The following is a 115,343-nucleotide window of genomic DNA, read 5'->3' as shown; positions in this document are numbered from 1 at the left end:
CCAGACCATGATCCGCCGATCCCGCCCGACGCTCGCGAAGCGGCGCCCGTCGGGCGCGAAGGCGACTCCGGTGACGAGGTCGTCGTGGTCCGTAAGCTCGTAAGAGGATTGCCGAAGCAGGTCCCACACCATGATCGAATGATCGAACCCCCCGGTCACCAGTACGTCCCCGTCGGGCGAGAAAGCGCAGGCCGAGACGGTTCCCCGATGCCCGGACAACATCATGTGCGACTGTCCGCTCGGCACCTTCCACAGCCGGACCACGTGATCGTTGCCCCCGGTGGCCAACAGGGTGCCGCGTGCGTCGAACGCGCAGGTACGCACCGCGTCGGTGTGGCCGCGCAACCGCTGCGGCCCGTCGTCGCGGCCCGCGCCGATCGCCCACAGCCGGACGTCGACGTCGTTGCCCACCGCCGCGACGTGACGCCCGTCGGGCGAGATCGCGCAGCCGGTCAGATCGCTGATCCCGGACGCCTCGAGCCGGTGCACGGGCTGGGGACCCGCCGCGGCGTCCCACACCCGCACCACGTGCCCCATGCCCGCCGTGGCGAACAGGCTCCCCGGTCCCGTCGCGCACGCCCTCACCGCGGCGGGCCCACCGGCGGCCAGCTCCGCCGGGAACTCCCGCCGGGCGTCGCCACCCCAGCCCGCGCCGCCTCCCCTGCCGGCGGGGGCGGAACGGACGAAGGTCGTGCCGTTCTCGGCGCCGACCACCAGCGCACGACCGTCGGCGGCGTAGGCGCAGCAGTTCACCCAGCCGATGTGGGCCGACCGCGTCGAAGCACGCGCCATCACGTCGCGCGGAACCGCCCAGACCCGCACGTCGCCGTCGCTGCCACCGGTCAGCAACTCACCGGTGGGCGCGAACGCGCACGCGGCGACCGGCTCGCGGTGCCCGTGCAGGACGACCGGCCGGCCCGGTACGGCGTGGGGGTTCCACAGCCGGACCAGCGTGTCCTGACCCGCGGTCACGAACATCGCACCTTCCGGGGAGAACGCGCAGGCATACACCGGCCCGGTCCCGCTCGCGATCGTCCTGGTGTGCCGAGCCGGGTCCACCGGGCCGGCCGCGAGATCCCACCGGCGGACCGACCCGTCCGCGCCGACCAACATCAGGTGGCGGCCGTCGGGCGAGAACGCGCAGTGGTGCACCCGCTTCGCCGCCAGTTGGGTGAGCCGACTCCCGTCGTCCACCCGCCACACGACCGTCTCGGCCGGCCCGACCGCGGCCAGTCGACTGCCGTCGGCCGACACCGCGCAGGCCACGACGCCCTGCGGCCACGCCTCGAACTCGGACACCGGCTGGTCGCTGTCGGTGTCCGGGTCCCAGACCCGGACTATGCCGTCGCGGGCGGCCGTGATGAGCCGGCCGCTGTCGGGCATCACCTTCGGGACAGGAACCACGAGCCGCACCTGCGCGGATCCGTCAGGACGTGGCGGGGCCGTCGTCGGGGGCGTCGTCGGGAGTGAGGGAGGGCTCGTCGGGGGCGGAGAGGCTGAGCACGGCGTCGACGACGGCGGGCGAGGCGGACAGCTTGGCCTCCACCCCGCGCAGGCGCATCGCGACGTTGGGCTCGATGTCGTCGCCGATCAGGTCCACGTCGCCGACCACGGTGATCATCCTCGGGCCGACGACCTCCAGGCGCAGCCGGGTGACCCGGTCGACCTCGGGCAGCGCCAGCAGGGCCCGCAGCGTCGCCTCCCGCACCTGCGGGTCGGCCTCCTGCCCGATGAGGAACCGGCGGTTGCGGCTGATGAGCACGATGGCGACCACACCGAGCAGCACCCCGACCAGGATCGAGCCGAGCGCGTCGAAAGCCGCCACGCCGGTGATCTGGTGCAGCGCCAGGCCGAGCGCCGCGATCACCACCCCGACGAGCGCCGCCGAGTCCTCGGCGAAGACCGCGCGCAGCGTCGGGTCGGACGTCTCCACCACATGCTCGATGACGTCCCGGTTCATCGACTCGGCCTCGAGCCTGGCCTGGCGCACCGACTGCAGGAACGAGGTCCCCTCCAGCAGGAACGACACCGCCAGCACGATGTAGCCGATCAGGTAGTCGCCGCCGGAGTCGCCCGCGAACAGTTCCTGCACCCCGTGGGTGATGGAGACCGCGCCCCCGGCGACGAACAGCCCCATGGCCGCGAACAGCGCCCAGACGTAGGCCTCGCGGCCGAACCCGAGCGGATGGCCCGGCTCCGGCGGGCGGCGCGAGCGGCGGTTCGCCAGCACCAGGAAGACCTCGTTGCCGGTGTCAGCCCAGGAGTGGGCGGCCTCGGCGACCATCGAGGCGGAGCCGGTGAGCAGGGCCGCCCCCGTCTTCGCGATCGCGATGACCAGGTTCGCCACGAAGGCGATGGCGACGGTGAGGCCGCTTTCGCTCTTGTCGGCACCGCCGTCCTGCTGCAGCGGGATCGCGTCCTGCGCCTCCGGCGGCAGCTCCGTCGGGGCGGGCGGCGTCGACAGGCTCTCGGCCGCCGGTTCACACTCCTCGGCTGCCGCCGGCACCGATGTCGACGCCGGCGCTTTCGACGCCGGCGCTTTTGGAGCCGGCGCTTTCGGGGCCGGCGCTTTCGGGGCTGGGACAGGCGAGGCGGCGGCGGGCGCGTCATCCGTGTCAGCAGGCATGCCTTCGTCCTTAGCCCGCGATGACCATGTTCTAACCCGACAAGACCGGATGTGTCCGACGGATCGCCGCGGGCCGGCAGGGTGCCGCTCACCTGACCAGCCGGACCCGTCCGCCCGACGCGGGATCGGTTCGCGCGCTGTTAGCGTGCCCAGGTGGCAGCAACGGGCGGACGGGGCCTGCGGGTCGACGCGGCGCGCAACTACGAGCGGATCATCGCCGCGGCCGATCAGGCGTTCGAGGACGTCGGGCGGGCCGTGACCCTGGAGGAGGTGGCCCGGCGCGCCGGCGTGGGGGTCGCGACGGTCTACCGCCGGTTCCGCAACCGCGACCAGCTCCTGCGCGCAGTGTTCGACCACCTCGTCAGCACCGAGATCGTGCCACGGGTGACGCGGGAGACCGACGACCCGTGGCGCGACCTCGTCGGCGCGCTGGAGGCCACCGTGGAGGCGCTGGCCGGCCGGCAGGTGATCCTCGCCCTCGCCCGCGAGACCGACGCCTTCCACGTCGAGGGGGTGCACCGCTACCTGGAGTCGATGGAACGTCTGCTCGGCCGCGCCCGCGGCGCCGGCGCGGTGCGCCCCGAGCTCGAACGCCGCGACCTGTCCGCGGTCATCGTGATGGCCCTGGCCACGGTGCGCCCCGACGACCCGGCGGGCCTCGACCGCCGGCGCTACCTCGCGCTGCTCGTCGACGGGCTGCGCCCCGCCCCCGGCGTGCTGCCGCCCCTGAGCACGGTCGGCGAGCAGGCTTCCACGGCAAGCCCGCAGTAGCTGTTCCGGCTGACCTGCCAGCCCGCCGCCGTGCGCACCACGGTGACGCCGGCGTCGTAGGACCGGGTGCCGGCCGGGTCGCCGCGGTCCGGTGCCGGCCCGATCAGGGTCGGGTCGTCGAACGTCAGGGTGATCGTGGCCACGGCATGGGTGGCATCGCGCGCGGCGACGGCGTGCACATCCACCCGCAGTGTCCGGGCGAGACCGGGATGGCTGGCCAGGTACCGGGCCCGGGTGGCGGCCAGGGATCGGCCGTCCTCGATCGCGGCGAGCGCCGTGTCCGGGTCCACCCCGGCCGCGAAGGCCCGGGTGAGCGCCTGGCGGATCGCCTGCTCGACGGCGGGACGGGTGGCCGGCCGGGGCCCGGCCGGGACGAGCCCCACGGCGACGCGGCGCACGTCGTCCGTGGTCACCGGCGCGCCCCCTGCGACCTCCAGCAGCAGCCCGTCCCGCTCGATCCAGATCAGACTGAACTCGTCCTTGGCCGCCATCCGGGTGAACAGCGCCGGCTGTCCGCGGACCGTCGTCGGGGTGAAGGTCCGTTGCGGTTGTGCCGCCCGCCTGGTCGCCTCGACCGCCGCCAGCGTCGGCGTCGTCCCCCACTGCGCCTCGACGGAGATGAACGAGCGCCTCCCCCCGGACATCCCGACGTAGTCGGCGCGGTAACGGAGGGCACCACGGGTGTTCTGGCTCGCCCCGACCTCCGCGGAGTCGAAGGTCACCCCGGCGGGCAGCCAGGTGACACCGACGCCGCCCGCGTCGGCGCGCCCCGACCCGGCGTTCGGAGTGGCGGGTGGCATCGGCCCGATCGTCGGACCCGCCGACGACACCGGTCCGACGGCGGGACCGCTGCCCGGCCCGGCGGACGGCGCCGGACGGGCGGGGCGGACCTCCACCGGGTCACCGTCCGGACGCGCCAGCACCAGGCCGGACGGGACGGCCACCACGATGACCGCCGCGACCGCCGCCGCGACGGCCCGCCGGGCCCGCCGGCGCCGACGGAACCGGGCGCGGACCGCGGCCGCCGTGTCCGGCCCCGCCACGACCTGCGCCGTCGCCGCCAGCATGGCGTCGCGCAGCTCCCGTTCGTCCCACAGCTCCCGTTCGACGTCGCTGCTGCTCACGAGCTCCTCCTCACGACCGGCAGGGCGCCATCCCCCTGCGGGGCACTGTCGAGATGCGCGCTGGCCCGCAGCCGGGCCAGCCCGCGCGAGGCCTGGCTCTTGACCGACCCGACGCTGCAGCCCAGCGCGGCGGCGACCTCGGCCTCCGGCAGGTCGTCGAGGTAACGCAGCACGAGCACGGCCCGCTGCCGCACGGGCAGTGTCAGCAGCGCCCGGATCAGCCCGTCACGCTGCACCAGTCGGTCAGCGGGGTCGGGCTGCCCGACCGCCGTGTCCGCCTCCCACGGCACCTCCCGGATCCGCCGCCGCCAGCGGCTGGCCGCCGCGTTGACCAGGGCGCGGCGCACGTATGCCTCCGGCTGCCCGGCGGACACCCGCGGCCAGTGCCGGTAGGTGCGTTCCAGCGCCCCCTGCAGCAGATCCTCGGCGGCCGCCCGATCGCCGACCAGCAGCACCGCGCTGCGCAACAGCCGGTCGCCGCTGTGGGCGACGAACTCCTCGAACGCCCGCTCGTCGCGTTCCCGCACCCGACACGTCCCTTCCTCTCCCGCGCTTGCCCGTACTCCCGGACGCCCTCCCTAACGCCACCCGGCGGCGGCAGGTTGACACCGTCCGCGAATTCGCCGAACCGCCCGGCGAGAATGGACGTGATGACCCAGGCCGGCCGCGGGGGCCTCCGCAGTGATCAGGGAGGGGGCGTCCCGTGACCACCGCTGCGGGGGGGTTCACCTCCGAGGTCGAGGCCGCGCTGGACGCCGCCGCCGCGCTGCTCGCGGGCGCGGGGGCGCTGCTGGTCTGCGCCGGCGCCGGCATGGGCGTGGACTCCGGGCTGCCGGACTTCCGGGGCGACGCCGGCTTCTGGCGGGCCTACCCGCCGTACGAACGCCTCGGCCTGTCGTTCGTGGAGCTGGCCGACCCGGTCCACTTCCGCGACGATCCGGCGCTGGCCTGGGGCTTCTACGGCCACCGCCTCGGGCTGTACCGGTCGACCGTGCCGCACGAGGGTTTCGCCGTGCTACGCCGGTGGGGCGCGCGGCTGCCCGGCGGGATGTACGTGTTCACGTCCAACGTCGACGGCCAGTTCCAGCGGGCCGGTATCGACGCGGTGGCGGAGGTCCACGGCTCCATCCACCACCTGCAGTGCGTCGGCCCGTGCAGTGGGGAGATCTGGCCGGCCGACGGCGTCGAGGTGGACGTCGATCCGGAGACGATGCGCGCGGGCGAGCCACTGCCCCGCTGCCCGTCGTGCGGCGACCTGGCCCGGCCGAACATCCTGATGTTCGGCGATGGATCCTGGGTGAGCGAGCGGACCGACGCCGCGCTGCGCTCCTGCTCATCCTGGCTGGACGAGGTGACCGCTCCGGGCAGCGACGGCCCGCTGGTGGTCGTCGAGATCGGCGCGGGCACCGCCGTGGCGACCGTGCGCCGCACCGCCGAGTCCCTCGCCGGCCACCTGATCCGCCTCAATCCCACCGAGCCCGAGATCCGCTCCGGCACCGGCGTCTCCGTCCCGCTTGGCGCCCTGGCCGCCCTGACCGATCTCGACACTCGGTTGTCCTGAGCCGGGTTGCGGAGGTAGCCGCACGGTCCGCCCGCTGCTCCGCCCGGTGGCACGGGTGTCCGGCTGCCGTTCGGCCCAGCCCGGCCCGGCGAGCCCGGCAGCGACCCCGAGGTGACCGACACCGTCTTCGAGGCGACGATGGGGATGGCGGCCGACAAGGTGGACAACCGCCTCCGCGGCGGGTGCCGGGCAGCTATCGGAGAGCCAACAGTTGAGGTCAGGTAATGTCAGCCACCCCGAAGATCGGCGTGATTGGCGGCGGTCCGTCCGCGGTCTGCCTTCTCGACGCGCTGGCGCACCAGCAGGACCTGCCCGCCGGAAACCTGACGATCTTCGACGGCGGGCGACGTCTGTGGCGTGGTCGCCCCTATCAGCCCGACCTGGGCACGATGCGGGTCAACGCGATACCGCAGGACATGTCGGTACGGGCGGGCGACGACGGCCATCTCGCCGAATGGCTCGCCGCCCGTAGGCTCTTCGTCGACACCGAGACGTCCTTCCTCGATCCCATCTCCGGCGCGCCGTTCATCCCGCGGGCGATGTTCGGGGAGTACCTGGAGCAGTCCGCCAGCGCGGCGCTGGTGACGTTGGCCGAGCGAGGCTGGCGCGTCGAGCTGAACCGGCGGATGGTTCACCGCGCCACATCCACCCGCCATGGTCTGGCCCTGCGCACGGCGGACGGCGAGGATCACGAGGTCGACTATGCGGTCCTCGCCACCGGCGCGGGACGACCCGCCGACCTGTATGGGCTGGCCGGTTCCGCCGGGTTCGTGCGAGATCCCTACCCGGCCGCCGAGACGCTCGCCACGATCCGCCGGGACGACGACCTGGCCGTGGTCGGCAGCGGCCTGACCGGGGTCGACGTGGCCCTCGCCCTGGCCGCCCGCGGACACACCGGCAGGATCCGGATGCATTCCCGGCAGGCGGTCCTGCCCGCCGTGCGACAGCGGCCCGCCGGGTTCACCCCGCGCCATGTCACCGCGGCGCGGTTCCGGGCGATGGCCGCCTCGGGCGGATCACTGCCCCTGGCCGACCTGATCGCCATGATCGGCGACGAGCTCGCGGCGGCGGGCGAGGACATCGACGCCGTGCGGACGGAGATCGACGCCGCGCGCCGGGAGGAACCCACGCACCGGCTGCGCCGGCAGCTCGGCGAGGTCAACGCAGCGAGCGGCACGCTGCGCCTACTGCAGCAGATCATGCCCGACGTCGGACCGGATGTCTGGCCGCTGCTGTCCGAACACGACAAGGACCGCCTGCTGGCCGACCACAACCGCGCGTTCATGAGCCTGTGCTGTCCGATGCCGCCCGCCAGCGCCGCCGCGCTGCTGCGACTGCTGGAATCCGGGCAGCTCGAGCTGATCGGAGGACTCGAGCGGATCGAGCCGGGCGACGGCGGCTTCGTGGCGAGCACCGCTCGCGGCGAACATCGGGCGGCCGTCGTCGTCAACGCCGTCAACGGCCGCCTGGGCGGCGTCACCGACCTCGCCGCGCCGATGCTGGCATCGCTGGTGGACGCCGGCCTCGCCGAGCCACATCCGCGCGGTGGATTTCACCTCGAGCGCGCCACCAGCCGCCTGACGGTGGACGCACGCCCGGACCGGCGGCTGTACGCGCTCGGGGATCTCGCGATGGGCAGCCTCTTCTTCACCTTCGGCATCCAGTCCCTGGTGGACCGGGCGGTCGACATCGTCACCTCGATCCAGGGGGACATCGCGCACCGGGCCCGCCGCATCTTACGCGCCGAGCCACCATATGTTCCGCGATCAGTACGAGAACACCTCAGTAGTCGCCCGAGTAGTACAAGACGTCACGGTAGTCCGCTCTAGCGACGTTGAGATAGCGCCTGATGTGGTCCACCCTGCCCTGGCCGAGCTTCACAATCGCCCGGTGCACACGGTCGGGTTCATAATGGAATTCTTCGGTGCCATATTCCCGTAGTATGGCCAGGACTACCGGGACTTGTTCCTCCGCAAAGGTGTCGCGCACAACCGCGACCGTACTGTCCGCAATCTCCATGGTTCAATGATGAGGGAACCGTGGAGTCCAGTCCCGACAATCAGCGGCTTCCCGAGGGCAGATTCCCAGCACGGAGACGGCGGGAGGCACCGACGAGGCACGGAGCTGCCCGCCCGTGTCACGGCAAGCTTCCCTGATCCGCTCGTGGATCGGGTGAACGACAGGCCCCGGGCGAACCAGTGGTCCGCCCGGGGGTTCCCGGATGACAGTCGCCTGACGCCCCGGCCTCTCGCGAGCCAATGCGGAACGCACCGCAACTGCGGGCGGCCGGTATCAGGCCGCGACCACGGTCCGGCGGGGCCAGGTGTCGGGTGTCAGGCGCGGGGTGTCAGGCGCCGGGCACGGGGCGCAGGACGTTGCGGTCGGTGTGGGCGACCGGGCTGCCGGGCACCCGCACGTGACTAATCGTTGTGGTCTCGTCGTAGGCGAAGCTGCCGTCGGGGTTGACGGTGATGGCCACCTCGTAGGAGGTGGTGTTCGCCGCGCGGGCCAGGTACGGGTTGGACAGGATGCCGTACGTGGTGGAGCCGAGCTCCGCGCGCAGGGTGAAGCTGGTCGCGTCCGGCGCGACGACGCCGCCGGCGATCAGGGTCTGGCCGCGGGGCACCAGGAAGCTGCGCATGACGTGGCCGAGCTCGGCGTCCCACAGCCAGTAGCCGAGCTCGGTGTGGAAGGGGTTCTCCTCCCCGAACCGCCACGCGGCCATCTTGTAGTCGAGGCCGTAGAGGTGCTGCGAGCCGTTGTCCACCGGACCGAACGGCTTCAGGGTGACCCGCTCACGGTACGGGGTGGTGATCATCGAACCCTCGACGTTGCCGAAGGCGACGTCGACACCCTGGTCGCCCTCCCACTCGCCGGCCAGGGCCGCCAGCGGCCCCCACTCCGGACCAACCTTCTCCGTCAACGCCGAACCCTCCTAGACTGAAAATGCTCAGAAACCGGCGCAAATCCACCGGAACATCCAGACACTACGTGGCGAGCCTCCGTAGCTCGCCGGTCCTGACCCACCCGGGCCCCCACCGCCGTCCGGCTGGGCAGCGGTCGGCGGCGGGGGCCGGACGGTCAGGTCTGCGAGCCGTCGGGGGTGCGGGGGGCCGCGGCGGCCTCGTGCTCGTAGGTCTGCCAGCGGGCGCGGATGTCGTCCTGGGCGAGGTCCGCCAGCTCGGCGACCACGTCGGGGGCGACCGCCCCGAGCCGGGTGAACCGGGACTCGGTGGCGGCGAACTCGGCGTAGGTCATCGACGGCTTGCGCGAGTCCAGGCTGAACGCCTGCTCGGCGCGCGGGTCGACCCGGTACAGCGGCCAGTAGCCCGACTTCACCGCCGCCTTCTGGTGCGACAGGCCCTCGGTCATGTCGATGCCGTGGGCGATGCAGTGGCTGTAGGCGACGATGAGCGACGGGCCGGGCCAGCTCGCCGCCTCGTTGAACGCCCGCACCGTGTGCTGGTCGTTGGCGCCGAGGGCGACCTGCGCGACGTAGACGTCGCCGTAGGCGGCGGCGATGAGCCCGAGGTCCTTCTTGCGGGTCCGCTTGCCGCCGCCGGCGAACTTCGCGACCGCGCCGCGCGGGGTCGACTTCGACGCCTGCCCGCCGGTGTTGGAGTACACCTCGGTGTCCAGGACGAGCACGTTGACGTTGCGACCGGAGGCGAGCACGTGGTCGAGGCCGCCGAAGCCGATGTCGTAGGCCCAGCCGTCGCCGCCGACGATCCACACGCTCTTGTCGACGAGGTTGTCGACGAGCGGGTCGAGCCGGGCGTCGTGCTCGGCGCCGGCCAACCGCCGGCGCAGCTCGGCGACCCGGGCACGCTGGGCGAGGATGCCGGCCTCGGTGCTCTGGTCGGCGCCCAGCAGCTCGTCGACGAGCGTGTCGCCGACGACCCCCGCGGCGGCCATCAGCAGCCGGCGGGCCTCCCGCGCCCGGCTGTCGAGCGCCAGGCGCATGCCGAGGCCGAACTCGGCGTTGTCCTCGAACAGGGAGTTCGACCACGCCGGGCCGCGGCCGTCGGCGCCGGTCGTCCACGGCGTCGTCGGCAGGTTGCCACCGAAGATCGACGAGCAGCCGGTGGCGTTCGCGACGAGGATGCGGTCGCCGAACAGCTGGGTGAGCAGCTTCAGGTACGGCGACTCGCCGCAGCCGGAGCAGGCGCCGGAGAACTCGAACAGCGGCTGGCGCAGCTGCGAGCCGCGGACGTTCTCCGCCGGCACGCGCGTCGGGTCGATCGCCGGCAGCGTCTCGTGGAACGCCCAGCCGGCGCGCTCCTCGGCCAGCCGCGGCGCGGCGTCGACCATCTCGAGGGCCTTGTGCTCCCGGTTGTCCTTGCTGGTCGCCGGGCAGACCTTGACGCACAGGCTGCAGCCGGTGCAGTCGTCCGGCGCCACCTGGATGGTCACCCGCAGCCCGGCCAGGTCCTTGTCCTTGGGCTGGCGCGACTTGAACGTCGCGGGCGCGTCGGCGAGCAGCGCCGGGTCGAAGGCGGTCATCCGGATCGCGGCGTGCGGGCAGACGATCGTGCACTTGCCGCAGTTGATGCAGAGGTCGGCGTCCCAGACGGGCAGCTCGTGGGCGATGGCGCGCTTCTCGTAGCGGGCCGTGCCGACCGGGAAGGTGCCGTCGACCGGCAGCGCGCTGACGGGCAGCAGGTTCCCCTCCCCCGCCATGATCCGGGCGGTGACCTCCTTGACGAACACCGGCGCGTCACCGGACAGGCGCCGGGTCGTGCGCTCCCCCACCGTCCGGCCGGTCAGGTCCACCTGGGCCAGCGCGCCGAGGGAGGCGTCGACGGCGGCGAAGTTGCGCTGCAGCACCGCCTCGCCGCGCTTGCCCTGGGCGATGCGGATGGCGTTCTTGACCGCCGCGACCGCCGTGTCGGCCGCCAGCAGCCCGGACAGGGTCAGAAAGCAGGTCTGCAGCACGGGGCTGACGATCCCGGGCAGGCCGGCGTCGCGGGCCACCCGGTCGGCGTCGACGACGAACAGGCGCGCGTCACGGTCGAGCAGGTGGCGCTGCGCATTGGCCGGCAGATGCTCCCACACCGTCTCCGCCGGGTACGGGCTGTTGATCAGCACGGTGGCGCCGGTGGCGGCGACGGCGAGGACGTCGACCCGTTCGAGCAGCGAGAACTGGTGACAGCCGACGTACTGGGCGTCGTCGATGAGCCAGGGGGCGTCGACCGGGCGCGGCGACAGGCGCAGGTGCGACACCGTCATCGAGCCCGACTTCTTGGAGTCGAACACGAAGTACGCCTGCGCGTGCAGCGGGGTGTGGTCGGCGGCGATGCCGGCGGTGGCACGGGTGGCGCCGACGGTGCCGTCGCTGCCGAGCCCGTAGAACACCGCGCGCCGCACGTCGTCGGGCTCCGGGTGGCCGTGGTCGTCGACGGCGAGGGAGAGGTTCGTGACGTCGTCGTGGATGCCGACGGTGACCTCGCGGCGCGGCTGGGAGCGGGCCAGCTCGTCGAACACGGCCGCCGCCATCGCCGGGGTGAACTCCTTCGACGCCAGCCCGTAGCGGGCGCCGATGACCCGCGGCATGCTCTCCGGCCGCTCGGCGAGCGCGGCGAGCACGTCCAGGCGCAGCGGCTCACCGAGCGCACCCGGCTCCTTCGTCCGGTCGAGGACCGCGATGGAGCGGACCGTCGCCGGCAGGCTGGCGAGGAACGCCGCGCCGTCGAAGGGCCGGTACAGCCGGACCTGGACGTAGCCGACCCTCTCGCCGCGCGCGACCAGCCGGGCGACGGCGTCACGCACCGCCGAGCGGCCCGAGCCCATGACGACGACGACCCGCTCGGCCTCGGGATGACCTTCATACTCGAAGATCCGGTACGCCCGCCCGGTGGCGGCGGACACCCGGTCCATCGCCCGCTGCACGATCCCGGGAACGGCGGCGTAGTAGCTGTTGGCCGCCTCCCGGGCCTGGAAGAACGTGTCGGGGTCCTGGGTGGTGCCGCGGATCACCGGGCTGTCCGGGGACAGCGCGCGCAGCCGGTGCGCCTCGACTCGCTCGGCGGACAGCAGCCCGGCGAGCGTGGCGTCGTCGATCTCGGCGACCTCGTTGAGCTCGTGCGAGGTGCGGAAGCCGTCGAAGAAGTGCAGGAAGGGGATTCGGGATTCCAACGTGGCCGCGTGCGCGACCGCGGCCAGGTCATGGGCCTCCTGGGGGGATGCGGAGGCGAGCATGGCGAAGCCGGTCGAGCGCGCGGCCATCACGTCGCTGTGATCACCGAAGATGGACAGCGCGTGGGTGGCGATGGTGCGGGCGGCGACGTGGAGGACCATCGGCGTGAGCTCGCCGGCGATCTTGAACATGTTGGGCAGCATCAGCAGCAGGCCCTGCGAGGCCGTGAACGTGGTCGACAGGGCGCCGGCCTGCAACGCCCCGTGCACGGCGCCGGCGGCGCCGCCCTCGCTCTGCAACTGGACCACCTCGGGGACCGCACCCCAGATGTTCGCCCGGCCCTTCGTCGCCCAGGCGTCGGCGAGCTCTCCCATCGCCGACGCCGGGGTGATCGGGTAGATGGCGATCACCTCACTTGCCCGGTAGGCCACCGAGGTGGCGGCCTCGTTACCATCGATCGTCTTCTGACCCATACACCCAGAGTCGACTGGGGATGACGGAGCGGCGAGGGACTTCCTTCCCTTCCCCGAAGACGGAAGTTACCGTTACGACTCCCTGTTGAGGGTCCTGCGCCTGCCCTGTCGTCCGGTAGACGGCGGCATCGGTCCTGCACACGGCGCGGCGCCGCCAGGTGGAAGCCGGCTGCCCGGCGGCGGGAGCCGGGGCGCGGGCGGGCGGCCGGACTCGCCCCGCGGCCGTGAGCCGCCCCGAACCGGGCCGCCGATGGCACCACCGGCGGTGCGGACGGATCGGAGGTGCTCACCCGTTGGCGGGAGGGCGACAATGCGGGCGGGGTGCCCCGACAATGCAGGCGGGGTGCCCCGGCAATGCGGGCGGGCCCCCGCAACACACCCGGCCGACGCCAACCCGGGCCGGCTGCGGCGCCGATGGCGCGGGATCGACAGGATGCGAGGCGATGTGACCCAGCCAGAGTTCGGCCAGCCGCGGCGGGAGTTCACCGCGATCCACAGCCACGGTCTGGCGCGGGTCGCGGCGGCCACCCCGCTGGTGGTGACCGCGGACCCGGCGCGCAACGCCGAGGCGACGGTCGCGCTCGCGCGCCAGGCGGACGCGGACGGCGTGGACGTCGTCGTCTACCCGGAGCTCGGGCTGTCGTCGTACGCGCTCGACGACCTGCACCTGCAGGACGCGCTGCTGGACGCGGTCGAGCAGGCGGTGGACACGGTGTGCCGGGCCAGTCGCGAGCTCGCACCGATGCTGCTGGTCGGGGCGCCGCTGCGCCGGCGCGGGCGGCTGTACAACACGGCACTGGTGATCTCGGGCGGGCGGATCCTCGGCGTGGTGCCCAAGACGTTCCTGCCGAACTACCGCGAGTACTACGAGAAGCGCTACTTCGCCTCGGGCGCCGGCGTCACCGGCCTGGAGATCACCGTCGCGGGTCGGACGGCGCCGTTCGGCACGGATCTGATCTTCGAGGCGGCGGATCTGCCCGACCTCGTGGTCGGCGTCGAGATCTGCGAGGACTACTGGGCGCCGATCCCGCCGTCGTCGCAGGCGGCGATGGCCGGCGCGACGCTGCTGGCGAACCTGTCGGCGTCGAACATCGTCGTCGGGAAGGCGGCCGATCGCGCGCACCTGTCCGCCGCCCAGTCGGCGCGCGCGATGGCCGCCTACGTCTACTCGGCGGCGGGGACCGGCGAGAGCACCACCGATCTGGCCTGGGACGGGCAGGGCACGATCCACGAGCTCGGGGATCTGCTCGCCGAGTCCGAGCGTTTCGCCGACACCCCGCAGCTGCTCGTCGCCGACGTCGACCTCGCCCGGGTGCGCCAGGAGCGGATGCGCACGGGGACGTTCAACGACAGCGCCGCGCTGGCCGGCCAGCCCGAGCAGCGTTTCCGCACGGTCCGCTTCGCCCACCGCCCGCACCGCCGCGACGTCGGGCTGCGCCGCCACCAGCGCCGTTTCCCGTTCGTCCCCGACACCCGCGAGCGGCTCGATCTCGACTGCTACGAGGCGTTCAACATCCAGGTGCACGGGCTGGCCCGGCGGTTCCGGGCGACCGGCGGGGGTCGGATGGTGATCGGCGTCTCCGGCGGCCTCGACTCGACGCACGCGCTGATCGTCGCGGCGAAGGCGTGCGACCGGCTAGGGGTGCCCCGCACGACGATCCTCGGCTACACCCTGCCGGGGTTCGCGACCTCGGAGGAGACCAAGGCGAACGCGTGGGCGCTGATGCGCGCGCTGGGCGTCGAGGCGGCGGAGATCGACATCCGCCCCGCCGCCCGTCAGCTGCTCGCCGACCTGGGGCATCCCGCCGCCGAGGGCGCCGCCGCCTACGACGTCACGTTCGAGAACGTGCAGGCCGGGCTGCGCACCGACTACCTGTTCCGGCTGGCCAACCACCACGGCGGGTTCGTCGTCGGCACCGGGGACCTCAGCGAGCTGGCGCTCGGCTGGTGCACCTACGGCGTCGGCGACCAGATGAGCCACTACGCCGTCAACGCCGGCGTGCCCAAGACGCTGATCCAGTACCTCATCCGGTGGGCCGTGAGCCACGACCAGTTCAACGAGGAGACGAGCAAGCTGCTGACCGCCGTCCTCGACACGGAGATCTCCCCCGAGCTGGTCCCCGCCGACGCGACCGGGGCGATGCAGAGCACGCAGGACCGCATCGGGCCCTACGAGCTGCACGACTTCTTCCTGTATCACCTCCTGCGCCACGGGCTGGCGCCGTCGAAGATCGCCTTCCTCGCCTGGCACGCCTGGCGCGACGCGGCGGCGGACGGCTGGCCGGCCGGCTTCCCCGACGACGAGCGGCACGCCTACGACGTGGCGACGATCGTGCGCTGGCTGCGGGAGTTCCTGCACCGCTTCATGGCGTCGCAGTTCAAGCGCTCGGCGCTGCCCAACGGGCCGAAGGTGTCCTTCGGTGGCACGCTGTCGCCGCGGGGGGACTGGCGGGCGCCGTCGGATGCGAGCGCTGCGGCATGGCTCGCGGAACTCGACCGCAACGGCCCGCCCCGCTGACCCCGCGCCGCCCTTGCTGGTCCCGCGCCGCCCTTGCTGGTCCCGCGCCGCCCTCGCGGGTCCCCTGACGGACGGCCCCGCCGGTCCTGCCGCACGCCGCCCTGCTTATCCGGAGGGTTCCGCGTCCGCTTCATTCCTCTGGACAGGCAGGGTGGGCGGGCGGCGGGCGAACAGGATGGCGAGGCCGGCGGCCGCGGAGAGGCCGGCGGCGGCCAGGTAGGCGACGGTGAAGGGGGCGGCGTGCAGCGCGTCGCCGACGATCGCCGACAGCAGGCTCATCCCGATCACCGCGCCGATCTGGTTGGCGGTCTGCTGCAGCGAGGTGGCCAGCCCGAAGTTGTCCGTGGAGGCGGCGTTGCCGGTGATCACGAGCAGCGGCGGCTGGGCGTGCCCGAACGCCAGGCCGCTGACGATCAGGCCGGCGATGACCACGGGGAGCTGGTCGTACTGCGTGCCGAGGGCGAGCACGGCCAGGGCGACGGTGTAGACCCCGCCGGACACGCCCGCGAGCACCCGCGGCGGGATCCAGGCCCCCAGCCGGCTCGCCGACGGCGCGGCCAGCGCGATCGACAGGGTGCGGGTCATCGTCACCAGGGAGGTGGCCGCGACCGACAGCCCGAACACACCCTCCAGCAGCAGCGGCGTGACCAGGAAGTTGCCCATGTGGGCGGCGCCGAGCAGGAACGAGCTCGCCCCCGCGGCCCGGATGTCGCGCTCGACGAGCAGCACGGTCGGGATGACCGGCATGGCGGTGCGCCGCTCGACCACGACCAGCAGCCACAGCAGCAGCGGGACGGCCACGAGCAGGCCGACCACGATCGGCCGCAGCCCCCAGCCGGCGGCCCGGTTGACCCCGAAGGTCAGCGCGAACGTCGCCGCGCCGAGCACCAGCGCGCCGGCCTTGTCCAGCGTCAGGCTGCGGTCGCCGGCGTCGACCGGCAGCACCTTCACCGCCGCGACCAGCGGGATCAGGGCGATCCCGGCCTGCATGAGGAACAGCGGCCGCCACCCGATCGAGTCGATGACCAGACCCCCGATCGCGAGCCCGCTCACCGACGCCCCGGACAGCACCCCCGACGCCCAGGCCGACGGCCGCACCCGCTCGTGCGGCGGGAAGGCGTGGAACAGCATCGCGAACGACGCGGGGATCGTCGCGGCGCCGGCCACCTGCGCCGCGGCGCGAAACGCGATGAGCGACACCGGGTCCCAGGCCACCGCGGTCGCCACGGAGAACACCACGGCGAGCACGGAGCCGACGAGGAAGGTGCGCCGGTGCCCGCGGATGTCGCCGACCCGGCCGAGGATGGGCATCGCGACCGCCTGCGCGAGCAGCGAGCCGGTCACCGCCCAGGAGATGACGTCGACGCTGCTGTGCAGGTCGCCGGCCACCGTCCGGATCGACACCGACAGCACGGTCGCCGTGAACGTCGTCGCGAACATCCCGGCCAGGCAGGTCAGCAGGATCAGCTGCCGGTCCCGGCGCCCGGCGGGGCCGGCTAAGGGCTCGTCCTCGGCGAGGTCCGCGGCCGGTTGGGCCGGCACGAACGACGGGGGCGACGGTGAGGCCCGCCCCGGGCCCTGGTCCTGCGCAACCACGCTGCTCCCCTCCAGGCCCGTGGGCCAAACCCTCCGATCGTCAACCGCGGTTGCGCCCGGACGCAACCAGTTGCCCCGCGGCCCCACCGGGGCGATCGCCCAGGCGACGGCGCCGGGGTCGGCTCAGAGGGTGGTGCAGTCGGCCGTCGCGGCGGTGGGGCGGCGCAGGCTTTCCGCGGTCGTGCCGGGCGCGACGGTCGTCACCGTGGCGTCCGTCGGGTCGAACCGGCGGATGAGCACCGGTGCGGTGGTCGAGTCACCGTACCGGTTGAAGCTGACGTAGCCGTTCGCGCCGGCGAGGGCGAGGTTGCCGCACGTGCCGTCCAGGCTCGCCTTGACGTTCGCGCGGAGCTGGCCGGGCGGCGGGGTGTTGAGCTCGGCGGCGCTGATGGCCCGGGCCAGGACCGACATCGCGTCGAAGGCGACGATCGTGTGGCCGGAGATGAGCCGCTGCGGGGTGCCGCGCACCTGCGCCGCCCACTGCGCGGGCACCGCGCCGCCCGTGCCGGTCTGCTCCAGGTAGGACGGCGGGATGTCGCCGGGCTGGGCGAGGCCGAAGTCGGCGAAGTAGAAGCTGTGGCCGCCCATGGCGCCCGCCGCGATCTCCCCCGGGTCGGTCTCCAGCTCCATCGCGTCGTCCCCGGAGATGATCGGCAGAGGGGGGTCCGCCCGCCCGCAGGCGGAGCCGGTCAGCGCCTGCAGCAGGGTGTTCACGCTCGTGGTCCGGCCGGTGTAGACGATCAGGTTCGGCGGCTGCGGGGCGGTGCAGCGCGCGCTGAGGGCGTGGCCGAGCACGCCCAGCACGGTGGGGCCGCCGTCCTCGGCGCTGGCCGCCGCCGCCTGCTCGGCGTCGGGGAACGGCACGTGGACGGCCGGGGCGGCGCGGGGCAGCCGGCGCAGCTCGGCGCTGACGTCCTGGGCCAGGTTGTCGCTGTAATGGTCGGCGTTGGCGGCCTTCGCGTCGTTGACCACGCCGGCGGAGACGATCAACGGTCGGATCGGCTCGTCGCCGCGCCCTTCCCGCTTCATGATCTCCGGGATCGCCCGGACGATGACGCCCGCCTCCCGGCGGTTGGTCGGCCCGACCCGGAAGTACCAGTCGAACGCGCGGCGCGTGTGCCCGGGCGGCCCGACGGGCCGGGTGAAGCCGTCGTCGGAGGCGGTGGACGACACGATGGGGATGTGGGTGGTGCCGCTGAGCAGCGCCACCGCCCGCCGGGCGGCCGCGGTGCTCTGGAACAGGCCCAGGACCCCGGCGAGGCCCGGATCGGCGCGGGCCACCGCGTCGATGCGTTCGGCGACGGTGAGCGCGCCGCCCGAGTGCCAGCCGACGTTGGCGACCAGCAGCCGGATCCGGGACCGGGAGCGGGCGCCCGGGGCGTCCGCGGCGGCGTTGATCGCCGCCTGCGCGAGCCGCGCCCCGAGCAGTTCGTTGAGGCCCCCCTGCCCGACGGTCGTCGGCGAGTCGGCCTGCCCGCCGCCCGGCCGGGAGTGCAGCCCGGTCAGCGGGGCCGCGACCACCACCGTGTACACCCCGCCCTTGCCGGCGAGCGCGGCGTTCTGCCGGCCGATCGTGGTCAGCAGCGCGACGAGGTCGGGAGAGGTGGAGTCGAAGGTGTACGCGCCGTCACTGAACCCGATGCACTGCCCGTCGTGGGAGCCCACCCAGGTCGCCGCGGCCGGCAGCGCCGTCACCGGGTCGGGTGACTGGCAGGCGCCCGACGATCCCGGCCACCCCACCCCGGCGCCGAGGACCACCCCGGCGGCGACGGCGCAGGCGAGGACCGCCGCACCGATCACGTAACGCAGCCGGCGCCGGCGTCGGGCGCCGGCTGCCATCGGGACGGCGCCCGACACCGCGGCGGCGGCCTCGGGCTTGCGGCCGGTCGCACCGGAGCCCGCGTCGCCGGGCTGTGCCACCGGCTGTGCCACCAGGTCGTCCGGTCCGGACGCGGAGCCGGCCGGGTCGGTGGCGGCTTCGGTGGTCGGGCCGGTCGGGTGGGTCGGATCGGGGGGCCGCAAGGGCTGCCCACCGTTGCCGGAGGCGACGGCCGGCTTCGGCCCGCCCGGCTCGGCGACCAGCGCGGCATCGACCTCACCGCTGTGACGCAGCTGGGTCAGCGCGAGCGTGACCTGCGCTTCCAGGCTGTCGGCGGTGCGGAAGGTACCGACGGTCACGCCGGCGGAACGCAGCCGTTCCCGGAATGCCTCGACCAGCTCGAGATTGCGGTCGGTGAGACTGCGCGGAATCGGGGTGTCCTCGTGCAGCAGGAACACCAGCCGAGGAATCCCGCTCTCGACCGCCGTGAGGAACTCCAGCTCCGTGTAGGAGACCGCCGTCCGACTCGGCGGGCCGGCCGGCGAGCCGGTCCACCCGGACGGATCTCCCGCAGGCAGGGCGGTTCCGGACTTGCGGGCCACCGCGGTGCCGTCGCCGTGCAGGCCGCCGGTCACCAGCGAGCCGTACCGGAAGCCGATGACCCCGATGTACACGTCGCACCTGCGGACCTGCTCCTGGCAATAGGACGCCGGCAGCCTGCTGACCGCGGTGAAGTCCTCCATGGAAATGGCGATGTGCCCACTGCGGCGCACGGCGTCCGCCGCCGCCCGCACGAAGGCCCGGTCAGCCGGGTACCTGTTCATGTCCGACGTGTGACTGACAAAGACCCGCAGCCCGGCGCGCACCCCATTCCCCCGTACGTCGTGGCAAGTACCTGACCGGACAGTACCGAATTCCGTCCGCTACCCGGCGGTCCTGACGGAGCCCTGACCGACCAGGGGAGGCGGCGGCGGTGCGCCCGGGATTCGCAAGGCCGCCGATCAGGGCTGGGGACGGCCCGGGGGTTCGTCGCGTAGAACCGCCAGTCGGCGGTCCAGCAGGTACTGCGGGTAGGTGAGAAGCAGCCAGAGGCTGAACCCCGGCGGGTAGATGCCGCCGAGGCGGTGGCGTCGTTCCAGGGCGTCGGCCAGGGCCCGAGCACCGACCACGGCCGCCGCGTGGCGATCGGCCTGCCGTTCACCGACGATCTGGCACCAGGTCTGAGCGAAGAATCCGCCCAGGAACGACACCAGGGTGATCAGGGCGGCCGCCATCCAGTTCTCGGCGAGCCGCCCGAAGCCGAGGGCCAGGCCGGACCAGGCCATGAGACCGACCGGGATCCTGACCTGACAGACGCGCGACCTGGCGCGCCCGAGTTGATGGGCGACGACCGCGTCGAGCTCCGCCGGACTGAGTACCGTCACGCCCTCGGCGAGGACCAGGTGCACCCGGTTCGGCACGAGGCTGTAGGCACCGACGCCGAGGAATTCGCCACGCCGCGCAGGCCACAGCCGGACGTCACGGACGGGCGCCCCCATCGCGGCGCCCAGGGCGACGAGCCGGCCGCGGCGCAGCTCGGGGCAGGGCACCGTGGACACCCGGACCAGTAGGGGCACGAGGAGCAGGCCCACGACGAGCTGATGCACGGCGTATCCGAGCACAGCGCCGAGCTGCGGGGGGACCTCGTGGGCGTCGGCGAGCAGCCATCCGGCGACTGCGGCCGGGAGGGCGAGGTAGGTCAGCGCCGCGGATGCATAGCGGGCCGAGTCCGGCATGTCGAATTTCGGCCGAGCCTGGTCGGCCTCGGCCCGGCGGCGTCGGCGCCTGGGTACGGGGGTCAGTGGTCCAGGCAGGTCCGGTTCCACACCGGGGACCGCCACCGGGGCTCTCCTTTCGACCTGGCGCGCGGCCACGCGCCGGAGGCCGGCCACCCGTGCGGGCGCCGGCTGCCATCCGGGGCTCGGCCCGGCCTCCCGGACACGGGGTTCACCGTGTCCGGGCCCCGCCGAAAAGTGACTGTATCGACAGGTTCCTCCGGGGGATCCTTCGGGATCACCACGACAGAGGCAGCGGACGGTCCGGTGTCCGGCGACCCCGCCGACCACCCGACGGTGAAGGTCCGACCGAGAGCCGGGGAAATTTGCATCGAAAATCGATATGGTTCGCCCGTGGACCCCTCGCGCGCGGCCGGTCGACTGGACCTGGACGAGCTGACCACCGCGATCGAGGACTTCAACTCGATCTTCATCCGGCTCCCGTCGGTTCGCCGGCTCACCTTCTCGACTCTGTCGGTGCTGCACACGCTGGCCCGCCGCGGGCCGCTGCGCCTGACCGACCTGACGGCGACGGAGCCGCTGGGACAGCCGGCGCTCACCAGCCTCGTCGCGAGGCTGGAGCGCGACGGGCTGGTGTCCCGCCGCCGGGATCCGAACGACGGGCGCGCGGTCCTGCTGTCCCTGACCGAGAAGGGCCGGCAGATCGTCGACGCCCGCCACGCCGACCGGGTAGCGAACCTGGCGCGACTGGTCGACCGGTTGGACGACCAGGAACGCGACACGCTCGCCGCGGCGGTGGGCGTCCTGACGCGGCTGACCGAGATCGCGACGTCCGACGGGGCCGCGGGCCCCGCACCGCGGCGCCGGCCGGAGCCAAAACGTCCGTGACGCGACGGCCGGCGTACCAGCGCAGCCGGCACGCACCACGGCGGCCACCACACCACGGCGGCCAGCACACCACGGCGGCCACCACGCCCGCCGTTACCGCAACCGGCCCGCCCGACGGCCAGGAGGACACCACCCGTGTCGACCCGATCGTTCCCGCTCGCGCAGACCCCGATCCACGTGCCCGACGAGGTGCTCGACGACCTGCGCCGCCGGCTGATGGCGACCCGCTGGCCGCTCGACGCCGGCAACGACGACGGCTTCTACGGCGTGCGCCGTTCCTACCTGCGGGAACTCGTGGCGTACTGGGCGGACGGCTTCGACTGGCGCGCCGCCGAGCGGGCCATCAACGCCTACGAGCACTACCGGGTGCGGGTCGGCGGGGTGCCGGTCCACTTCATGCGCCGGCCCGGCGTCGGTCCGGATCCGGTGCCGCTGATCCTCAGCCACGGCTGGCCGTGGACGTTCTGGCACTGGTCGAAGGTCGTCGACCCGCTCGCCGACCCGGCCGCGTACGGGGCCGATCCGGCGGAGGCGTTCGACGTGATCGTGCCCTCGCTGCCCGGCTTCGGGTTCTCGACGCCCCTGGCGGATCGGCCCGACATGAACTTCTGGAAGATGGCCGACGTCTGGCACGAGCTGATGACCACGGTCCTCGGGTACGAGCGGTACGCCGCCGCCGGCTGCGACGTCGGCGCGCTGGTGACCGGGCAGCTCGGGCACCGCTACGCCGGCGAGCTCGTCGGGATCCACATCGGCTCCGCGCAGAAGCTCACCCTGTTCGACGGCGACCGCGCCTGGGACGTCACCGGCGGCCGGCCCATCCCCGACGGGCTCGCCCCGGCCCTGCACGACCGGGTGATCGAGTTGGAGCGGCGCTTCGCCGTCCATCTCGCCGCGCACATGCTCGCCCCGTCGACGCTCGGCTACGGCCTGGCAGACTCCCCGGCCGGCATGCTCGCCTGGATCCTGGAACGCTGGGCGGCCTGGTCCGACTGCGGCGGGGACGTCGAGACCGTGTTCTCCCGGGATGACCTGCTGACCCACGCGACGATCTACTGGGCCGGCGCCTCGATCGACACGTCGATCCGCACCTACGCCAACAACAACCGCCATCCGTGGACCCCCTCGCACGACCGCCGGCCGGCCGTCGAGGCACCGACCGGTATCACCTTCGTCGGCTACGAGAATCCCCCCGGCGTGACGACGAGCGAGGCCCGGGTGCGGAACTTCCTCGAAAGCGACCGCGCCGCCTGGTACAACCACGTCAATGTCACCGCGCACGACCGCGGCGGGCATTTCATTCCGTGGGAGATCCCCGAGGAATGGGTCGCCGACCTGCGCCGCACCTTCCGCGGCCGGCGCTAGGCCGACGCGGCCGTCGTTCTGGCCAGCGCCGGCGAGTCGGTCGCCCGGCAACGTGACCAGGTCATGGATGTGCGACAGCAGTCACTCGAATACTCGTGCGATCGTTGCTCAGGGCGATGGGACGTGTAAGGATCGGACACCACGACTCAGGCGGGGGAAAGACGACAGGGGTGACGCTGGTCTTCGCAGTCGACGGCCCACCGCGACCGCGGTGCCCGAGGCTTCCGACGCCGCTGTTCGTCAAAGGGTGGGTTCGACTCTGAAAGAGGTCCGGAACATGGCCTGGGACGACAGCGAACGGCGATACGGCCGGCCGGCCGGGCGCCGGCCCGAACGCTACCGCGATGACCAGGACCACAGACGCGACGATCGATCGGTCTCACCCGATCGCCACGCTCACCCCGAAGGTCACCGCGGCGACCGGGAGCACGCGCGGGACTATCGACCAGCCCCTTACGACCGCCACGGTCACCGTCCCGCGCCAGCCAACGAGGCGGTCGCCTCGCCGGGCGCTGCTCAATGGGCCGCCCCGGGCACCGCACGCTTCCAGTACAAGGTTGTGGAGCTGCGGGAGGGCCTGATCGGGGGCAAGATGTCCGGCGGCAAACTGGAACAGATCCTCAACAGCCACGCGCAACAGGGGTGGCAGCTCAAGGCCATCACGGCGGCGGACGTCAAAGGACGCCTCGGGCCGGGCGGTGTCGAGGGCATCCTGGTCACCTTCGAACGGCCACTCGGATAGGCGGGTTTCCGGACTTCGGCTTCCCACCGCGCGCTGTCTTCTCCCGCGCTGGATGGGCGAGCGTCTGTCAGGCTGCCCCGACCGGACCCGGTTGCGCGGGGGCGGCCCCGGGGCGGGCAAACGGGCCGGGCCGGTACTTCTGGCGGCGGGTGGCCTGGGTGCGCAGGGACTCGTCGAACAGGACGCGACGATGACGTCCCTGCCGTTTGGCGGCGTACATGGCGATGTCGGCGGCGTGCAGGATCTCGCGGGGATCGGTCAGCCCCGGGCCGGACACGGCCACGCCGACGCTGGAGGTGACCTGCGGGCCGCCCCCCGGCGAGCACACGGCGGTGGTCTCGACGATGCGGTCGGCGATTCCCACGACGGCCTCCAACGAGGTGATCCCCGCGCAGAGCACGGCGAACTCGTCACCGGCGAGCCGGGCGACGGTGTCGCCGGGGCGGACCGCCCGCCGCAGCCGCGCCGCCACGTCGCGCAGCACCCAGTCCCCCGCCTGGTGGCCCGCCGAGTCGTTGACCGCCTTGAAACCGTCGAGATCCACGAAGAGCAGCCCGACCCGGTCCTGCCACCCGCCGGCCTCCGCCCGCGCGAGGGCCAGCCCGAGCCGGTCGAGGAACGACACCCGGTTGGGCAGGCCGGTGAGCCCGTCACGCAGCGCCCGGCGGCGGGCGCGCGCCTCCCGCGCCCGGGCCGCCTCGTAGCCACGGGCCGACACGACGGCGGTCGAGATCTGACCGGCGACGAGGGCGACGAAGTCGCGGTAGGGGCCGTCGAGCGCGAGCCGGTCGCTCACGCCGGCCAGGAGCAGGCCGATCGGTTGGCCGTCACGGCCGTTCGCGAACGGCACGGCCAGCGCCGCGCTCGACGGCGGCGAGGCGTCGGCAGGTACCACCCGGCACCGCGACGCCAGCCGGTCCACGACCTGGACATGACCCGCTGTCAGCACCCGCGTCGCCTCGGGCACGGGACCCCCCGGCGCGAGCGCGGCGAACAGGTCCGCGGCCGCGCGCTCGTCGGCCAGGCCCGACCATCCCATGAGCCGCGGCGGCGAGCGTGGCCGCCGCTGGTCCCGCAGCAGGATGAGGCAGTAGGGAAGGTCATCCGGCCAGCGGCCCGCCACCGCGGCGGCGCGGGCGCACACCGAGCGCTGGTCGCCGCGGTGCGAGGCGATGGCGGCGAGATCGCGCAGACAGCCGAGACGGCGGGTGTCGATCATCTGCCGGGTCGTCTCCTGCGCGGTCGTCAGCGCGCCGACGACCTGCCCGCCGCGTTCGGCGTCGCGCACCGGGCCGAAGGAGAACGTGAAGTAGGTCTCCTCCAGGTAGCCGTGCCGAAGCATCAGCAGCCGCTGGTCCTGTGACCAGGTGGCGCCGCCGCCGGACATCACCTGGTCGAGCAGCGGCCGCATGAAGTCCCAGATCTCGGGCCAGACCTCCCGGAACGGCCGGCCGAGGGCGCCCGGATGCTTACGGCCCAGGATGGGGATGGTGGCATCGTTGTAGAGGTAGGCCAGCTCCGAACCCCAGGTGATCACCATGGAGAAACGGGACTCCAGGCACAGGCCGACGCAGGTGCGCAGGCTGGTGCTCCACGTCTCGGGCGGGCCGAGAGAGGTGGACCCCCAGTCCTTGGCCGCCATGAGCCGGCCCATCTCCCCGCCGGAGGCGAACGCCGCGCCCAGCCCGCTGTCATGCTCCGTGATGGCGATCGCCCCGCTCACGCCGCCGCCGTCCCACGGGTGGTTCGCCCCGTGGCGGCTCGCTCGCATCCTCGTCCTCGCGGCCGTTCGCCTACTCCCCTCGCCCACCGATCCCGTATGCGACAGTCAGGCCCGCCCCCGGCGGGCGGGCCGCGCCCCGTCACCGGCTACGCCTAGGTCCCGATTGCCCGAACTTTCCCCATCTCCTGGACCCTCCCCCGATATTGCCGTCGCCCGCGGCGGCAAACCCCGCCCGGCCCGGCCTGGAGCCCGCTCCACAGCCCCGGCCGACCGCGCGGCGCGGAGGCGGGAGGTGGCAGGCGAACCCCGGAGAACGTCGACCGGGTCGACGTCAGTTGCTGCCAGGCACCCCATGTCCCGCAACGGCTTTGGCAGGTAGCGGAACCGGCCGCGAGCCCCGGCCGCGCATAGTCTGGCAGGTGGCCGCCCGGGTGGCGCCGTCCGATCGGACGCTGCGCATCGCCGCCACCTGCTGGAACGGTGTGGGTCTGGGCACGGGGGGATCTATGGGTGCTGTCACGATGCTGCCGAAAGGCGCGAACGTCGGCGTGCCCACCGGGACGGTCCGGGCGGTGGTGCGGTCCGGCTCGGCCCTGCCGCTCGACGTCTGCGCGGTCCTCCTGACCGGTGCCGGATCGGTCCGCTCGGACGACGACTTCGTCTTCTTCAACCAGCCGCGGCATCGCTGCGGGGCCGTCGGCGTCGCGGCCGACGAGGGCGGCGGGACGCTGACCGTGGCGCTCGCGGCGATCGAGCCGGACATCACCTCGGTGGTGCTCGCCGGTTCCGTCGACGACGGCACGTTCGCCGGCCTCGGCGGCCTGCTGATCCAGGTCGTCGACGACGCGGGTGGACTGGTCGCGGGGTTCCGCCCGGACTCGACCGAGCCGGTCACCACGATGGTCTTCGGTGAGCTGTACCGACGCGGGGCCGGCTGGAAGTTCCGGGCCGTCGGCCAGGGTTGGAGCAGCGGGCTCGCGGGACTCGCCCGCAGCTACGGGATCTCCGTCGAGGAGCCCGACGAGCCCGACGAGCCCGACGAGCCCGGGGAGCGGCCGGACCAGCGATCCGAGCCGCGGACGGCGCCGTCCGGATCGCCGGCGCCGGCGCCGGTCTCACGCCGGGAGCCGGCTCCCCCGGTTCCCCTCCAGGCGCCGGTTCCCGACCCGGGACCTGCGCGGCCCGCGGACTGGTATCCCGACCCGGACGCGGCCGGCCGGTTGCGCTGGTGGGACGGCATGGCCTGGACGACGCACAGCCGGCCTCCGATGGTCGACACCGCGACGGCGTGCGGGCGCTGCGGGGCTCAGAAACGCCGCCGCCCGTTCGCCGGCCGCCCGGTGCCCTGCGCCTCCTGCGACGAGGAGATCCGCCGCCTGCTGTGGGACTGGCAGCACAAGGTCACGCAGGTGGTGGGCGCCACGCCCGGCACCCCCGGCGCGCCCGGACCGGCGGCCCTGGCGGCGCTGTGGGCCGAGCTGCGGTTCCACGCCGTGCCGCGGGCCGCGGGCGAGGCGGTCTACCGCTCGGTGGGGCTCGGCCATCTCCAGCGGGTCGTGACCTTTGCCTTCGGCGACGGGGTCATCGAGGACAGCGAGGTCGCGTTCTTCGAGAACGAGGTGCGCCGGCTGGGCCTGCACGATCCGGCCGTCGAGGAGATGCGCCGATGGCTGCGCCGTGGGCTGGAGCTCTCCCGCATCCGGGGCGGCCAGCTTCCACGGGTGCATTCCACCACGCTGCACCTCGATCTCGACGAGTTCGTCCACCTGGACGTGGCCACGGTCCAGGTCCGCCAGCTCGCCAGCGGTCCTCGCGAGACGCCGGGACGGCTCGTCGCGAGCAGCCGCAAGCTGCGCTTCCTCGGCCGGACCGGCGGTGGCAACGAGATCGCCTGGCAGAAGATCGTCGAGGTGACGGCGGGTCACGGCCGCGTCGACATCGCCGCGACGACGAGCCGGGGCGGCGGTAGGTACCAGGTCGACGATCCGGAGTATGTCGCCGCGGTGCTGTCCGGCGCGCTGCGGGTCGCCCGGCGTCTGGTGATCGCCCCCGGGGCCCGCGACAGCAGGGCCATCCCGCAGGCGGTGAAGGCCGAGGTCTGGCAGCGCGACGGCGGTGCCTGCGTCCAGTGCCAGGCTACCGAATACCTGGAATTCGACCACGTCATCCCGCACAGCCGCGGCGGCGCGACGAGCGTGAACAACCTCCAGCTGCTGTGCCGGCGCTGCAACCAGGAAAAGGGCGCCCGGATCTGAGCGGCCGTTGGCCTCTCGGTGGTCAGGACCCAGGGGTGTCGTGGGGCTGGATGCGGCGACCGAGGCGGCGGGTCATCGCCCCCGTGGATGAACGGCGCGGCCGGGCGGGCGGGCGGCGTCAGCGCATCATCAGGGTGCCGCCGTCGACCGGGAAGATCTGGCCGGTCATGAAGCGGGCGCCGTCGCTGGCGAGAAAGGCGAGGACCGGGACGAAGTCGCGCTGGACGTCGCCGAGCTTCCCGCCGATCGGGATCTGCCGCTGGAGGTCGGCGTCGTGCGCGGCGAGCTGCTCGGCGGTCATCGAGGCGCGGGTCCGCTCGTACATCGGCGTCCTGATCGCCGGGGCGATCGCGTTCACGGTGATGCCCTGCTTGGCCCATTCGACGGCGACGGTGCGGGTCCAGGCGACGACGGCGCCCTTGCTCGCGGCGTAGGCGGCCTTGTTCGGGTAGCCGAGCACGCCGGCGGCGGAGGCGAAGTTGATGATCTGGCCGCCGTGCTCGCGCAGGTGGGTGAACGCGGCCTGGTTGGTGAGCAGGGTGCCGGTGGCGTTGACGGCGAGGATCTTGTTCCAGTGGTCGAGGGAGAGCTCGGCTGCCGGCGCGGCGGGCGCGATGCCGGCGGCGTGGATGAGGACGTCCAGGCCGCCGAGATGGGCGACGGCCTTCGCCAGGGCGGTGTCGACCGAGTCCTTGTCGGTGACGTCGCAGGGCACGAAGCGGGCGCCGGCGTCGGCGGCGATCCGCTCGCCGACCTCGGCGGTGATGTCGAGCGAAACGACCTCCGCGCCGAGGCCGGGCAGGGCCTGCACGAGCCCCGCGCCCATGCCGCTGGCCCCGCCCGTGATCACGATGCGCCGCGCGTCAAGCCTTACCGCTGCCATGAAGCCGCCTCCCGCGTCCGTCCAAACCGTCGCCCGGTCACGCGGCCGCCTGGTCCGACGCACAGCCCGGCCAGCGACACATCCCGGACGTTTCATCCGGACGCTACTCCGTGCACCGATACGCCCGCACCCCTCGGCCGCCCTCGGCGCACCTGACGACCGCCTCCCGGACGTGGCGGATCAGCGGCCCTCGTGCCTGCCTGCGGCCAGGTGGGCGAAGTAGTGGGCGAACATCTTGGTGCCGCCGGCGGCCTGGTTCCAGTCGTAGTGCTCGTTCGGCGCGTGATAACCGTGGCTGGGCAGGCTGAGGCCGAGCAGGATCACGGGAGCCTTCAGGTAGCGGTCCATGGTGAGCACCGAGCCGATCGAGCCGCCCTCGCGGACGAACGCGGGGGTGACGCCGAAGGCGTACTCGACGGCGGCGCGGGCGGCGTCGGCGTGCGGGCCGGTGCGGGGGCCGAGGTAGGCGGGCAGGGCGGCTTCGAGTTCGACGCGGGCGTCGGGGTGGCGGCGCTCGATGAAGTCGCGGACGAGCTCGAACACGGCGTGCGGGTCCTGGTGGGGGACGATGCGGCAACTGAGCTTCACGCCGGCGTGCGGCGGGATGATGGTCTTCACCCCCGGGCCGGTGTAGCCGCCGGTGAAGCCGTGCACCTCGAACGTCGGTTCGGCCATGATCCGCGCGAGGACGGAGCGGAGGTCGGTGGTGCGCATCGAGGTCAGGCCGTGCGTCGCCATGAAGGTGGCGACGTCGAAGCCGGACGCGACGAAGCTGTCGATCTCGGCGTCGGTCACCGCCGTGACGGCGTCGGCGAAGCCGGGGATGAGGACACGCCCGGTCGCGGGGTCGAGGCATTCGGCGACGATCTGGGCGAGTTCGGCCAGCGGGTTGCGGGCCGGGCCGCCGGTGAGGCCGGAGTGGGTGTCGGCGGTGCCGGTCTGCAGGGTCACCTCGAAGGTGACCAGGCCGCGCAGGCCGTAGTCGATGGCGGGCCGGTCGGCGGCGATCCAGACCGAGTCGGAGACGAGGACGGAGTCGGTGGCCAGGCGCGGCAGCTCCTGGCGGACGAAGGCCTCGAAGTTGGGGCTGCCGATCTCCTCCTCCAGTTCCCAGACGAAGGCGATGTTGACCGGCAGCTCACGGGCGATGGCGTACTGGGCTGCCTGCAGCGCGGTGAGGGCGGGGCCCTTGTCGTCGGTGCTGCCGCGACCGACGTAGCGGTCCCCGGAGATGGTCAGGCGGAACGGCTCGCTGTCCCACTGCGCGGGGTCGGCGGGCTGGACGTCGAGATGGTTGTAGATCGTGACGGTGGGGCAGTCGGAACCGGCGATGTGCTCGGCGTGGACGACGGGATTGCCGGGAGTCGGCACGATCCGGGCGGCCAGCCCGGCGTCCGTCAGCAGCGTCGCGGCAAGGTCGGCCGTGCGCCCGATGTCGGGCTGGTGGGCGGGATCGGCGCTGACTCCGGGAATCCCGACGAGACGGGTGAGCCGGTCGGTGAACTCGGGGCGGCGGGCGGCGAGGTAGTCGTCGAGCTGAGCGAGAGGGTCGGCCACGACGGGATCGTACGGACACCGCGGCGATGCGCCGGGCCACATACGGGTTGATGGCCGTGGGCGGGGCACGGGAACAGGATGCGTGTCGCCATCGTCGGAGCATCCGGCAACATCGGTTTTCATCTGGTCCGCGAGCTGGAGGCCGACCGGCGGGTCGAGGAGATCGTCGCGATCGCCCGCCGGCCGCCGCCCGGTCCGCAGCCGGGCAAGGTCCGCTGGCTGGCGCTCGACGTGTCCCGCCCCGGGGCCTTCGGCGAGCTGGAGAAGGCGTTCCGCGGCTGCGCGTCGGTCGTCCACCTGGCCTGGCTGATCCAGCCCGAGCGGGCGACGGTCGTCACGGAGGCGACGAACGTCGCCGGGAGTGAACGCGTGTTCGCGGCGGCGCTGGCCACCGGGGTGCCGGCGCTCGTGCACGCGTCGTCGGTCGGCGCCTACCGCCCCCGGGGGAAGGATCAGCCGGTCGACGAGAACTGGCCGACCACCGGCATCGAGACGTCGCCGTACAGCGTCCAGAAGGTCACCGTGGAACGCCTGCTGGACAGCCTCGAAGCCGATCATCCGGGAATCCGGGTGTCCCGGCTGCGCCCGGCGATCGTGCTGTCCGCCTCCGCGGCGCAGTCCCAGGCTCGCTACTTCCTCGGCCCGCTGGCGCCCCCCGGCCTGCTGCGCCGCCTCGGCGCCGGTGCGGGTCGGCTGCCGGTCGTCCCCGCCGTGCGCGGCCTGACGTTCCAGGTCGTGCACTCCAGCGATGCCGCCGCCGCGTTCGCGGCCGCCGCCACCAGCGGGGATGCCCGCGGCGCCTACAACATCGCCGTCGACCCGCCGGTCACCCCGGACACGCTGCCCGCGATGCTCGGCGGGCGCGCCGTCCCGCTGCCGCCGGCGCTCGTGCGCGCGTCGGTCAGCGTCGCCTACCGGGCCCGGCTGGCTCCGGTCAGCCCCGGCTGGATCGACCTCGCGCGAGGCGTGCCGATCATGGATACCGGTCGGGCTCGCCGGGAGCTGGGCTGGCTCCCCTGCATCGACACCACTGCCGTCCTGCGCGACTGGCTCGTCGGTGCCGGCACGGGCCGGGGTGCGGAAACGCCGGTGCTGCGAGGCGCCGCGGGCTGGCTCGATCACGCCCGCGGCGCCCGCCGGGCCCTGTCCGGCCGCAGCGGCGGCAGGATCTGAGACCCACCGGCGGCCCCTGAAGACCCACCGGCGAGCCCTGAAGACCCACCGGCGAGCCCTGAGACCCACCGGCGACCGCGGCCCCGCCACCGGCCCGGGACCGGGCCGCCGGCGCCGGGTGGATCCGAGGTCTACCTGCGGCGCAGTGCGTCCCTGGTCCGGTCCACCAGCGACGCGAACGGGCCGACCGCCCACTGGGCGAGTGGGGAGCCCACCGTGCCCGGGTGGGGGTGCGTCGGCGCCAGGCTCTCGACCGCGCGCAGCTGCCGGCCGAGCTTGCGCCGCTCGTGCTCGCTGGTGACCGCCTGCACCGCCGGGAACTCCTCGCGCTCCTCGCGCTCGGCGTGATCGGACACCGCCCGCTCGAACTCCACGATCTGCCGCTCGAACTCCGGGCTGGTCACGTCCATCTTCTCCAGCCCCGCGAGGACATGGGCCGCCTGCTCCTCCTCGTGGTTGCGGGCCTTCACGACATCCGGGCCGGCCGAGCGGCGCGACACCGGCCGCAGGACCATCTCCTCGGCCGTCTCGTGCACGGCGATCAGCGCCCGCAGCTCGTCGAACGCCTTCTTGCGGTGCTCGCCACGCTCCTCGCTGATCTCCGCGAACAGATCGCGGATGCGTGCATGCTGCGCCAGCAGAAGTCCCACAATGTCGTCTTCGGGCAGCTTCGCGGCCTCCGCGCGCTCCCGCTCCGCCAGTTTGCTCGCCATGCCACGTCTCCGTTTCGTTCCGGAATGAGCCGACCGTTTTCGTCCGGGATGAGCCCTGGACACCGAGGTGGCCGCCGGACGGTGACCACCGCGGCCGGGCCCGTCTCGGGCCGACGGGTGAGCGCTACCCGATCCGGCGGGCACAACACGCCCTGGCGCCGACGGCCGCCCGGCGCACAGGCGTCTCGGCTGAGCCTCTCCGTCCGGGTCCCCACTGGCCGCGCTCCGACACCTCCGTCAGATCCTCCCGATCCGATCGGCGCCGCGACGAACGGCAACTCCCCTTGCACTGCTCCCAAAAATGTGACGTACTTGTCAGAAGATCGGGACTTCTGCACCTAACGGAGTGGCCGTCGTCCCCGAGGAGGATCACATGCTGCCCGCCAACGCCCAGATCATCTCAGTAGATGATCACGTGATCGAGCACCCGCGCGTCTGGCTCGATCGCATGCCCGCGAAATACCAGGACGCCTGCCCGCGCATCGAGCGCGCCGAGGACGGCAACGACTGGTGGATCTACGAGGGCCGCCGGGCCGGAAACTTCGCCCTCAACGCCGTCGCCGGCAAGAGCCCGAAGGACTACGGTCTGGACCCCCGCAGCTACGACGACATGTTACCGGGCTGCTACCGCATCGCCGACCGGCTGCGCGACATGGACGAGGAGGGTGTCCACGCACAGCTGTGCTTCCCCAACTTCGCCGGCTTCGCCGGCAGCGTGCTCGCCGCCTCGCAGGACCTGGCACTCGCCACCGAGACCGTGCGGGCGTACAACGACTTCATCCTCGACGAGTGGTGCGCCGCCGCTCCCGACCGGCAGATACCGCTGGTCATGGTGCCCTACTGGGACGTCGAGGCCGCCGCCGCGGAGATCCGGCGGACCGCCGCCAAGGGCGCGCGCAGCGTCACCTTCCCCGAGCTGCCCGACCGCCTCGGCCTGCCGTCCTGGCACACCACCCACTGGGACCCGGTGCTCGCCGCCGCCAGCGAGGCCGGCCTGCCAATCTGCCTGCACTTCGGCTCCGGCGGGTCACCGCAGTCCTCCCCCGAGGCGGCCACGACCAACTTCACCGTCGCCATCTCGCTGTTCGGCCTGAACTCCATGTCGGCGATGGCCGAACTGCTGCTCTCCCCCGTCTTCCACCGGTTCCCCCAGGTCAAGATCGCGCTGTCCGAGGGTGGCATCGGCTGGATGCCGTACATGCTCGAGCGCATCGACTACGTGTGGGAGCGCCACCGCTGGTACAACGACGTGAACACCGAGGTGCGGCCCAGCGAGCTGTTCCGCGACCACGTCTACGGCTGCTTCATCGTCGACGAGGCCGGCGTGGAGGCGCGCCACCGCATCGGCGTCGACAACATCATGTTCGAGAGCGACTACCCGCACTCCGACAGCAACTGGCCCAACACCCGCAAGCTGCTCGCCGAGGCGCTGATCGACGTCCCCGACGACGAGGCCCTGCGGATGGTCGAGACCAACGCGCGGACGCTCTACAACTTCCCCCGCACCTCCTGACGTTTCCCGCTGCCAGTTCACCCTGACAGGTCACCTTCACCCTGACAGGTCACGCTGGCAGTTCACCCCGCTCGGGCCGGTGGCACCGGACATGGTCCGCGGCCACCGGCCCGACGGCACGCGCATCGCACTCCCTGCGCGCACCGCCCTCCCTGCGCGCACCGCCCTCCCTGCGCGCATCGCACTCCCTGCGCGCATCGCTTTCGGCGCTTTCCGGGAACCGGCGGGTCGACAACTGGCACCAATGCCCGCTCCGCTGCGTGGGACCGGCCACAGTGGGGCCGTTGTCCGCCCGCTGGCCTCACGGGAAAGTCCTGGCTGCGGCCCTGACGTCGGCGGCGTGAAGGACGTCCCACCTCGGCGGGCCGGGGGCCGGACGTATCCAGGATGTCTGTCCGCGCGGCGAGGGACATCGGCTTGCGACATTCGCGTCGGCGACGGCAACGCGCGCACCGTGCCCCGGTGAACGCACGCCGCCGGCTCGGCCGCCGATTCCTCCCGCGCGGTTCGCGGCACCTGGAGAAAAGGCGAACCGATGAGCGAGAAGATGTTCTCCACGCAGGAGATCAGGGACTTTGTCGACGAGTTCCGGGCCAACGGCGGCCGGCCCGCGGGCAAGTACGAGGGATTCACGCTGCTGCTGCTGACCAGCGGCCAGGAGGCCGACGGGACGCCGCACGTGAGCCCGCTGAACTTCTACGCCGACGCCGACCGGTACTTCGTCTACGCCGTCAACCCCGGCGTCGACGAGCACCCTCGCTGGCTGCACGACCTGCGCGCGGACCCGCAGGCCACCATCGAGGTCGAGGGCCGGAGGCTGCAGGTCACGGCCACGGAGGTGCACGGCGCGAAACGCGACGAGATGTACGCCCGCCAGGCCGCCCGCTACCCGCAGTTCACCGAGCATCAGGCGGCCGTGACCCGCCTCATCCCCGTCGTCGAGCTCGTGCCCAACGCCGGCTCCTGATCATCCCGGCGTATCCCCAACCCGCGCGCCGGGGCATGTACCCGGCCGCGGGCCGCTACCCGCCGGTCGAACATCATCTTGATCACAACCAAGTATGCACGTCAGAGGTTCGTGGCAAGCAGGACGGCGCCGACGACGAGCACGACCAGCGACAGCGCGTAGCGGGCGACGAACTGCCAGCTGCGGGCGGTGCGCCCGGATGCCGCGGCGATCGAGCGCAGCTCGACGTACGGTCCGGGCGCGCGCAGGAACCAGCCGGTGACCAGCACCTCTTCGTCCACGAAGTCGTCGGCTCCGGTCAGTCCGAAGAGGGTCCGCGCGCCGGGGAACGGCTGGTGGTAGACGATCGGCACGATGCCGCTGTCGTCGGCGAGGACGAAGTCCGGGGAGGCGACGTAGCCGCCCCGCCCGATGATCCGGCCCCGCAGGCTGACGGGCACGGCGCCGACCGGTCCGGCGTCGAGGCGTTCGAGCAGGCTCGCGGCCTCGTCCACGGGCTCGGGCGCGCCCAGCGGGCTGCGCAGCGCCGCGCGGACGACCAGCAGCAGGCCGGCGGCGACCAGCGCCGCGACGGTCCGCAGGCCGCCGACGCCCGGGTCGTGGCGGGCGACGGTGAGGGCGCCGAGCAGGCACGCCCAGCCGCCGAGGTGGATGGGGAGCTCCACCAGGAACCGCCCGCGCGCCGCCGCCCGCTCCCCCGGCCGCGCCGCCGCGGCCGCGCGCACCGCCCGCCAGCGCGTCGGGGCGCCCGGCAGGCCGCTGCGTTCGAGGGCGGCGCTGCGGTGCACGACGAGCGGATGGGTGGCGAACAGCTCGTGCCAGCGGGCCCACGGGCTGGTGTTCTCCCAGCGCATCGCCGCGGCCACCCGCTCGGGCGGCAGCCCCGGGCCGAGCAGCCCGGCGGCGGGCAGGCCACCCGGACCGGCGATCCCGAGGGCGCCGGTCGAAGGTGAACGCGTTCGGTTCGCCGTCGTCGACGATGCCGAGCCGGACCAGGGGCAGGCCGGCCGCCTGGCACTGCCGCGCGACGATCGCGGCCACCGGCTCGTCGCTGCGGTAACCGTCCGCCGTGCGGGCAAGCTCCGTCGCCGGGACGAGCCAGGCGATGACCCGCGGCGCGACCAGGTACTGGACGGCGGCCACGGCCACCCCGACGGCCACCGCCGCGGTGAAGGGCACCGGGGACAGTGCCGCCACCAACCAGCAGGCGAGGACCAGGACGCCACCCAGAACGCAGAGCGCCGCCAGCAGCCGGCGCCGAACATGACCTTGCACGAGAATTCCCCCACCAATCCCCGAGAACGGCCGGACAGCCGAAATGGCTCCCAATACTAGAACGTCGGGAAGAACCGGAGCAGCCCGTTTAGTCCGCGCAGTGCCGGCGTGGTGGCGGGCGGGCGGCGAGGGTGTCGCTCTCACACGCTCCTCACACGCCCTGCTCGGTTTCGTCACCGCGCTCTGGCTGCAGTTTCGGTCACGGCGCCATCAGGCGCCGGTCTACTGGTTCGCCGTGGTGATGCTGGCCGTCTTCGGCACCCTGGCCGCCGACGGCCCGCCACGCGGCCACGTCGGCTCGACGGTCTTCTAACGCCGTCGTCCTGCCGCCACCGTCGTGATCGTCGCTCTCGTCGGCTACGTCGCCATCACCCGCCGCGGCATCCAACGCCGCGAGATCCCACCCCAGGTCATCGCGCAGCCGATTCGCCAGCACACCCCGCAGGACCGCGCCTTCTGGTGGTACGGCCCCACGGACCGCCCGCCCACCCGGGACGCGACGCTCACACGGCCTTCACATCGTCGTCCCGGCAGGGTGGGTGGCGGCGGGTCGGCGAACAGGGTGCCGTCCTCCCGCTGCCGTTGTGTCGCCGCCCGGGTGAGAGGGATCTGTCGTGTCCAGCGAGGTCGCGCTGAATATTCTCGATCCGTCGTCGATCGTGTCATCCGTCGGACTGCTCGGCCTGATGGTCGTCATCTTCGCGGAGACGGGCCTGTTCGTGGGATTCTTTCTGCCGGGCGATTCCCTGCTGTTTCTCGCCGGGGCGATCTCCGCGAGCGACGCGGCGGCGTCCGGACCCCACCTGCACCTGCCCACGGTCCTGCTGGGAGTCTCCGTCGCGGCCAGCGCCGGCGCGCAGACCGGATATCTGATCGGCCGGCGGGGCGGGCCGCGGCTGTTCGACCGGCCGAACTCCCGTTTCTTCCGGCAGGAGTACGTCGAGCAGGCCCGCGGGGTCCTGGACAAGTACGGGTTCGGGAAGGCCGTCGTCCTGGCGCGGTTCGTGCCGGTGGTCCGGACGTTCATGAATCCGCTGGCCGGCGTCGTCAGGATGCCGGTCCGGGTGTTCACGACGTTCAACCTGATCGGTGGGCTGTTGTGGGCCGTCGGGGTGACGCTGCTCGGCTACGCCCTCGGCCAGACCATCCCCATCGAGCGCTACATGATTCCGACGTCCCTCGCGATCGTGGTGCTCTCGGCCATACCGGTGCTGCGCGAGTACCGCGCCCACCGCCGGGCGGGCACCGGGCGGCCGCCGGCCGCGCCCACATCGTCCTCGCCCGAACAATGACGCCCTCCCCCGACTGAAGGCGGGGGATTCCAACTCCTACACAGCCGGAAACGGGCCAGACACCCATTCTGCGGAAAGGACATCCACCAGTGAACGAGGTAGGGCGGCGTTTCCTTCCCGGCCTGAAGGCCGGAGCATCCATGCCGAGACCATGGTGAGCGCGATCAGCGTCGGACAGGCCACCCTCCTCGGCATCGTCGAGGGGCTGACCGAGTTCCTCCCGATCTCCTCCACCGGCCACCTGAAGATCACCGAGGGGCTGCTGGGCATCGAGGTGGACGACAAGGCCGTCGTCGGCTTCACCGCCGTCATCCAGGTCGGCGCGATCGCGGCCGTCCTCGTCTACTTCTTCGCCGACATCCGCCGCTTCGCCACCGCCTGGGGCCGCGGCCTGGCCGACCCGGCGGCCCGCCAGAACCACGACTACACGTTCACCTGGTGGGTCATCTACGCGACGATCCCCGTCGTCGGCGTCGGACTGGCCGCCAAATCCCTCATCGACGGGCCGCTCGCCTCGCTGTGGGTCGTCGCCGCCTCCCTGGTGGCCGGCAGCGCGCTGATGTGGTTCGCCGACCAGTACGGCCGGCACAAGCGCGGCGAGGACGACATCGCCCTGCCCGACGCCATGGTCGTCGGCACGTCGCAGATCCTCGCCCTGCTCTTCCCGGGCTTCTCCCGATCCGGCGCGACGATCTCCACCGGCCTCATCCGCGACCTCGACCGGGTCGCCGCCACCCGGCTGTCGTTCTTCCTGTCCATCCCGGCGCTGACCGGCGCCGGACTGTATGAGCTGAAGGACGCCGTCGGCGGCGGCGTGTCGGTCCTGCCCCTCGCGGTGGGCACGCTGGTCTCCTTCGCCGTCGCGTACGCCTCCATCGCCTGGCTGCTCAAGTACGTCGCCCGGCACAACTTCAACGCCTTCATCGTCTACCGAATCGCCGTCGCCGTCGCCCTCGCCGGACTGCTCGCCACCGGCGCAATCAACTCCTGACCGCTTTCTGCTACGCTCCCAGCCGGCGCGCCGGGTGCGACGCCGGGTACGATCGGTCACGTATTCCCGCGGTGCACACATTGCTCCTGCTGCCGACCCGGGTGAGGCGACGTGACCGAATTTGGCTCCAATGTCGAACGCATGCGTTCCTTTGTCGAGCGGGTGCAGGTTCAGGGCAGAGCCGACCTCATCGGGGAATTCATTCACGCCGACTTCCGCAATCACACGGCGGGCCCGACGCAGAGCCCCGACCGGGACGGTGTGCGCACGCTCACCGAGGCTCTGCACGCGGCATTCTCCGACCTCCAGGTCGAGCTCCTGCACTGCATCGGCGAGGGTGACCTCGTCTCTACCCACAAGATGTTCCGGGGCCGGCACACCGGCGAGTGGTTCGGCGTGCCAGCCTCCGGCAATCCGGTCGAGTTCGCCGTGATGGATCTCGTCCGTTACCGGGACGGGCTGATGTTCGAGCACTGGGCCGTCGTCGACGCGCTGACGCTGCTGCGACAGACCGGCATGCTCGAGTGATTCCCACCCGGCCGCCGGCGGCCGGGACCGCCCACCTCTCGCCCACGGCGATGGGCGGGCCGAACCATACCCGAACCACGCTGACATCTGGGCATGACACAACTTCGGGGGCTCGGTCGCGGAGCACCGTAATGGCCGATCCGCCATCATCCCCCCGGCGGCCACAGGGCCGACGAGGTCATTTCTACATGACGTAGAAGGTGGGCCGCGCAACAATCCACGCCCCACAGTCAACCCAAGGTGATTATCGCCACGATCCAAGCGTCGAAAGGCGGTGGAAAATCGGTCGCAGAGGCCGGCCACAGCGCGGATGCGGACTCCGGGAATACACCGGAGCCGACCCAGAGCGAAGTAGGTGAGCGGAGACGGATCGTGACCACCGACGGCGCCCGAACCGGGCCTGCCGGCGAACCGGACCAGCTCGGGCCGGACCGCACGCTGCCACGGCATCCTCCGTCTGACCCTGCCCGGTGTCCGCCCGGACGCCGTCCGGCAGTAACCGCGGCGCAGCCCATGCCACAGCCCCAAGCCGTGAAACAGCCCCAAGCCGTGAAACAGCCCCAAGCCGTGAAACAGCCCCAAGCATGACGCAGCCCCACGCATGACGCAGCCCCAAGCCGTGTGTCGCAGTCCCGGGACAGGAGGCGGCCCCGGGTCAGGACGCGCCGGCGCTTTCCCAGGCCGCGCTCCGCTTCCCGAGCCGCGATCCACCGGGGCCGGCCGACCACCGGCGCCCCGGCGCGGCCCGGCCGCCGCTGCGGTTCCGGCCGGGGATCGCCTCGGACGGCACCACCGCGGCATGCCACCGCGCGGGCCCCGCAAGCCCGTGCGCCTCGACCGCCGGGTGGCCGGCCTGGTCCCCGCCGGGCAGCGGCGCGACCGGCTTGTCACCGTCCGCGACGCCCGGCCCGATCGGTCCAGGTACCGCAGGCCCGGCAGTGCGAGGCCAGGCGCGACGAGGCCCGCCAGCCGCGACGCGGGGAGCTCGGGGCGGCCGATGCGGGGCAGGGCCGCTCGGGGCAGGGCGGCTCGGGGCAGGCCGGCTTGGGCAGGCAGCCCCCCATTCCACCACCGAGTCCCGAAGGTGGGCCATGACCGTCCTCGACGACAGCACCGCACCCGGCCTCGTCGGGCCACCGAACTCCCACGGCCCGCGCCGTGACCCCGCGCCGTTACTGCCCGACCCCGAGCCGGTGCGCATCCTCGGCACGCCGGCGGCGAAGACGTTCGACGCCGAGCTGCAGCGCGACCTGTACCGCCGGCTGGTCCTCGGCCGCCGCTTCAACCAGCAGGCCACGACGCTGACCCGGCAGGGCCGGCTCGCCGTGTATCCGGCGTCCACCGGCCAGGAGGCCTGCCAGATCACCGCGGCGATGGTGCTGCGGGAGCCGGACTGGCTGTTCCCGAGCTACCGCGACACCCTCGCGGTGGTGGCCCGGGGCGTGCGGCCGCTGGACGCGCTGACGCTGATGCGCGGGCACGCCCACAGCGGCTATGACCCCTACGAGCACCGGATCGCGCCGCTGTCGACGCCGCTGGCCACCCAGGCGCCCCACGCGGTGGGCCTGGCCCACGCCGCCCGCCTGCGCGCGGCGGCGGATCCCGAGACGGCCGAGGACCTGGTCGCGCTCGCCCTGGTCGGCGACGGCGGCACCAGCGAGGGCGACTTCCACGAGGCGCTGAACTTCGCCGGGGTGCTGGGCGCGCCCGTGGTGTTCCTGGTCCAGAACAACGGCTACGCGATCTCCGTCCCGCTGGCCAGCCAGTCCGCGGCGCCGACGCTCGCCCACAAGGCGGTGGGCTACGGCATCGCCGGCCGCCTGGTCGACGGCAACGACGCGCTGGCGATGCACAGCGTGCTGTCCGCAGCGGTCGAGCACGCCCGGTCGGGACGCGGCCCGGTGCTCGTCGAGGCGATCACCTACCGGCTCGACGCGCATACCAACGCCGACGACGCGACCCGCTACCGCAGCGCGGCCGAGGTCGCCGCCTGGCGGGCCCGCGACCCGTTGACGCTGTTGGAGGGGCATCTGCGCGCCGCCGGGCTGCTCGACGACGCGGGGGTGGCCGCCGCCGCGCAGGCAGCCGAGGACCTCGCCACCGAGATACGCGCCCAGTTCGACAACCCGCCGGATCCCGATCCGGACTCCCTGTTCGCCCACGTCTACGCCGAGCCGACCAGCCAGCTGCGCGAGCAGGCCGCGGAGCTCGCGGCGCGCCTCGACGCGGATGCCGACGCCGCCACCGCCGCCGAGGACGAGGCCCGATGAGCACGACCATGGTGGCGGCCCTCAACGCGGCGCTGCGCGACTCGCTGCGCGAGGACGCCAGCGTCCACGTCCTCGGCGAGGACGTCGGCACCCTCGGCGGCGTGTTCCGGGTCACCGACGGGCTGGCCGCCGAGTTCGGGGCGCAGCGCTGCCTGGACACCCCGCTGGCCGAGGCGGGCATCCTCGGCACCGCCGTCGGCATGGCCATGTACGGACTGCGGCCGGTCGTGGAGATGCAGTTCGACGCCTTCGCCTACCCGGCGTTCGAGCAGGTCGTCTCGCACGTGGCGAAGATGCGCAACCGCACGGCCGGGCGGATGGGCCTGCCGATCACCATCCGCGTGCCGTACGGCGGCGGCGTCGGCGGCGTCGAGCACCACAGCGACTCCAGCGAGGCGTACTACGCGCACACCCCCGGCCTGCACGTCGTCACCCCCGCCACGGTCGCCGACAGCTACGGGCTGCTGCGTTCGGCCATCGCCTCGGACGACCCCGTGGTCTTCCTGGAACCGAAGCGGCTCTACTGGTCGGCGGCGGACTTCTCGCCGGCCGACGTCTCGACGGCCGTGGTGGCGCCGATCGGCCGGGCGATGGTGCGCCGGCCGGGCACCTCGGCGACCCTGCTGACCTACGGCCCGTCGCTGCCCGTCTGCCTGGAGGCGGCGCAGGCCGCACGGTCGGAGGGCTGGGATCTCGCGGTCGTCGACCTGCGCTCGCTGGTGCCGTTCGACGACGAGACGGTCTGCGCGGCGGTGCGCGCAACGGGCCGCGCCGTCGTCGTCCACGAGGCCGCGGGCTTCGCCGGCGTCGGCGCGGAGATCGCCGCCCGGGTCACCGAGCGGTGCTTCCACCATCTTGCCGCCCCCGTGCTTCGGGTCACCGGCTACGACATCCCCTACCCGCCGCCCATGCTCGAGAAGCACCATCTGCCCAGCGTCGACCGCATCCTCGACGCCGTCGCCCGACTCCAGTGGGAGCAGTGAGCCCGTGGCCGCGGTACGCACCTTCGCCCTTCCCGACCTCGGCGAGGGCCTGACCTCCGCCGAGGTGGTCCGCTGGTTCGTCGACGTCGGGGACGTCATCACCGTCGACCAGCCCGTCGCCGAGGTGGAGACCGCCAAGGCCGTCGTCGAGGTCCCCTGCCCCTACGCCGGGGTCGTCACCTCGCTGGCCGGCCCCGCCGGCACCGGCGTCCCCGTCGGCGCCGCGCTGATCACCGTGGCCGTCGGGGAGCCGGCACCGGCCCCCTCGGCTCCGGGTGCCGGCTCGCCGACGGCGTCCGGTTCGACCTCGACCTCGGGGTCGGGGTCGGGGAACATCCTCGTCGGCTACGGCGTCAGCACCGAACCCGCCCGGCCGCGCCGCCGACGGGTCAACGCCACCATCCCGACCCCACGGCCGGCGATGCCCTCGGGGCCGTCAGGTCCGTCCGGGGCGGCGGGGCCGTCCGGGCCGCCAGCGTGGTCCGGGCCGGTGGGATCATCGGCCCCGCGGACCGCTGTCGCGGTCGTGTCGCCCCTTGTGCGCCGCCTCGCCCGCGACAACGGCGTCGACCTGCAGGCGCTGAGCGGCACCGGCCCAGGCGGGCTGATCATGCGCCGCGACGTCGAGGCCGCCGTCGGGGGCACGCAGGCCCCCGCGCCGCACCCCGCCGAGTCCGACTCGACCGTCGTTGCCCTGGATGCGATCGGGCGGCGGGCGGCGGAGACGTTCACCCGCAGCCGGCGCGAGGTGCCCGACGCCACCTGCTGGGTCGACGCCGACGCCACCGGCCTGCTCGCCGCCCGGGACGCCCTCAATGCCGGCGGCGCCGAACCCAGGATCGGGCTGCTGGCGATCCTGGCCCGCGTCTGTGTCGCCGCGCTGCTCCGCTCGCCCGAGCTCAACTCCTCCGTCGTCACCGACACCGACGGCCGCGCCACCGGCGTGCGCCGCCACGGCGGCGTCCACCTGGGGTTCGCCGCGCAGACGCCGCGCGGGCTGGCCGTGCCCGTGGTGCATCACGCCGAGGACATGACCACGGCTCGGCTGTCCGCGGAGCTCACCCGGCTGACCGCGGCCGCCCGCGCGGGCCGGCTCACCCCGGCCGAGCTGACCGGCGGCACGTTCACGCTGAACAACTACGGCGTCTTCGGCGTCGACGGGTCCACGCCGATCATCCACCACCCGCAGGCGGCGATGCTCGGCGTCGGCCGGATCGTCGCCCGGCCCTGGGCGGTGGACGGCGCGCTGGCCGTCCGCAGCGTCGTGCAGCTGTCGTTCACCTTCGACCACCGGGTCTGCGACGGCGCCACCGCCGGGGCGTTCCTGCGCTTCGTCGCCGACGCCGTCGAGGACCCCACCATGCTGCTGCGCCACCTCTGACCGCCCCCTGCCCAGCACCCGACAGTCCACGCAGCACCCGACAGTCCACGCAGCACCCACCGACGGGTGCTGCCCGATCCGGTCCTAGGAGGTCTGACTTGCCTGCCCAGGCCCGCTACACCTACCTCGGCCCCGAGGGGACCTTCAGTGAGGCCGCGCTGCAGACGCTGCCGGAGGCGGCGACCGGCGAGCTGGTGCCCTCCGCCTCCGTGACGGCGGCGATGGACGCGGTGCGCAGCGGCGACGCGGCCGGCGCGCTGGTGCCGATCGAGAACTCCGTCGAGGGCGCCGTGACCACCACGCTCGACGAGCTCGCGACCGGCAGCCCCCTGATGATCTACCGTGAGGTGCTGCTGCCGATCAGCTTCGCCCTGCTCGTGCGGCCGGGCACCACCCTGGAGGACGTCAAGACGGTCACCGGCCATCCGATCGCCCAGGCCCAGGTGCGGCGCTGGCTCGCGGCGCACCTGCCGCACGCCGAGTGGGAGTCGGCCGCGTCCAACGCCGAGGGGGCGCGCCTGGTCCGCGACGGGCGCTTCGACTGCGCCTTCGCCGGGGAGTTCGCCGGGCGCCTCTACGGCCTGGAGGCGCTGGTGACCGACGTCAACGACGCCGCCGACGCCACGACCCGCTTCGTCCTGCTCGGCCGCCCCGGCCGCATCGCCGCGCCGACCAGGGCGGACAAGACGTCCGCGGTGGCGTGGCTGACCGAGAACCATCCGGGCGCGCTGCTGGAGCTGCTGCAGGAGTGGGCCGTGCGCGGGGTCAACCTGATGCGGATCGAGTCCCGGCCCACCGGCGAGGGCCTCGGGCAGTACTGCTTCTCCATCGACGCGGAGGGGCATGCCAGCGACCGCCGGGTCGGCGAGGCCCTGATGGGGCTCTACCGGATCTGCCCGAAGGTCCGCTTCCTCGGGTCGTATCCGCGGGCCGACGGCGAGGCCGCGTCCGTGCGGTCGGAGGTGACGGACCGCAAGTTCGCCGCGGCGGCCGACTGGCTCTCCCGCTGCCTGGACGGCCGCGGCGACAAGCAGGACCCGTGACCGGTCGGCGCAGGGGCGCCCGATGCGGCCACCTCACCGGCCGGAAGGGGCCTGTCTGCGCCGTCTGGACGCCGCCGGGGCGGGCCGTTGCGCGCGACGCCCGGCGCTGCCCCGGTGGCGTCGCGGGCGGCCCGGCGCCGCCGCCGCGGGCCGTGGCCCCATCGCCCGATCCGGCCACCCCGCAGGCCGGGACGGGCCGGCCGTCGTGGCGGTGTTTTTCCCGGGCCACGGGGGCGATTCCGCAACGGCCGTAGTCTGCTTGTGAGCCGGACACGGAGCAGTTGCCGGTCCGGCCAGGCACGAGGAGACGTCACCGCGCGGTCGGGCGGGGCGCACGACCGGGAGCGAGGATGCGGTGAAGGTCGTGGCGATCGCCAGCTACAAGGGCGGGGTGGGCAAGACGACGCTCACCGCGAACATCGGCGCCGCCATCGCTCGGCTGGGCCGCCGCGTCCTGCTGATCGACCTGGACCCGCAGGCGAACCTCACCTTCTCCTTCTACCAGCCGGAGGCCTGGCGCTCCGAGCTCGCCGACCACCGCAGGACCATGAAGGCCTGGTTCGAGTCCTGGCGGCCGGAGACCCTCCCGCCCCCGCTGGCCGGCTATGTGACGACCCCGCCGGTCGCCGCCGCCGCCGTCGCCGAGCGCGGCGGCACCCTGGACCTGCTTGCCTCGCACCTGTCCCTCGGTGACATCGAGATGAACCTCGCCGCCCACCTGGGCGGGGCGCAGGCGCACCGGTCCACCCGTCACTACTTCGACGTCTACCAGCGCCTCGCCACCGGGCTGGCCTCCCCCGGGATGAGCGACTACGACCTGGTCCTCATCGACTGCCCGCCGCACTTCGGGGTGATGACCCGCGCCGCGATCGCCGCCTGCGACCACGTGCTCATCCCGGCCCGCCCGGACAACTTCTCCGCGCTCGGCATCGAGCACCTGCTGGGCAAGCTGCGCCGCTACGTCTGGGAGTACAACCGGGTCGCGGACCTGCAGTCCGGCGTGCAGCCCGCGGCGAAACGCCTCGAGCCGCGCGTGCTCGGCGTCGTGCTCATGATGGTCCAGTACTACCGCGGCCAGCCGACCAGCTTTCTGCGGCCCCACATCCACCAGGCCGCCAGCCTCGGGGTTCCCCTGTTCGAGTCGATGGTCCGCCTGAGCACCCGCAGCTTCGCCGGCTCGGCCGAGACCGAACTGCCGGCCGTGCTCAGTCCCGACGTGCCCGGCGACGTCGTCGGCGAGCTGGTCGACGTGGTCGAGGAGTTCCTGCGCCGCCTGGCCGCCGACGCCCGCGCGACCGCCTGAGCCCCCGCCTTGCCAGGTCCGGCGAGGGCGGGTCAGGCAAGGGCGAGGGTGGTGAGGATGTCCGGGGAGAACGCCTCGGGGCCGAGCGCCCAGGGGCCCGCGTGGACGGCGCCGAGCGCGGCGCCGAGGTCCGGGCGCTCGCGTAGCAGCCTCGTCATCCGCCGGCGCTTCGCCGCCCGCTCGGGCATGCCGAACGCGGACAGCAGATCGGTCAGCGCGGTGGCGAAGCGTAGCCGCGCCATCCGCTCGCCGCGTTCCTCGGCGTAGCCGCGCAGCGTGTCGGGGGTCCAGGTGGGGGTGTCGAGCAGGGCCTCGGCGAGCACCCGGGTGTCGCGCAGGGTGATGCTCAACCCCTGGGCGGTCACCGGGTTGCTCCAGCCGGCGGCGTCGCCGAGCAGCGCGATCCCAGGTAGCAGCGGGTTGTCGGTCCAGGCGTCCGTCATGGGGAAGGTCGCGCACGGCCCGGCCGGGGTGGCCTCGGCGAGCGCGTCGGGGCACGGCAGCGCCGGCGAGCGGTACGCCGCCAGGAAGCGGGCCACCCGCTCGGGCCCGTTGAACCGCTCGGGGTCGGTCGCGGACCTGGCGATGTAGAGCCGGATCAGGTCGGCCCCGCGGGGCACGACGACGTACTGGTTGCGCCCGTCGACGCCGAGTGTCGTCTCGGCCCGGTCCCAGGCGCCGCCGTCGTCGACCAGCAGGCCGGTGAGCATCACCCGGGGAGTGGTCACCGTGATCGGGATGCCGAGCGCGGTGCGGGTGGCGGAGTTCTTGCCGTCGGCGACGACGACGAGCCGGGCGCGCAGGGTGTGGTGCGCCCCGTCGAGCTCGTAGGTGACCGACGGCGCCGGGCCCGGTTCCACCGTGGAACGCCCGACCCCGCGCACGACCGTCGCGCCGGCCTTGGCCGCCGCGGTGGCCAGCGCCTCGCGCAGCTCCGGATGGCCCACGCCGATGATCCCCGGGGCGCCGGGCACGGCCGTGGACAGGTCCATCGCCGCGGTGCGGGCGCGGTCGACGGTCAGCATCTCGTCGTAGGGCACCATCCTGCTGATCACCGACGCGCCCTCGGTGCCGAGCACCGTGTCGCCGAGGCCCAGCTCGACGGCCTCGCGGAAGCCCCACGGCGCGATCGCCTCGCCGCGGATCTGGTCGCGGTAGACGCGCTCGCGCTCCAGCACCGTGACACCCAGACCCGCCGTGGCGAGGCGGGTCGCGAGCGCGCAGCCGCCCACCCCACCCCCGATGACGACGATGTCGCTGTCCAGGTCGCCGTCGACGTCGCTGCTCATTTCGGCCTCCTCAGGTCATGACCGCGATGATTTACTATGGCATAATGGAGCCCGGGGCGGGATAAACGGTTGCGGACACACGACCGCCGGACACAGGGCGGGCGGACACGGGACGGGAGGCGGCCGGTGGCACGCAGGCGCGGTGGGACGCAGCCGGCGCCGCTGACCCAGCGCGACGTGCTCGACGCCGCGCTGCGCGTGGTGGAGCGCGGCGGCCTCGACCGGCTGACCGTGCGCGCCGTCGCCGACGAGCTCGGCGTCACCCCGCCCGCGGTGCACTACCACCTGCGCGGCGGCGAGGATCTGGCCGACCGGGTCGTCGAGGCGGTCGCCGCCGACATCCGCTTCGAACTCGATCCGGCCGCGCCCTGGGTGGACCAGTACGTCGGGCTCGTCACCGCGATGGACGAGGCGTTCCGGCGCTACCCCGGCACGGGGATGCGGGCGCTGACGGCGTCGCTGCCCTCCGCCGCGGCCGGCCGGCTCACCGGCACGGCGCTGGCGATCCTGCGCGGCGCCGGCCTGCCCGAGCCCGCGGCGGTCGAGCTGTTCACCGCCACCTACCTGCTGTTCACCGGCTGGCTCGCGGCCCGGGGGCTGGTGGCGGCGGGCGGCACGCATCCGAGCCTGGCCGCCGCAGGCGTCAGCGGGCCGGGCCTGGACGACCTCTCGACGCTCGAACGCGCCCTGCGCCGGGTGCTGGCGACGGTGCCGGCGGCTGCGCCGCCCGTCGCCGACCCGATCGACCAGAACCCGATCGACCCGGCGGGCCCGGCGCGGCCCGCCCACACGGAGGAGACACGACCATGAGCGACACCACCGTCATCGACGACTACTTCGCCGGCTGGAACAAGCAGGACACCGACGCGATCCTGGCCACCCTGACCCCGGACGTCGTGCTGGAGGACGTCCCGACCGGCCATGGCGCCACGGGGACCGACGAGGCCAGGGCGTTCATCGACCATGCCCTGAGCCAGACGGCGGGCACCACCTACGACGTCGTGACCACCCTGTCCGACGGGGCCACCTACGCCATCGAGTGGGTCATGCAGCCGGCCGGCATCCGTGGGTCCTCCTTCGGCTCGCTGCGCGAGGGCCGGATCGCCGTCAACCGCGACTACTGGAGCCTGCCCCGCAAGTCCGCCTGACAGGCGCGGTCAGCCGGCCACGGCGGGAGCCAGCGCCGCCGTGGCCGGCCGCCAAGGTCGGCTGCCTCGGTCCGCCGCCGGCGGGCACGGCCCACAGGTCAACACGGTCCAGGCCACCATGCGCCCACTCGGCGAGACCCGGGCCCGGGTGGGGATGCCGCCGAGCGCGTAGTCGCGCCGCTCGCCCAGGTCGGCGCCGAGCACCACCGCCCGGTAGCTCTCCCCCACCACGCCCGGGACCCGGCGCAGGCCCCAGCCCCGGCTCCCCCTCAGCGATCATGATGTTCCGCGGATCTACTCGTCCAGCGAAGGCATCCGGACCGTACGGTCGGTGCCAGCCATGGCACCATGGCCGAGGCCGGATCGTCGGGGCCGGATCGTCGGGGCCGGATCGTCGGGGCCGAATCGGGGGAGACAGAGCCATGCCGGCATCTCGCCGCACTCTGGTCATCGGCGTCGCCGGCGTGACGCTCGGTGCCCTCGCCGGCTGTGGAACCGGCCATTCCGCGGCTGGCGACGCCAGCAGGCCACCGAGCTCGGCCGGGGCCAGCGGTGCCGGAGGTTCCGGGAGTTTCGCGGGCTCGGCTGGCGCTGGCGAGGGCGGGGCCGCGACGGCCGGCAGGCGGCTTCCCCTGCAGGCCGGTCTCTCGGCGACGCCGGGCGGGGTGGGCCGCGCCGAGATCGCCGCCCGTTACGGTGGACTACGGCCGCGCGCCTGGGCACTCGACCTGCCCGGGACAATCACACGGCTACCCGCCGCCGGCCGGACGCTGGCGCTCACCTTCGACGCCTGCGGTGGGCCCGGTGGCAACGGCTACGACCGTGACCTGATCACCACGCTGCGCCGGTACGGCGTCCCGGCCACCCTCTTCCTCAACTCCCGGTGGATCGACGCGAACCGGCCCGCCTTCGCCGACCTCGCCGCCGACCCGCTGTTCGAGATCGGCAACCACGGCACCTTGCATCGGCCTCTGTCCGTCTCGGGACGCTCGGCCTACGGCATCCCCGGCACCCGTGACGCCGGCCAGGTCTTCGACGAGGTGGCCGGCAACCATGCAAAGCTCACCGGCTTGCTCGGCCGGCCGCCCCGACTCTTCCGGCCGGGCACCGCCTACAGCGACGACGTCGCCGTCCGCATCGTCGGTGACCTCGGCGAGACGATCGTCTCGTTCGCGGTGAACGGCGACGGGGGCGCCACGTACACCGCGGCCCAGGTGCACGCCAGCCTGCTGGCCGCCCCGCCCGGATCGATCGTGATCGGGCACATGAACCATCCCCGCCACGGCACCGGACCCGGCGTGGCCGCGGCCCTGCCCCGCCTGCTCGGCGCCGGATTCCGCTTCGTCCATCTTCCGGAGTAGCCCGCGCCCTGGCTGTCAGCGGATGGTCAGCCGCATCCGCAGGGCTTCGACGCCGCGGACGGCGAGGTGGGGGCGGTAGGTCGGCTCGGCGGTGACTTCCAGCCGGGTGACCCGGTCGAGCAGGGCGGTCAGCATGGTCTCGGCTTCGAGGCGGGCGAGGGGGGCGCCGAGGCAGTAGTGGAGGCCGTGGCCGAAGCCGAGGTGGCGGGGCGCGGGGACGGTCGACGAGGCGTAGCGGGTGATGTCGAACCGGTCCGGGTCGGTGAAGACCTCGGGGTCGCGGTGGGCGGCGCCGGCGACGAGGACGACGCCGTCGCCGGCCTGGAACGTCTGCCCGGCGAGCTCCGTGTCTGCCAGGGCCGTGCGTCCCGTCCACTGGACGGGCGGGTCGTGGCGCAGGGTCTCCTCGATGGCGGCCGGCACGAGCTCCCGGTCCGCCCGCAGCGCCGCGTACTGGCCCGGGTCCCGGGCGAGTGCCAGCACGGCGTTGGCGACGAGGTTGACGGTCGTGTCGTACCCGGCGACGAGGAGCAGGACGCAGATGTCGAGCAGTTCGGTCACGCTCAGCCGGTCGCCCTGCTCCTGCACGGCGATCAGGTCGCTGAGCAGATCGTCCGCGGGTTCGGCGCGGCGCCGGGCGATCAGCTCGGTGAAGTACTCGGCGAACGCCCGGGTGGCCTCGGTGCGCTGCGCCCGCTCGACCGGGTCGAGGACCTGGTCGGGGTCGAGCCCGCGGGTGAGCGCCGACGCCCAGGCGCCGAAGACCTTTTCGTCCCGCGCCGGGACGCCGAGCAGGGAGCAGATGACCCGCAGCGGCAGCGGCCGGGCGAACGCCTCGACGAGGTCGACCTCGTCGTGGTCGGCGGCGGCGTCGAGCAGCTCGACCGACAGGGCGCGGGCCATCGGCCGGAACCGGGCGATCGTCGCGGGGGTGAATGCCCGGCTGACCAGGCGGCGCAGCCGGGTGTGCGTCGGCGGGTTCGCCCGCAGCATGGAACGCAGACCCTCGTCCTGTTCCGTCACCGGACGAAATGCACTGGTCTCCATCGGGACATGGCCCCAGACGGGCTCCTGCAGGGCACCGACGCAGTCGGCGTGCCGGGTGATCACGCCAAGCCTGGGGGAAGCCGCGGACAGCCAGTGGCAGCGGGCCGCCTCGCGCAGCGCGCGGTAAAGCGGATAGGGATCGCTGCGGCGCCGCGGATCAAAAATCTCGTGAACGCCGGATGACGAGCCGGCGAAACCGGCCGCATTCCCGGCCGTCGCACCGGACCGATCACCGGACCGTGCCGCATCGGCGTGTTCAGCTGTCATGCCAGGCCCTTCCCATGACGCGCCGGCCGGCCGGTGCCGGCCAGGCCACCGCCGCCGATCCCGCACCGGAATGCTTTCATCGCCGGTCCGACGGTAGGCCGGTGGAGGGACGTGTACCGCGGTCGATATCCCCTTCTTATCGACCGATGAGGAACGCCCGGCCCACTGCGGAAGGCCCTTGACCTCCGCTTACGCCCGACCCACGATGACGCCGCCACCGGCATTCCTCCGCGCGCAGACCCGGGTCCCCCGGCCATGGGTGGCACCCACGAAGGAGCGGGATTCATGAGCACAGCGCAGATCGACGGCGCCGGGGCCGACGCCCTCGACCTGTTCGACACCGCCCATCGGATCGATCCCTACCCGCGGTACCGCCGGCTGCGCGAGGCTCCCGGCCCGACCCCCGTGCGCCTCGGCGACGCCGAGGTGACGCTGATGTCCCGGTTCTCGGACTGCGCCGCGGTGCTGCAGAGCCAGGCGTGGGGGCATGGCAACGTCGACCGGCTCAGCCCCTTCTGGGACCAGCAGGCGAGCCTGCCCGGGTCGTTCATCCGGATGGACCCGCCGGATCACCGGCGGCTGCGCACGCTGGTCAACAAGGCGTTCAGCGCCCGGATGGTCGCCGACCTCACGCCCATGATCACCACCCTGGTCGACACGTTGGTGGACCGGGCACTCGCCGCCGGCGGACTCGACGTGATCCGGGACCTGTCCGCGCCGCTCGCCCAGGCGATGGTGGGTCAGCGGCTGCTCGGGGTGCCGGCGCAGGACGCCGAGCTGCTGCGTTCCTGGGAACTGGCCATCGCCCGCGGCACCGACCCCGACGGTCTGCTTGGCGCCGAGGACATCGCCCGGCGCAACGAGGCCGGGGCGAACGTGGTCGCCTACCTGCAGGACCTCGTCGCGCGGCGGCGGGCCGACCCACAGGACGATCTGCTCAGCCGGCTCGTCGCGGTGGAGGAGTCCGGCGAGGTCCTCACCGCGGCCGAGGTCCTCGGCATCTGCGTGCTGCTGCTCGTCGCCGGGATGGAGACGTCGATCAACCTGGTCGGCAACGGCGTCCTCGCCCTGCTCGCCCACCCCGACCAGCTCGCGCTGCTGCGCGCCCGGCCCGAGCTGGCCCCGTCGGCCGTGGAGGAGATCCTGCGCTACGACACGCCGACCCAGTTCACGATGCGGGTCGCGCTCACCGACACCACGGTCGGCGAGCGCCGCTTCCGCCGCGGGGACGGGGCGATCGTGCTGATGGGCTCGGCCGGCCGGGACACCGACGTGTTCGCCGGCGGCGAGCGCCTCGACGTCACCCGCTACGCCGAACCCGGCCGTTCGCCGCGCCACCTCGGCTTCAGCCTCGGCCTGCACTACTGCCTGGGCGCGCCGCTGGCCCGGCTGGAGGCGACGACCGCGCTGCGCACGCTGGTCGAGCGGGCGCCGGCGCTGTCGCTGGCCACCGACGAGCTGTCCTACCAGCCGAGCCTGATCCACCGCGGGCTGCGCTCGCTGCCCGTCGACTTCTCCCCCAGCGCCGCGGACTGAAGCGGCGAAGGGCCGGCGCCGCCCTCGGTCTCACCGCGGGCGGCGCCGGCCCTTGCGGCCGCAGGACGGCTCGGGCTCAGGCGGCTCGGGCTCAGGCAGCTCGGACTCAGGCGGCTCGGACTCAGGCGGCTCGGACTCAGGCGGCGTGGAAGCGCACGGGCAGTTCGGCCAGGCCGCGGATGAGCATGTTGGGCTTGTACGGCGGTGTGTCGGTGAGCAACTCCATGTCGGCGACTCGGTCGAGCACCCCGGCGAGCAGCAGCTCCATCTCGAGCAGCGCCAGCGGCGCGCCGAGGCAGTAGTGGTGGCCGAGGCTGAACGACAGGTGCCGGGCGATCGGCTTCGAGGTGTGGAAGCGGGTGACGTCGAGCCGCTCCGGGTCGTCGTACACCAGCGGGTCGCGGTTCGCGCAGGCGATGAGCGCGACGATCCCCTCGCCGGGGGCGAAGACCTCGTCCGCCACCACCAGCTCCCGCTTGGCGGCGCGGGTGTTCATGTGGATGGGCGAGTCGTAGCGCAGCAGCTCGTCGACCGCCGGGGAGAGCAGCTCCGGGCGCTCGCGCAGCAGCGCGACCTGGTCGGGGTTGCGGATCAGCGCCAGCATCCCGTTGCCGACGAGGTTCACCGTCGTCTCGTGGCCGGCGATGAGCAGGGTCACGCAGGTGCCGAGCAGCTCGTCGGCGGTGAGCCGGTCGCCCTGCTCCTCGACGGCGGCGAGCTGGGTGATCAGGTCGTCGCCCGTCGCCTCCCGGCGCCGGCGGGAGACCAGTTCGCGAAAGTACGACAGGAACTCGGGGATGGCGGCGTTGCGCTCGGCGAGCGCCTGCGGCGTCATCAGCACGTCGGGGTCGAAGGCCCGGGCCAGCGCCTGCGACCAGACCTGCACCAGCGGGTGGTCCTCGGCCGGCACGCCGAGGATCTCGCAGACCACCGTCAGCGGCAGCGGGTAGGCGATGGTGGAGATGAGGTCGAACTCGCCCGCCCGCAGCGCGTCGTCGAGCAGCTCGTCGACGAGGGCGGCGATGCGGGGCCGCAGCGCCGCGACGGTCCGGGCGGTGAACGCCTTCGTCACCAGGCCGCGCAGCCGGGTGTGGTCCGGTGGCTCCATCCACAGGAAGGAGGCGGGGAACGCCTCGGCGGGGATGGTCGGGTGGAGCTGGTGGGGCTCGCGGTCGTGGCCCCACTCCTGGCTGCCGAGCACCGCCGCGCAGTCCGCGTAGCGGTTGGCGAGCTTGAGGTCGAACGGCCCGGTGTGCAGCGGTCCGGCGGCGCGCAGCTCGGTGTAGATGGAGTAGGGGTCGTGCCGGTTCGCGGGGTCGAACAGCTTCGCGAGCAGCCGCGCCCCCGTCTGCTCGGGGGAGGCCGTCTGCTCGGGGGAGGCCGTCTGCTCGGGGGCGGTCGGGGGCGCCTCGTCCGGTCGGCCGTGGGCCTCGGACGACGCGGGTTGGACGGTGACCATGCTGAGCTCCTTCTACGACTGATCGTGGTGGGCGGGGCGGGCGTGACCGCCGGCGCCGCCGGGCGCGAGCACCCTGGCGGCCAGCGCCGGGCGCAGCAGCGCGGTGGGCGGCTCGGCGAGGTGCACCACGCGCAGGAGGGTCCGGGCGACGGCGGGGTCGCGGTGCGCGCGGCGCTGTGCCCGCGCCGCGTAGCTCCCGGTGACCCGGCCCCGCAGGGTGCGCCGGCCCACCACCGCCGGGTAGCGCAGGTCCGCCGAGGTCGCCATGTCCCAGGCGACGTCGAGGACGCCGCCGACCGCCCGGTAGAAGCGGCCCGCCAGCCCGCCGAGGCCCTCGCGCAGGCAGTCGCGCAGGACGAGCGTCTGCTGGGCGGCGACCGTCATGCCCTGCGCGTACAGCGGGTTGAAGCTGCACAGCGCGTCACCGATGACCACCAGGCCGTCGGGCGGGCTGCGCACGGCCTCGAAGTGCCGCCGCACCGACTCCCGGAACCGGTAGGGCACGGCGTCGGTCAGGGGGGTCGCCGCGCGGACGAGGTCGGCGATGTCGGGAACCGGCAGCCGCCGGGCGAACGTGCAGAACCCGTCGTGGTCGGTCGGGGGATGCTCGCCGAGCAGGCCGGCGAGGGTGACGATCCAGCGGTCGCCCTCGACGGCGGCCGCGCCCCCGCCGCGCAGGCCCGGGGTGGTGGAGATGATGACGCTGAGGTCGCCGTCGAGGTGCTCGGGGCGACGCTGGTAGACCCGCGAGGCGTAGCCGAGATCCACGGTGACGCGCGACGTCGGCGGCGCCGGGTGCCCGGCGGCGGAAAGCCAGTCCAGGGAACGGGAGTTGCGGCCGCTGGCGTCGACCACCAGGTCCGCCGCCAGCACCGTCGACGCGCCGTCGCCGGCGCCCGAACGGATCCGCACACCGGTGACCGCCCCGGTTCCGACCCCGCCACCGGCCTCGCCCGCCCCGACGCCGACCAGGCCGATCACCGCGGTCCTCGGCAGCAGGCGGACGCCGGGCAGGACCGCCGTGCGCCGGCGCAGCTCGCGTTCCAGCAGCGGCCGGCTCGCGAGCACCGATGTCAGCCCCGTGGAGACCGGGCCGACCCGGCGGCCGTGCAGGTACCAGCGCCCGCCGACCAGCGCCTCGCTCGTGGGCGCCCCGGCGGCGACGAGCTGGGCGACCAGGCCGGGATGCAGATCCTCGAGGATCTCCCGGCCGCGGTCCATCAGCGCGTGCAGGTGCCCGGCCTGCGGCACCCCGCGCCGAGCGCCGAGACCCGCGGCGGGAAGGGCTGTGCCGGCGGGAAGGGCTGTGTCGACGGGAAGGGCTGTGTCGGCGGGAAGGGCTGTGTCGGCGGAGCCGGGCAGGTCGTCGCGGTCGAGGACGCTGACGCGGTCGAAGGACTCGCTCAGGACCCGCGCGGCGAGCAGGCCGGCGACCCCCGCTCCGAGGACGACGGCGTGCCCGGAGCGGGGTGTCGAGGGCGGTCGGTCAGAGGTCAAGGGTCAGCCGCTCCGAACGCGCCCGCGAGACGCAGATCATCATCGTGGTGCCGGTGGCCCGCTCCTGCGGCGAGAGCACCGAGTCCCGGTGGTCGACCTCGCCGTCGAGCACGGTCGTCTCGCAGCTCGCGCAGGTGCCCTCGCGGCAGGAGGAGGGGACGTCGAGCCCGGCGCGGTCGAGCGCGTCGAGCACCGACTGGTCGGCACGCACCCGGACCAGCCGTCCGGAGCCGGCCAGCAGCACGTCGAAGGCCCGCTGCTCGGCCTCGTCCACGCCGTCCGTCGGGCGGGGGCGGAACCGCTCGACGTGCAGGCTGCCGACGCCGCGGGCGGCGAACGCCCGCTCGGTGGCCGCCAGCAACGGCTCCGGCCCGCAGCAGTACAGCCGCGAGTCGTCGGCGAGCTCGGCGACGATGCCGTCGACGGGCAGCAGGCCCTCGGTGTCCTCGGGCAGCACGCGCACCCGGTCGGGGTGGCGGGCGAGTTCGGGCAGGAACGCCATCCGCCGCCGCGCCCGCCCGCCGTAGTAGAGCCGCCAGTCGGCACCGCGGCGTTCCAGCTCGTGCATCATCGGCAGCAGCGGCGTGATGCCGATGCCGCCGGCCACCAGCCGATAGGACCCGCCCGCCACCAACGGGAAATTGTTGCGCGGGGCGCCGACCTCAATTTCCGTACCCTTCACGACCTGTTCATGGAAGTAGCGCGATCCGCCCCGGCTTTTCTCCTCCAGGAGCACCGCGATTCGCCATGACCGGGTATCGGACGGATCACCGCACAACGAGTACTGGCGGATCTGGCCACCCGGTACCCGAATATCCACGTGGGCGCCCGGAGCCCAGGTGTCGAGATCCTCTCCTTGCGGGTCCACCAGCACGACTACCAGCACGTTCTCCGCTGCCAGGGTCGCGGTGTCCACCCGCAGGACCGTCCAGCGAGATACCGAACTCACCGGCGAACCGTCTCACGCCGACCACCGGGTGAACAGCGATCAATACAACGGCAATCACCCCATCGGAAACGTCGATGGCCGACGACCGAACGCGCGGGGCGCGGCAACAATGACCCCGCACGCAGCACTTTTATACCGGTGGGAGCAACCGTGAGCGAGACAATCGTCAGGCCCTCCGAAGCATCGAGTCCGCCGGATCCCGTGCTGCTGGCGCAACGCACCGCGCGGTTCATCCGGGACGTGGTCGTCCCCGTCGAACGCGAGATCGTCGTCGACGGCCGCCGGATGGACGACGCGCTGCGCCTGGAACTGGTGGCGGCCGCCAAGGACGCCGGGGTGTTCGGCCCGCTGTCGCCCGTCGAGTACGGCGGCTTCGGCCTGGACTTCCGCGGGCAGGCGCACGTGCTCATCGCCGCGGGCGCGAGCCTCGTCGGGCCGCTGGCCCTGCACTGCTGGGCGCCGGACGACGGCAACATCCACCTGCTCGCCGACGCCACCACCCCGGCCCAGCGCGAGCGCTACCTGGCGCCGCTCGCCGCCGGGGAGGTGCGCTCGGCGATCGCCATGACCGAGCCCGCACCCGGCACCGGATCCGACCCGGGCATGCTGCGCACGCTGGCCACGCGGGTGCCCGGCGGCTGGTCGATCACGGGCGCCAAGCACCTCATCACCGGCGCGGACGGCGCCGCGTTCACGATCTGCGTCGCGCGCACCGACGCCGGCCCGACGATGTTCCTCGTCGACGCGGACAACCCGGGGACGCGCGTGGTGCGCCGGATGCCGACGCTGGACTTCACCAGCGCCCCCGGCGGCCACTGCGAGGTCGCCTTCGACGACTGCCGCGTCGACGACGACGCCGTGCTCGGCGAGGTGGGCCTGGGCCTGGAGTACGCCCAGGCCAGGCTGGCCCCGTCCCGGCTGACGTTCTGCATGAACTGGCTGGGCCTCGCGGTCCGCGCGCACGTCCTGGCCGCCGAGCACGTGCTGGGACGCCACTCCTTCGGCTCCCCGATCGCCGAGCACGGCATGGCGCAGGCCCTCGTCGCCGACAACGAGATCGACCTCGCCGCGGCCCGCGCGCTCGTCCACGCCACCGCCGCGACCCTGGACGAACACGGCGCGACCAGTTCCGCCGCCCGCCACGACGCCGCCATCGCGAAGACCTTCGTGTCCGAGGCGGTGTGGCGGGTGCTCGACCGGGCCGTGCAGCTCTTCGGCGGGCTCGGTGTCTGCGAGGACCATCTGGTGGCCCGCTTCCTCGTCGAGGCGCGCGCCTTCCGCATCTACGAGGGTCCCTCCGAGGTGCTGCGCGCCTCGGTGGCACGGCGGGTGTTGCGCCGCCTCGGCTAGCGCCAACGTCCATCACGCAGCTCCACGTCCATCACGCAGCTCCACGTCCGTCACGCGGTGGGAGACCTCGGTGAGCAACCCGTCAGTTCTGAACCCGACAGCACCCGGATTCGCGGTCTTCGCCCAGCCGGGGGGTGCCGCGGACTTCGCGCACATCCGGCGCATGGCCAACACGGTGGTGCCCTTCGGCGCCTTCGTCGGCGTCGAGGTCACCGAGGTCGACGCGGACCACTCGGTCGTGGAGATCCCCGACCGCCCCGAGCTGACCAACCAGTTCGGCACCGTGCACGCGGGCGCGCAGTTCCTCGCCGCGGACATCGCCGGGGCGTGCGCGTTCGTGGGGGCGACGGCCAGCCGGATCGCGGACGTGGCCTGGCTCGTCGTGCGGGACAGCTGGTCGTCGTTCCGCCGGCCCGCCCGGGGTCTGGTGCGCGCGGTGGGAACCGTCGACGAGCGCGCGGTGCGCCAGGTGCTCGCCGCCGGTCCCGGCGAGCGCGTCGACCTCGACGGCAAGGCGGTGCTGCACGACGCCGCCGGCACCCTGGTCGCCACCTTCCGCTTCGCCTACGTCGCCGAGCTCGCCGGCCCGACCGGCGCCCCGGCCGCCCCATGACCGGGTCCATGACCGAGCCCACGCCCGGGTCGGCCGCGCCGCGGCGGTCGGAGTTCTCCGCGCTGGAGGCGCTGCGGGTCGACAGCGTCGGGGGCGTGTCGTTCGTGCTGCGGGTGCTCCCGCAGGACGACCCGGGGGCGCCGGTCGCGCTGATCCTGCCGGCGATGGCGCTCAAGGCGAAGTTCTACCTGCCGATCGCACGGGCGCTGCACGCGGCGGGGGTGTCGGTGGTGACGACGGACCTGCGCGCCCAGGGCGAGTCCACACCCGGCCTGCACGAGCAGCCGACCTTCGGCTACCGCGAGCTGATCGAGGTCGACCTGCCGCGGATCCTCGCCGCCGTGCGCACCCGGTTCCCCGGGTCACGGCCGTACCTGTTCGGCCACAGCCTCGGCGGCCAGATCGCCCTGCTGCACGCCGCCGCCGCGACCGCCGAGCAACGACACGGGACGGCCCGCGGCGGGATCGACGGCGGCGGGATCGACGGCGGCGGGATCGACGGCGGCGGGATCGCCGGCGTCTGCGTCATCGGCACGGGGACCGTGTTCTGGAAGGCGTTCGGCTTCCGGCGCTGGGCCGAGGCGCTGTTCTCGATCCAGACGATCGGCCTGGTCGCGCGGGTGCGCGGCTACTGGCCAGGCGGCATGCTCATCGGCGGCGCCATGCCCGGCCGGGTGATGACGGACTGGGCCCGCCATTCCCGCACCAGCCGCTACCGGCCGCACGGGACGACCCGCGACTACGACCGGCTGCTGGCCGAGCTCGACCTGCCGGTGCTGGCCATCTCCCTGGACGCCGACCGGCTGGGGCCGAAGTCGAACGTCGACTTCCTCTGCCGCCGCCTGCCCCGGGCCCGCCTCGACCGGTGGCACATCACCGCCTCCGCCGGAGTCGCCCATCGCGACCACTTCGCCTGGACGAAGGATGCCGCCGTCATCGGGCCGGCGGTCGCCGCCTGGATCCGCGACCGCCGCGGGCCGCAGTAGCCGGATTCCTCTCGCACGATTGGAACCTCCAATCGGGGGCGGTCACCCACATATTCGTCGCGACCCGTTCACCAACGATTCACCAAGCCATGCTGAACTGCATCTGCTCGTCGACACGGAATTAATCGACACGTACACGGACCGGGTGCCGGGAATTCATCGGCCAGGGGACAAACCGGTTCGGAACTGGTCCGGCCCGGCGCGCGCAGGACACAAATAGCTGTTTGGCAGTTGCCGCCGGATCGGAGGGGGAGCCAGTGAGCCGCATTACCGTCGAGAACGTCACGCGCCGCTACGGTGACGTGCGGGCGGTCGACGGGGTGAGCCTCGACGTCGCCCACGGCGACTTCCTGGTGCTGCTCGGCCCCAGCGGCTGCGGAAAGTCGACGCTGCTGCGCATGATCGCGGGCCTGGTCCCCCCCAGCGACGGCCGGGTGCTCGTGGACGGGCGCGACGTCACCGAGACCCCGGCCCGCGACCGCGACCTCGCGATGGTGTTCCAGAGCTACGCGCTCTACCCGCACCTGACCGTGGAGCGCAACATCGGGTTCCCGCTGCGCGCCCGCAAGCAGCGCAAGGCCGACATCCGCCGGCGGGTCGCCGAGGTCGCCGACATCCTCGACCTCGGCAAACTGCTCGACCGCCGGCCGCGGGAGCTCTCCGGCGGCCAGCGCCAGCGGGTGGCGCTCGGCCGCGCCCTGGTCCGCGACCCCGGCGCCTTCCTGATGGACGAGCCGCTGTCGAACCTGGACGCCCAGCTGCGCACCGCGACCCGCACGGAGATCACCGAGCTGCACCGCCGGCTCGGGCGGACGTTCGTCTACGTCACCCACGACCAGGTCGAGGCGATGACGATGGCGACGTCCGTGGCCGTGCTCAACCGCGGCCGCCTGGAGCAGGTGGGGACGCCGACCGAGGTGTACGACACGCCGGCGTCGGCGTTCGTCGCGGGGTTCCTGGGCTCGCCGCCGATGAACCTGCTCGACGCCGAGATCGTCACCCGAGACGGCCGGCTGCACGCGGTCGCCGCGGGCGTGGACGTGCCCCTCGGCCTCGGCGAGCCGGGCGAGCAGGCGCAGCGACCCGTCACCCTCGGCGTCCGCCCCGAGCACCTGAGCCTCCTGCCGGCCTCGGTCGTCGCAGGCCCGGCGTCCGAGGCCGGTGCCCCGAACGGCGCGGCCCCCGCCCCCGCGGCGACGCTGCGCGGCACCGTGCGCGCCATCGAGAACCTCGGCAGCGAGGAGATCGCCCACTGCCGCGTCGGCGAGGCGGAGGTCGCCGTGCGCGCCCGCCGGCCGGCCGGCTTCACGGTCGGCGAGGCCGTCGTCCTGACCGTCCGCCCCGAGCACATCCACCTGTTCGACCGGGAGTCGGGACGCCGGCTCGTCTGGCGGCCGGACCGGGACGCCCCGGTCCCGGCCGCCCGCGTCCCCGTCGCCACCTGACGCCGTCGTACCGCCACACCGCCACACCGCCACACCGCCACACCGCCGGCCACCGGCACGCCGCACGCCGGGTCGCCCGCCACAGCTCACCCGCTCGCACCGTCACCTCGCCGAGGAGCAGCACGTGAAAAGACCGTTCGCCCGGAGATCGTTCTCCCTGGTGGCTCTGTCGGCCGCCACCGCGTTGTCCGTCCTGGCCGCCTGCGGCTCGCCCGGGGGCGGCGACGAGGACACCTCGTCGAAGGCGACCGCCAAGATCCCCGAGCTCGGCAAGGACCAGAAGGTCTCGATCGTCTTCGAAAGCTACAACTTCGGTCAGGCCGGCCCCTGGACGGACACCTTCAACGAGCTGATCGGCAAGTTCGAGAAGGCGCACCCCAACATCGACGTCACCCCGCAGAAGCCGCAGGGTTCCAGCCCGAACCCGGCCACCGACACGGTGTCGAGCCTGCAGAGCCAGATCGCCGCCGGCTCGCCGCCCGACGTGGTCCAGCTCGGCTTCAGCGACCTCGACTTCTCCATCCACTCGCTGAAGGTGAAGCCGCTGGACGACCTGGTCGGCAAGGACGCCGTCCAGGCGAACTTCGACGGCGCGAAGCACCCCTTCGCCCCCACCGCGCGGACCCTCGCCAACTGGGACGGCAAGACCTACGGCGTGCCGTTCGTCTTCTCCACGCCGGTGCTGTACTACAACGCCTCCATCTTCGCCGAGGCCGGTCTCGACCCGGCGAAGCCGCCGAAGACGTGGGACGAGGCCCAGCAGTACGCCCGGACGATCGTCGACAAGACCAACCGTGACGGTCTGTACCTCGACTGCCTCACCAAGATCGCCAAGGACTGGTGCTTCCAGAGCCTGGTGCGCTCCAACGGCGGTCGGGTGGTCTCCGAGAACCGTTCCACGCTGACCTACGCGCAGCCCCCCGCCGTCGAGGTCCTGCAGAAGGCCCAGGGCTGGGTCAAGGACGGGCTGACGCCGGTACTCGGCCAGAAGCAGGCCTACGAGAGCTTCGCCCGCGGTGACATCGGCATGTTCCTGGAGACGAGCGCCATCCAGGGCACGTTCGTCAAGGGCTCGAAGGGCAAGTGGGACCTCAAGGCCGCCGAGATGCCCAGCTTCGGTTCCAAGCCGACCGTCCCGACGAACTCCGGCGCGTCGCTGTTCATCCTGTCCGACGACCCGGCCAAGCAGCGCGCCGGCTGGGAGCTGATCAAGTTCCTGACCAGCGAGGACGCGTACAAGACGATCTCCACCAAGATCGGCTACCTGCCGCTGCGGACCGGGCTCGTCGACGACCCGAACGGGCTCGCCGACTGGGCCAAGGCCAACCCGTTGGTCGTGCCGAACATCGCCCAGCTCGCCCGGATGGAGCCGTGGGTGTCGATCCCCGGCGTCAACTACATCCAGGTCCGTGACGGGATGATGGACGCGGTCGAGAAGATCGTGTACCAGGGCGCGGACCCGCAGTCGACCCTCACCGCCGCCCTGAAGCAGGGCGCGGCACTGCTACCGAAGGCGTAATCCGATGACCCCGACCGGACCGGCCCAGCTGACCCTGATCCAGGTGAGCGACACCCACCTGCTGCCAGCCGGCCAGTTGATGCACGACCGCGTGGACACCTTCGCCCTGCTGGAGACGGTCGCCGCGACGGTGGCGTCCTCGGCCGGTCCGGTCGCTGGGATCCTGCTGACCGGCGACCTCGCCGACGACGGCTCCCCCGCCTCCTACCGGCGGCTGCGCCAGATCGTCGACCCGCTGGCGGCGGCGTTCGACGCGCCCGTCGTGTACGCGATGGGCAACCACGACGAGCGCCTGGCGTTCCGCGCCGAGCTGCTGGACGGCGCCGGCGTGCCCGCCGGCCTCGACGGGGCCGCGGACCGGTGGTCGGCGGACCATCCCTGCGACGGCCTGCACCTGATCGACGGCCTGCGCCTGGTCGTCCTCGACTCCACCACGCCGGGCCGCCACGACGGCTGGCTCACCGACGCCCAGCTCGGCTGGCTGGCCGACGTGCTCGCCGAGCCGGCGCCCCGCGGCACCCTGCTGGTCGTGCACCACCCGCCGTTGCCCTCCCCGGTGCCGACCGTGCACCTGCTGCGGCTCGCCGCGGCCGAGCGGCTCGCCGACGTCGTCGCCGGCACCGACGTGCGCATGATCCTCAGCGGGCACGCCCACCACGCCGGCGCCGGCGCGCTCGCCGGCATCCCGGTGTGGATCAGCCCCGCGCTCGCCTACGACGCCGACCCGCTGCCGCCCGACGGCCGGTTGCGGGGGCTGCTCGGCGGCGGCTTCAGCCGGATCGACCTGATCGACGGCCAGGTCGTCGCCACCGCGATCCCGCTGACGCCGACCGGCCACGTCTACAACAACGACAGGGCGGAGATGGTGGAGTTCATCCGCAGCGTCACGCCGCAGACCACCCCGGGATGAGCGGGATGTTCGTCGAGGTCGCTCCCCCCACGCTGCCGGCGCCGATCGTGGCGCCGGCAGCGGCCGGGGGCCGGGGGCGGACCGCGCGGCGCCTGACCCGCCGCCTCGGCCGCGGCGTCGTGCCCTACCTGTACCTCACCCCGGCGCTGGGCATGCTCATTGTCTGGACGTACCGCCCGCTGGTCGAGACGGCGAACTACTCGTTCTACTCGTGGAACCTGTCGCCGACCCAGCCCGCGACGCCGGTCGGCTGGCACAACTACCACCGGCTGTTCACCCTGCCGGAGCTGGGTGACTCGGTGTGGCGGACCGTACTGATGATCGTCGGCCTGCTGCCGTTCACGATCGTCATCCCGGTCGTGGTGGGTCTGCTCGCCCGCGAGGTGCGCGGCCGGGCGCGCAGCGTCTACCAGGCGCTGATCTTCGCGCCGTTCCTGGTCGCGCCGGTGGCGAGCGCCGCGGTCTGGCAGTGGCTGCTCAGCCCCCGCGTCGGGGCGGTGAACAGGGCGTCGGGGACGTCGGTGAACTGGTTTCACGAGCAGTGGCCCGCCCTGATCGCCATCACCGGCGTCACGGGCTGGCACGTGCTCGGGTTCGCCGTGCTGGTCGTCGCCGCCGGGCTCGCGTCGATCAACGGCGACTACGCGGAGGCGGCCTCCGTCGACGGGGCGTCGCGCTGGCAGATCACCCGCTGGCTGACGCTGCCGCTGCTGTCGCCGACGCTGGTGTTCCTGCTGATGACCACGGTGCTGCTGTTCGCGCCGCAGTGGACGTTCCCGCTGATCGACTCGCTCACCCAGGGCGGCCCGGTCAACGCCACCACCAACGTCTACTACCTGCTCTGGGAGTACGGCTTCCAGAGCTTCGATGCCGGGCTCGCCTCGGCGGCCGGGGTGGTGTTCTTCCTCGGCTTCGGACTCGTGGCGGCGGTCCTGCTCTGGATCTCCGACCGGGTCACCGTCCACGACGACTGAGAGGGCGCCCCGTGACACTCGCCACCGACCCCCCGGTGACTGAGCCGTCGGCGACAGGTCCGTCGGCGACAGGTCCGTCGGCGACAGGTCCGTCGGCGACCGGCGGCGCGCCGGTGACCAACTTCGACGCCCCCGTCATCGCCGGGGGCCGGTCGCGCACGCGCGTCGTCGTCGGGCACCTCACCCTGGCCCTGCTGGGCCTGGCCTGCGTGTTCCCGATCTACTGGCTGTACGCGACGTCGCTGCGGCGACCGGGCGACATCTACGAGCTCAGCCCGCTGCCGTGGCCGCTGTCCCTGGACAGCTACCGCACGGCGTTCGACGAGGTCGACGTCGCCCGGCTGCTGCTCAACACCACCGTCGTCGCGACGCTCACCGCGCTCGGGCAGCTACTGACCAGCCTGCTCGCCGCCTACGCGTTCGCGGCCTGGAGCTTCCCCGGCAAGCGGCTGCTCTACCTGGCCTTCGTCGCCAGCTGGCTGGTGCCGTTCCAGGTCTCGATGCTGCCGAACTACGTGCTGCTGCACCAGCTCGGGCTGCTGAACACCCTGTCCGGGGTGATCATCCCGAACGTCGTCTCGGGGCTCGGCGTGCTGCTGCTGCGCCAGCACCTCGACAGCTTCCCCAAGGAGCTGCTGGAGGCGGCCCGGATGGACGGCCGATCGTCCTGGTCGACGCTGTGGACGGTCGTCGTGCCGAACCTGCGGGCGGCGCTGGCGGCGCTGGGCATCCTGCTGCTCGTCAACGCCTGGAACGAGTACTTCTGGCCGGCGATGGTCCTGCAGCGGGACAACTCGGTCCTGCAGCTGGGCATCCGCAGCTTCATGAGCGCCACCGAGGGCAACGACTGGGGACCGCTGACCGCGACCGCCGGGCTGGCCTGCCTGCCGATCTTCGTGATCTACCTGGTGCTGCAGCGCCACGTCGTCAGCGGCTTCGTCCGCTCCGGCCTGCGCTGAAGGCCCGTACGCGGACTTCGCCGCCGATCCCGGGGCCGGTTCCGCGGAACACCATGATCGTTCCAGGGGCTTTGCGTCCAGGGTCCGGTCCTTACGAGTTCCCCCGCGATTGAGACGGGGGGTGAAGCGGGCGATGGTGTGGTGCCAGCCCGCCTGATCGCCGTCCTGGCAAGATAGCGGCATGGAACGTGTGCTTGGAATCGGTGGATACTTCATGCGGGCCGCCGACCCGGCGGCCCTGAGCGCGTGGTATCGCGATTATCTGGGCCTGGACGCCGATGACAACGGCCGGTGGCGTCAGGAAGCCGGGCCGACGGTGTTCGCGACGTTCGAGCCCGAGACCGACTACTTCGGGTCCCGCGCCCAGCAAACCATGCTCAACTTCCGGGTCCGCGACCTGGATGCGATCCTCGCGCAATTGCGCGCCAAGGGCGCGGACGTGGCCAAGGAAACGCAGGACATGGAGGGTGTCGGTCGATTCGGCTGGGTCACCGATCCTGCGGGCAATCGGGTCGAGCTGTGGCAGCCCGCCTGACCGGGTGTTCACCGACCGACTGTTGGTCACCCTGGTCCACCTGTGCACCGGTTCGACCCACGAGGCCCTCGACATGATCTACCGGTGAGCGCTCCGCCCCGCACACCGAAGAACCTCGGCGAAGGAGCGATCACCGAACAGCACGGCTGGCCCAATCGCGGGGGAGGTCGTCAGTCCCGGGTGGGGGTCGGGGCCGATCCACCATCGTGGATCTCCACCATTGTGGATCATGGCGGGTTTTCTGTCGGTGGTGGAGGGGACGATGTTCCGGTCCGATGATCGACGACACCCCTGACCCGGTGATCACCCCCGGAACCGCCCAGCCAAGGCCGGAGCCGGCAGCGGGCCGGGCCATCGGCCGGTCGGTTAGGCCACCCGGGGCTCGACTGGGGCCAGGAGGGTCTCGGCGAGCGAGGTGTCGTGCTCGGCGGCGCGGAAACGCGGGTGGTCGAGCGCCTCGGCGAGGAAACCGGCCGTCGTGGCCACGCCGGCGCCGACGACCCGGGTCTCGGCGAGCGCACGGCGCATCCGGGCGATCGCGCCGTCGCGGTCCGGTGCCCAGACGACGACCTTGGCCAGCAGCGAGTCATACAGCGGTGGGATCCGGTAGCCGGCGGTCAGGTGGGTGTCGACGCGGACGAACGGGCCGCCGGGCAGGTCCAGTTCGGTGACGAGGCCCGGGGTGGGGCGGAAGTCCCGGGCGGGATCCTCGGCGTTCACCCGGCACTCGATCGCCACGCCGCGGGCGGTGACGTCGGACTGCGTGTAGCCGAGCTCCTCGCCCGCCGCGACCCGAAGCTGCTCGGCGACCAGGTCGAGGCCGGTGACCATCTCGGTGACCGGATGCTCGACCTGCAGCCGGCAGTTGACCTCCATGAAGTAGTAGGCCCCGCGCGCCGGGTCGTAGAGGAACTCCACGGTGCCGGCACCGACGTAGCCGGCCGCGAGCACGGCGCGCACCGCCGCTTCCCCCACCTCGGCGACGCCGCCCGGGTCCACCCCGGGCGCCGGGGACTCCTCGACGAGCTTCTGGTGGCGCCGTTGCAGCGAGCAGTCCCGGGCGCCCAGGTGGATGCCGTGGCCGTGGCCGTCGCACAGCACCTGGATCTCGACGTGGCGGGCGGATTCGAGGTAGCGCTCCAGGTACAGCCGGCCGTCGCCGAACACGGCCAGGGCCGCCGCGCGGGTCTCGGCATAGGCGGCGGGGAGGTCGGCGCGGTCGTGGACGACGCGCATCCCACGACCGCCGCCACCGGCGACCGCCTTGAGGATCAGCGGGTAGCCGATGTCGCCGGCGAGCGCGAGGGCGGCGTCGGGGCCATCGAGGGCGTCGCGGCTGCCCGGCAGCAGCGGCAGGCCGGCGTCGCGCATGATCCCGCGGGCGAGCGCCTTGTCCCCCAGCCGGGCCATGACGTCGGCCGGCGGCCCGATGAAGACGATCCCCTCGTCCTCGCAGACCTCGGCGAACTCCGGGTTCTCCGACAGGAAGCCGTAGCCCGGATGAATCGCCTCGGCGCCGCGGGTCCGGGCGGCCTCCACGACCGCCGGGATGTTCAGGTAGCTGCGCTTCGCCGGCCCCGGGCCGACCTGCACCGACTCGTCGGCCAGCCGGACGGCCGCGGAGTCCCGGTCGGCGGCCGAGTGCGCGACGATCGTGCGGATGCCGAGCTCGCGGCAGGTGCGCACGACTCGCAGCGCGATCTCGCCGCGGTTGGCCACCAGCACGCTCGTGAACATCAACGGCTCCCGTTCGGGGCCTGGTCCAGCGGCGCGAGCAGGAACAGCGGCTGGGCGTGCTCGATGGCGGTGGCGTCCTCGACGAGGATCCGCACGACCCGCCCGGGAAGCTCCGCCTCGATCGGGATCATCAGCTTCATCGCCTCGACGATCGCGACCTGCTGCCCGGCGCGGACCGTGTCGCCCTCGGCGACGAACGGCGCCTTCCCGGGCTCGGGCGCCCGGTAGAACATGCCTACGGACGGAGAGACCAGCGGGAACGTCCCGGTTTCCTCGGGCGCCGCCAGCTCACTGGGCTGCGCAGCCGCGGCCGGGGCGGCGGGCACCGCCGCGGGTGCTGCCGGGGCCACGGGGGCGGTGGGCGCGGCCCAGCGGGTCCGCGCGGGCGCGACCGGTGCTTCCGCGAACCCCGGGCCGGCGCTCGTCCAGCCCATCTCGACGCTGACATCGCCGGCCGACACGCGGACGTGGCTGGGCGCGACCCGTGCCCGCACGGACAGCTCCAGCACGTGCGCGCCGAGCACCGCGACCACGGCGTCCACGGCCGGTGCGGGCACGCGGCGCTCGCCGCCGTCCGGGTCGACGTCCCCGGTCGTTCCCGTCACCTGGTCGATTGCCGTCGAGTCGGTCGTCATCGGGTGGCCTCCACGTTCCGGTCGGGCTGGGACTCGCGCGCGTCGCCGCTCGGCGCCGGCGCCGTCACCGGTGCAGGCGCCGCGACGCCGAACTGGCGGAACCTGGCGCGCCGGCGCGTCACCAGGTTCATCTGGTCCAGGGGCAGCAGGTCGGCGAGCGCGCCGCGCAGCGCCTCGCGCAGACGGGCGGCGGTCCCCGCCGGGTCGGCGTCGGCGCCGCCGTCGGGTTCGGGGATGACGCCGTCGACGACGCCGAGTCGCAGCAGCTCGCGGGAGTCGACCCGCAGGGCGGCGGCGGCCGGCGGCGCGGCCGCCGGGTTCTTCCACAGGATCGCCGCGCAGCCCTCCGCGCTGATCACCGAGTAGACGGCGTTCGCGCACATCAGGACGCGGTCGGCGAACGCCAGCGCGAGCGCGCCGCCGCTGCCGCCCTCGCCGGTGACCACGGCGACCACCGGCACCGGCAGCCCGGCCATCAGCCGCAGGTTCTCGGCGATCGCCACGGCCTGGGCCTGCTCCTCGGCCTCGACGCCGGGGTAGGCGCCGGCGGTGTCGACGAGGGTGATCACCGGCAGCCCGAGCTTGGCGGCCAGCCGCATCACCCGGGCGGACTTGCGGTAACCGGCCGGGGTGGGCATCCCGAAGTTGCGGTAGCGCAGCTCGTCGGCGGTGTGGCCCTTCTGGGTGCCGAGGACGGCGACGGGCACCCCGTCGAGCCGGCCCAGGCCCGCCACCAGCGCCGGGCAGTCGGCCGACATCCGGTCGCCGCGCAGCTCGGTGAAGTCCTCCAGGATCATGTCGACGTAGTCCAGCGTCGTCGGCCGGCCCAGCCGCCGGGCGGCGCGCACGCTCTCCCAGGCGTCGCGGCGCGGGAGCAGCTCCGGGTCGGTGACGAGCACCGGACCGGCGCGCCCCGCCTGCCGGGGGATGCCGCCGGCGCGCCGGCTCGACACCGACAGCAGCCGGGCCAGGTTCGCCCGCAGCTCGTGACGGGGACTGATGAGGTCGACGACGCCGTGGGTCAGCAGGAACTCGGCGGTCTGGAAGTCCTCGGGCAGGGACTGGTGGATGGTCTGCTCGATCACCCGGCGCCCGGCGAAGCCGAGCCGCGCACCCGGCTCGGCGATGATCACGTCGGCCAGCGTCGCGAAGGAGGCCGCCACACCGCCGAAGGTCGGATCGGTGATCAGCGAGACGGTCAGGATGCCGGCCTCGTCGAGCTGGCCGAGGGCCTGGCTGGTCTTGGCCATCTGCATCAGGGCGATCGCGCCCTCCTGCATCCGGGCGCCGCCGGAGGCGGTGACGGTCAGCAGGGGGGTGCGTTCGCGCAGGGCGAGCTCGGCCGCCCGGGTGAACACCTCGCCGACGGTCGCGCCGAGGCTGCCGCCCAGGAAACGGAAGTCCATCACGACAACCACGACGGGATTGCCGTCGATGGTGCCGCGCGCGCACGCCGCCGCCTCGTCGAGGCCGGTGCTCGCGCGGGCGTCGCGCAGCCGGTCACGGTAGGGGCGGGTGTCGGTGAACTCCAGCGGGTCGCCGTCGATCGCCGGCACGTCGACCGGCTGCGCCGAGTCGGCGTCGAGCAGCAGGTCGAGGCGCTGGTGAATGGTCATCGGGGCGTGCCAGGAGCAGTCGGGGCAGACCCGCCCGTCGCGGGCGAACCGCCGCTCGTAGAGCATCGCGCCGCAGCCGCCGCAGAGCAGCCAGGACGACCCCGAGCTCCGCCGGGGGGTGGGCTCGGCCGTGGTGGGCTCGGCCGTGGTGGCCTCGATCGTCATGGTCGGCTGCCTCTCCTGACGGCTGTCTCGGACGATTCGTCGGCGGCCGGCGGCGCGGGCAGGTACCCGGCGGCGGAGGCGGGCAGGCGCAGCCCGGCCGCACGCAACGCCGCGACGCGGTCGGCGTAGGCGGCCCCCCGCATCAGGTGGGTGGCCAGGTCGACGACCCGGCGGTTACCCACCTGCGCCAGGTAGGTGCCGGCGACCCAGCCGTTGAAGGCCCCCATCGCCGGCCCGCACCACACCTGGTAGTCCGGGGCACGGTCGGCTTCCCCGGCGATGCTCCAACCCGAGGAACGCCCCAGGTACCAGCGGAACACCAGGGCCATCCGCCGCCGCGGGTCGTCCGCGGCCCGGGTGATCTGGTCCGGGTCGCGCTCGGAGAAGTACCGCACGCAGTCCTGCCAGACGTCGTCGAGCGAGCGGCGGAACACCCGGGTCTCCAGGGTGGCCCGGAGGTCGGCGGGCAACGCGTCGACGCCGTCGTAGGTCCGGTAGAGCTCGTAGAGCTGGCGCGCCCGGCCGGGGAACAGGGTGCCGCGGCGCAGCACCTGGACCTCCACGCCGAGCTCGAACATGTCCGCGGACGGCGCCATCACCGTGTCCGCGACCCCGGTCGCGGCCAGCAGCCGCTTCGTCGTGTCGGACTGGTCCGCCTCGACCGAGCTCTGGTTGATCGAGCCGGTGACGACGTAGGCGGCGCCGAGGGCGAACGCCGCCGCCGCCGCGGCCGGCGTGCCGATGCCCCCGGCCGCGCCGACCCGCACGGGTACGGCGTACCCCTGCTCGCGCCGGATCCGCTCGGCGAGCGCGAGCAGCTCCGGCAGCAGCACCAGCAGCGGCCGGCGGTCGGTGTGGCCGCCGGAGTCCGCCTCGGCGGTGAGGTCGTCGGCGAGCGGCACCGCGCGGGCGAGCTCGGCCTGCTCGGCGGTGACGTCGCCGGTCTCGACGAGCCGGCGGACCAGCTCGGGCGGCGCCGGGCGCAGGAACCGTTCGGCGACCTCGGCCCGCGACACCTTGCCGATCACCCGGTTGCCGGCCTCGACCTGCCCGGACCGGTCGCGGCGCAGGCCCGCGAGGCGGTAGCGGACGAGCTGCGCGGTGGGCTCGACGAACGCCGACGCCTCGACGCAGCCGACATGGTGACGCAGGCAGGCGTCGATGGTGGCGGCCTCCAGCGCCGGTTCGCTCGGGCTGTGGATGAGGTTGCAGGCGAAGGCGTTCCCGCCGGCGTCCCGGCCGATCGCGGCGAGCGCGGCGTCGACCCGGGCCGGCAGCACGCCGGCGGCGCCGAACGAGGCGAGGTAGCCCTCGCGGGCGAGGGCGGCGACCATCCGGGCCGAGGCGATGCCGTTGGCCATCGCCCCCGCCATGTAGGCGTACCGGACGCCGTGGGCGCGGCGGAACTCCGGGTCGCCGAGCGCGTGGGCCGGGCGCGGTCCGACGGCGGCGAGCACCTGGCCGCCGCCGGCGACCACCCGGCTCACCTGCGCTGCGTCGGTGCTCGTCCGGACCTCCCGCCCGTCACGCAGCACATAGCAGGGCAGGTCGAGGGCGAGCAGGTCGCGCTGCACCTGTGCCAGACCGCCGGGGGTGGTGGGGCTCGCGGGGGTGGTGGGGCTCGCGGGGGTGGTGGGGCTCGCGGGGGTGGTGGGGCTCGCGGGGGTGGTCGTGGGCGTCACCATGGCGCGGCTCCGTCCGTGCGCAGTTCGACGGCGACATCGATGAGTTCGTAGATGCGCAGCCCCGGCTTCCAGACGCTGGCGTCGGCGGTGACGCGGACCCGGCCGGGGGCGCGGCGGATCTCCTTGAGATGCACCTCCAGGCGGGTCTCGCCGTCGGTGGGCAGGAACTGCCCCCGGTACTTCCAGGTGAACGGCGCGTCCACCGGCAGCACGAAGGCCGGATCGACCAGGCCCTCGGCGTACGGCGAGTCGAGCAGCCACTCCTGCATCGCCTGGATCACCGTCTCCACCCCGAGCGAGCCGGGGATCACCGGGTCGAGGTGGAAGTGGCGGGCGAAGAACCAGTCATCGGGGTCGATCGTGCGCACGGCGTGCAGGTAGCCCTCGCCGTAGCGGCCGCCGCCGTCGACGACGTCGAGGGTGTCCAGCAGCGCGAGGTGGCCGCGGGCGCACAGCCGCGCGGCCGGGTCCGCGCGCCGCGCCGCGACGTCGAGCGTGCGGGTCGCCGGCCGCGGTGAGGTGGCGTCGAGCCAGGTCGGCACCGAGCGGCCGGCGTCCAGGCCGGTCTGGTTGGCGAGCGCGGCGTCGCTGAAGTAGCCGAACATCGTCTCGCCCTCGTAGAACGGCTCGCCGTCGGCCGACAGCGTGTAGGCGAAGCTCTGCAGCGACGAGCCGGGCATGTCGGTGGTGGACAGCAGCGTCGAGTGCTGGCGGATGGTGGCGTCGCGCAGGTCCACCTCGCGCAGCACCCGCGCGGTCCCGCCGAGGTTGCGCAGGCTCACCGACGCCGCCGGGTCGCCGAGCGTCGCCCCCAGGTAGTAGCCGACCATGAGCGCCGCCTGCAGCGACGTCTCCATGTAGACGCAGTTCGGCATCGAGGCGTTGGCCGTGTCGGCGAAATACCAGGAGTCGGCCGGCGCGTCGTATTCGGTGACGTGCCAGGCGCCGCCGGCCAGCGACGCCGGGTCGCCGCGGGTGCCGTGGACCTCCAGCACCCGGTCGACGAGCAGCAGTCCGCCCGACGGCAGCCGCGTGGCCTTGCGGCCGGTGTAGCCGGCGAACTCCGGGCCGAGGGCGATGGCCTGGTCGCCGCGGCAGAAGTGGGCCATGTGGAACTCGCTGAGCATCGCCCGGTCACCGAAGCGGTTGGCGCGGCCGAGCCAGACCGGCGTCGTCCCGCCGGGCCCGGGCCCGACCGGCCGGCCGTCGCCCTCCCGCAGGCCGACGGCGACGTCGGTGACCCGGGCGAGCACCTCGCCCCGGCCGACCACGCGGATCTCGGCGTCGGCGCGCAGCGCGGGCCGCGGCACCAGGTCGATGTCGGTCACCTCGACGACCAGCTCCACCTCGCCGGCCGCGGCGCCGATCGGGTCTGGGCCAGCGAGCTCGAGCAGGGCTCCCGCGCCGTCGACGAAGTGCGCGTCGAGCAGGCACAGGTGCAGGCCGAGGTACACCGCGAACAGTCGGGCGGCCTGGGCGGCGGCCTCGACCAGGCCCTCGCCGTGCGGCGCGGGGCCGACGAGCCGGGCGCGGACCAGGCCCCGCCCGCAGCGGCCGCCGCGCAGCTCGACGGCCTCGACGGAGGCCAGCAGCAGCCCTCCGGCGGCGGCGAGGCGCACCGAGCGGTCGTGGCCGTCGGTGTCGTAGGGCGCGCCGAGGACGTCTGCGATGCCGCCCCGTGCCAGCCGGTCGAGGTCGGCGGGTCCCAGCGCGCGCACGGCGCTGCGGGCCAACGGCTTGAACGACGCCTCGGTCGTGACCCGGGGCCGCGCCGGTGCGGGGGGCAGTCCCACGGGCGCCGCGGGAGCTCGTGGGAGGGCGGGGGCCGGTGGGAGGGCGGGGGCCGGCCCGACCGGACGTGCCGACGCGCCGTCGAGCCCGGCCAGCACGCGCAGTTGCAGCGCGGCCTGGGCCCGCAGGGCGCTCGCATGCGCCGTGACGGTCGTCGCGCGCAGTTGCCGGATCAGCTCGGTGGGGTTCGTCTCGGTGGGGTTCGTCTCGGCGGGGTGGGTCTCGGCGTGGGGGGACGGGGCGGACTGGGAGGGAGGCGGGGATTGCGCGGAGGGCGGCGCGGCGGCGGGACCCGGGGCAGGTGCGGCGAAGGCCAGCGGGTCGAACGGTTCGCCGACGAAGTCGAGGCGCTCGGCCTGGTCGACCACGGTCATGACTGGACGTCCTCGTTCTCGGTCGAGGTGCTGTTCTCGGTGAGGGGCTGCCGCCAGGCCTGGACGGCCTCGGCGAACTTCGCCGCCATGCCGGCCGTGGCGGCGACCATGACATCGGTGAACCGCACCAGGACGGCGCCGTCCGGGGTGCAGGCGGTCGCGCTGACGGTCGCCGTGCCGCCGCCGTCGTCCACGCGCGCCCGGTCCAGCACGAGGACGAACGGCGCGGCGTCGGGCAGGGGGTGGAAGTACTCGGCGCGGCCGATGCCCAGCGGCAGGCAGGCCTGGCCGAGCAGGGCCTTGCCGAGCACCGGCGGCCCCTGCAGGAGCACGTCGGCGAGGACCGGGCTGTGCAGCGCCCCGCCGAACGCGGCGCGCAGGTCCTGGTCGTCGTCGAGCTGGCATTCGAGGACCAGCCGGTCGCCGGTCCGCGCCAGCACCCGGCGCATGCCCTGCAGGCGCGGGGCGTGGAACTGGGTGCCCTCGGTGTAGAGGTCCAGGGCGTCGGGCGGCCCCTCCCCCAGCCGGTAGCCGGGCCAGCCGGGCAGCGCCGGGCCGGGTCGCGCCGGATCCGGTTCGGTGGCGGCAAGCAGGAACGTCGCCGCGTAGTGCGACACGGGCAGCCGGCCGGAGCCGTCGGCGCGGACCGCGACGCGGACCAGCAGCCGGCCCGCCTCGCCCGGGACAGCGGGCTCGGCCTCGACCCGCGCGCCGTCGGGCGACGCGCCGTCGAAGACGATGCCCTTGTGCACCGCGAAGTCGCGGACCTCGACGACGCGGCGGCCCGGGTGGGACCGTTCGACGACGTTGATCATCCAGCCGAGGCCGAACGTCGCCGGCAGCACCCGGTGAGCCCCGATCCGGTGGGCGGCGATCACGGGATGGTCGACGATCGGGCTGAGCGGCCGGCGGGCACGCACGGCCGGCCCGCCGGCCGCAGTCGGTTCCGCCAGGGAGCGGCCCGGCCCGACGAGGACGCACACCTCGTCGGCGCGGTCGGGCCGGAACGCCTCGGCGAAGGCGCGGGCGCCCGCGTCGGGGGGCAGCAGTTCGACGCCGCGCGCCTGGAACAGCTCCCGCAGGGCGGGGGTCACCATGCCGCCGTCCCAGGCGCCCCAGTCGATGGCGGTGACGTGCCAGTCGGGACGGTCGTGCTTCATCGCCGCGGCGACCCGGCACAGGGCCTCGTTGGCGGCGGCGTAGTCGGCCTGGCCGAGGTTGCCGTACAGCCCGGCGACGGAGGTGAACAGGATCAGGTGGCGCAGCGGGGCGCCGTCCAGGGCGTCGAGCAGCGCGCGCAGCCCGGTCAGCTTCGGTGCGAACACCCGGGCCACGTCCGCGGCGGTCTTGGCGGGCAGCAGCGCGTCGGCGAGCACCCCCGCGCCGTGCACGACCCCGGTGACCTGCCCGCGCACCCCGCCGAGCGCGGCGCGCAGGGCGCCGGCGTCGGTCACGTCGACCGCCACGTACTCGGCGCGCCCGCCGGCGGCGGCGATCGCCGCCACCGTCGCGCGGATCTCGCGCTGGGCCAGCAGCCCCTGGTAGATGCGTTCCACCTCGCGGGGGGTGGGACGGGTGCCCTCGGCCCGCAGTCGGTCGATCACCACGGTCTTGAGGTCGTCGTCGGCGACGCCGGCGGCCCAGTCGGGCTCGTCGGCCAGGGCCGACCGGCCGAGCAGCACGAAGCGGGCGGCGGCGCGCTCGGCGAGGGCGCGCACGCACAGCGCCGTGACGCCGCGCGCCCCACCGGAGACGACGAGGACGTCGTCCGCACCGATGGTGACCGCCGCCGCAGCGCCGTCGGAGGCGGCGTCACCGGGGGTCGTGCCGGCCGGGTCGGCCGGGTCGGCCGCCGCGAGGGGGTCGAACAGGCCGGGGACGACGGTCCGGCGCACCGAGGCGGCGTCGATGCCCACCTCGGGGGTGTCTCGGGCGACGTCGTGGAGCTCGGCGTCGAGCAGCTCGGCGACGGTCTCCCCGGCGAGGCCCGGCGCGAGGTCGACGGCCCGGCAGAACAACTCCGGAGTCTCGGCGGCGAGCGTCTTGACGACCCCGCCGACCCCGCCGAGCAGGGACGCCGCCGCGCCGGCCGTGCCATGGTGCCCCAGCCCGCCGTCGAGGCGGGTGATGGTGACGAACGCGGCGCGGGAGCCGCCCGCGGCGGTCGCCGACAACGACAGGTGGGCGTGTCGGGCGACCAGGACGGTCTCCGCGAGCACGGCCACGGAGTGGTCCCAGCCGCCATGATCCCGGTCGGCGCGGTCCCGGTCGGCGCGGTCCCGGTCGGCGCGGTCCCGGTCGGCGCGGTCCCGGTCGGCGCGCGGGGTCAGGACCGTCAGGGCGAGGTCTGTCCTCCCCTCGAACGCGGCGGCCAGGGCCCGCTCGACGTCGTCGGAGGTCGGCACGGCCGGGCCGCCGGGCGTGGCGGCGGCGAGGTCGGCCTCCCGCACGGTCCACCCCCGCGTCCGCAGGCCGTCGAGAATCGGTCCCGCACCCGGGTCGCCGCGATGGACGACGACGGCCACCGGCGACTCGGCGTACGGGCGGTCGAGCCGGTCGACTCCGGGCAGGGTCACCAGCCGGACGGTCCGGCGCGGCGCCCCGGCCGGCTCACCGGCTTTTGGGTCGACACCACCTGCCTCCGGGCCGCCGAACCCGGCCGGTGATCCGGATGATCCGGGCGGCGCGGCGGCGACGAAGTCGGCGATCTGATCCAACGTCCGCAGCTCCGCGAGCTGCTCCGGACCCACCGTCGGCGACTGCGGGAACCGCTCCCGCAACGCCCCCAACACCTGCACCCGCTTGATCGAATCGACCCCGAGATCCGCCTCCAGATCCATCCCGGTATCGATCATGTCCGCCGCATAACCCGTCTTCTCCGCCACCACCTCGACCAACGCACCCCGCACCGCCTCACGATCAAGGACACCGGCGCCAACGCCGGCGCCGGGGGCGGGGGCGTCCGGCGTGGTCGGCTGGGCCGGTATCGGAAGCTGGGCCGGGAGGGTGGTCGGGGCCGGGGTCGGGGTCGGGGTCGGGGTCGGCGGAAGCTCGCGGGGAGCGGCCGGCGCCGACCCGAAGGACCCCGGCAGGGTCGGTCGGGGTCCGCCGGCCAGCGTCGGGGCGCCGGGGTCGGCCGTTGCCAGTTCGAGCGCGGCAAGCTGAGCGAGCACCTCGTTGGCACGGGTGTGGGTCTGGCCGATGGCGATGCTCTGGCCGGCCACGGTGGCGACCGCGTCGGTGAACCGCTCGTCGGTCTGGCCGCGGCGCTGGTACTCCTGCAGCGCGCCGACCAGGCGGTTGGCCACGTCGAGCTGGCTTTCCAAGTAGACGGCGTGCAGGTTGACCTGTTGGGCGAGGATGTCCGCGCCGGCGGGCAGACCGGCTGCCCCGCCGGCCGAGAGGGGCCCCGGGTGATGGGCGGCCACCGCCTCGGGCAGGTGCCCGGCGCCGTTGCGGCCCGCGCGATTGGTACCGGCGCCGTTGACTCCGGCGCCGTTGACTCCGGCGCCGTTCACGGGTGCGTGCTCGAGCAGGGCGGCGCCGGTCAGGCTGTGGTGCGCGCCGGCACCGTTCGCGCCGGCACCGTTCACGCCAGCGCCGGCCACGCCAACGCCGTTCACCTCGGCGCCGGTCGCGCCGGTAGGGACGTATTCCACCGTGGTCACCTCGGACGTGAGCTCGGCCCGGGGGGCGGGCAGGGCGGGCGCGGCGGGGGCACCCGCGGCGGTGATGCGGTAGCCGTCGTCGAGAGCCGCGGCGTAGGCCGCCCGGCGCGCGGGCGGGGTGTACTCGGGCGCGGACAGGGTCACCGTCGGGCCCTTGGCGGGGATCGCCTCGAACGGGTCGGCCTGGTAGCGGTTGAGGCCGGACAGATCCACGCCGAGCACGGCGAGCTGGACGGCGGCCTGCTTCAGGGCGACGTCGGAGTTGCCGAGAGGGCCGGCGTCGGTGGGGACCGTCACGACGTCGGCGTCGGGGAGGATCTGGCGGACGAGCCGGGTCAGCACCTGCTTCGGGCCGAACTCGACGAAGATGTCGCAGCCGGCGGCGTGGGCGGCGCGGACCGCGTCGACGAACTCGACCGGCTCGAGGAGCTGGCGGGCAAGCACGGCGGCGTTGGCGGCGCTGTCCGGGCCGTAGCTCGCGCCGCGGGTGTTCGGGTAGACCGGCACGGCCGGTTCGGTGACGGGGACCGAGGCGAGGGCCGCGGTGAACCGGTCGACGGCGTGCGCGACGTAGCGGGTGTGGAAGGCGGCGGACACCGGCAGCGGGCGGGCGTCGAGTCCCTGCTCGGCGCAGCGGCGGACGAACGCGGCGACCGCGTCCGCGGGACCGCCGACGACGACCTGCTCGGGGGCGTTGTGGTTGCAGATGACCAGGTCGGGGTGCTCGGTCAGCATCGCCGCGACCCGGTCGCGGTCCGCGGGGACGGCGGCCATGGTGCCCCGGTCGGCGCCGGCGTCGCCCGCGGGCGGCGCCATGGCCAGGCCACGTTCGCGGGCGAGGCGGAAGAATCCCGCCGCGTCGAGCGCGCCGGCGGCGTGCAGCGCGGTCAGCTCGCCGAAGCTGTGGCCCAGGTAGCCCGCGCAGCGCAGGCCGAGCTCGCGCAGGTAGCGGAACTGGCCGACGGACAGCGCGCCGATCGCCGGCTGGGCGTGTTCGGTGGCGCGCAGGGCCACCTCCTGCTCCTGGCGCAGCGCCGCCTCGAACACCGGCGGCGGGAAGACAATCGGCGCGAGCCGCCGCTCGGCGCCGTCGAACGCGGCGTTGGCCTCGTCGAAGGCGGCGCCGACCGGCGGGACGCCGAGCGCGGCGTCGAGGCCCATGTCGAGGTACTGGCTGCCCTGCCCGGCGAACAGCCCGGCGACGGTGATGTTCTCCCGGGCGGCGCGGCGGAAGTGGATGCCGCGGGGGTGCGACCACTCGGCCGCGTCCGGGGACCGTTCGAGCTGGGAGATCGCGATCTCGCGCAGCTCGTCCACGGCGTCGTCGTCCGGGGCGACGAAGCCGACCCGGGCCGCGTCGACCGGGATCGGCCCGTCGACGCTCGGCGCGCCCGCGCGCAGCAGCTCCAGCAGCGCGGGAGCGTCCGGGGCGTGCCACAGGTGCGCGCGAGCGGTGCGGTGCAGCGCGCGCACCGCCGACCGGTCGCCCGAGTCCTCCTCGAGGACCACGTGGAAGTTCGTCCCGCCGAAGCCCATCGCGGACGCGGCGGCGCGGCGCACCGGCCGGTGCGGGTCGCGGATCCACGGCCGGTTCGCGACGTTGACGTAGAAGGGAGCGTCGGTGAAGTCGACGGCGCTGTTGGGCCGCTCGACGTTGATCGTCGGTGGCAGGACCTTGTGGTAGAGGCCGAGGGCGAGCTTCATCAGGCTGGCCGTGCCGGCGGCGCCCTTGGTGTGGCCGATCTGGGACTTCACGCTGCCCAGCGCCGCGTAGTTGCGCTCGTCGCCGGCGTCGCGCAGCAGGCCGCCGAGCGCGGTGAGCTCCGTGCGGTCGCCGACCGCCGTGCCGGTGGCGTGGGCCTCGAACAGCTCCACCGACGCCGGAGAGCAGTCGGCGTCGTGGTAGGCGCGTTCCAGCGCCACCCGCTGCCCCTCGGCGCGGGGGGCGTAGATGCTCTTGGACCGGCCGTCGCTGGACGAGCCGATCCCGCGGATCACGGCGTAGATGCGGTTGCCGTCGCGGCGGGCGTCGGCGAGCCGGCGCAGCGCCAGCATGCCGATGCCCTCGCCGAGCAGGGTGCCGTCGGCGTCGTCGGAGAAAGGGCTGATCGTGCCGCTCTTGGACAGCGCCTGGACCTTCGAGAAGCACAGGTAGATGAAGATCGTGTTCTCGGTGTCGACGCCACCGGTGATCATCGTGTCGGCCCGGCCGTCGACCAGCTCCGCCACGGCGAGGCGGACCGCGGACAGCGACGCCGCGCAGGCCGCGTCGACGGTGGTGTTCATCCCACCGAGGCCGAGCCGGTTGGCGACCCGGCCGGCCACCACGTTCGCGAGCAGGCCAGGGAAGGAGTTCTCCTCCCACGGCGCGAAGGCTTCCACGTACTTGCGGCTGATCGCGTCGGCATCGGCCTCGCTCAGCCCGCAGCTGCGCACCGCCTCGCGCAGCACCGGCGTGGACAGCCGGGCGGCGAGCGGATGCATGAGCGGGACCGGGCCGGTCGTGCCCAGCACGACGCCGGTGCGCGCCGAGTCGTACCAGTCCGCGGCCGCGCCCGCGGCGTCGCGGGCGCCCGCGTCGCGCAGCACGTCACGGGCGACGCCGAGGCTCAGGGTCTGCATCGTGCTGGTGACCTCGAGCTGGTTCGGCGGCAGGCCGAACTCCAGCGGGCTGAACTCGACGTCCGGGATGAAGGCGCCGCGCCGCGAGTAGGTCTTGTCCGGCGAGGTGGGATCGCTGTCGTAGTAGTCGTCCAGGTCCCACCGCGAGGGCGGCACCTCGGTCGTGCAGTCGACGCCGTCGACGACGTTCTGCCAGTACTCGCGGTGGTTGCGGGCCATCGGGAACAGGCCCGACATGCCCACGATCGCGATCGGGGTCCGGGCGAGCCGCCGGTCGTCGAAACCGTCGGGCTCGGACGGGCTCGGGGGGAGCGCTGGCTTGGTCACGATGTTCCCTTCACTGCCGGACGACGCCGGCGGACGGTGCGGCTCAGGCGGCCGTGAGCCAGGACGCGCGCTCGACGAGGTCCGCCATCTGCTCGGCGAACAGTCGATGTCCCTCGGAGTTCGGATGCAGGCCGTCGGGGCTCCACAGCCGCCGCCCGGCCCAGTCCTCGCGGGCGGCGATGTCCAGGTGCAGCGTCCCGGTCGCCTCGCACACCTCGCGCAGCACGGTGTTCGCGAACGCGAACCGCTCGCGCAGCAGGCCGCGGAACTCCTCCGGCAGCGGCAGGTTGGCGGGGATGTCGGGGTAGCTGGCGGTGAACACCGTGGTGTCCAGGCCCGCCAGCGACCGGAAGATCGTGTCGAGGTTGCGGGCGAACCGGTCGGGGTCGTAGTCCTGGACGAGATCGTTGACGCCGACCACCACGCCGATCAGCGGCGACTTGCGCGCCAGGGCGGGGCGCAGCTGCCGGTCGACGACCTGCTGCGTGGTCGTCTGGTAGGCGCCGAGGTTGCGGACCTCGCGGGCGGCCACGCCCATCCGCCGGGCGAATCGGCTGGCCCAGCCGATGTAGGAGCCGTCGGCGGCGACGTCACCGCGGCCCTCGACGAAGCTGTCACCGAGGGCCGTGAACCTGACTGCGGGCATCTGCGGACCTTTCGTGGCGGTCGGCGGCGCGGCGGCGCGGCGGCGCTCAGGAACGAGTGAGAATCCTCCGGTCGGCCGGCATGTTGACGTCCTCGTACAGCCGCTCGAGGTTCGCCGGGGCGAAGAACTCCTCGCCGGGAATGCCGCCGGCGATGAGGCCGAAGAACTTCGTCGTGTACTCCGGGCTCATGCTGGTCGCCCGGAAAACGGAGTCGTAGTAGGGGGTGAGGCTGAGTTCCGAGAGGCTGCAGGTGAGTTCGAAGGTGCCGTTGCTCTCGGCATCACGGATCTTCGTGTACTCCTCGACCGCCTCGTCGATCGGGCGCGTTCCGGAAAGACCCTCGTGCAGCTTCTCCGCGAGCACCTCGGTGTACTTGAGCGCGTCGGTGATGCCCCAGCCGGTGAACGGGTCCTTGTGGTAGCCGGCGTCGCCGACCAGCGCCCAGCCGGGACCGGCGGAACGGCGGTAGTAGTTGTCCGGGTACGCCATGGCGCGGAAGTTCTCCGCCCGCTTTCCGTTCGTGCGCAGGTCCTCACCGAGTTCGGGCACGACCTGGTCGATGATCTCATGGAAGCTGCCCTCGACGTCCGCCCGGAACTCGCGCATCCGCTCCTTGCGGCGCATGACGGCGACGAGGTGCTGACCGGCGTGCGTCGGCCACGCGCCGAGCTGCTGCTGGCCGAAGCCGGTGCGGTGGTGGAACGGCCAGTCCAGCCCGCTGTAGTACGAGTAGTAGACGAAGCACGACGCGGGCACGGACCGGTAGATCTCGGCTTCGACCAGGCCCGCCACGGTCGAGTTGCGGCCGTCGGCACCGACCACGAACGTGGCTCTGAACTCGCGTTCCGGGCCGTCGCCGATGCGCCCGCGCACGCCGGCGGCGCGCCCCTCGGCGAAGATCAGGTCGGTGACGGTGAACCCCTCGAGGACCTCGGCGCCGGCTCTGCGCGCCTCGTCGACGAGGATCTCGTCGAGGATCGTCCGGCGCGGGGAGTAAACCTCGGTAATGCCGTCGATCGGGTCCGCGAAACCCTCGAGAAAGATGTCCGTGTAGGAGAATGTCAGATGCCGCATCGCCGGCGGACTGGTGGCGACGAGCCGGTCCAGAATGCCCCACTCCTTGAGTCGGGACAGGCCGGCCTGGTGAATGTAGTGCGTCGAGACGGTGTCGCTCGGAAAGGTGGCTCGGTCCACCACGAGCACCTTGTGTCCGTGCCGCGCGAGCAGCATCGCCAATGGCGATCCGGCGCAGCGCGCACCCACCACGATGACGTCGTACATGGCATTGTCCTCCCGTTGTAGGCAGCCGGCCGCCGGCGGCGGCCGGCAGCGCAGCGTTCGGGCCGGCTACCGTGTCATGGTGCTGATCAGGAAGTTCGTCGGTCAACGGACCGGTCTACATCTCATCGGCCGATAAGTGCCGGCAATCGAGTGGCACGGATCACTGGTAAAGAAATGCGATCGCCTCGGTGAAATCCCGCTCGATGATCGAACGGCGAAGTTTCATTGAAGGCGTGAGATGTCCATTTTCGACCGTGAAGTCGGTGTCGAGCACGCGGAACTTCCGGATCGACTCGGCGCGGGAGACGAGGCTGTTGGCGTCGTCCACGGCGAGCTGGAGCTCGGCGAGCAGCCGAGGGTGCTCCCACCAGTCGGGCGCGGAGAGGCGGACGCCGTTCGCCGCGGCCCAGCCGGGGAAGGCGGCCTGGTCCAGGGTGATCAGGGCCGAGACGAACGAGCGGGCCTCTCCGACGACCATGCAGTTGCTGACCAGCCGATGCAGCCGCACCCGGTCCTCCAACGGCGTGGGCGCGACGTTCTTGCCGCCGCTCGTCACCAGGATCTCCTTGCGGCGCCCGGTGATGACCAGGTAGCCGTCGGGGTCGAGGTGGCCGACGTCGCCGGTGTACAGCCAGCGATCCTCGCCGGGACCGGTGGCGTCGCGGCCGACGGCGCGTTCGCCGGCCGACCAGTAGCCGGGCGAGACGTTGGCGCCCTGGACGAGCACCTCCCCGTCGTCGGCGATCGCGACCGTCGTCCCGGGAATCGGCCGTCCGACGGTCCCACGCCGGTTGGTGGCCGGGGCGTTCACCGTGACCGCGGTGGCGGCCTCGGTCAGGCCGTAGCAGTTCAGGACGTTGACGCCGGCGCCGGCGAAGAACGCCGCGGTCGTGTCGTCGAGCGAGGCACCGCCGCAGATCACCTGGGTCAGCCGAGCGCCGAACGCCGCGGCGATGGCGTCGTCCGGCAGGTCCCGCACCCGCTTGCGGATCTTCTCCAGCGCGTACGGCACGAGGGCCAGGAACGTCGGGCGGATCACCGGCATCGCGGGCAGCAGCTCGGGCACCCCGGGGAGCAGGATGGTGCGCGTCCCGGCGTGCAGGCAGGCGAACAGGATCGTCTGCCCGAACACGTGCGACAGCGGCAGGCACAGCGCCGTGGTGGCCTGCGTGCCGTCCTCGGCGGTGCCGAACAGATCGCCGGTCTGCTCCACGGTGCCCACCGAGGAGGCGAACATGTTGCGGTGGGTGAGCATGCACCCCTTCGGCAGGCCCGTCGTGCCACTGGTGTAAATGATCATTGCCAGGTCGTCGGCCCGGACCTTGCCGGCGCGCTGGGCGAACTCCTCGTCGAGTGCGGCCCGCCGCGCGCCGGGGTCGGTCGGGCCTCCCGCCGCGGCCACCCACTCGTCGACCTGTCCCAGGTTCCAGGCCGGGCGGCGCAGCCCGGCGGCGCCGGCCTCGCTGACCTGCCGCACCTGCTCGTCGGTCTCGGCGAACGCCCAGGCGGCGCCGGAGTCGGTCAGGACGTGGCGGACCTGCACCGCCGACGCCGTGGGGTACACGGGGACGATCACCGCGCCGACGCCGAGGGCGGCGACGCTCAGCAGCGCCCAGGGGTAGCCGGTGCGCCCCATGACGGCGACCCGGTCGCCGTGGCCGACCCCGAGGGCGAGCAGCTCGGCCGCCACCGTCCGGGCCTGCTCGGCGAACTCACCGCTGCTGATCTCGCGGATCGCCTCGCCGGGGATGTCGGTGCGGCCCAGCAGGGGCCGCTCGGGGTGCGCCTGGGCGCCGCCTTCGACCACGGACCAGATCCCCTGGTCGTCCGGCAGGGCGGTGCCGCCGGCCGAGGTGGATTTCTGCACGTGTCATCACCTTTCCGCGTAGCGCGGACGCGGCCCTCCGCACGGTGAAGTGCGTCAGACCTTTTCACGCCCGAGTCTCGGATTATTCCGGGAACCCGGCAAGGCGCTTTCCTGGAATGAACGGTCAGACTTTTCTATCGCCTCACTCTTGATTCGGCCCGGCCGTAGGCTGGAACCTGGAACGGCCGGGCCGCCTCGATACAGTCGACGAAGATATCCACCAGTGGCGCCGAGTTCGCCGCCCGCCAGACGACGTAGAGATCCAGGGTGGGGACCGGGTCGTAAAGCTGGACGGCGCACGGCCGCGGGCCCCCGACCGCGGAGCCGATGTGCAGGCCACGCGACACCGAGGCGAATCCGACCAGCGGTTTCACCGAGACGACGATCGCGGTCGCGCTCGGGTCGTCCACCTCGTGGGCGACCGACAGGGTGATGCCGCTGGCCTCGGCGGCCGCCTGGATCGCGTCGTACATCGCCGGGCTCTTCTCCCGGGCGAACAGGACGCACTGCTGGCGGGCGAGTTCCCCGAAGGGGATGCCGCCGCGACCCGCCCACGTGTGCCCGTGGCCGACGACCGCGACGAGAGGCACCCGGAACAGTCGCCGGGACTGAAACTCCGGCGAGGTCGGACGGCCGTAGACGATCGCGACGTCGAGATCGCCGGCGGCCAGCGCGGAAAGCTGCGGACCGGTGCGCTGCTCCACCAGCGTGACGCTCACGTCGGGATATTCGGCCGACATTTTCGTGAGCGCGGCCGGAACGACGTGCTGGCCGCCGGGGAAGTTGTACCCGACGCTCACCACCCCGGTTCGGCCGGCCGCGACCTCGCGGGCGGTGTGGGTGGCCTTGCGCATCTGTGAGATGATGGCTCGCGCCTCGGCCTCGAACGCCTTTCCGGCCGCGGTGAGCCGGACATCGTGCGACGTCCGCGCGACCAGCTCGACGCCGAGGCTGCGTTCCAGTCGTTGTAGTTGTTGGCTCAGGGATGGCTGCGAGAGATGTAGCCGAGCGGCAGCGCGGCCGAAATGCAGTTCGTCCGCGATAGCAAGGAAAGACACCAGGTGCCGCAACTCCATTGCCACCTCCACAGGGGCGTCGAGCGCAAGCCTAACGGTGTCAGATAACCCCTGGTGAACCGCGTCTTCCCGCCACGAGTCACCGGAGTGTCGGACGCCTGCCGGGGGCGTGAGTCCCGCCACACCCGGCCGGCCGGCGCCGGAGGTCAGCCGACGATCCGGACCGGGAGTTCGGCGATCCCACGCACGACGAGGTTGGGACGGTAGGGCGGGGGGTCGACCAGCGGCGTCAGGCGGGGCGCGCGTCTCGCCAACGTCCGCAGCAGCAGTTCCATCTCCAGGCGCACCATCGGCGCGCCGATGCAGTAGTGATGCCCTCGGCCGAAGGCGAGATGGCGGGGCACTGCGCCGCTGCCCGCGTACCGGGTGAGGTCGAGCCGCTCGGGGTCGGCGTAGAGATCGGCGTCGCGGTTCGCCGACGCGAGCAGGATGATCACCCCGTCGCCCGCGGCGAACGGCTCGCCGTGCACCTCGACGTCGCGGGTGGCGACCCGGGTCGTGAGGTGCGAGGGGGTGCAGTAGCGCATCAGCTCGTCCACGGCCGGCGAAGCCAGGTCCGGGTTCGCCTGCAGCGCCGCGTACTGGTCGGGGTTGCGCATCAGCATCAGGAACGTGCTGGAGATCAGGCTGACGGTCGTCTCGTGCCCGGCGACGAGCAGCACCACCAGGGTCGCGAGCATCTCGTCGTTCGTCAGCCGATCGCCCTCGGCCTCCGCCAGGGCCAGCGCGCTGACGAGGTCGTCGGCCGGGTCGGCGCGCCGGCGGGCGACGAGATCGGTGAAGTACTCCCGGAACGCCGCGGCCGAGCTGCGCCGGTGGTCGATCTCGGCCTGGGACAGCAGGATGTCGGGGTCCAGGCCGCGGGCGAGTCCGAAGGACATCGACCGCACCGCCGCGTGGTCGGACGCCGGCACGCCCATCAGCTCGGCGATCATCGTCAGCGGCAGCGGGTAGGCGATCGCCTCGACCAGATCGACCTCGCCCGCGGCGATCGCCGCGTCGACGAGCCCGCCCGCGACCTCGGTGACCCGCGCGCGCAGCCCCTCGATCCGCCGCGCGCTGAACGCCTTGCCGACCAGCCGGCGGATCCGGGTGTGATCCGGGGGCTCCATCCACAGAAACGACGTCGGCAGGTCCGATCCGTCGCTGTCGGGATGCATGATCGTGCCTTCCTCGGCATGGCTCCACGCCGAGTCCTGCAGGATCGTGTCGACCTCCCGGTAGCGGGTCACCAGGCGCAGGCCCAGCGGGCCGGGCGCGAACGGACCGGCCTCGCGCAGAACCTGGTAGTTGGGGAAGGTGTCGTGATGCCAGGCGGGGTCGAAGATGTTCAGGGCCGCCTGGTCGACGGTGAGGTCCACGGTTGGCTCCTGGAATGGGGGGCGACCGGAGTGGGGGCCGGGTCCGTCGCGCGGCAGGCGCGCACGAACCTGGCCAGTTCGTCGACGCGGTCGGACGGCGCGTCCACCGCGCGGCGCACGACCCGGACGAGATGCTCGTAGGCCTCGGTGTGGTCGTAGTGGGCGGTGTCGGCGATCCGCAGCGCCCAGCGCCAGTAGCCGCGCAGCGTGTCGGCCAGCGGCATCCGGAACTGCGCCACGGCGTCGCGGATCGGCTCGACGACGGCGTCGCCGTACCGGCGCAGGTAGAGGTCGACCATGTCGGCCATGAAGGTGAAGTGGCGGGCCTCGTCGCGGCTGAGCCGGCCCAGGACCTCGGCGAGCACCGGGTCGCCGACGACGGCCCGCAGGTTCTGGTAGTAGATCTGGGTCGCCTTCTCCTGCACGAGCGTGTAGGCGAACAGCGCGGCCGGGTGCTCGTGCGGCAGCGCGAACTGCTTGCGCCCCTCCTCGGCGAGTTCGCGGCGCAGCGCCGCCGGTTGCGCGATGCCCGACTCCACCTGGTAGCGGAACAGGGCGCGGGCGTGGCTGTCCTCCTCCTGCGCCCAGCGCACCGTGAAGTGGTAGATCTCGCGGTTGAGCAGGAACGTCTCGACGTCGACGTCGCCGTCGAGCGGGAACCGGCTGCCGTAGAGGGCGAAGTAGCCCGGCAGGTGATCCTCGATGAACGTGATGAACCGGACGGCGGAACGCTGGCCCTCGGTGAGCCGGTCGGCGTCGGCCGCCGCCCAGTCGAAGCCGGTCTCGACGTCCCACCGGCGGGTCACCGGGGAGGCGGTCATGAAGGCGGTGACCGCCCGGTCGAGGTCCTCGGCGGGCAGTCCGACCGACCGGGCCGGGATCTCTCCCCGCCCCCCGGCCACGGGTTCGCGGGGTTGCGCGGGGGTCGTCGGGTGCGGACCGGTCGTGGTTGTCATCTGTCCTCCGGGACGGGCGGCGGCGCGCGGGCGCCGGTCAGCGGGCGTTGCGGCAGACCAGCGCGTAGTGCTTGGTCGTGAAGCCCCACCCGGCGTTGGCGACCTCCAGGTAGCGGGTGAGCTCCGCCGACGTGCCCGGGCGCAGCTCGTCGATGGCGGCCGCGCCGGCGGCGACGCGTGCCAGCCAGTCGTCGATCGTGCGGCGGTAGTCGTCGGTGAGGTCGTCGACGCTCGTCACCGAGAAGCCGGCGTCCTCGACCGCGCGCACCAGCTCCGACAGCGGCCGCATGTCACCCCAGCCGAAGATCGAGTTGCGCACGAACTCGGTGCCGGCGCGGCGGTCGAACTCCTCGCGCGCCGCGGCGTTGCGAAAGCAGCTCTCCGACACGTAGAAGTGGCCGCCGCGGCGCAGCATGCTCCGGGCGCGGCGCACCGCCAGGTCGACGTCGGGCATGTGGACGATCGACCCGAGCATGGTGACCGCGTCGAACGAGCGCACCGGGAGCTCGACGTCTTCGAACCTGCCGACGCGGGTGGAGACGAGATCGGTCAGGCCCAGCTCGGCGGCCCTCCCGGCGATGAACTCGTGCTGGCGCCCGGCCGGGCTGACCCCGGTCACCTCGGCGCGGTACTCCCGCGCCATGAACAGGATCAGCGACCCCCAGCCGCAGCCGACGTCGAGCAGCCGCTGCCCGGGGGCCAGCCGGAGCCGGTCGGCGACGAAGTGCAGCTTGGCGACCTGCGCCTCGGCGAGGGTGAGGCCGGGGCGCCGGTAGAGCCCGGAGGAGTACTTGCGCAGCGGGTCGAGGAACAGCCCGAAGATCTCCGGATCGAGGTCGTAGTGCTGGTTGGTCTCGCCCGCCCGCGGGTCCGTGACGGTGGTCATGCCGCCTTCACCTGCAACGCCTCGCGGACGACCGCGGCCAGCTCCGCGACGGAGGAGACGGTGAAGACGTCGGAGTCGTCGAGCTCGACGTCCCAGGTCTGCTCGACCTTGGCGACGACCCGCAGCAGCCGGACGGAGTCGGCGCCCTCGACGGCGCGCAGGTCGGTGTCGGCGGCGAGGGACTCGGCGGGCACGGCGAGCTCCCGGGCGACGATCTCGGTGATCTGCCGGAGGATGCCGTCGGCGGCGGTGGTCACAGGGTCTCCTCAACTGTGGCGGGGCCGTCCGCGGTGGTGGACAGCGCCGGAGTGGTGGACAGCGCCTGGTGGAGTCGGTCGGCCTCGGGACTGGTCAGGGCGATGCGTTCCCGGGCGGTGCCGAAGGGGACGTTGCGGTAGGTCGCGGACGCGGTCACGACTCCGACGCCGTCGGCATCGATGATCTCCGCGGTCGCGCTGATCAGGGGCGAGCCGGCGTCCGCGCCGGCGCCGAGGCGGGCCAGGCACGTGTAGCTGCGCCCGGTGGCGACCGGGGTGAGGTAGCGCATCCGCATGCTGACGGTGAAGGCCACCAGCCCGGTGCGCACGACGATGAGGTTGCCCATCGTCTCGTCGCAGACGACGCCGAGCAGCCCGCCGTGGACGACCCCCGGGTACGACTCGTAGCTGCGGCCGAGGTCGAAGGTGGTCTGCAGGCCCTCGGGGTGCTCGTCGAACTCGAGCCCGATCCCGTGCGGGTTGTGCGGCGAGCAGCCGAAGCAGCGGTAGTCCGCCAGGACCGCCCAGGGCAGCTCCGGGGCGCTCACGCCAGCGCCTCGGCGAGACGCCGGCGGACGCGGCCGTTGGTGCTCAGGTCCAGCCCGGTGAGCGCGGCGAAGGCCCGGCGGATGTTGTCCTGGAGCCGGTCGAGCTCGCCCTCGGTGGCGATGCCCGCGAGGAACATGTCGAACGCGGTGTCGATGGTCTCGTGGTTGGCGACCTCGGCCAGCCCGCTCTTGAACACCCCGACCGGATGCTTGATCCTCGACTCCGAGGTGTACACGTACAGCGTCTCCAGCACCGAGGGCAGCTCGTCGGGGTGCGCCTCCAGGCGCCGGCGCGCGTAGTGCAGGAACTCGCGGGCGTGGCCGGCCTCGTCCCGGCTGGCGCGCAGCATCAGCGAGCGCAGGACCGGCTCGTCGACCCAGGCTGCCACGGAGCGGTAGACGTGGTTCACCGTCAGCTCGGAGATGATGTTCGTGGCGAGCGTCGCGCTCGGCGTGGTGCCGGGGGCGTACGGCTCGCGCATCGCCTCGACGGGCGCGGTGGGCATCTCCACGCCGACCGCGTCCAGCCAGGTCCGGAACGCGAAGTGGTGCTGCAGCTCCTCGTAGCCCCAGACGGCGACGAAGGTCGAGAAGTCGTAGTCGTCGAACTCGTTGAGGAAGCCGTGCTGGGCGGCGATCGAGTTGGCCTCCCCCATCACGGAGCTCTTGACCATCGTGACGTACTCGGGCCGCACGCGGTCGCGGTCGATGTCGTCGAACGGCAGATCGGCGAGGGTCCAGCGCTTCTGCTCGTAGTGGCGGAAGACGTCGTAGCCGTGCATGTCGGGCCTACCTCCGTCGGGGATCACTGGCGGGGATCACTGGCGGGGATCACTGGCGGGCGAGGCCGCGGGCCTCGACGCGGCGGAACTTCCCGCTCGAGGTCCGCGGGAGGGCGTCGGGGGCGACCAGGCGCACCGACACCTCGGCCAGCCCGAGCGCGGATCCGACGGCGACCCGCAGATCGGCGGCCAGCCGCACCCGGTCTGCGGCGCCGTCCAGGGTGGTCTCGGCGATCACCGTCATGGATTCGGTGCCCGCGTCGTCGACGTCGGCGACCGCCACGCACCGGCGTCGGTGCACCCCCGGCGCGTCGCGGACGAGAGCCTCCGCGTCCTCGGGGTAGTAGTTGACCCCCCGAATGATGATCATTTCCTTGCGCCGTCCGCTCACGTGAAGCTCGCCGGCGACCTGGAAGCCGAGATCGCCGGTCGCGAGCCACTGCGCGGCGGGGGCGGGGGCGGCGGGGGCGGGGACGGGTGAACCGGACGCGCCGCCCGCCGTCAGGTAGCCGGCGGTGACCGCGTCGCCGGAGATCTCGATCTCCCCGACGGTCCCGTCGGGCACGCTGCGGCGCTGCTCGTCGACGACCCGCAGCCGCATCCCCCGCACCGGGCGGCCGAGGCCGACCAGGCCCCGGGAACCGGCATCGCCCGCGGGCGCCGGCACCGCTACGCCGTCGCGGGCGAGCCGGTCGCGGTCGACCCAGGTCGTCACCGGCGGGCGGCCCAGCGGCGGGAACGTCACGGCGAGGGTCGCCTCGGCCATCCCGTAGACGGGGAACATCACCTCGGGGACGAACCCGGCCGGGGCGAAGCGCGCGCCGAAGCGTTCCACCGTGATCGGACTGACCGGTTCCGCGCCGTTGAGCGCGACCCGCCAGCGGCGCAGGTCCAGGCCCGCGGCCTCGTCCGGTCCGACCGCCGCGAGCAGGGCGTCGTAGCCGAAGTTCGGCGAGGGGAGGATGGAGCAGCCGAGCGCGGCGAACGACCGCAGCCAGGACGCCGGGTCCTTGATGAACGTCGAGGGCGACCAGATCGTCATCGGCACCCCGACGAGGATCGCGCTGAGCGCGCCGAACAGGCCCATGTCGTGGTAGAGCGGCAGCCAGGTGGCCCCGTGATCGCCGTCGGCCAGCCCGATGCCGTCGACGATCGCCGCGGTGCCGTGCACGACGTTGCGGTGGGTCAGCACGACGCCCTTGGGCACGGCGGTGCTGCCCGAGGTGAACTGGACGATGGCGATGTCGGACGGCGTCACGGCGGGCAGTGCCACGCCGTCGCGGGCCGTCCGGGTGAGCTCGGCGATGCGGTCGAAGCGCAGTGCGGGCAGCACCGGGCCGAGCCGCCGCGCGACGCCGTCCGCCCCCGCCCCGACGAGCACGCGCTCGACGCCGGCCGCGCTCGTCACGGCCGCGATCCGGGCAGCGTAGCCGGCGAGGTCGCCCGCCGAGGTCGGCAGCGGCAGCGGGCAGGCCGCGGCGCCGGCCCGGGTCACCCCGATGACCGCGGTCACGAAGTCGGCGTTGTTCCGGCTGAACACGCCGACCCGCTCGCCGGGTGCCACCCCCGCGGCGACCAGGGCCCGGGCGAGCGCGGTCGTCGCGTCGGCAAGCTCGACCATGGTGAGCCGTTCGGACGAGCTGGGGAAGCTCACGGCGACATCGGGTCTGGTCGCGGCCGCCTCGTCGAGCGCGCCGGGCAGCGTCGTGCCTCGCATCAGATGCTCTCCCGTTCTGGGCAGGTGTCCGGTGCGGTCGCCGGACGCGGCCGCGCGAGGGCGGGAAACGACAGGCGGCGAAACCGTGCACACTCCCGGTCCGGCGCAACGGTGGCGACGGAGCCTTTCGACCGGACTTCGGTCCGGCTCGATGGCGCCTTCGCAAGCCTGGCAATCCGGCGCCGGCGGGTCAACGAAAGAGATGCCTCTCCTATCGATCCATCGCCCGGGACAATAAGCGCGCCGAATCGGCCACGGGTGCCCGATGACGAGGAATACGAGGGGTCATGTTATAGCGGTTCACCGGCTATTCCGACCGGCGGCCCCGCCGGGTCGACGTCCGTTCGGCCGTTGTTCGCCACGCGGTCGGCACGCCCCGGCCGTGACCCGGCGACACGGGTCCATCGCTGCGGATATCGTGTCCGGACATTCGACCCGTCCCCATCGGGCGCGGCGCGTCGATTATTGCCTCGTGCGGGCCAGGGGACGGCCGGGGGCAGGCTCGACCGACTCGACAGAGAGGTGCAGCCGTGGAACACGACGGCATCAGCGCGCAGGCCGAGGCCACCGAGCACATCGAGGCCACCGAGCACATCGAGATCACCAAGCACATCGAGGCCACCGAGCACATCGAGATCACCAAGCACATCGAGGCCACCAAGCGCATCGACGATCTGCGCGCGCTGCTGGAACACGGCCTCGCGGAGGGGGTCGGCGTGGGCCACTCGCTGGGCGTTCGGATGCGGACCCTCGAGGTGGGGCGGACCGTCTGGACGCTGCGACCGTCGCCGGCCGCCGCCAACGCGATGTTCACGGTGCACGGCGGCGTCATCGCGACGCTGATGGACACGGCGATGGGCAGCGCCGTGTACACGAGCCTGCCGGCCGACACGTCTTACACGACGCTGGAGCTGAAGGTTAATTTCGTCCGGTCGGTGAATCTCGACGCGGCGGCGCTGGAATGCGTCGGACGGACCGTTCACGTGGGGCGCCGGACGGCGACGGCCGAGGCCCAGGTCACCAGTGCGGACGGCCGACTCGTGGCGCACGGAACCTGCACCTGCCTGCTCACCGCGGCGGGCTGAGGTTGTTGCGGTGGCGGGCCGGAAAACTCCCACCACCGCCGGGCGGGTCACGCCGCCGGTGACTCGACCGCCGTTCGGATCATTCCCTTCGTGCGCATGAGAACCTCACCCAGATAACCATCGTGCGGAATTCCCGGACGCAGCCAGGTGGTGGGATTGTCCCCCAGGTAGAGATTGATGATCGACGGCTCGTCGAGCAGCGCGTCGATCAGCTCGGTGCGGGTGGTCATCGCGGTGAGGACGAGCGAGTCCCGCAGCGGGGCGACCCCGTCCGCCGGCCGCCACGGGCCGACCCAGACGCAGGGGAAGGGAAGTTCGACGCCAAGCTGGGCGGCGCGGGGTGAATCGACCATGTGCACGGCGGGCCGCAGCACCGCGCCGCCCGAGGGCAGCTCGTCGACGATGGTGTCGCCGCCGAGCAGCGGCCGCGCGTCCCCGGCGACCTTGTGCAGGTACTGGTCGACCTCGACCACCGACGCGGTCGGCTGGACCGTCAGGATCGCGTCGGGATGGTCGGCCGGCAGGCTCGGGATCCGCCCCAGCCGCTCGGCCAGCGCCCGGGCCAGCGGCTCCGGGTCGCCCTCCACCAGCACCGCGCTCGCGCAGGTGCAGGCCGTCCCGCCGAGATGGCTGACCGACCCGGCGATGATGTCGATGGAGTCTCGCCAGTCGACGTCGGCGGTGACCAGGATCTTCGAGCGTCCCGGGCCCTGGGTGAGCACGGTGGGGATGGCACTGTACTTGTCGACGACGTCCTGACCGCCGTACACGATCGCGAAGTCGGCCTCGGCGATGATCACGTCGGCGACGTCGTGGTCGGTGGGCAGCAGCGTCAGGGTCGCCGGCGGGAAGCCGGCCTGGCGCAGGGCCTCGACGAGCCGGAACGCGGTGTACGGCTCGCGGGCGGACGGTCGCACCACCACCTTGTAACCCAGGGCGAGCGCCTCCGGCCACAGCCCGTGGACCGCCGGGGTGTTGCCCGCCGCGTGCACCGCGAACAGGTCGCCGCGCCGCGCCCACACCGCCGCACCCTCGCGGGTCCGCCCGTCGCGCCAGTCACCCACCGCGCCCCGCGGCATCGCCAGCTCCACCGTGGTGCGCTGCGCGCGCAGCACGTCCGCGATCCAGCCGACGGACTGGCGCACCACCGCGCGCGGCACCCCCGACGCGGTCGAGACCAGCCGCACGTACTCGTCCGGCCCGAGGCCGCCGAGCGGGGCGGTCAGGAAGAGCTCGGCCGCGGTGTCGAGGGCGTCGAGGCGCCGCGCGCCGGGCACCACCGGGGCGGCGCGCATCGCCGCGATGGTGCGGTGCACGTACAGCGACGGCACCTGGCTGATCTCGCCGATCTGCGCCCCGGACAGCGAGGTCAGCGGCCGGCGGTTGCGGCTGCGGTAGGGCCCGGCGGGCCCCAGCGCGTCGATCTGGATGGGCTCGCCCATCAGTAGACCCCCTCGATGACGGCGTGATCGTCGAACGTGGCGACCGGTCCGACGTCGGCGACGGCGCAGCCGAGCCAGCCGGGGGGCGGCTCGGCCGCGAGGGCGTGGTCGCGTTCGAGGTTGTTCGGGATCAGGGCGTACTTCGTCAGGTGGTTCATCACGACCTGGCCGCGTTCCCCGAGGTTCACGTCGTCGCCGGTGTCGGGATCGACGACCCGGAACGCGATGTACGGGCTCGGCGGGTCGAAGACCGCGAGGCCGCCGGCGGCCTCCCCGGGGCGCTCCCGGGACATCCCGAGGATGGTGGTGCTGCCGTACAGGCCCTTGAGCGGGATGCCGGGGAAGACCTCCGCCTGGAAGATCTCGCGGGAGTCGGCGTCCATGTGGGCGCCGCTCCAGCAGATGAACCGGACGTTCTTGCGGATCAGCTCGACGAGGTCGTCGCGGCGCGCCATCCGTTCGAGCAGCGGGGGCGTGGTGATGAGGATGCCCACCGCCTGGGTGGTCAGGACGTGCGCCGCCTGATCGATGACGTGCTCGGCGTAGAGGTCCGCCGCGCCGGGACCGTCCCGCTCGATCAGCCGCTTGATCCACCGGGGGTCGAGGTCGACGGTGAACCGCACGCCTTCGTGGCGCCGCGCGCGGCGCGCGGCGAACTCCCCGAACATGTGCGGGCCGCTGGGGGCGACCGCCAGGACGTTCGCCGGCCCGAGATCGGCGTAGTGGAACTCGTCCCAGCTGAGCGCGAACTCCATCCAGCGGTCGAACATGACGAACCGCTTCGGCGCCCCGGTCGTGCCGCCGCTCTCATAGACGCCCGCGATCACCCGGTCCTCGCCGGCGAGCCCGCGCGGGATCAGGTCCTCGACGGGCACGTCCCGGAACTCGTCCACGACGTTCGGGAACAGGCGTAGGTCGGCGAAGGTGCGGACGTCGGCGATCGGGTCGAAGCCGAGGCTGCGCGCCCGGCGCAGCCAGAACGGGCTGCCGGTCGACGCGTCGAAGTGCCAGCGCATCAACGCGCCGATGTACTCGTCGGGGTCGGGGGCGGGTTGGCCGGCCCGAGGAAGATCGAGGACGGTGGAACTCATACGCTGCCTCCGCGGGCGCGTCGGATACCTCGGCGAGGTCATCGTCGCCGACCCCCGGCGGCCGCAGGCCCGGCCGGGACCCTGCCGATCGGGCAATAGGAACTTCCGCGCGCCGCCGCCACGGCGCCGCGCAGCGCAGCGCCCGCGCGGCCCGGATGCATGCGCCATTGCCGGCGGCAATAACCAAACCGAACATCGGCTCGACCGGGAACCCGACGGACGAACGAAGTACGTTGACGAGATAGGAGCAAAATGGTTGGATTCGGCACGTGTATCGTTCGGCCACGCTGGTAACCCGGGGTCACATCGACTTCCTCCGGGTGTGTTCCGCCGCGTGTACCGACGGCTGAACGGGCCGCATTCCCCGCCACCACGGCCCACGGCCCTTGGCCTCCCGTCGCAGCCCAGAGCGGGCGTCCGCCCGGCCGTGCCCGGCCAGCGGCTCCCCGGCCCCGCGTCTGTGCCCACCGTCAGCGCGCCAGGCGCGGAAACCGATCCGATGACGGCGGTAAGACGGCAGCGAAAAGGAGTGACACCGGGCATGAGTACCGCCGCCACGGCCATCGCCGGGATGACTGCAACGGGCCCCCACGGCACCGTCCGGACGGCGGAGCACGCTCGGATCATGACCTTTCTCGACGCCAGGGGCGAGGGGCGCACCTCGCTCGTCGAGCTGACCGGCGACCCCGGCTACGGAAAGACCCGGCTGCTGACGGCCGTGGCGGGCGAGGCCCGCCGCCGCGGCGTCGACGTGCTGCGGGCGCGCTGCACCGAGACCCGCACCGGCGAGTCCTTCCATCCCTTCATCGAGGCGTTCACCTCCTGGCGGCCGTCGGGGACCACGCTGCTGGCGCCCGCCACCGCGTTCATCCGCGCCCTCGCGGCCGCCGCCGACATGCTCGACGACACGTCGACCTCGCGCTGCCGGCTGTTCGCCGAGCTGCGTTCGCTGTACGGCGACTGTCTGGCGGCCGCGCCCGGCGGTCTGCTGCTGCTGTTCGACGACTTCCACTTCGCCGACCGGGCCTCGGTCGACCTGCTCGAGGTCCTGGCACGCTGGCCGCTGGTGGAGGCGCTGCCGGTCGTGGTCGCGCACCGCCAGCGCCAGGTACCCGCCTGGATGCACGTCACCATCCAGGCCGGGGTCGAGCTGGGCGCGGTGGAGCAGATCCGGCTGGCGGCGCTCACCCTGCAGCAGAGCGCCGAGCTGCTCGGCCTGCCGGGCCGCGCCCCCGGGCTCGCCGACCTGCACGAGCGCGGCGCCGGCAACCCCCTCTACCTGACGGCCCTGGCCGAGCAGGAGGCGGGTGGTGGCGACGACGGCCGAGCCGACGGCTTCGGCCACGCCCCCTCGGCGGGGCCGTCCGACCACTGGGCGCGCACCACACTCGGCGTCCGCCTGCTGGCCGAGACCACGCCGCTCGGGGCGACGCAGCGCCTGGTCGCGCGGGCGGCGGCCGTGCTCGGCGACACCTTCACCGTCGATGCCGTCGCCGCCGTCGCCCAGCTCGACCGGGCCGAGGCCTGCCGTGCCCTTCGCGAGCTGCGGGCTCGCGACCTCGTCCGCGCGACGCCGGGCGGCGAGCTGGCCTTTCGCCATCCGCTGGTGGGCCGCTGCCTCTACGGGCAGACGGATCCCTGCTGGCAGGTCGGCGCGCACCGGCGGGCGCTGGAGTACCTGCGGACGGGCCCCGCCGCGCCGACGCTGCCGGCCCGGCACGCCGAGCGGTCCGGCCCGCGCGGCCCGGCCGGCGTGGGGGTCGGGCTGACGGCGCGCGAACGGGAGGTGGCCAGGCTCGCCGCGCAGGGGCTGCGCACCCGGGACATCGCCGGCCGGCTGCGGGTGAGCCCCCGCACCGTCGACACCCACCTCGCGCACATCTACGGCAAGCTCGGGGTGAGTTCCCGGGTCGAGCTGGTACGGCTGCTGTCCGTCGCCCCCTGACCGGCCGGGCTGGTCAGCTCGCGGTGGGCAGATCGAGCAGCCGGTCGCGGGTGAGGATTGCGTCGTGCAGCCGGCGCAGTGACCGGCAGGGCTCCAGCCCCAGCTCGGCCCGTAGCACCTGTTGCGCACCTCGGTAGACGGCCAGTGCCTCGGCCTGGCGGCCCGCGCGGTAGAGAACGAGCATGAGCTGCGAGTAGAACGACTCCCGCAGCGGGTACTGGGCGGTGAGCGCGCCGAGCAGGCTGATCACCTCTCGGTGCCGGCCGAGCGCGGTCCGGGCCTCGACGGACAGTTCCAGGGCGGCGAGGCGTTCCTCCTCGGCCCACGCCGCGAAGGCGGTGAGCACCGGCCCCTCCGCCGCGGACTCCGCCAACACCGGCCCGCGCACCAGCGACAGCGCGCGTTCGGCCGCACTCAGCGCCGCGGCGTAGCTTCCGGCCGCCTGCTGGGCGCGCCCGTCGCGCATGGCGTCCTGGAATTCGGTGACGTCGAAGCTGGCGCCGTCCAGTCGCAGCAGATACCCCGAGGGCTTGGTGACGATGATGTCCGCGGGGTCGATGCCCGCGGGGTCGATGCCCGCGGGGTCGATGCCCGCGGGGTCGATGCCCGCGGGGTCGATGCCCGCGGGGTCGGCGGCCGCGGCGGCCAGAAACTTGCGCAGCTGGGAGATGTAGACGTGGATGGCCGCAGCGGCTCGACGGGGCGGCCGGTCCCCCCACAGCTCCAGGACCAGACTGTTCTTGGTCGTCACCCGGCCGGCACCGACGAGCAGCACGGCGAGGGTCGTCTCCATTTTCGGGGCGCTCAACAGGTGGCTCTCCCGGCCGTTCGAAACGCGCAGGGGCCCGAGCAGTTCGTAACGCATAGACACCTCGTGCAGGCAGGAAACGGCTCCGGGAACGGGAGGTGCCACTGTCTCTCGTCCGACGGCCGGTGCACATCGGTGAAACTGCGTAGGTACCGCGCTAGGGGGCAGGGGCGGGCGGCTGAGCGGTGTCGTCCCCGCCGGCCGGCACGCCGAAGGCCCGCAGGAAGGTGTCGACCCCGGCCCGCACCACCTCGCCGACCTCGGCTGGGGCCAGCGGGCGGGTGCCCAGCGTGCTGCGCACGGGCAGCTCGTCGTAGACGAGGGCGATGAACTGGTTGGCCGCGCGCACCGGATCGGCGATGCGCAGGTGGCCGGCGTGGGCCAGCCGGGCGAGGCGGCCGGCGAGCGCCTCGATGAACTGGTCCGCCCCGCTGGCGCGCACGGCGTCGTAGAGGTCGGGAAAACGCAGCGCCTCGGCGTAGAGCAGGCGGCGCACCGCCTCGGAACGCTCGTCGCAGTAGCAGTCGACGAGCCGCGCGGCGACGTCCTCCAGTCCGCCACGAAGGCCGCTGGCCTCCTTGGGAAAGCTCTCGAGCACCTCGAGCGCCTTCGCGTTGGAGCGCGCCGCCGTCGTCGTCATGACGTACCGGAACAGGTTCTCCTTCGAGCCGAGATGGTTGTAGATCGTCGGCTTGGCCACGCCGGCCTCGGCGGCGATCATGTCGAGGCTCGCCTGCGCGTAACCGTTGCGGGCGAAGACGCGCAGCGCCGCCTCCACGATCGCGCGGCGCTTGTCCAACCGGCCCCGTTCCGCCGGAGCTCCGGTCGCCTTCGCGCTCTCGCCCACACCCATGGGCCCATGCTACGGTCTCATCCATAAATCTGAACCAGATAGTTCAATCTTCTTGGACGACCCTTACAAGGGAGTTGTCATGACGGGCACGAACGCAGCGCAGGACAGCCCACCGCGGCTCGATTCCGCCCTGTTGATCCTCATCGGGGTGATGGTGCTCGGCGGGATGATGTCCTACCTGGACGCGACGATCGTCAACGTCGGCATCAGCACGCTGAGCGCGCACTTCGACGCCTCGCTCGCCACGATCGAAGGGGTGACGACCGGCTACCTGCTGGCGGTCGCGCTTGCCATCCCGGTGGCCGGCTGGGCGGTGGCACGCTTCGGCGCGAAGCGTATGTGGCTGCTCGGCCTGTCGCTGTTCCTGGCCGGGTCGGCCCTGTGCGCGGCGGCGTGGAACGCGCAGAGCCTGATCGCCTTCCGGATCCTGCAGGGCCTCGGCGGCGGCATGGTCGACCCGATCATGATGGCCGTGGTCGCCGGCGCCGCGGGGCCCGCCCGCATCGGGCGGGTGATGGGCCTGATCTCGATCCCGATCACGCTCGGGCCGGTGCTCGGGCCCATCGTCGGCGGACTGCTGCTCGACGGCCTGTCCTGGGAGTGGATGTTCCTGGTCAACGTCCCGTTCGCGCTCGCGGCCATCGTGCTGGCGATCGTGGTGCTGCCCGCCGACCCGCCTCGCGACGGTGGTCCCGTGCCCCTCGACGCCCTCGGTGTGGCCCTGCTGTGCCCCGGCTTCGCCGCGATCGTCTACGCGTTCTCACAGGCCGGCGGCCTCGGCTTCGACAGCACCCGGGTCGTGGTCGGCCTGGTCGTCGGGCTGCTGCTGTTCGCCGGCTACGTCGCCCACGCGCTGCGCACGGCCGCCACGCCGCTGCTCGACCTGCGGCTGTTCGCCAGCCGGGGCTTCTCCGCCAGCGTCACCACCATGTTCCTGCTCGGTGGCGGCCTGTTCTCGCTGCTGTTCATCCTGCCGCTGTACTACCAGCAGGTGCACGGCCACTCGGTGCTGGAGTCCGGCCTGCTCCTGGCCCCGCTGGGCTTGGGCACCATGCTCGGTATGCCGCTGGCGGGCAGCCTGGCCGACAAGGTCGACGCCCGGCGGCTGGTGCCCGCCGGCGCCCTGCTGGTCGCGGCCGGCTCGCTCGTGTTCACCCGGTCCGGGGCGGACACCTCCCAGGTCGCGCTGACGGCAGCCCAGTTCGTCGCCGGCTTCGGCATGGGCCTGGTGGGCGCCCCGACGATGGGCTCGGTGTACCGCACCGTGCCCGGTGACGCGGTGGCCGGTGCGACCGGCGCGGTGTTCATCCTCAACCAGATCGGCGCCTCGCTGGGCATCGCGGTCGTCGCGCTGATCCTGCAGGGCGGCGGCGCGCACACGGCGCCGACCGAGGCATCGTTCGGCGACGCCTTCTGGTGGCCGTTCGCGGCCGGCCTCGTCGTGTTCGCCATGGGCCTGCTGCTGCCCGGCCGGCCGGCGCACGTGGCCGCGCCGACCCCGGCCGCGCCGGCGGAGCCCGTCTCGGCCTGAGCGCCACCCCCACGCCCACCTGCCGCCGCGCCACCACCCCCGCCGCCGCGCCACCGCCGCGGGCGGCCCTGCCGAAGGACCACGATGACCAGCTCCACCATCCTTCCCCTGTCCGTCCTCGACGTCGTCCCCGTCTTCGAAGGGGGCAGCGCGACCACGGCGCTGCACGACACCGTCGCGATCGCTGCCCGCGTGGAGGAACTCGGCTACCACCGGTACTGGCTGGCCGAGCATCACGGCACGCCCAGCCTGGCCACCTCGACGCCGGCCGTGCTCGCCGGCCGGATCGCCGCCGCGACCAGCAGGCTGCGGGTCGGTTCCGGCGGGGTGCTGCTGCCCAACCACGCCCCGCTGGTCGTCGCCGAACAGTTCGGCACTTTGCAGGCGCTGTTCGGCGACCGCATCGACCTCGGCCTGGGCCGGGCGCCGGGCACCGATCCCCTCACCGCCCGCGCCCTGCGCCGCTCGCCCGGCGGCGACGAGCACTCCTTCGCCGACCAGATCACCGAGCTCATCGGGTACTTCGCCCCCACCGATCCGGGCAACCCGGTCATCGCGGTGCCCGCCGCCGACAGCCGGCCGCAGGTCTGGGTGCTCGGCTCCAGCCTCGCCAGCGCCGACCTCGCCGCGGCGCTCGGCCTGCCCTACGCGTTCGCCCACCACGTCAACCCGCAGGCCAGCGTGGCGGCGCTGCGCCGCTACCGCGCGGCGTTCACGCCCTCGGCCCAGCTTGAGCGCCCCCGCTCGCTGCTCAGCGTCCTGGTCACCGTCGGTGACACCGACGCCGCCGCCCGGCAGGCCGCGGCCCCCTACCTGCTGAGCAAGCTCTGGATGCGCACCATCGGCCTGTTCGACGCGTTCCCCTCCCAGGCGACCACGAACGCGCACTCCTACCGCGGCGGCGAGCTCGCCTTCCTCGACGACCTCGCCGCCCCCCAGCTCATCGGCGGCGTGGACACGGTGCGCCGCGACCTGGCCGCCCTCGTCGACGCCACCGGCGCGGACGAGCTGATGGCGCTGACCATCGTGCCCGATCAGGGCGACCGTCTGCGCTCCTTCGAGCTGCTGGCGCAGGCGGCGTCGTCGCCAAGTCCAGCCGCGCGACCAGGCGTTTCAGTGCGGATTTAGCGACTCGCCCAAAGGTGAGGAAGTCCAACATCCATACCGTGTACGGAGTATCTGCATGTCATCGCGCCACACCGCACGAAGCGCAGGTCTGCTCGCAGCCCTCGCCGCCACCCTGTTCACGGCGGCCTGTGGATCGGGCGGTGGTGGCGGCGACGCGACCGACGTCCAACCGCGCAACGGCGGCAGCATCACCTACGCGGCCGAGAAGGAGCCGGACTGCTGGGACCCGCACGCCAGCGCCCAGGACGTCACCGCGTTCACCCAGCGGCCGATCTTCGACTCCCTCGTCTACCAGAAGCCCGACGGCTCGCTGGAGCCCTGGCTCGCCTCCTCGTGGAAGATCAGCGCCGACGGCCGGACGTACACCCTCCAGCTCCGCCAGGACGTCACCTTCCACGACGGCGCCAGGTTCGACGCCGCCGCGGTGAAGGCCAACTTCGACCACATCGTCGCCAAGGACACCGAGTCGCAGTTCGCCGCCGGCCTCCTCGGCCCGTACACGGGCACGAAGGTCACCGGTCCGTACGAGATCCAGGTGTCGTTCAGCCGTGCCTACTCGCCATTCCTGCAGGTGGCGAGCACCACGTTCCTCGGCCTCGCCTCTCCGGCGTCGCTGCGCGCCGGCGCGGACAAGCTGTGCTCGGGCACGGCGTCGGTCGGCTCCGGGCCGTTCCGCAACGGCCGGTACACCCGCGGCCAGCAGCGGGTCTACACCCGTAACGCCGCCTACAACTGGGCGCCGAAGGGCGCCGCGCAGAGCGGGCCGGCCCGGCTGGACTCGGTCACCATCCGGTTCATCACCGAGGACGCCACCCGGGTCGGCGCGCTGAGCTCCGGCCAGATCGACGGCGCCGCCGCCATCCCCGCGAACGACATCGCCGGCGTCCGCACCAACCCGCGCCTGACGGAGATCAGCAAGCAGACGCCCGGCGCGGTCGACGCCTTCTACCTCAACACCTCCAGCGGGCTGTTCACCGACATCCGGGTGCGCAAGGCGTTCCAGCGCGGCCTCGACGTGGGCACCATCGTGACGTCGGTGTTCCAGGGCACCACCGAGCGGGCGTGGAGCGTGCTGTCCCCCACCACCCCGTCCAGCTACGACGCCTCGCTGGAGAACAGCTGGCCGTACGACCCGGCGCTCGCCGGCAAGCTGCTCGACGAGGCCGGCTGGACCGGGCGCGACGCCGAGGGCTACCGCACCAGGGACGGCAGGCGGCTGAGCGTCTTCGCGCCGATCTACGGCAGGCCCACCCTGTTCTCCCAGGCCGCCCAGGCCGAGCTGAAGAAGATCGGCTTCTACCTGGATCTGCATGCATCCACCGACGCCACGGAGGTCTCCGGCTGGCTGGACGACGGTAAGTACGACACGGTCGAGCTGAAGTGGGCACGGCCCGACGGCGACATCCTCAGCTCGTTCTTCCTGTCCACGGAGACCTCCGTGGGCGGCGGGCACAACTTCGCCCGCGTCGCCGATCCGCAGGTCGACACCTGGCTGAAGGCGGCCCAGGCCGCGCAGTCGCCCCAGGAGCGGGCGAAGCAGTACGCCAAGGTCCAGAAGTGGGCGATCGAGCAGGCCGCGGTGGTCCCGGCGTACATCTCGACGGCGACCGTCGGGGTCAACAAGAAGGTGCACGGCCTGCGGCTGAGCATCGCCACCTGGCCGGAGTTCTACGGCGCCTGGGTGCAGGCCGGCTGATGCGCTCGGCCATCCGCCCCGTCGTGGTCCGCCTGCTCGGCGCCGTCGGGGTCGTCTGGGGCGCCGTGACCCTCGCGTTCGGAGTGCTCCAGCTCATCCCCGGCGATCCGGTGAACGCGATCGTCGGCACGAACGCGCTGGTCGGCCCCGAGCAGCGCGCGCTGCTGCGGGAGCGGTACGACCTGGACCAACCGCTGTTCACCCAGTACCTGGACCACCTCGGGCGGCTGGCCACCGGCCGGCTCGGCGACTCCTACCAGCTCCAGCAGCCGGTCTGGTCGGTGATCACCGACCAGCTGTGGCCCACGGTCGAACTCGCGCTGTGGGCGAGCCTGCTCGCCGTGGTGCTCTCGGTCGCCGTGACGGTGCTGACCTCCGGGCGCTCCCGCTGGCCGCGGCGGGTCAGTTCGCTGCTGGAGCTGCTGGTGGTCTCCACGCCGGCGTTCTGGCTGGGCATCCTGCTGCTGACCGTCTTCTCGTTCCACCTCGGCTGGCTGCCGGTGTCGGACACCGGCGACCCGCGCTCGCTGGTGCTGCCGGTGGTGACGCTGGGGCTGCCGATCGCGGCGATCCTCACCCAGGTGATGCGCGAAGGGCTGCTCACCGCGCTGGACGCGCCCTTCGTCCTGACCGCCCGCGCCCGCGGGCTCGCCGAGCACTCGGTGCGCTCGCGGCACGCGCTGCGGCACTCGGCCCTGCCCGCCCTGACGCTGGCGGGCTGGTTCGTCGGCACGCTGCTCGGCGGTGCCGTGATCGTGGAGAACGTCTTCGCCCGGCCCGGCCTCGGGCGGGTCGCCCTGCAGGCCGTGGCCGACCGGGACTTCCCGGTCGTGCAGGGGGTGGTCGCGCTGTCCGCGGTGGTGTTCGTCGTCGTCAGCGCCGTGGTGGACGTGTTGTACGCCGTCGTCGACCCCCGGCTGCGCCGGCGCACCGGGATGGTGGCGGCGTGAACGCGGCGCGGCGAGCGCCGCGGCCCGGTCTGCCGGTCGCCGCGGTCGTCGGAGTCCTGATGCTGGTCGCGGCCATCCACCCGGCGCTGTTCGCCGGCGGCGGGCCGGCCGAGGGCGACCTGCACGCGACGCTGCAGGGGCCGAGCGGCCGGCACTGGTTCGGCACCGACCAGCTCGGCCGGGACGTGTTCACCCGGGTCGTGCACGGCACCCGCTACTCGCTGTCGATGGGCGCCGCCGCCACCGGCATCGGGGTGGTGATCGCCGGCGTGTGGGGGCTGGCCGCCGCGCTTGGCGGCCGGGTCGGCGACACGCTGCTGATGCGCGCCGCCGACATCCTGCTGGCGCTGCCCGCCGTGCTGCTCGCGCTGATGGTCGTGCTGATCACCGGTCGGGGGGTCTTCGGGGTGACCCTCGCCGTCGCAGTCGGCACCGCGCCCGGGTGCGCCCGCGTGATCCGCGCCCAGGCCCTGGTCGTGCGGCGCTCGGGCTACGTGAGCGCCGCCGTCGGGCTGGGCGTGCGCCGCTCGGCGATCATCGTGCGGCACGTGCTTCCCAACACCCTGGCCCCGCTGCTGGTGCTCGCCACCGTCACGCTCGGCGTCTCCATCTCGACCGCGGCGGCGCTGAGCTACCTCGGCCTCGGCGCCCAACCGCCGACCCCGGAATGGGGGGCGATGCTCACCGAGGGCCAGGGCTATCTGGGCCAGGCCTGGTGGATCGCGCTGTTCCCCGGCCTGCTGCTGGTCCTGCTGGTCCTCACGGTCACCGTGCTCGGCCGCGACGCGCAGGCCCGCTCGGACGCCAGGAGCTGGTCATGACGGCGACCGCGGACTCCGGGCACAGTCCCGAGCTCCCGCCGATGCCCATGCCAACCGGGCCGCCGGCGCCCCGCACCGCCCCGGACGGGCCCGCGGCGGACGGGCGCGCCGACCCGCCGCCCGCGTCCGCGGTCCTGGAGGTGGCGGGCCTCGACGTCCGCTTCGGCTCGGGCCCCGGGCAGGTGCACGCCGTGCGCGACGTCTCCCTGACCCTCGCCGCCGGTCGCTGCGTCGCGCTCGTCGGTGAGTCCGGGTCGGGCAAGAGCACCCTGGGCCGCGCGCTGCTGGGACTCGCCGGCCCGACCGCCACCGTGACCGCGCGGCGGCTGCGCATCCACGGCTCCGACGCCCTCGCCTTCGGCCCCCGGCAGTGGCGGGCGGTGCGGGGCCGGCGCGTCGGCCTGGTCTCCCAGGACGCGCTCGTCGCCCTCGACCCGCTGCGCCCGATCGGCCGGGAGATCGCCGAGGCGATGGTGGCGCACGGCCTGGTCGCCCGCCGCGACACCGGCCCCGCCGTGCAGGCGCTGCTGGAGCGGGTCGGCATCCCCGATCCCGCGCAGCGCGCCCGCAGCTACCCCCATCAGCTCTCCGGCGGGCTGCGCCAACGGGCACTGATCGCCTCCGCGCTCGCCGCCCAGCCGGACGTGCTGATCACCGACGAGCCGACGACCGCGCTCGACGCCTCGGTGCAGGCCCGCATCCTCGCGCTGCTCGGGCAGCTCAAGGCGGACGGCACCGGGCTGCTGCTGATCAGCCACGATCTGGCGGTGGTCGAGGCGCTGGCCGACGAGGTCGCGGTGATGCACGAGGGCAGCGTCGTCGAGGCCGGGCCGGTGGCCGACGTGCTCGCCCACCCCCGCCATCCCTACACGATCGCGCTGCTGGAAGCGGTCCCCGGACGCCGACGCCGCATCCCCGAGCCCACCGGCGCCACGGCGACCGGCGAGCAGACGGCGACCGGCGAGCAGGCGGCGGCCGGCGAGCAGGCGGCGACCGGCGAGCAGGCAGGTGCGGGCGGCGCTGCGCTGCTGGTGGTCACGGACGCCGTCAAGCACTTCCACGGCGCGCGGGGCGTCCGGCGCACCGCCGTCGACGACGTCTCGTTCACCCTGCGCGCCGGGGAGACGCTGGGGCTGGTCGGCGAATCCGGGTCGGGCAAGTCGACCCTCGCCGGCCTGGTGCTCGGCCTCATCGCCCCGGACGGCGGGCAGGTGCGCCTGGCCGGGCAGCCGTGGAGCGCCCGGCCCGAGCGCGAACGCCGCGCCGAGCGGCACACGCTGCAGCTCGTGCCGCAGGATCCGCTGAGCGCCTTCGACCCGCGCTGGACGGTGGCGCGCATCCTCGGCGAGGCCCTCGCCGCCATCGACGTGGCGCGCCGGGACCGGCGGGCCCACGCCCTGACCCTGCTCGAACAGGTCGGGCTGTCCGTCACCCACCTGGACCGGCGGCCGCTGGCGCTGTCCGGCGGCCAGCGCCAGCGGGTCGCGATCGCCCGCGCGCTCGCCACCCGACCGCGGCTGCTGGTGTGCGACGAACCGGTCTCCGCGCTCGACGTCTCCACCCAGGCGCAGATCCTGGCGCTGCTGCGGGAGCTGGCCGGCTCGCTGGGACTCGCCGTGCTGTTCATCTCGCACGACCTGGCGGTGGTCCGGGAGCTCTGCGCCCGGGTGCTGGTGATGAAGGACGGCCGGATCGTCGAGACCGGCCCGGTGGAACGGGTCTTCACCGACCCGCACCACCCCTACACCCGGGAGCTGCTCTCGGCCGTGCCCGGCGAGATCGGACGGGTCGCCCGAGCGGGCACGGTCCCGTCGCGACCCACGGAGGAGAACTGAGATGCCGGTCGAGGGAAGCCTCACGGACGCCATCGCCACCCAGCGCGCGCCCGTCCGCCCGCTGGGCGAACTGCCCCGCCGACCGGGGGTCTCGGCCCGGGAGCTGCGGGTGCCCGGGCCACCGGGGGCGCCGCCGGTGCTGGTGCGCGTCTACCGTCCGCAGGGCGTCACCGCGGCGCTGCCGGCCGTGCTGTGGCTGCACGGCGGCGCGTTCGTGCTCGGCACCATCGACGCCGTGCACGGGCAGGCGGCCGAGGCGGCCCTGTACGCCGAGGCGACGGTGATCGCCGTCGGATACCGGCTGGCTCCGGAGCATCCCTACCCGGCGGCGCTGGAGGACTGCCTCGCCGTGCTGCACTGGGCCGCCGGTCAGGCCGACGAGGTGGGGGCCGATCCGGCCCGGCTCGCGGTGGCGGGCACGAGCGCGGGGGGCTGCCTCGCCGCCGGCCTGGCCCTGCTGACCCGCGACCGGGGCGGGCCGTCGCTGTGCCTGCAGCAGCTGACCACCCCCGCGCTCGACGACCGGCTCACGACCCCGTCGATGGTCGCCTCCGACCGCGGCACGCCGATCTGGAACCGCACGCTGGCGGAGGAGAGTTGGCGGCTCTACCTGGGTGAGGGACCCGGACCGACGCCGGTGTACGCGGCGCCGGCCCGCGCAGAGGACCTGCGCGGACTGCCCCGCACCTACCTGTCCGTCGCGGGGCGCGACCCGCTGCGCGACGAGGCGCTGTTGTTCGGGCTGCGGCTGGCGCAGGCCGGCGTGCCGGTGGAGCTGCACCACTTCCCGGACGCCCTGCACGGCTTCGCCGGTCCCGCCACGAAGCTGGACCGGGAACGGATCGCGATCGAGCACCTGGCGACGCTGCGCTGCGCGCTCCACCACCGGGACCCCGCCTGAGTTCGGCCGGCACCCGGCACGGGCCGGGCGGGTGGACGTCCGCCGGGTGGCGCGGCGTGACGGCCCGGCCCTCCCTCAGGGTTTGCGGGCGAGACCGCCGTACCCGCTGACCTCGGCGTCGGCCACTCCCCCGAGCGTCGGGTCGTCCGGGTGCCAGCGCTGGGCGGCCACCACGCCCGGCTCGACCAGCTCCAGCCCCGCGAAGAACCGTTCCACCGCCGCCCGGCCACGCATGTTCATCGACACGCCCCGCGCCCGGTAGGTCGCGGCCAGCTCCTCGGCGCCGGGGTCGAAGTCGGCGGTGGCATGCGAGAGCGCCAGGTAGCTGCCCGCGGGCAGGGCGTCGAGCAACCTGGCCGCGATCGCGTACGGGTCGGCCTCGTCGGGGATGAAGTGGAAGACCGCGATCAGCGAGAGCGCCACCGGCCGGGTCAGGTCCAGGGTCTCCCGCAGCTGCGCGGAGGCGAGAATCGCCTCCGGATCCCGCAGGTCCGCGTCGATGTAGGCGGTCCGGCCCTGCGGGGTGCTGCTGAGCAGGGCACGGGCGTGCGCGAGCACGATGGGGTCGTTGTCCGCATACACCACGCGCGCGTCGGGGACGATGCTCTGGGCGATCTCGTGCAGGTTCGGCGACGTGGGAATGCCGGTGCCGATGTCGAGGAACTGCCTGATCCCCCGCTGGGTCACCAGGAACCGCGTCACCCGCCGCAGGAAGGCCCGGTTCTCCCGGGCCCCGGTCCGCGCTGTCGGGAAACCGATCAGCGCCTGCTCGGCCGCGGCCCGGTCCGCCGGGAAGTTGTCCTTCCCGCCGAGGAAGTAGTCGTAGATGCGGGCCGAGTGCGGCTGGTCGGTCTTCAGCTCGATCGGCGTCCGGTCGAGCTGGACCGCGGAGTTCCACCACGGCCTGGGAACCTCTCGATCCTGCGCAGCTCCCACAGCCAGCCCCATGCCTCTCGTCCGACGAGTCCCGGTCCCCTGCCGACCCGCCCCGAGTTACCGCACCGGAACGAATAGGTCGCACTGCGCATTATTCCTGACGAATCGCGCGCGGGTGGGGGGCCTCAGGCGGTGGCCGCGAGGTCCTTCAGGGCGACGGAGACGTCGGCGAAGCGCGCGGGGTCGACGACCGCGTCGGCCGCGATCAGCCGGCGGGCGGCGACGGCGTCCATCGGGCGGTTCACACTCGCGAGCGCGGCGAGGCGGCCGTCGGGCGCGAACCAGCCGGCGGACCACCCGGGCGCCCGCTTGGCCTCCGGCGCCGCGACGGCGCCGGGGTCCCCCCGCCACACCAGCGTGTCCTGCGGCCCCGCCAGCCCGACGACCTGCACCATCCGGCCGAACTGCTCCGACCAGAAGTAGGGCACCGGGTCGTAGACCGCCTCGCCTCCGAGCAGCGTGGTCGCGGCGACGGCGGGGCTGCCCTGCGCGCAGTCCCAGTGCTCCACCCGCAGCCGCCGGTCGTAACGCCGCGACCACCACGCCGCGCAGTCCCCGACCACCACCACGGGCGGACCATCCGACCCCGCGTCCCAGGAGGCGGCGAGATGCTCGTCGGCGACGACCCCGCGGTCGAGGACGAGCCCGGACTCGGCCAGCCACGCGGTGTCCGGACGCACGCCCACCCCGACGACGACCTCGTCGGCCGCCAACCACTCGCCGTCACCGAGAACCAGCCCCTGCGGGCCGATCTCGCGCACCGACACCCCGAGGCGCAGGTCCACGCCCGCCTGCGCGTACCAGGCGACGGTCTGCCCGCCGACCTCGCCGCCGAGCGCGACCTGCAGCGGCGAGGCGGCCGCCTCGATCACCGTCACCTCGGCGCCGATCTTCGCCGCGGTCGTCGCGACCTCCGCGCCGATCCACCCCGCACCCACCACGACCAGCCGGAGGCCGGGCTTGAGCGTGTCGCGCAGCGCGCGGGCGTCGTCAATCGTGCGCAGCACCCGCTGCGGCCCGTCGCCCGGCAGGGTCACCGGCGCGGCCCCGGTGGCGAGCACCAGCCCGTCGTAGGCGACCGGGCCCGCCTCCGTCTCGACGACCCCGGGCCGCAGCCCGGTGGCCCGCCGGCCGAGCTGGACCTCCACCCCGTCGAGGTCGAGCGTCAGGGTGGTGTCCTCGACCCGGCCCGACAGCACCCCCTTCGACAGCGGCGGCCGGTCGTAGGGCGGGTGCTCCTCGGCGCCGAGCAGCACGATGCTCCCCGTGAACCCCCCCGCGCGCAGCTCCACCGCCGCCCGCCCACCGGCGAGCCCCGCCCCCACGATGACGATCCTGTCCATGCAGCCAGAGCCCTTCACGACCGGGGCGGCCAGCGCCCACCGACACGACAACACCTGCACCGGCACACACCTGCGCCAGCCGCCGGACGCCCAGAACTCTAGTGGCACCCGGTGCCAGAGAAAAGGTTGATCCCCGTCGAACCGAGCGTCCGACGTGAACAGGCGTGTCGCGGGCAAGACTGACACAATCTGCCACCGGCGCCAGTGCCTGCAAGGGGCGGGCGTCGTAGCCGAGTGTGAACGACGGGAGTCGCCGCGTGTCGAACAGCCCGAGCCTGCCCTCCGCCCAGCCCTGGCGGCCCGACGTCACGGAGCTGGCCAGCTACGGTCCGTATGCCCGCCCGGCGCCGATGCCGATGCACTGGGAGGAGGTCACGGCGAGCTGGTTAGGCGCCATTCTGGCCAACCGCTACCCGGGCATCGAGGTGACCAGTCTGCAGACCGTGGAGCTGCGCAACACGCACACCACGAAGATGCGGGTCGCCGTCGCCTACAACGAGGTCGGCCGGCAGGCGGGGCTGCCCGAGCACCTGTGTCTCAAGGCGAACTTCACCGGCCGCGCGAACCCCATGGACATCTGCCAGGTGGAGGCGCGCTTCTACCACGAGCTGGTCGAGGGCAGCCAGATCCCGGCGCCGCGCTACTACTACGCCGACTGGGACCCCGACGGCAGCGGCCAGGGGCTGGCGGTCCTCGAGGACCTCATCGAGCTCGGCGGCGAGTTCGGCAACAGCTACCAGCACATCGGGGTCGACGCGGTCGGCCGGGCGCTCGACGACATGGCGGTCCTGCACGGCAGCTACTGGGCGAGCCCCCGGCTCGACGCGGCGAGCTGGCTGCCCACCTCGATGGACACCCGCGGCGACTGCGACCAGGCCCGCATCATGTGGTGGCTGGTCGAGGAGAACCTCGGCCGCGACGTCTACGTCTCCCGGCTGCCGGCCTGGATGGTGGCCGACCCCCAGCGGTTCCTGCGCGCCTACGACCTGCTCAACCAGTACGCCCGCGCGCAGGCGGGGCCGCGCACGATCGTGCATGGCGACGCCTACCTCGGCAACACCTACCTGCGCCCGGACGGCCACCGCATCTGGCTGGACTGGCAGATGGTCCGCAAGGGCCACGCCTGGCGCGACGTCAGCTACTTCATGGTCGGCGCGCTCACCGTCGACGAGCGTCGCGCCCACGAGCGCGAGCTGCTGGCCCGCTACCGGGAGGCGCTGCTGGCCACGGGGGCGCGCGACGTGCCGGCCGCGGACGCGATCTGGGAGCAGTACCGGCGATGGGCGATGTACGGGCTGCAGGCCTGGATGGGTACCAAGGACCACTGGGGGCAGGACAACCACACGATGATCGGACGCTTCTCGGTGGCGACCGCCGACCTCGACACCCTGGCCCTGCTCGAGGCCGAGGCCGGCTGAGCCGACTGTCGCGCCCCGCCCCGCCGCGTCAGGGCACCGGGCCCGCACCATCCACGGGTACGGCGATCCGATCATTAAAATGGCGTGGTCGTTAAATTGACTCCATCCAGAATAGGTGGCACGATGGCCCCATGGCCACCACCAAGGAAGCCGCGTTGCGCGGGGCCGGTCTGCGCGTGACCGGGCCGCGCCTCGCGGTGCTGGACGTGCTCGCCGAGCACCCGCACGCCACGGCCGATGCGGTGGCCGAGCAGGTCCGCGCCAGGCTGGGCACGGTCTCGAAGCAGGCCATCTACGACGTGCTGGCGGCGTTCGTGACCGCCGGTCTCGTCCGCCGAATCGAGCCCGCGGGCTCGCCGGCCCGCTTCGAGACCCGCACGGCCGACAACCATCACCATCTGGTTTGTCGCGTCTGCGGCCGGGTAGCCGATGTGGACTGCGTGACCGGCGCCCGCCCCTGCCTGGAGCCGGGCGATGACGCCGGGTTCGTGATCGAAGAGGCCGAAGTCGTGTTCTGGGGCGTGTGCCGTAGCTGCAGATCGGATGGTGTCCCTGCACGGTAAGGCGAGGAGGACGTTGTGACCGCATACGAGACCCGTCCGACGACGACCGACGCCGGAGTGCCCGTCGCCAGCGACGAACACTCGTTGACCGTCGGGCCGGACGGCCCACTGCTGCTACAAGACCACTATCTGCTGGAGCAGATGGCGAACTTCAACCGGGAGCGCATCCCGGAGCGCCAGCCGCACGCGAAGGGCGGCGGCGCGTTCGGCACCTTCCAGGTGACGCAGGACGTCAGCGCCTTCACCCGGGCGGCGGTGTTCCAGCCCGGTGCCGAGACGGACGTCCTCATCCGGTTCTCGACCGTGGCGGGCGAGCGGGGCAGCCCCGACACCTGGCGCGACCCCCGCGGCTTCGCGGTGAAGTTCTACACCAGGGAGGGAAACCTCGACATCGTCGGCAACAACACGCCGGTGTTCTTCGTCCGGGACCCGCTGAAGTTCCAGCACTTCATCCGGTCACAGAAGCGACGCGCCGACAACAACCTGCGCGACCACGACATGCAGTGGGATTTCTGGACGCTTTCCCCGGAATCCGCCCACCAGGTCACCTGGCTGATGGGTGACCGCGGCATCCCGCGCACGTGGCGGCACATGAACGGCTACTCGAGCCACACCTACATGTGGATCAACGCCGCTGGTGAGCAGTTCTGGGTGAAGTACCACTTCAAGACCGACCAGGGCATCGAGTTCTTCACCCAGGACGAGGCCGACCAGATGGCGGCGATCGACACCGACTACCACCAGCGTGACCTGTACGAGCACATCCGGGACGGGGAGTTCCCGAGCTGGACGCTGAAGATGCAGATCATGCCGTTCGAGGATGCGAAGACCTACCGGTTCAACCCGTTCGACCTGACCAAGGTGTGGCCGCACGGCGACTACCCGCTGCACGAGGTCGGCCGGCTCACCCTCAACCGCAACATCAGCGACTACCACACCGAGATGGAGCAGGCCGCCTTCGAGCCGAACAACCTGGTCGCCGGCACCGGCCTGTCCCCCGACAAGATGTTGCTGGCCCGCGGTTTCAGCTACGCCGACGCCCACCGCGCCCGCCTCGGGGTGAACTACAAGCAGATCCCGGTGAACTCGCCGAAGGTCCCCGTCCACAGCTATTCCAAGGACGGCGCGATGCGGGTGCAGAACGTCACCGACCCGGTGTATGCGCCCAATTCCTACGGCGGCCCCCGGGCCCAGCCGGAGCTGACCGACGACGGCGGCCGCTGGTTCGCCGACGGCGAGATGGTGCGCACCGCCTACACCCTGCGCCCCGATGACGACGACTGGGGCCAGGCCGCCACGATGGTCCGCGAGGTCCTCGACGACGCGGCCCGCCAGCGGCTGGTCGACAACATCGTCGGGCACCTGCTCAACGGCGTCAGCGAGCCGGTGCTCGAGCGCGCCTTCGAGTACTGGCGCAACGTCGACAAGGATCTCGGCGGCCGGATCGAGGCGGGCGTGCGGGCCAAGCAGAACCAGACCGACCCGAAGGTCGCGCAGCAGGCCAACCCCGCCCGGTCGGACGCGCAGGCCAAGGCCTGAGGCAGGCACGTCCGCCCGCGGCCCACGCCGCGGCCGAGCAGACCGAGGCCCGACCCCTCCGCAGGCGGAGAGGTCGGGCCGGCGGTTGATCCTCCGGGCCCGGAGGATCGTGGTTCGTGCTCCTCGGCGACGCCGAGCACGAACCACGACCGGGCGGGCCCTCCCGGGTAGCGTGACGCCCATGCCTCTCGACGTGACGCCACACCTGGATCCGGCCAAGACCGCGATCGTGAACATGGAATGCCAGGAAAACCTGCTGGGCGACCGACCGTTATTGCCCGGCCTCGCCGAGTCCGCCCGGCGGACCGGACTGCTCGATAATCTTTCCGCGCTTTTCGACGCGGGCCGTAAGGCGGGCGTGCGGATCTACTACTGCACCGACGAACGGCGCCCCGACGGCTTCGGCTTCGCGCACAACACGTTCGTGAACCTGCGGGCGTCGTCGGCCGGCGGTACCACCGGGGGTCAGGGCCCGGTGATGCCCCAGATCGCGCCGCGCCCGGAGGATGTCGTGTTCCGCCGGGAGCAGGGCCTCACCGGCTTCTTCGCCACCGGCCTCGACCAGTACCTGCGCAACACGAAGGTCTCCACCCTGATCGTCACCGGCGTCTCGTTGAACATCGCGGTCCTGGGGACGGCGATCGAGGCGATGAACCTCGGCTACACGGTCGTCATCCCGCCGGACTGCATCGCGAGCGACCCGTACGAATACGCCGAGACCGTCGTGCGCTACACCATGCGCAACATCGCCTTCGTGGTGCCCTCCACCACCATCACCGCCGCCTGGCGCTAGACAAGTAAGCCACGGGTTCCGTAAGCCGCCGACTGCCGCATCCGCCCGTGATCGGTCGAGTACAGAATCGTGCCGAGGCCTGGCCACGGTTTGCCAGCCTGAAACCGTGATTAATCCTCGGCACGACCTGGCCGCTGTCCGACCGGAAGACGGGCGTCGGCAAGTTCCCCGGATCCTGGTGGTTCGGGAAGCTGATCGGCGCGAAGAGGGCCGATCCGCGGTGCGGACGGTAGTGTCACCCGGTGAGTCTGGATCCCTGGCGGCCGAGGTATTCCGAGCGGGCGCGCGGCATGGTCGCGTCCGAGGTGCGGGCGTTATTCGCGGTGGCCTCCCGGCCGGAGATCGTGTCCCTGGCGGGCGGCATGCCGGATGTCTCCGCGCTGCCGATGGACGCCGTCGCCCAGACCATGTCCGAGCTGGTGCTGCAGCGCGGTCCCGTCGCCCTGCAGTACGGGGGTGCCCAGGGCGATCCCGGCCTGCGGGAACGCATCTGCGGCGTGATGGCGATGGAGGGCATCGACGCGAGCCCGGACAACGTCGTCGTGACCGTCGGTTCGCAGCAGGCGCTCGACCTCGTCGCCCGCATCTTCCTCGATCCCGCCGACGTCGTCCTCACCGAGGCGCCGACCTACGTGACGGCGCTCAACGTGTTCGCGGCCCACCAGGCGCAGGTGGTCCACGTGCCGATGGACGACGACGGGCTCGATCCCCAGGCGCTGTCCGAGACGCTCACCCGGCTGGCCGCGGCGGGGCGCACGGTGAAGATGCTCTACACCGTGCCGACGTTCCAGAACCCGGCCGGCGTCACGCTCGCGGGGGAACGCCGCGGCCTGGTGGTGCAGGCGTGCCGTCGCGCCGGGGTGCTGGTCGTGGAGGACAACCCGTACGGCCTGCTCGGCTTCGACGGCGAACCGATGCGGGCGTTGCGCGCGGACGCGCCCGACGATGTCGTGTACCTCGGATCGTTCCCCAAGACGCTGGCGCCGGGGCTGCGGGTCGGCTGGGCGCTGGCGCCGCCGGCCGTCAAGGACCGGCTCGTGCTCGCGGCCGAGTCCGCGATGCTGTCCCATTCCGTGTTCGCGCAGCTCGCCGTCGACCGCTACCTGGCCACGCAGCCGTGGCCCGAACAGCTGAAGGTCTTCCGCGAGCTGTACCGGGAGCGCCGCGACGCGATGCTGTCCGCCCTGGCGGCCGAGATGCCCGAGGACGCGTCCTGGACGCGGCCGGCGGGCGGCTTCTTCGTCTGGCTGCGCCTGCCCGAGGGGATCGACACGCGGGCGATGCTGCCGCGGGCGATGCTGCCGCGGGCGGTGGCCGCCCGGGTGGCCTACGTCCCGGGGCGCGGGTTCTACGCCGACGGGCAGGGCCGCAACGAGCTGCGCCTGTCGTACTGCTTCCCGTCGCCGGCCCGGATCACGCAGGGCGTTGCGCCTCGGCGCGACCCTGCGCCGGGAGCTGGAACTGCTGGCGACGTTCGGCCCCGCCCAGGGCGGCCAGGCTGAGGGCGGACCCGCGCAGGGCCGACCGGCGCAGGGCCGGCCGGCGCAGGGCCGGCCGGCACAGGACGGGCCGGCACAGG

At 73.3% G+C, this 115,343-nt stretch carries 90 protein-coding genes and 1 pseudogene (1 of these 91 running past the window's edge); 48 read left to right on the top strand and 43 right to left on the bottom strand.

Annotated features, from left to right (window positions below):
* On the bottom strand, positions 1-1,404 hold the 5' portion of the coding sequence (locus FRAQA3DRAFT_RS05670) for a WD40 repeat domain-containing protein (protein ID WP_157467122.1). It extends 144 nt beyond the left edge of the window; only the first 1,404 of its 1,548 coding nucleotides appear in the window; it begins with the start codon at positions 1,402-1,404; its stop codon lies beyond the left edge, outside the window.
* Positions 1,405-1,426: 22 nt separating this feature from the next.
* Positions 1,427-2,626, bottom strand: coding sequence for a cation diffusion facilitator family transporter (locus tag FRAQA3DRAFT_RS05665; RefSeq protein WP_009738105.1), 1,200 nt, complete (start codon positions 2,624-2,626; stop codon positions 1,427-1,429).
* Positions 2,627-2,779: 153 nt separating this feature from the next.
* Between FRAQA3DRAFT_RS05665 and FRAQA3DRAFT_RS05660 the strand changes: the two genes are divergently transcribed.
* Positions 2,780-3,397: a TetR/AcrR family transcriptional regulator gene (locus FRAQA3DRAFT_RS05660; RefSeq protein WP_009738104.1), complete on the top strand. Its 618-nt coding sequence runs from the start codon at positions 2,780-2,782 to the stop codon at positions 3,395-3,397.
* On the opposite strand, the gene FRAQA3DRAFT_RS05655 is transcribed toward FRAQA3DRAFT_RS05660, so the two are convergent.
* Both FRAQA3DRAFT_RS05655 and FRAQA3DRAFT_RS05650 read right to left on the bottom strand, forming a co-directional pair.
* Positions 3,298-4,521, bottom strand: a complete 1,224-nt coding sequence (locus tag FRAQA3DRAFT_RS05655; protein ID WP_009738103.1) for a hypothetical protein — start codon at positions 4,519-4,521, stop codon at positions 3,298-3,300. The genes FRAQA3DRAFT_RS05660 and FRAQA3DRAFT_RS05655 overlap by 100 nt on opposite strands.
* A complete protein-coding gene (locus tag FRAQA3DRAFT_RS05650; RefSeq protein ID WP_009738102.1) occupies positions 4,518-5,048 on the bottom strand; it encodes a SigE family RNA polymerase sigma factor in 531 nt (176 codons plus the stop codon). The genes FRAQA3DRAFT_RS05655 and FRAQA3DRAFT_RS05650 overlap by 4 nt, the downstream gene beginning before the upstream one ends.
* Positions 5,049-5,224: 176 nt before the next feature.
* Between FRAQA3DRAFT_RS05650 and FRAQA3DRAFT_RS05645 the strand changes: the two genes are divergently transcribed.
* Positions 5,225-6,082 (top strand): Sir2 family NAD-dependent protein deacetylase, encoded by an 858-nt coding sequence (locus tag FRAQA3DRAFT_RS05645; protein ID WP_009738101.1) that lies wholly within the window; start codon positions 5,225-5,227, stop codon positions 6,080-6,082.
* A 224-nt stretch (positions 6,083-6,306) separates the two neighbouring features.
* Entirely contained in the window at positions 6,307-7,911 is a 1,605-nt protein-coding gene (locus FRAQA3DRAFT_RS05640) for an FAD/NAD(P)-binding protein (RefSeq protein WP_009738100.1), read from the top strand.
* A gap of 518 nt (positions 7,912-8,429) precedes the next feature.
* Here FRAQA3DRAFT_RS05640 and FRAQA3DRAFT_RS05635 read toward each other — a convergent pair.
* Positions 8,430-9,005 (bottom strand): heme-binding beta-barrel domain-containing protein, encoded by a 576-nt coding sequence (locus tag FRAQA3DRAFT_RS05635; RefSeq protein WP_009738098.1) that lies wholly within the window; start codon positions 9,003-9,005, stop codon positions 8,430-8,432.
* 158 nt (positions 9,006-9,163) lie between these two features.
* Positions 9,164-12,691, bottom strand: coding sequence for a pyruvate:ferredoxin (flavodoxin) oxidoreductase (gene nifJ / locus FRAQA3DRAFT_RS05630; RefSeq protein WP_009738097.1), 3,528 nt, complete (start codon positions 12,689-12,691; stop codon positions 9,164-9,166).
* A gap of 433 nt (positions 12,692-13,124) precedes the next feature.
* Between nifJ and FRAQA3DRAFT_RS05625 the strand changes: the two genes are divergently transcribed.
* Entirely contained in the window at positions 13,125-15,209 is a 2,085-nt protein-coding gene (locus FRAQA3DRAFT_RS05625; RefSeq protein ID WP_157467119.1) for an NAD(+) synthase, read from the top strand.
* Positions 15,210-15,314: 105 nt separating this feature from the next.
* Here FRAQA3DRAFT_RS05625 and FRAQA3DRAFT_RS05620 read toward each other — a convergent pair whose 3' ends face one another.
* The 3 genes from FRAQA3DRAFT_RS05620 to FRAQA3DRAFT_RS05610 form a co-directional block, all read right to left on the bottom strand.
* On the bottom strand, positions 15,315-16,805 hold the full coding sequence (locus FRAQA3DRAFT_RS05620; protein ID WP_009738095.1) for an MFS transporter: 1,491 nt from the start codon (positions 16,803-16,805) through the stop codon (positions 15,315-15,317).
* 123 nt (positions 16,806-16,928) lie between these two features.
* Entirely contained in the window at positions 16,929-19,448 is a 2,520-nt protein-coding gene (locus tag FRAQA3DRAFT_RS05615; protein ID WP_232291931.1) for a DUF4062 domain-containing protein, read from the bottom strand.
* Between the two features lie 177 nt (positions 19,449-19,625).
* Positions 19,626-20,504, bottom strand: a complete 879-nt coding sequence (locus tag FRAQA3DRAFT_RS05610) for a hypothetical protein (protein WP_009738093.1) — start codon at positions 20,502-20,504, stop codon at positions 19,626-19,628.
* A 288-nt stretch (positions 20,505-20,792) separates the two neighbouring features.
* On the opposite strand from FRAQA3DRAFT_RS05610, the gene FRAQA3DRAFT_RS36740 reads away from it, so the two are divergent.
* The 3 genes from FRAQA3DRAFT_RS36740 (at position 20,793) to FRAQA3DRAFT_RS38425 (ending at position 23,394) form a co-directional block, all read left to right on the top strand.
* Entirely contained in the window at positions 20,793-21,287 is a 495-nt protein-coding gene (locus FRAQA3DRAFT_RS36740) for a MarR family winged helix-turn-helix transcriptional regulator (protein ID WP_051054167.1), read from the top strand.
* Between the two features lie 135 nt (positions 21,288-21,422).
* Entirely contained in the window at positions 21,423-22,652 is a 1,230-nt protein-coding gene (locus FRAQA3DRAFT_RS05600) for an epoxide hydrolase family protein (RefSeq protein ID WP_009738091.1), read from the top strand.
* 592 nt (positions 22,653-23,244) lie between these two features.
* Positions 23,245-23,394, top strand: a complete 150-nt coding sequence (locus FRAQA3DRAFT_RS38425; protein WP_369809441.1) for a DUF4177 domain-containing protein — start codon at positions 23,245-23,247, stop codon at positions 23,392-23,394.
* Positions 23,395-23,461: 67 nt separating this feature from the next.
* Here FRAQA3DRAFT_RS38425 and FRAQA3DRAFT_RS05590 read toward each other — a convergent pair whose 3' ends face one another.
* Positions 23,462-25,165 (bottom strand): sensor domain-containing diguanylate cyclase, encoded by a 1,704-nt coding sequence (locus FRAQA3DRAFT_RS05590; RefSeq protein WP_009738089.1) that lies wholly within the window; start codon positions 25,163-25,165, stop codon positions 23,462-23,464.
* A 458-nt stretch (positions 25,166-25,623) separates the two neighbouring features.
* Between FRAQA3DRAFT_RS05590 and FRAQA3DRAFT_RS05585 the strand changes: the two genes are divergently transcribed.
* On the top strand, positions 25,624-27,372 hold the full coding sequence (locus FRAQA3DRAFT_RS05585) for a TerD family protein (RefSeq protein WP_035920608.1): 1,749 nt from the start codon (positions 25,624-25,626) through the stop codon (positions 27,370-27,372).
* Positions 27,373-27,490: 118 nt separating this feature from the next.
* Here the strand turns inward: FRAQA3DRAFT_RS05585 and FRAQA3DRAFT_RS05580 are convergent, their stop codons facing one another.
* Positions 27,491-28,255, bottom strand: coding sequence for an SDR family NAD(P)-dependent oxidoreductase (locus FRAQA3DRAFT_RS05580; RefSeq protein ID WP_009738087.1), 765 nt, complete (start codon positions 28,253-28,255; stop codon positions 27,491-27,493).
* Positions 28,256-28,435: 180 nt separating this feature from the next.
* Positions 28,436-29,812, bottom strand: a complete 1,377-nt coding sequence (locus FRAQA3DRAFT_RS05575; protein WP_035920606.1) for a M20/M25/M40 family metallo-hydrolase — start codon at positions 29,810-29,812, stop codon at positions 28,436-28,438.
* Positions 29,813-29,890: 78 nt separating this feature from the next.
* Between FRAQA3DRAFT_RS05575 and FRAQA3DRAFT_RS05570 the strand changes: the two genes are divergently transcribed.
* A complete protein-coding gene (locus FRAQA3DRAFT_RS05570; protein WP_009738085.1) occupies positions 29,891-30,985 on the top strand; it encodes an NAD-dependent epimerase/dehydratase family protein in 1,095 nt (364 codons plus the stop codon).
* Between the two features lie 131 nt (positions 30,986-31,116).
* Here the strand turns inward: FRAQA3DRAFT_RS05570 and FRAQA3DRAFT_RS05565 are convergent, their stop codons facing one another.
* The gene (locus FRAQA3DRAFT_RS05565) at positions 31,117-31,698 is read right to left on the bottom strand and encodes a hemerythrin domain-containing protein (RefSeq protein ID WP_009738084.1); all 582 of its coding nucleotides are present in this window, start codon (positions 31,696-31,698) and stop codon (positions 31,117-31,119) included.
* A gap of 373 nt (positions 31,699-32,071) precedes the next feature.
* Between FRAQA3DRAFT_RS05565 and FRAQA3DRAFT_RS05560 the strand changes: the two genes are divergently transcribed.
* On the top strand, positions 32,072-33,211 hold the full coding sequence (locus FRAQA3DRAFT_RS05560; RefSeq protein ID WP_009738083.1) for an amidohydrolase family protein: 1,140 nt from the start codon (positions 32,072-32,074) through the stop codon (positions 33,209-33,211).
* Positions 33,212-33,746: 535 nt separating this feature from the next.
* On the top strand, positions 33,747-34,178 hold the full coding sequence (locus tag FRAQA3DRAFT_RS05555) for a nitroreductase/quinone reductase family protein (protein WP_009738082.1): 432 nt from the start codon (positions 33,747-33,749) through the stop codon (positions 34,176-34,178).
* A gap of 101 nt (positions 34,179-34,279) precedes the next feature.
* On the opposite strand, the gene FRAQA3DRAFT_RS36730 is transcribed toward FRAQA3DRAFT_RS05555, so the two are convergent.
* The gene (locus FRAQA3DRAFT_RS36730; RefSeq protein ID WP_232291930.1) at positions 34,280-35,032 is read right to left on the bottom strand and encodes a hypothetical protein; all 753 of its coding nucleotides are present in this window, start codon (positions 35,030-35,032) and stop codon (positions 34,280-34,282) included.
* Between the two features lie 251 nt (positions 35,033-35,283).
* On the opposite strand from FRAQA3DRAFT_RS36730, the gene FRAQA3DRAFT_RS36725 reads away from it, so the two are divergent.
* The 10 genes from FRAQA3DRAFT_RS36725 (at position 35,284) to FRAQA3DRAFT_RS05505 (ending at position 45,244) form a co-directional block, all read left to right on the top strand.
* Positions 35,284-35,445, top strand: a complete 162-nt coding sequence (locus FRAQA3DRAFT_RS36725; RefSeq protein WP_232291929.1) for a hypothetical protein — start codon at positions 35,284-35,286, stop codon at positions 35,443-35,445.
* A 108-nt stretch (positions 35,446-35,553) separates the two neighbouring features.
* Positions 35,554-35,766 carry a hypothetical protein gene (locus tag FRAQA3DRAFT_RS05545; RefSeq protein WP_035920604.1) on the top strand — a complete coding sequence of 71 codons (213 nt, stop codon included), beginning with the start codon at positions 35,554-35,556 and terminating at the stop codon, positions 35,764-35,766.
* A gap of 301 nt (positions 35,767-36,067) precedes the next feature.
* A complete protein-coding gene (locus tag FRAQA3DRAFT_RS05540; RefSeq protein ID WP_009738080.1) occupies positions 36,068-36,745 on the top strand; it encodes a DedA family protein in 678 nt (225 codons plus the stop codon).
* Between the two features lie 154 nt (positions 36,746-36,899).
* Positions 36,900-37,736: an undecaprenyl-diphosphate phosphatase gene (locus tag FRAQA3DRAFT_RS05535; RefSeq protein ID WP_009738079.1), complete on the top strand. Its 837-nt coding sequence runs from the start codon at positions 36,900-36,902 to the stop codon at positions 37,734-37,736.
* 141 nt (positions 37,737-37,877) lie between these two features.
* Positions 37,878-38,264: an ester cyclase gene (locus FRAQA3DRAFT_RS05530; protein WP_157467116.1), complete on the top strand. Its 387-nt coding sequence runs from the start codon at positions 37,878-37,880 to the stop codon at positions 38,262-38,264.
* Between the two features lie 1,091 nt (positions 38,265-39,355).
* The gene (locus FRAQA3DRAFT_RS05525; protein WP_009738077.1) at positions 39,356-40,534 is read left to right on the top strand and encodes a thiamine pyrophosphate-dependent enzyme; all 1,179 of its coding nucleotides are present in this window, start codon (positions 39,356-39,358) and stop codon (positions 40,532-40,534) included.
* The gene (locus tag FRAQA3DRAFT_RS05520; RefSeq protein WP_009738076.1) at positions 40,531-41,517 is read left to right on the top strand and encodes an alpha-ketoacid dehydrogenase subunit beta; all 987 of its coding nucleotides are present in this window, start codon (positions 40,531-40,533) and stop codon (positions 41,515-41,517) included. Before FRAQA3DRAFT_RS05525 ends, FRAQA3DRAFT_RS05520 begins: the two co-directional genes overlap by 4 nt.
* A 4-nt stretch (positions 41,518-41,521) precedes the next feature.
* A complete protein-coding gene (locus tag FRAQA3DRAFT_RS05515) occupies positions 41,522-42,898 on the top strand; it encodes a dihydrolipoamide acetyltransferase family protein (RefSeq protein ID WP_009738075.1) in 1,377 nt (458 codons plus the stop codon).
* A gap of 98 nt (positions 42,899-42,996) precedes the next feature.
* The gene (gene pheA, locus FRAQA3DRAFT_RS05510; protein ID WP_009738074.1) at positions 42,997-43,941 is read left to right on the top strand and encodes a prephenate dehydratase; all 945 of its coding nucleotides are present in this window, start codon (positions 42,997-42,999) and stop codon (positions 43,939-43,941) included.
* 355 nt (positions 43,942-44,296) lie between these two features.
* Positions 44,297-45,244 (top strand): ParA family protein, encoded by a 948-nt coding sequence (locus FRAQA3DRAFT_RS05505; RefSeq protein ID WP_009738073.1) that lies wholly within the window; start codon positions 44,297-44,299, stop codon positions 45,242-45,244.
* Between the two features lie 32 nt (positions 45,245-45,276).
* On the opposite strand, the gene FRAQA3DRAFT_RS05500 is transcribed toward FRAQA3DRAFT_RS05505, so the two are convergent.
* Positions 45,277-46,533: an NAD(P)/FAD-dependent oxidoreductase gene (locus FRAQA3DRAFT_RS05500; RefSeq protein ID WP_009738072.1), complete on the bottom strand. Its 1,257-nt coding sequence runs from the start codon at positions 46,531-46,533 to the stop codon at positions 45,277-45,279.
* 126 nt (positions 46,534-46,659) lie between these two features.
* On the opposite strand from FRAQA3DRAFT_RS05500, the gene FRAQA3DRAFT_RS05495 reads away from it, so the two are divergent.
* The gene (locus FRAQA3DRAFT_RS05495) at positions 46,660-47,343 is read left to right on the top strand and encodes a TetR/AcrR family transcriptional regulator (RefSeq protein ID WP_009738071.1); all 684 of its coding nucleotides are present in this window, start codon (positions 46,660-46,662) and stop codon (positions 47,341-47,343) included.
* Positions 47,340-47,681, top strand: coding sequence for a nuclear transport factor 2 family protein (locus FRAQA3DRAFT_RS05490; RefSeq protein WP_009738070.1), 342 nt, complete (start codon positions 47,340-47,342; stop codon positions 47,679-47,681). Before FRAQA3DRAFT_RS05495 ends, FRAQA3DRAFT_RS05490 begins: the two co-directional genes overlap by 4 nt.
* A 9-nt stretch (positions 47,682-47,690) precedes the next feature.
* Here the strand turns inward: FRAQA3DRAFT_RS05490 and FRAQA3DRAFT_RS35785 are convergent, their stop codons facing one another.
* The gene (locus FRAQA3DRAFT_RS35785) at positions 47,691-47,912 is read right to left on the bottom strand and encodes a hypothetical protein (protein WP_035920603.1); all 222 of its coding nucleotides are present in this window, start codon (positions 47,910-47,912) and stop codon (positions 47,691-47,693) included.
* A 191-nt stretch (positions 47,913-48,103) separates the two neighbouring features.
* Between FRAQA3DRAFT_RS35785 and FRAQA3DRAFT_RS05480 the strand changes: the two genes are divergently transcribed.
* The gene (locus FRAQA3DRAFT_RS05480) at positions 48,104-49,042 is read left to right on the top strand and encodes a polysaccharide deacetylase family protein (protein WP_009738069.1); all 939 of its coding nucleotides are present in this window, start codon (positions 48,104-48,106) and stop codon (positions 49,040-49,042) included.
* Between the two features lie 15 nt (positions 49,043-49,057).
* Here FRAQA3DRAFT_RS05480 and FRAQA3DRAFT_RS05475 read toward each other — a convergent pair whose 3' ends face one another.
* Positions 49,058-50,356, bottom strand: a complete 1,299-nt coding sequence (locus FRAQA3DRAFT_RS05475; RefSeq protein ID WP_009738068.1) for a cytochrome P450 — start codon at positions 50,354-50,356, stop codon at positions 49,058-49,060.
* Between the two features lie 285 nt (positions 50,357-50,641).
* On the opposite strand from FRAQA3DRAFT_RS05475, the gene FRAQA3DRAFT_RS05470 reads away from it, so the two are divergent.
* Positions 50,642-51,892, top strand: coding sequence for a cytochrome P450 (locus FRAQA3DRAFT_RS05470; protein WP_009738067.1), 1,251 nt, complete (start codon positions 50,642-50,644; stop codon positions 51,890-51,892).
* A 136-nt stretch (positions 51,893-52,028) separates the two neighbouring features.
* Here the strand turns inward: FRAQA3DRAFT_RS05470 and FRAQA3DRAFT_RS05465 are convergent, their stop codons facing one another.
* Genes FRAQA3DRAFT_RS05465 through FRAQA3DRAFT_RS05455 form a run of 3 tightly spaced genes read right to left on the bottom strand, consistent with a single transcriptional unit; the run spans position 52,029 to position 55,764 of the window.
* Entirely contained in the window at positions 52,029-53,351 is a 1,323-nt protein-coding gene (locus FRAQA3DRAFT_RS05465; RefSeq protein ID WP_009738066.1) for a cytochrome P450, read from the bottom strand.
* Positions 53,352-53,363: 12 nt separating this feature from the next.
* Positions 53,364-54,848, bottom strand: a complete 1,485-nt coding sequence (locus FRAQA3DRAFT_RS05460) for an NAD(P)/FAD-dependent oxidoreductase (protein ID WP_009738065.1) — start codon at positions 54,846-54,848, stop codon at positions 53,364-53,366.
* Entirely contained in the window at positions 54,838-55,764 is a 927-nt protein-coding gene (locus FRAQA3DRAFT_RS05455) for a PDR/VanB family oxidoreductase (protein ID WP_009738064.1), read from the bottom strand. The genes FRAQA3DRAFT_RS05460 and FRAQA3DRAFT_RS05455 overlap by 11 nt, the downstream gene beginning before the upstream one ends.
* Before the next feature lie 183 nt (positions 55,765-55,947).
* Here FRAQA3DRAFT_RS05455 and FRAQA3DRAFT_RS05450 point away from each other — a divergent pair, with 183 nt between their 5' ends.
* From FRAQA3DRAFT_RS05450 to FRAQA3DRAFT_RS05410, 9 genes are all read left to right on the top strand, one after another.
* Positions 55,948-57,147: an acyl-CoA dehydrogenase family protein gene (locus tag FRAQA3DRAFT_RS05450; RefSeq protein ID WP_009738063.1), complete on the top strand. Its 1,200-nt coding sequence runs from the start codon at positions 55,948-55,950 to the stop codon at positions 57,145-57,147.
* A gap of 70 nt (positions 57,148-57,217) precedes the next feature.
* Positions 57,218-57,760: a PaaI family thioesterase gene (locus FRAQA3DRAFT_RS05445; protein WP_009738062.1), complete on the top strand. Its 543-nt coding sequence runs from the start codon at positions 57,218-57,220 to the stop codon at positions 57,758-57,760.
* A gap of 8 nt (positions 57,761-57,768) precedes the next feature.
* Positions 57,769-58,746, top strand: coding sequence for an alpha/beta fold hydrolase (locus FRAQA3DRAFT_RS05440; RefSeq protein WP_035920602.1), 978 nt, complete (start codon positions 57,769-57,771; stop codon positions 58,744-58,746).
* A 257-nt stretch (positions 58,747-59,003) separates the two neighbouring features.
* Complete coding sequence (locus FRAQA3DRAFT_RS05435) at positions 59,004-60,191, top strand: ABC transporter ATP-binding protein (protein ID WP_009738060.1); 1,188 nt, start codon at positions 59,004-59,006, stop codon at positions 60,189-60,191.
* A 124-nt stretch (positions 60,192-60,315) separates the two neighbouring features.
* Positions 60,316-61,710, top strand: a complete 1,395-nt coding sequence (locus FRAQA3DRAFT_RS05430) for an ABC transporter substrate-binding protein (protein WP_009738059.1) — start codon at positions 60,316-60,318, stop codon at positions 61,708-61,710.
* A 4-nt stretch (positions 61,711-61,714) separates the two neighbouring features.
* Positions 61,715-62,620 carry a metallophosphoesterase gene (locus tag FRAQA3DRAFT_RS05425; protein WP_009738058.1) on the top strand — a complete coding sequence of 302 codons (906 nt, stop codon included), beginning with the start codon at positions 61,715-61,717 and terminating at the stop codon, positions 62,618-62,620.
* On the top strand, positions 62,617-63,594 hold the full coding sequence (locus FRAQA3DRAFT_RS05420; protein WP_009738057.1) for a carbohydrate ABC transporter permease: 978 nt from the start codon (positions 62,617-62,619) through the stop codon (positions 63,592-63,594). Before FRAQA3DRAFT_RS05425 ends, FRAQA3DRAFT_RS05420 begins: the two co-directional genes overlap by 4 nt.
* Positions 63,595-63,707: 113 nt before the next feature.
* Positions 63,708-64,553, top strand: coding sequence for a carbohydrate ABC transporter permease (locus FRAQA3DRAFT_RS05415; RefSeq protein WP_232291927.1), 846 nt, complete (start codon positions 63,708-63,710; stop codon positions 64,551-64,553).
* A gap of 181 nt (positions 64,554-64,734) precedes the next feature.
* Positions 64,735-65,088 (top strand): VOC family protein, encoded by a 354-nt coding sequence (locus FRAQA3DRAFT_RS05410; protein ID WP_009738055.1) that lies wholly within the window; start codon positions 64,735-64,737, stop codon positions 65,086-65,088.
* A gap of 366 nt (positions 65,089-65,454) precedes the next feature.
* On the opposite strand, the gene FRAQA3DRAFT_RS05405 is transcribed toward FRAQA3DRAFT_RS05410, so the two are convergent.
* The 17 genes from FRAQA3DRAFT_RS05405 to FRAQA3DRAFT_RS05325 form a co-directional block, all read right to left on the bottom strand.
* Complete coding sequence (locus tag FRAQA3DRAFT_RS05405) at positions 65,455-66,825, bottom strand: acetyl/propionyl/methylcrotonyl-CoA carboxylase subunit alpha (RefSeq protein ID WP_009738054.1); 1,371 nt, start codon at positions 66,823-66,825, stop codon at positions 65,455-65,457.
* Complete coding sequence (locus FRAQA3DRAFT_RS05400) at positions 66,825-67,460, bottom strand: biotin/lipoyl-containing protein (protein ID WP_009738053.1); 636 nt, start codon at positions 67,458-67,460, stop codon at positions 66,825-66,827. The genes FRAQA3DRAFT_RS05405 and FRAQA3DRAFT_RS05400 overlap by 1 nt, the downstream gene beginning before the upstream one ends.
* On the bottom strand, positions 67,457-69,241 hold the full coding sequence (gene accD, locus FRAQA3DRAFT_RS05395; protein ID WP_009738052.1) for an acetyl-CoA carboxylase, carboxyltransferase subunit beta: 1,785 nt from the start codon (positions 69,239-69,241) through the stop codon (positions 67,457-67,459). Before accD ends, FRAQA3DRAFT_RS05400 begins: the two co-directional genes overlap by 4 nt.
* The gene (locus FRAQA3DRAFT_RS05390) at positions 69,238-70,926 is read right to left on the bottom strand and encodes a PfaD family polyunsaturated fatty acid/polyketide biosynthesis protein (protein WP_009738051.1); all 1,689 of its coding nucleotides are present in this window, start codon (positions 70,924-70,926) and stop codon (positions 69,238-69,240) included. Before FRAQA3DRAFT_RS05390 ends, accD begins: the two co-directional genes overlap by 4 nt.
* Positions 70,920-73,091 carry a beta-ketoacyl synthase gene (locus tag FRAQA3DRAFT_RS05385; RefSeq protein ID WP_009738050.1) on the bottom strand — a complete coding sequence of 724 codons (2,172 nt, stop codon included), beginning with the start codon at positions 73,089-73,091 and terminating at the stop codon, positions 70,920-70,922. The genes FRAQA3DRAFT_RS05390 and FRAQA3DRAFT_RS05385 overlap by 7 nt, the downstream gene beginning before the upstream one ends.
* Positions 73,088-79,708: a type I polyketide synthase gene (locus FRAQA3DRAFT_RS05380; RefSeq protein ID WP_009738049.1), complete on the bottom strand. Its 6,621-nt coding sequence runs from the start codon at positions 79,706-79,708 to the stop codon at positions 73,088-73,090. Before FRAQA3DRAFT_RS05380 ends, FRAQA3DRAFT_RS05385 begins: the two co-directional genes overlap by 4 nt.
* A 43-nt stretch (positions 79,709-79,751) precedes the next feature.
* On the bottom strand, positions 79,752-80,354 hold the full coding sequence (locus FRAQA3DRAFT_RS05375; protein ID WP_009738048.1) for an SGNH/GDSL hydrolase family protein: 603 nt from the start codon (positions 80,352-80,354) through the stop codon (positions 79,752-79,754).
* Positions 80,355-80,400: 46 nt separating this feature from the next.
* The gene (locus tag FRAQA3DRAFT_RS05370; RefSeq protein ID WP_009738047.1) at positions 80,401-81,636 is read right to left on the bottom strand and encodes an NAD(P)/FAD-dependent oxidoreductase; all 1,236 of its coding nucleotides are present in this window, start codon (positions 81,634-81,636) and stop codon (positions 80,401-80,403) included.
* 160 nt (positions 81,637-81,796) lie between these two features.
* Positions 81,797-83,503, bottom strand: coding sequence for a long-chain fatty acid--CoA ligase (locus FRAQA3DRAFT_RS05365; RefSeq protein WP_009738046.1), 1,707 nt, complete (start codon positions 83,501-83,503; stop codon positions 81,797-81,799).
* A 134-nt stretch (positions 83,504-83,637) separates the two neighbouring features.
* Positions 83,638-84,579, bottom strand: a complete 942-nt coding sequence (locus FRAQA3DRAFT_RS05360) for a LysR family transcriptional regulator (protein WP_009738045.1) — start codon at positions 84,577-84,579, stop codon at positions 83,638-83,640.
* A gap of 146 nt (positions 84,580-84,725) precedes the next feature.
* The gene (locus FRAQA3DRAFT_RS05355) at positions 84,726-85,940 is read right to left on the bottom strand and encodes a cytochrome P450 (protein WP_009738044.1); all 1,215 of its coding nucleotides are present in this window, start codon (positions 85,938-85,940) and stop codon (positions 84,726-84,728) included.
* On the bottom strand, positions 85,910-86,896 hold the full coding sequence (locus FRAQA3DRAFT_RS05350; RefSeq protein WP_009738043.1) for an acyl-ACP desaturase: 987 nt from the start codon (positions 86,894-86,896) through the stop codon (positions 85,910-85,912). The genes FRAQA3DRAFT_RS05355 and FRAQA3DRAFT_RS05350 overlap by 31 nt, the downstream gene beginning before the upstream one ends.
* A 37-nt stretch (positions 86,897-86,933) precedes the next feature.
* Positions 86,934-87,782: a cyclopropane-fatty-acyl-phospholipid synthase family protein gene (locus FRAQA3DRAFT_RS05345; RefSeq protein WP_009738042.1), complete on the bottom strand. Its 849-nt coding sequence runs from the start codon at positions 87,780-87,782 to the stop codon at positions 86,934-86,936.
* Positions 87,779-88,039 (bottom strand): acyl carrier protein, encoded by a 261-nt coding sequence (locus tag FRAQA3DRAFT_RS05340; RefSeq protein WP_009738041.1) that lies wholly within the window; start codon positions 88,037-88,039, stop codon positions 87,779-87,781. Before FRAQA3DRAFT_RS05340 ends, FRAQA3DRAFT_RS05345 begins: the two co-directional genes overlap by 4 nt.
* On the bottom strand, positions 88,036-88,587 hold the full coding sequence (locus tag FRAQA3DRAFT_RS05335; protein ID WP_009738040.1) for a PaaI family thioesterase: 552 nt from the start codon (positions 88,585-88,587) through the stop codon (positions 88,036-88,038). Before FRAQA3DRAFT_RS05335 ends, FRAQA3DRAFT_RS05340 begins: the two co-directional genes overlap by 4 nt.
* Positions 88,584-89,369 carry a ferritin-like domain-containing protein gene (locus FRAQA3DRAFT_RS05330; protein WP_009738039.1) on the bottom strand — a complete coding sequence of 262 codons (786 nt, stop codon included), beginning with the start codon at positions 89,367-89,369 and terminating at the stop codon, positions 88,584-88,586. Before FRAQA3DRAFT_RS05330 ends, FRAQA3DRAFT_RS05335 begins: the two co-directional genes overlap by 4 nt.
* Positions 89,370-89,418: 49 nt before the next feature.
* Positions 89,419-91,086, bottom strand: coding sequence for an AMP-binding protein (locus FRAQA3DRAFT_RS05325; protein WP_009738038.1), 1,668 nt, complete (start codon positions 91,084-91,086; stop codon positions 89,419-89,421).
* A gap of 530 nt (positions 91,087-91,616) precedes the next feature.
* On the opposite strand from FRAQA3DRAFT_RS05325, the gene FRAQA3DRAFT_RS05320 reads away from it, so the two are divergent.
* A complete protein-coding gene (locus FRAQA3DRAFT_RS05320; RefSeq protein WP_009738037.1) occupies positions 91,617-92,171 on the top strand; it encodes a PaaI family thioesterase in 555 nt (184 codons plus the stop codon).
* Between the two features lie 47 nt (positions 92,172-92,218).
* Here FRAQA3DRAFT_RS05320 and FRAQA3DRAFT_RS05315 read toward each other — a convergent pair whose 3' ends face one another.
* Together FRAQA3DRAFT_RS05315 and FRAQA3DRAFT_RS05310 are read right to left on the bottom strand one after the other, a co-directional pair.
* Positions 92,219-93,613 (bottom strand): aldehyde dehydrogenase family protein, encoded by a 1,395-nt coding sequence (locus FRAQA3DRAFT_RS05315; protein ID WP_009738036.1) that lies wholly within the window; start codon positions 93,611-93,613, stop codon positions 92,219-92,221.
* A complete protein-coding gene (locus FRAQA3DRAFT_RS05310; RefSeq protein WP_009738035.1) occupies positions 93,613-94,704 on the bottom strand; it encodes an AMP-binding protein in 1,092 nt (363 codons plus the stop codon). The genes FRAQA3DRAFT_RS05315 and FRAQA3DRAFT_RS05310 overlap by 1 nt, the downstream gene beginning before the upstream one ends.
* 541 nt (positions 94,705-95,245) lie before the next feature.
* Here FRAQA3DRAFT_RS05310 and FRAQA3DRAFT_RS05305 point away from each other — a divergent pair.
* Positions 95,246-96,649: a LuxR family transcriptional regulator gene (locus FRAQA3DRAFT_RS05305; protein ID WP_009738034.1), complete on the top strand. Its 1,404-nt coding sequence runs from the start codon at positions 95,246-95,248 to the stop codon at positions 96,647-96,649.
* A 13-nt stretch (positions 96,650-96,662) separates the two neighbouring features.
* Here FRAQA3DRAFT_RS05305 and FRAQA3DRAFT_RS37975 read toward each other — a convergent pair whose 3' ends face one another.
* Both FRAQA3DRAFT_RS37975 and FRAQA3DRAFT_RS05295 read right to left on the bottom strand, forming a co-directional pair.
* Positions 96,663-97,514: an AfsR/SARP family transcriptional regulator gene (locus tag FRAQA3DRAFT_RS37975; protein WP_009738033.1), complete on the bottom strand. Its 852-nt coding sequence runs from the start codon at positions 97,512-97,514 to the stop codon at positions 96,663-96,665.
* Positions 97,515-97,614: 100 nt separating this feature from the next.
* Positions 97,615-98,310: a TetR/AcrR family transcriptional regulator gene (locus FRAQA3DRAFT_RS05295; protein ID WP_009738032.1), complete on the bottom strand. Its 696-nt coding sequence runs from the start codon at positions 98,308-98,310 to the stop codon at positions 97,615-97,617.
* 79 nt (positions 98,311-98,389) lie between these two features.
* Here FRAQA3DRAFT_RS05295 and FRAQA3DRAFT_RS05290 point away from each other — a divergent pair, with 79 nt between their 5' ends.
* The 7 genes from FRAQA3DRAFT_RS05290 (at position 98,390) to FRAQA3DRAFT_RS05260 (ending at position 107,172) form a co-directional block, all read left to right on the top strand.
* The gene (locus FRAQA3DRAFT_RS05290; RefSeq protein ID WP_009738031.1) at positions 98,390-99,841 is read left to right on the top strand and encodes a DHA2 family efflux MFS transporter permease subunit; all 1,452 of its coding nucleotides are present in this window, start codon (positions 98,390-98,392) and stop codon (positions 99,839-99,841) included.
* Positions 99,842-99,925: 84 nt separating this feature from the next.
* Positions 99,926-100,969 (top strand): LLM class flavin-dependent oxidoreductase, encoded by a 1,044-nt coding sequence (locus tag FRAQA3DRAFT_RS05285; RefSeq protein WP_009738030.1) that lies wholly within the window; start codon positions 99,926-99,928, stop codon positions 100,967-100,969.
* Between the two features lie 55 nt (positions 100,970-101,024).
* Entirely contained in the window at positions 101,025-102,665 is a 1,641-nt protein-coding gene (locus FRAQA3DRAFT_RS05280; protein WP_009738029.1) for an ABC transporter substrate-binding protein, read from the top strand.
* The gene (locus tag FRAQA3DRAFT_RS05275) at positions 102,665-103,615 is read left to right on the top strand and encodes an ABC transporter permease (protein WP_009738028.1); all 951 of its coding nucleotides are present in this window, start codon (positions 102,665-102,667) and stop codon (positions 103,613-103,615) included. The genes FRAQA3DRAFT_RS05280 and FRAQA3DRAFT_RS05275 overlap by 1 nt, the downstream gene beginning before the upstream one ends.
* A 59-nt stretch (positions 103,616-103,674) precedes the next feature.
* Positions 103,675-104,436 (top strand): ABC transporter permease, encoded by a 762-nt coding sequence (locus FRAQA3DRAFT_RS05270; RefSeq protein ID WP_009738027.1) that lies wholly within the window; start codon positions 103,675-103,677, stop codon positions 104,434-104,436.
* A complete protein-coding gene (locus FRAQA3DRAFT_RS05265) occupies positions 104,433-106,271 on the top strand; it encodes an ABC transporter ATP-binding protein (protein WP_009738026.1) in 1,839 nt (612 codons plus the stop codon). The genes FRAQA3DRAFT_RS05270 and FRAQA3DRAFT_RS05265 overlap by 4 nt, the downstream gene beginning before the upstream one ends.
* 1 nt (position 106,272) lies before the next feature.
* The gene (locus tag FRAQA3DRAFT_RS05260; RefSeq protein WP_009738025.1) at positions 106,273-107,172 is read left to right on the top strand and encodes an alpha/beta hydrolase; all 900 of its coding nucleotides are present in this window, start codon (positions 106,273-106,275) and stop codon (positions 107,170-107,172) included.
* Positions 107,173-107,247: 75 nt separating this feature from the next.
* On the opposite strand, the gene FRAQA3DRAFT_RS05255 is transcribed toward FRAQA3DRAFT_RS05260, so the two are convergent.
* Positions 107,248-108,120 (bottom strand): SAM-dependent methyltransferase, encoded by an 873-nt coding sequence (locus FRAQA3DRAFT_RS05255; RefSeq protein WP_009738024.1) that lies wholly within the window; start codon positions 108,118-108,120, stop codon positions 107,248-107,250.
* Positions 108,121-108,233: 113 nt separating this feature from the next.
* Positions 108,234-109,451: an NAD(P)/FAD-dependent oxidoreductase gene (locus tag FRAQA3DRAFT_RS05250; protein WP_035922278.1), complete on the bottom strand. Its 1,218-nt coding sequence runs from the start codon at positions 109,449-109,451 to the stop codon at positions 108,234-108,236.
* Between the two features lie 257 nt (positions 109,452-109,708).
* On the opposite strand from FRAQA3DRAFT_RS05250, the gene FRAQA3DRAFT_RS05245 reads away from it, so the two are divergent.
* The 5 genes and pseudogenes from FRAQA3DRAFT_RS05245 to FRAQA3DRAFT_RS05225 form a co-directional block, all read left to right on the top strand.
* Positions 109,709-110,869: a phosphotransferase family protein gene (locus tag FRAQA3DRAFT_RS05245; RefSeq protein WP_009738022.1), complete on the top strand. Its 1,161-nt coding sequence runs from the start codon at positions 109,709-109,711 to the stop codon at positions 110,867-110,869.
* Between the two features lie 131 nt (positions 110,870-111,000).
* Positions 111,001-111,432, top strand: coding sequence for a Fur family transcriptional regulator (locus tag FRAQA3DRAFT_RS05240; RefSeq protein WP_009738021.1), 432 nt, complete (start codon positions 111,001-111,003; stop codon positions 111,430-111,432).
* 15 nt (positions 111,433-111,447) lie between these two features.
* Positions 111,448-112,971 carry a catalase gene (locus FRAQA3DRAFT_RS05235; RefSeq protein WP_009738020.1) on the top strand — a complete coding sequence of 508 codons (1,524 nt, stop codon included), beginning with the start codon at positions 111,448-111,450 and terminating at the stop codon, positions 112,969-112,971.
* A gap of 181 nt (positions 112,972-113,152) precedes the next feature.
* Positions 113,153-113,764: a cysteine hydrolase gene (locus tag FRAQA3DRAFT_RS05230; RefSeq protein WP_009738019.1), complete on the top strand. Its 612-nt coding sequence runs from the start codon at positions 113,153-113,155 to the stop codon at positions 113,762-113,764.
* 290 nt (positions 113,765-114,054) lie between these two features.
* Positions 114,055-115,243 (top strand): annotated as a pseudogene (locus FRAQA3DRAFT_RS05225) (PLP-dependent aminotransferase family protein); the annotation flags it as partial.
* Between the last annotated feature and the right edge of the window lie 100 nt (positions 115,244-115,343).

This window comes from Frankia sp. QA3 (assembly GCF_000262465.1).
Lineage (GTDB): Bacteria > Actinomycetota > Actinomycetes > Frankiales > Frankiaceae > Frankia.
Note: the sequence above shows the minus strand (reverse complement) of the source record. Positions and strands in the feature narration are given on the sequence as shown.

Bases quoted from the DNA above. Each gene is read 5' to 3' on its own strand.
- FRAQA3DRAFT_RS05665 (WP_009738105.1), bottom strand. From the start codon at position 2,626: ATGCCTGCTGACACGGATGACGCGCCCGCCGCCGCCTCGCCTGTCCCA.
- FRAQA3DRAFT_RS05640 (WP_009738100.1), top strand. From the start codon at position 6,307: ATGTCAGCCACCCCGAAGATCGGCGTGATTGGCGGCGGTCCGTCCGCG.
- nifJ (WP_009738097.1), bottom strand. From the start codon at position 12,691: ATGGGTCAGAAGACGATCGATGGTAACGAGGCCGCCACCTCGGTGGCC.
- FRAQA3DRAFT_RS05625 (WP_157467119.1), top strand. From the start codon at position 13,125: ATGCGAGGCGATGTGACCCAGCCAGAGTTCGGCCAGCCGCGGCGGGAG.
- FRAQA3DRAFT_RS05615 (WP_232291931.1), bottom strand. From the start codon at position 19,448: ATGAACAGGTACCCGGCTGACCGGGCCTTCGTGCGGGCGGCGGCGGAC.
- FRAQA3DRAFT_RS38425 (WP_369809441.1), top strand. From the start codon at position 23,245: ATGTCCGGCGGCAAACTGGAACAGATCCTCAACAGCCACGCGCAACAG.
- FRAQA3DRAFT_RS05590 (WP_009738089.1), bottom strand. From the start codon at position 25,165: ATGCGAGCGAGCCGCCACGGGGCGAACCACCCGTGGGACGGCGGCGGC.
- FRAQA3DRAFT_RS05585 (WP_035920608.1), top strand. From the start codon at position 25,624: ATGGGTGCTGTCACGATGCTGCCGAAAGGCGCGAACGTCGGCGTGCCC.
- FRAQA3DRAFT_RS05580 (WP_009738087.1), bottom strand. From the start codon at position 28,255: ATGGCAGCGGTAAGGCTTGACGCGCGGCGCATCGTGATCACGGGCGGG.
- FRAQA3DRAFT_RS05570 (WP_009738085.1), top strand. From the start codon at position 29,891: ATGCGTGTCGCCATCGTCGGAGCATCCGGCAACATCGGTTTTCATCTG.
- FRAQA3DRAFT_RS05565 (WP_009738084.1), bottom strand. From the start codon at position 31,698: ATGGCGAGCAAACTGGCGGAGCGGGAGCGCGCGGAGGCCGCGAAGCTG.
- FRAQA3DRAFT_RS05560 (WP_009738083.1), top strand. From the start codon at position 32,072: ATGCTGCCCGCCAACGCCCAGATCATCTCAGTAGATGATCACGTGATC.
- FRAQA3DRAFT_RS05555 (WP_009738082.1), top strand. From the start codon at position 33,747: ATGAGCGAGAAGATGTTCTCCACGCAGGAGATCAGGGACTTTGTCGAC.
- FRAQA3DRAFT_RS36730 (WP_232291930.1), bottom strand. From the start codon at position 35,032: ATGCGCTGGGAGAACACCAGCCCGTGGGCCCGCTGGCACGAGCTGTTC.
- FRAQA3DRAFT_RS36725 (WP_232291929.1), top strand. From the start codon at position 35,284: ATGACCCGCGGCGCGACCAGGTACTGGACGGCGGCCACGGCCACCCCG.
- FRAQA3DRAFT_RS05530 (WP_157467116.1), top strand. From the start codon at position 37,878: ATGCGTTCCTTTGTCGAGCGGGTGCAGGTTCAGGGCAGAGCCGACCTC.
- FRAQA3DRAFT_RS05525 (WP_009738077.1), top strand. From the start codon at position 39,356: ATGACCGTCCTCGACGACAGCACCGCACCCGGCCTCGTCGGGCCACCG.
- FRAQA3DRAFT_RS05520 (WP_009738076.1), top strand. From the start codon at position 40,531: ATGAGCACGACCATGGTGGCGGCCCTCAACGCGGCGCTGCGCGACTCG.
- FRAQA3DRAFT_RS05500 (WP_009738072.1), bottom strand. From the start codon at position 46,533: ATGAGCAGCGACGTCGACGGCGACCTGGACAGCGACATCGTCGTCATC.
- FRAQA3DRAFT_RS05490 (WP_009738070.1), top strand. From the start codon at position 47,340: ATGAGCGACACCACCGTCATCGACGACTACTTCGCCGGCTGGAACAAG.
- FRAQA3DRAFT_RS05480 (WP_009738069.1), top strand. From the start codon at position 48,104: ATGCCGGCATCTCGCCGCACTCTGGTCATCGGCGTCGCCGGCGTGACG.
- FRAQA3DRAFT_RS05475 (WP_009738068.1), bottom strand. From the start codon at position 50,356: ATGACAGCTGAACACGCCGATGCGGCACGGTCCGGTGATCGGTCCGGT.
- FRAQA3DRAFT_RS05470 (WP_009738067.1), top strand. From the start codon at position 50,642: ATGAGCACAGCGCAGATCGACGGCGCCGGGGCCGACGCCCTCGACCTG.
- FRAQA3DRAFT_RS05465 (WP_009738066.1), bottom strand. From the start codon at position 53,351: ATGGTCACCGTCCAACCCGCGTCGTCCGAGGCCCACGGCCGACCGGAC.
- FRAQA3DRAFT_RS05440 (WP_035920602.1), top strand. From the start codon at position 57,769: ATGACCGAGCCCACGCCCGGGTCGGCCGCGCCGCGGCGGTCGGAGTTC.
- FRAQA3DRAFT_RS05425 (WP_009738058.1), top strand. From the start codon at position 61,715: ATGACCCCGACCGGACCGGCCCAGCTGACCCTGATCCAGGTGAGCGAC.
- FRAQA3DRAFT_RS05420 (WP_009738057.1), top strand. From the start codon at position 62,617: ATGAGCGGGATGTTCGTCGAGGTCGCTCCCCCCACGCTGCCGGCGCCG.
- FRAQA3DRAFT_RS05410 (WP_009738055.1), top strand. From the start codon at position 64,735: ATGGAACGTGTGCTTGGAATCGGTGGATACTTCATGCGGGCCGCCGAC.
- FRAQA3DRAFT_RS05405 (WP_009738054.1), bottom strand. From the start codon at position 66,825: ATGTTCACGAGCGTGCTGGTGGCCAACCGCGGCGAGATCGCGCTGCGA.
- FRAQA3DRAFT_RS05400 (WP_009738053.1), bottom strand. From the start codon at position 67,460: ATGACGACCGACTCGACGGCAATCGACCAGGTGACGGGAACGACCGGG.
- accD (WP_009738052.1), bottom strand. From the start codon at position 69,241: ATGACGATCGAGGCCACCACGGCCGAGCCCACCACGGCCGAGCCCACC.
- FRAQA3DRAFT_RS05390 (WP_009738051.1), bottom strand. From the start codon at position 70,926: ATGGTGACGCCCACGACCACCCCCGCGAGCCCCACCACCCCCGCGAGC.
- FRAQA3DRAFT_RS05385 (WP_009738050.1), bottom strand. From the start codon at position 73,091: ATGACCGTGGTCGACCAGGCCGAGCGCCTCGACTTCGTCGGCGAACCG.
- FRAQA3DRAFT_RS05375 (WP_009738048.1), bottom strand. From the start codon at position 80,354: ATGCCCGCAGTCAGGTTCACGGCCCTCGGTGACAGCTTCGTCGAGGGC.
- FRAQA3DRAFT_RS05370 (WP_009738047.1), bottom strand. From the start codon at position 81,636: ATGTACGACGTCATCGTGGTGGGTGCGCGCTGCGCCGGATCGCCATTG.
- FRAQA3DRAFT_RS05360 (WP_009738045.1), bottom strand. From the start codon at position 84,579: ATGGAGTTGCGGCACCTGGTGTCTTTCCTTGCTATCGCGGACGAACTG.
- FRAQA3DRAFT_RS05350 (WP_009738043.1), bottom strand. From the start codon at position 86,896: ATGACAACCACGACCGGTCCGCACCCGACGACCCCCGCGCAACCCCGC.
- FRAQA3DRAFT_RS05345 (WP_009738042.1), bottom strand. From the start codon at position 87,782: ATGACCACCGTCACGGACCCGCGGGCGGGCGAGACCAACCAGCACTAC.
- FRAQA3DRAFT_RS05330 (WP_009738039.1), bottom strand. From the start codon at position 89,369: ATGCACGGCTACGACGTCTTCCGCCACTACGAGCAGAAGCGCTGGACC.
- FRAQA3DRAFT_RS05325 (WP_009738038.1), bottom strand. From the start codon at position 91,086: ATGCGAGGCACGACGCTGCCCGGCGCGCTCGACGAGGCGGCCGCGACC.
- FRAQA3DRAFT_RS05315 (WP_009738036.1), bottom strand. From the start codon at position 93,613: ATGGGCGAGCCCATCCAGATCGACGCGCTGGGGCCCGCCGGGCCCTAC.
- FRAQA3DRAFT_RS05310 (WP_009738035.1), bottom strand. From the start codon at position 94,704: ATGAGTTCCACCGTCCTCGATCTTCCTCGGGCCGGCCAACCCGCCCCC.
- FRAQA3DRAFT_RS05305 (WP_009738034.1), top strand. From the start codon at position 95,246: ATGAGTACCGCCGCCACGGCCATCGCCGGGATGACTGCAACGGGCCCC.
- FRAQA3DRAFT_RS37975 (WP_009738033.1), bottom strand. From the start codon at position 97,514: ATGCGTTACGAACTGCTCGGGCCCCTGCGCGTTTCGAACGGCCGGGAG.
- FRAQA3DRAFT_RS05295 (WP_009738032.1), bottom strand. From the start codon at position 98,310: ATGGGTGTGGGCGAGAGCGCGAAGGCGACCGGAGCTCCGGCGGAACGG.
- FRAQA3DRAFT_RS05290 (WP_009738031.1), top strand. From the start codon at position 98,390: ATGACGGGCACGAACGCAGCGCAGGACAGCCCACCGCGGCTCGATTCC.
- FRAQA3DRAFT_RS05285 (WP_009738030.1), top strand. From the start codon at position 99,926: ATGACCAGCTCCACCATCCTTCCCCTGTCCGTCCTCGACGTCGTCCCC.
- FRAQA3DRAFT_RS05280 (WP_009738029.1), top strand. From the start codon at position 101,025: ATGTCATCGCGCCACACCGCACGAAGCGCAGGTCTGCTCGCAGCCCTC.
- FRAQA3DRAFT_RS05275 (WP_009738028.1), top strand. From the start codon at position 102,665: ATGCGCTCGGCCATCCGCCCCGTCGTGGTCCGCCTGCTCGGCGCCGTC.
- FRAQA3DRAFT_RS05270 (WP_009738027.1), top strand. From the start codon at position 103,675: ATGCTGGTCGCGGCCATCCACCCGGCGCTGTTCGCCGGCGGCGGGCCG.
- FRAQA3DRAFT_RS05265 (WP_009738026.1), top strand. From the start codon at position 104,433: ATGACGGCGACCGCGGACTCCGGGCACAGTCCCGAGCTCCCGCCGATG.
- FRAQA3DRAFT_RS05260 (WP_009738025.1), top strand. From the start codon at position 106,273: ATGCCGGTCGAGGGAAGCCTCACGGACGCCATCGCCACCCAGCGCGCG.
- FRAQA3DRAFT_RS05255 (WP_009738024.1), bottom strand. From the start codon at position 108,120: ATGGGGCTGGCTGTGGGAGCTGCGCAGGATCGAGAGGTTCCCAGGCCG.
- FRAQA3DRAFT_RS05250 (WP_035922278.1), bottom strand. From the start codon at position 109,451: ATGGACAGGATCGTCATCGTGGGGGCGGGGCTCGCCGGTGGGCGGGCG.
- FRAQA3DRAFT_RS05240 (WP_009738021.1), top strand. From the start codon at position 111,001: ATGGCCACCACCAAGGAAGCCGCGTTGCGCGGGGCCGGTCTGCGCGTG.
- FRAQA3DRAFT_RS05230 (WP_009738019.1), top strand. From the start codon at position 113,153: ATGCCTCTCGACGTGACGCCACACCTGGATCCGGCCAAGACCGCGATC.